General features: G+C 65.9%; 101 protein-coding genes, 3 tRNA genes and 4 pseudogenes. 49 read left to right on the forward strand and 59 right to left on the reverse strand.

Going from position 1 to position 114,005, the window contains the following annotated elements; all coding sequences use genetic code 11:
• On the reverse strand, positions 1–447 hold a 447-nt coding region (locus ACZYX4_RS01665; RefSeq protein ID WP_463873207.1), incomplete at its 3' end, for a potassium transporter TrkG.
• Positions 448–566: 119 nt separating this feature from the next.
• Positions 567–1,361, reverse strand: a complete 795-nt coding sequence (locus ACZYX4_RS01670; RefSeq protein WP_463873208.1) for an alpha/beta hydrolase fold domain-containing protein — start codon at positions 1,359–1,361, stop codon at positions 567–569.
• Between the two features lie 229 nt (positions 1,362–1,590).
• Here ACZYX4_RS01670 and ACZYX4_RS01675 point away from each other — a divergent pair, with 229 nt between their 5' ends.
• Entirely contained in the window at positions 1,591–2,697 is a 1,107-nt protein-coding gene (locus ACZYX4_RS01675; protein WP_463873209.1) for a GTP pyrophosphokinase, read from the forward strand.
• 512 nt (positions 2,698–3,209) lie between these two features.
• Here ACZYX4_RS01675 and ACZYX4_RS01680 read toward each other — a convergent pair.
• The 3 genes and pseudogenes from ACZYX4_RS01680 to ACZYX4_RS01690 all read right to left on the reverse strand — a co-directional run.
• Positions 3,210–3,860: pseudogene (locus ACZYX4_RS01680) on the reverse strand (Type 1 glutamine amidotransferase-like domain-containing protein); the annotation flags it as partial.
• Positions 3,861–4,134: 274 nt separating this feature from the next.
• A pseudogene (locus tag ACZYX4_RS01685) lies at positions 4,135–4,418 on the reverse strand (DUF1540 domain-containing protein).
• Between the two features lie 524 nt (positions 4,419–4,942).
• Positions 4,943–6,466, reverse strand: coding sequence for a SulP family inorganic anion transporter (locus ACZYX4_RS01690; RefSeq protein WP_463873211.1), 1,524 nt, complete (start codon positions 6,464–6,466; stop codon positions 4,943–4,945).
• A 179-nt stretch (positions 6,467–6,645) separates the two neighbouring features.
• Here ACZYX4_RS01690 and ACZYX4_RS01695 point away from each other — a divergent pair, with 179 nt between their 5' ends.
• Positions 6,646–7,026 carry a helix-turn-helix domain-containing protein gene (locus ACZYX4_RS01695; protein ID WP_463873213.1) on the forward strand — a complete coding sequence of 127 codons (381 nt, stop codon included), beginning with the start codon at positions 6,646–6,648 and terminating at the stop codon, positions 7,024–7,026.
• Positions 7,027–7,041: 15 nt separating this feature from the next.
• On the opposite strand, the gene ACZYX4_RS01700 is transcribed toward ACZYX4_RS01695, so the two are convergent.
• On the reverse strand, positions 7,042–7,632 hold the full coding sequence (locus ACZYX4_RS01700; protein ID WP_463873214.1) for a LacI family DNA-binding transcriptional regulator: 591 nt from the start codon (positions 7,630–7,632) through the stop codon (positions 7,042–7,044).
• Between the two features lie 452 nt (positions 7,633–8,084).
• Between ACZYX4_RS01700 and ACZYX4_RS01705 the strand changes: the two genes are divergently transcribed.
• From ACZYX4_RS01705 to ACZYX4_RS01725, 5 genes are all read left to right on the forward strand, one after another.
• A complete protein-coding gene (locus ACZYX4_RS01705; protein ID WP_463873216.1) occupies positions 8,085–9,425 on the forward strand; it encodes an MFS transporter in 1,341 nt (446 codons plus the stop codon).
• Positions 9,422–9,967 (forward strand): hypothetical protein, encoded by a 546-nt coding sequence (locus ACZYX4_RS01710; RefSeq protein WP_463873218.1) that lies wholly within the window; start codon positions 9,422–9,424, stop codon positions 9,965–9,967. The genes ACZYX4_RS01705 and ACZYX4_RS01710 overlap by 4 nt, the downstream gene beginning before the upstream one ends.
• Before the next feature lie 619 nt (positions 9,968–10,586).
• Positions 10,587–11,345 carry a DsbA family protein gene (locus ACZYX4_RS01715; protein WP_463873219.1) on the forward strand — a complete coding sequence of 253 codons (759 nt, stop codon included), beginning with the start codon at positions 10,587–10,589 and terminating at the stop codon, positions 11,343–11,345.
• Positions 11,345–12,283 carry a cytochrome c biogenesis CcdA family protein gene (locus ACZYX4_RS01720; RefSeq protein WP_463873221.1) on the forward strand — a complete coding sequence of 313 codons (939 nt, stop codon included), beginning with the start codon at positions 11,345–11,347 and terminating at the stop codon, positions 12,281–12,283. Before ACZYX4_RS01715 ends, ACZYX4_RS01720 begins: the two co-directional genes overlap by 1 nt.
• Entirely contained in the window at positions 12,270–12,818 is a 549-nt protein-coding gene (locus ACZYX4_RS01725; protein WP_463873222.1) for a hypothetical protein, read from the forward strand. Before ACZYX4_RS01720 ends, ACZYX4_RS01725 begins: the two co-directional genes overlap by 14 nt.
• Here the strand turns inward: ACZYX4_RS01725 and ACZYX4_RS01730 are convergent.
• On the reverse strand, positions 12,815–13,594 hold the full coding sequence (locus ACZYX4_RS01730) for a GntR family transcriptional regulator (RefSeq protein ID WP_463873223.1): 780 nt from the start codon (positions 13,592–13,594) through the stop codon (positions 12,815–12,817). The genes ACZYX4_RS01725 and ACZYX4_RS01730 overlap by 4 nt on opposite strands.
• 264 nt (positions 13,595–13,858) lie before the next feature.
• Here ACZYX4_RS01730 and ACZYX4_RS01735 point away from each other — a divergent pair, with 264 nt between their 5' ends.
• The 4 genes from ACZYX4_RS01735 (at position 13,859) to ACZYX4_RS01750 (ending at position 17,089) form a co-directional block, all read left to right on the forward strand.
• The gene (locus ACZYX4_RS01735) at positions 13,859–14,470 is read left to right on the forward strand and encodes a hypothetical protein (protein ID WP_463873225.1); all 612 of its coding nucleotides are present in this window, start codon (positions 13,859–13,861) and stop codon (positions 14,468–14,470) included.
• A gap of 107 nt (positions 14,471–14,577) precedes the next feature.
• Positions 14,578–15,144: a copper resistance CopC family protein gene (locus tag ACZYX4_RS01740; protein WP_463873227.1), complete on the forward strand. Its 567-nt coding sequence runs from the start codon at positions 14,578–14,580 to the stop codon at positions 15,142–15,144.
• A gap of 53 nt (positions 15,145–15,197) precedes the next feature.
• Complete coding sequence (locus tag ACZYX4_RS01745) at positions 15,198–15,812, forward strand: copper chaperone PCu(A)C (protein WP_463873228.1); 615 nt, start codon at positions 15,198–15,200, stop codon at positions 15,810–15,812.
• The gene (locus ACZYX4_RS01750; protein WP_463873229.1) at positions 15,809–17,089 is read left to right on the forward strand and encodes a Dyp-type peroxidase; all 1,281 of its coding nucleotides are present in this window, start codon (positions 15,809–15,811) and stop codon (positions 17,087–17,089) included. The genes ACZYX4_RS01745 and ACZYX4_RS01750 overlap by 4 nt, the downstream gene beginning before the upstream one ends.
• A gap of 93 nt (positions 17,090–17,182) precedes the next feature.
• Here the strand turns inward: ACZYX4_RS01750 and ACZYX4_RS01755 are convergent, their stop codons facing one another.
• The 17 genes from ACZYX4_RS01755 to ACZYX4_RS01835 all read right to left on the reverse strand — a co-directional run bounded on the left by ACZYX4_RS01755 (position 17,183) and on the right by ACZYX4_RS01835 (position 34,449).
• Positions 17,183–17,491, reverse strand: coding sequence for an antibiotic biosynthesis monooxygenase (locus ACZYX4_RS01755; protein WP_463873231.1), 309 nt, complete (start codon positions 17,489–17,491; stop codon positions 17,183–17,185).
• 196 nt (positions 17,492–17,687) lie between these two features.
• Positions 17,688–19,208, reverse strand: a complete 1,521-nt coding sequence (locus ACZYX4_RS01760; protein ID WP_463873232.1) for an aldehyde dehydrogenase family protein — start codon at positions 19,206–19,208, stop codon at positions 17,688–17,690.
• Positions 19,205–19,993 carry an HD domain-containing protein gene (locus tag ACZYX4_RS01765; protein WP_463873234.1) on the reverse strand — a complete coding sequence of 263 codons (789 nt, stop codon included), beginning with the start codon at positions 19,991–19,993 and terminating at the stop codon, positions 19,205–19,207. The genes ACZYX4_RS01760 and ACZYX4_RS01765 overlap by 4 nt, the downstream gene beginning before the upstream one ends.
• A 41-nt stretch (positions 19,994–20,034) precedes the next feature.
• Complete coding sequence (locus tag ACZYX4_RS01770) at positions 20,035–21,366, reverse strand: NAD(P)/FAD-dependent oxidoreductase (protein WP_463873235.1); 1,332 nt, start codon at positions 21,364–21,366, stop codon at positions 20,035–20,037.
• Positions 21,367–21,368: 2 nt separating this feature from the next.
• A complete protein-coding gene (locus ACZYX4_RS01775) occupies positions 21,369–21,689 on the reverse strand; it encodes a 2Fe-2S iron-sulfur cluster-binding protein (RefSeq protein WP_463873237.1) in 321 nt (106 codons plus the stop codon).
• Between the two features lie 47 nt (positions 21,690–21,736).
• Entirely contained in the window at positions 21,737–22,552 is an 816-nt protein-coding gene (locus ACZYX4_RS01780; RefSeq protein ID WP_463873238.1) for an SDR family NAD(P)-dependent oxidoreductase, read from the reverse strand.
• Positions 22,545–24,431 carry a PEP-utilizing enzyme gene (locus ACZYX4_RS01785; RefSeq protein ID WP_463873239.1) on the reverse strand — a complete coding sequence of 629 codons (1,887 nt, stop codon included), beginning with the start codon at positions 24,429–24,431 and terminating at the stop codon, positions 22,545–22,547. The genes ACZYX4_RS01780 and ACZYX4_RS01785 overlap by 8 nt, the downstream gene beginning before the upstream one ends.
• Positions 24,432–24,499: 68 nt before the next feature.
• The gene (locus ACZYX4_RS01790; protein ID WP_463873241.1) at positions 24,500–25,585 is read right to left on the reverse strand and encodes a PEP/pyruvate-binding domain-containing protein; all 1,086 of its coding nucleotides are present in this window, start codon (positions 25,583–25,585) and stop codon (positions 24,500–24,502) included.
• Positions 25,586–25,590: 5 nt separating this feature from the next.
• Complete coding sequence (locus ACZYX4_RS01795) at positions 25,591–26,868, reverse strand: cytochrome P450 (protein WP_463873242.1); 1,278 nt, start codon at positions 26,866–26,868, stop codon at positions 25,591–25,593.
• A 149-nt stretch (positions 26,869–27,017) separates the two neighbouring features.
• Positions 27,018–27,812 carry an IclR family transcriptional regulator gene (locus ACZYX4_RS01800; protein WP_463873244.1) on the reverse strand — a complete coding sequence of 265 codons (795 nt, stop codon included), beginning with the start codon at positions 27,810–27,812 and terminating at the stop codon, positions 27,018–27,020.
• Between the two features lie 465 nt (positions 27,813–28,277).
• Positions 28,278–28,514 (reverse strand): hypothetical protein, encoded by a 237-nt coding sequence (locus tag ACZYX4_RS01805; RefSeq protein ID WP_463873245.1) that lies wholly within the window; start codon positions 28,512–28,514, stop codon positions 28,278–28,280.
• Between the two features lie 9 nt (positions 28,515–28,523).
• A complete protein-coding gene (locus ACZYX4_RS01810; RefSeq protein WP_463873246.1) occupies positions 28,524–28,928 on the reverse strand; it encodes a hypothetical protein in 405 nt (134 codons plus the stop codon).
• A 59-nt stretch (positions 28,929–28,987) separates the two neighbouring features.
• Positions 28,988–29,641: a TetR/AcrR family transcriptional regulator gene (locus tag ACZYX4_RS01815; RefSeq protein WP_463873248.1), complete on the reverse strand. Its 654-nt coding sequence runs from the start codon at positions 29,639–29,641 to the stop codon at positions 28,988–28,990.
• A gap of 39 nt (positions 29,642–29,680) precedes the next feature.
• Entirely contained in the window at positions 29,681–31,315 is a 1,635-nt protein-coding gene (locus tag ACZYX4_RS01820) for an AMP-binding protein (protein WP_463873249.1), read from the reverse strand.
• A 10-nt stretch (positions 31,316–31,325) separates the two neighbouring features.
• Positions 31,326–32,516, reverse strand: a complete 1,191-nt coding sequence (locus tag ACZYX4_RS01825) for an acyl-CoA dehydrogenase family protein (protein WP_463873250.1) — start codon at positions 32,514–32,516, stop codon at positions 31,326–31,328.
• A 69-nt stretch (positions 32,517–32,585) separates the two neighbouring features.
• A complete protein-coding gene (locus ACZYX4_RS01830) occupies positions 32,586–33,851 on the reverse strand; it encodes a 3-hydroxyacyl-CoA dehydrogenase family protein (RefSeq protein ID WP_463873251.1) in 1,266 nt (421 codons plus the stop codon).
• Positions 33,852–33,900: 49 nt separating this feature from the next.
• Positions 33,901–34,449 carry a GNAT family N-acetyltransferase gene (locus tag ACZYX4_RS01835; protein ID WP_463873253.1) on the reverse strand — a complete coding sequence of 183 codons (549 nt, stop codon included), beginning with the start codon at positions 34,447–34,449 and terminating at the stop codon, positions 33,901–33,903.
• Positions 34,450–34,538: 89 nt separating this feature from the next.
• Here ACZYX4_RS01835 and ACZYX4_RS01840 point away from each other — a divergent pair, with 89 nt between their 5' ends.
• The 3 genes and pseudogenes from ACZYX4_RS01840 to ACZYX4_RS01850 form a co-directional block, all read left to right on the forward strand.
• Positions 34,539–35,030, forward strand: coding sequence for a hypothetical protein (locus ACZYX4_RS01840; RefSeq protein ID WP_463873254.1), 492 nt, complete (start codon positions 34,539–34,541; stop codon positions 35,028–35,030).
• 175 nt (positions 35,031–35,205) lie between these two features.
• Positions 35,206–35,427, forward strand: a complete 222-nt coding sequence (locus tag ACZYX4_RS01845; RefSeq protein WP_463873255.1) for a hypothetical protein — start codon at positions 35,206–35,208, stop codon at positions 35,425–35,427.
• A 348-nt stretch (positions 35,428–35,775) separates the two neighbouring features.
• Positions 35,776–36,330, forward strand: a pseudogene (locus ACZYX4_RS01850) (alpha/beta fold hydrolase); the annotation flags it as partial.
• Between the two features lie 10 nt (positions 36,331–36,340).
• Here ACZYX4_RS01850 and ACZYX4_RS01855 read toward each other — a convergent pair.
• Positions 36,341–37,498 carry a glutamate--cysteine ligase gene (locus ACZYX4_RS01855; protein ID WP_463873256.1) on the reverse strand — a complete coding sequence of 386 codons (1,158 nt, stop codon included), beginning with the start codon at positions 37,496–37,498 and terminating at the stop codon, positions 36,341–36,343.
• Between the two features lie 302 nt (positions 37,499–37,800).
• Entirely contained in the window at positions 37,801–38,355 is a 555-nt protein-coding gene (locus ACZYX4_RS01860; protein WP_463873257.1) for a hypothetical protein, read from the reverse strand.
• Positions 38,356–38,741: 386 nt separating this feature from the next.
• Between ACZYX4_RS01860 and ACZYX4_RS01865 the strand changes: the two genes are divergently transcribed.
• The 4 genes from ACZYX4_RS01865 (at position 38,742) to ACZYX4_RS01880 (ending at position 41,350) form a co-directional block, all read left to right on the forward strand.
• Entirely contained in the window at positions 38,742–39,422 is a 681-nt protein-coding gene (locus ACZYX4_RS01865; protein WP_463873259.1) for a GAF and ANTAR domain-containing protein, read from the forward strand.
• Between the two features lie 27 nt (positions 39,423–39,449).
• Positions 39,450–40,163, forward strand: a complete 714-nt coding sequence (locus ACZYX4_RS01870; RefSeq protein ID WP_463873261.1) for a GAF and ANTAR domain-containing protein — start codon at positions 39,450–39,452, stop codon at positions 40,161–40,163.
• Positions 40,164–40,357: 194 nt separating this feature from the next.
• Positions 40,358–40,837, forward strand: coding sequence for an SRPBCC family protein (locus tag ACZYX4_RS01875; protein WP_463873262.1), 480 nt, complete (start codon positions 40,358–40,360; stop codon positions 40,835–40,837).
• Positions 40,838–40,897: 60 nt separating this feature from the next.
• Positions 40,898–41,350: a hypothetical protein gene (locus tag ACZYX4_RS01880; RefSeq protein WP_463873264.1), complete on the forward strand. Its 453-nt coding sequence runs from the start codon at positions 40,898–40,900 to the stop codon at positions 41,348–41,350.
• 74 nt (positions 41,351–41,424) lie between these two features.
• Here ACZYX4_RS01880 and ACZYX4_RS01885 read toward each other — a convergent pair whose 3' ends face one another.
• The 3 genes from ACZYX4_RS01885 to ACZYX4_RS01895 form a co-directional block, all read right to left on the reverse strand.
• Entirely contained in the window at positions 41,425–41,805 is a 381-nt protein-coding gene (locus ACZYX4_RS01885) for a DUF7793 family protein (RefSeq protein ID WP_463873265.1), read from the reverse strand.
• Between the two features lie 67 nt (positions 41,806–41,872).
• Positions 41,873–42,559, reverse strand: a complete 687-nt coding sequence (locus tag ACZYX4_RS01890) for an HD domain-containing protein (protein ID WP_463873266.1) — start codon at positions 42,557–42,559, stop codon at positions 41,873–41,875.
• Positions 42,560–42,685: 126 nt separating this feature from the next.
• Positions 42,686–43,729, reverse strand: a complete 1,044-nt coding sequence (locus ACZYX4_RS01895; RefSeq protein WP_463873268.1) for an NAD(P)-dependent alcohol dehydrogenase — start codon at positions 43,727–43,729, stop codon at positions 42,686–42,688.
• Between the two features lie 188 nt (positions 43,730–43,917).
• Here ACZYX4_RS01895 and ACZYX4_RS01900 point away from each other — a divergent pair.
• Together ACZYX4_RS01900 and ACZYX4_RS01905 are read left to right on the forward strand one after the other, a co-directional pair.
• Positions 43,918–44,778 (forward strand): annotated as a pseudogene (locus tag ACZYX4_RS01900) (helix-turn-helix transcriptional regulator).
• Between the two features lie 457 nt (positions 44,779–45,235).
• On the forward strand, positions 45,236–45,571 hold the full coding sequence (locus tag ACZYX4_RS01905) for a hypothetical protein (RefSeq protein ID WP_463873270.1): 336 nt from the start codon (positions 45,236–45,238) through the stop codon (positions 45,569–45,571).
• A 22-nt stretch (positions 45,572–45,593) separates the two neighbouring features.
• Here the strand turns inward: ACZYX4_RS01905 and ACZYX4_RS01910 are convergent, their stop codons facing one another.
• Positions 45,594–46,346, reverse strand: a complete 753-nt coding sequence (locus ACZYX4_RS01910; RefSeq protein WP_463873272.1) for a LysR family substrate-binding domain-containing protein — start codon at positions 46,344–46,346, stop codon at positions 45,594–45,596.
• A gap of 78 nt (positions 46,347–46,424) precedes the next feature.
• On the opposite strand from ACZYX4_RS01910, the gene ACZYX4_RS01915 reads away from it, so the two are divergent.
• Positions 46,425–46,829 carry a DUF5997 family protein gene (locus ACZYX4_RS01915; protein WP_463873275.1) on the forward strand — a complete coding sequence of 135 codons (405 nt, stop codon included), beginning with the start codon at positions 46,425–46,427 and terminating at the stop codon, positions 46,827–46,829.
• Positions 46,830–46,882: 53 nt separating this feature from the next.
• On the opposite strand, the gene ACZYX4_RS01920 is transcribed toward ACZYX4_RS01915, so the two are convergent.
• Positions 46,883–47,266 carry a VOC family protein gene (locus tag ACZYX4_RS01920; RefSeq protein WP_463873276.1) on the reverse strand — a complete coding sequence of 128 codons (384 nt, stop codon included), beginning with the start codon at positions 47,264–47,266 and terminating at the stop codon, positions 46,883–46,885.
• A 157-nt stretch (positions 47,267–47,423) separates the two neighbouring features.
• On the opposite strand from ACZYX4_RS01920, the gene ACZYX4_RS01925 reads away from it, so the two are divergent.
• Complete coding sequence (locus tag ACZYX4_RS01925; protein ID WP_463873278.1) at positions 47,424–48,056, forward strand: hypothetical protein; 633 nt, start codon at positions 47,424–47,426, stop codon at positions 48,054–48,056.
• 94 nt (positions 48,057–48,150) lie between these two features.
• Here the strand turns inward: ACZYX4_RS01925 and ACZYX4_RS01930 are convergent, their stop codons facing one another.
• The 4 genes from ACZYX4_RS01930 to ACZYX4_RS01945 form a co-directional block, all read right to left on the reverse strand.
• The gene (locus ACZYX4_RS01930) at positions 48,151–48,633 is read right to left on the reverse strand and encodes a pyridoxamine 5'-phosphate oxidase family protein (RefSeq protein WP_463873279.1); all 483 of its coding nucleotides are present in this window, start codon (positions 48,631–48,633) and stop codon (positions 48,151–48,153) included.
• Positions 48,634–48,755: 122 nt separating this feature from the next.
• On the reverse strand, positions 48,756–50,279 hold the full coding sequence (locus ACZYX4_RS01935) for an APC family permease (RefSeq protein ID WP_463873280.1): 1,524 nt from the start codon (positions 50,277–50,279) through the stop codon (positions 48,756–48,758).
• A complete protein-coding gene (locus ACZYX4_RS01940; protein ID WP_463873282.1) occupies positions 50,276–51,190 on the reverse strand; it encodes a universal stress protein in 915 nt (304 codons plus the stop codon). Before ACZYX4_RS01940 ends, ACZYX4_RS01935 begins: the two co-directional genes overlap by 4 nt.
• A 46-nt stretch (positions 51,191–51,236) precedes the next feature.
• A complete protein-coding gene (locus ACZYX4_RS01945; RefSeq protein WP_463873284.1) occupies positions 51,237–52,649 on the reverse strand; it encodes a flavin monoamine oxidase family protein in 1,413 nt (470 codons plus the stop codon).
• 185 nt (positions 52,650–52,834) lie between these two features.
• Here ACZYX4_RS01945 and ACZYX4_RS01950 point away from each other — a divergent pair, with 185 nt between their 5' ends.
• Positions 52,835–53,524 (forward strand): TetR/AcrR family transcriptional regulator, encoded by a 690-nt coding sequence (locus ACZYX4_RS01950; RefSeq protein ID WP_463873285.1) that lies wholly within the window; start codon positions 52,835–52,837, stop codon positions 53,522–53,524.
• 205 nt (positions 53,525–53,729) lie between these two features.
• Here the strand turns inward: ACZYX4_RS01950 and ACZYX4_RS01955 are convergent.
• A tRNA-Leu gene (locus ACZYX4_RS01955) sits at positions 53,730–53,812 on the reverse strand.
• A gap of 408 nt (positions 53,813–54,220) precedes the next feature.
• On the opposite strand from ACZYX4_RS01955, the gene ACZYX4_RS01960 reads away from it, so the two are divergent.
• From ACZYX4_RS01960 to pknB, 7 genes are read left to right on the forward strand one after another with little or no spacing between them, the layout of a single operon-like run.
• Positions 54,221–54,961 carry an FhaA domain-containing protein gene (locus tag ACZYX4_RS01960; protein ID WP_463873287.1) on the forward strand — a complete coding sequence of 247 codons (741 nt, stop codon included), beginning with the start codon at positions 54,221–54,223 and terminating at the stop codon, positions 54,959–54,961.
• A complete protein-coding gene (locus tag ACZYX4_RS01965) occupies positions 54,958–55,437 on the forward strand; it encodes an FHA domain-containing protein FhaB/FipA (RefSeq protein ID WP_463873289.1) in 480 nt (159 codons plus the stop codon). Before ACZYX4_RS01960 ends, ACZYX4_RS01965 begins: the two co-directional genes overlap by 4 nt.
• Positions 55,438–55,439: 2 nt before the next feature.
• Complete coding sequence (locus tag ACZYX4_RS01970) at positions 55,440–57,005, forward strand: PP2C family protein-serine/threonine phosphatase (RefSeq protein WP_463873291.1); 1,566 nt, start codon at positions 55,440–55,442, stop codon at positions 57,003–57,005.
• Positions 57,002–58,453: an FtsW/RodA/SpoVE family cell cycle protein gene (locus ACZYX4_RS01975; protein ID WP_463873293.1), complete on the forward strand. Its 1,452-nt coding sequence runs from the start codon at positions 57,002–57,004 to the stop codon at positions 58,451–58,453. The genes ACZYX4_RS01970 and ACZYX4_RS01975 overlap by 4 nt, the downstream gene beginning before the upstream one ends.
• Complete coding sequence (locus tag ACZYX4_RS01980; RefSeq protein ID WP_463873295.1) at positions 58,450–59,907, forward strand: peptidoglycan D,D-transpeptidase FtsI family protein; 1,458 nt, start codon at positions 58,450–58,452, stop codon at positions 59,905–59,907. Before ACZYX4_RS01975 ends, ACZYX4_RS01980 begins: the two co-directional genes overlap by 4 nt.
• The gene (locus ACZYX4_RS01985) at positions 59,904–61,748 is read left to right on the forward strand and encodes a protein kinase domain-containing protein (protein ID WP_463873297.1); all 1,845 of its coding nucleotides are present in this window, start codon (positions 59,904–59,906) and stop codon (positions 61,746–61,748) included. Before ACZYX4_RS01980 ends, ACZYX4_RS01985 begins: the two co-directional genes overlap by 4 nt.
• Before the next feature lie 6 nt (positions 61,749–61,754).
• A complete protein-coding gene (gene pknB / locus ACZYX4_RS01990; protein WP_463873299.1) occupies positions 61,755–63,707 on the forward strand; it encodes a Stk1 family PASTA domain-containing Ser/Thr kinase in 1,953 nt (650 codons plus the stop codon).
• Positions 63,708–63,741: 34 nt separating this feature from the next.
• Here the strand turns inward: pknB and ACZYX4_RS01995 are convergent, their stop codons facing one another.
• The gene (locus ACZYX4_RS01995) at positions 63,742–64,383 is read right to left on the reverse strand and encodes an anthranilate synthase component II (protein ID WP_463873301.1); all 642 of its coding nucleotides are present in this window, start codon (positions 64,381–64,383) and stop codon (positions 63,742–63,744) included.
• A gap of 214 nt (positions 64,384–64,597) precedes the next feature.
• Here ACZYX4_RS01995 and ACZYX4_RS02000 point away from each other — a divergent pair, with 214 nt between their 5' ends.
• Positions 64,598–64,852 carry a cell division protein CrgA gene (locus ACZYX4_RS02000; protein WP_463873302.1) on the forward strand — a complete coding sequence of 85 codons (255 nt, stop codon included), beginning with the start codon at positions 64,598–64,600 and terminating at the stop codon, positions 64,850–64,852.
• Between the two features lie 120 nt (positions 64,853–64,972).
• Positions 64,973–65,578: a DNA-3-methyladenine glycosylase I gene (locus ACZYX4_RS02005; RefSeq protein ID WP_463873304.1), complete on the forward strand. Its 606-nt coding sequence runs from the start codon at positions 64,973–64,975 to the stop codon at positions 65,576–65,578.
• An 898-nt stretch (positions 65,579–66,476) separates the two neighbouring features.
• Here ACZYX4_RS02005 and ACZYX4_RS02010 read toward each other — a convergent pair.
• Together ACZYX4_RS02010 and ACZYX4_RS02015 are read right to left on the reverse strand one after the other, a co-directional pair.
• Complete coding sequence (locus tag ACZYX4_RS02010; protein WP_463873306.1) at positions 66,477–67,358, reverse strand: rhomboid family intramembrane serine protease; 882 nt, start codon at positions 67,356–67,358, stop codon at positions 66,477–66,479.
• A 9-nt stretch (positions 67,359–67,367) separates the two neighbouring features.
• Positions 67,368–67,913, reverse strand: a complete 546-nt coding sequence (locus ACZYX4_RS02015; RefSeq protein WP_463873308.1) for a peptidylprolyl isomerase — start codon at positions 67,911–67,913, stop codon at positions 67,368–67,370.
• A 155-nt stretch (positions 67,914–68,068) separates the two neighbouring features.
• On the opposite strand from ACZYX4_RS02015, the gene ACZYX4_RS02020 reads away from it, so the two are divergent.
• Positions 68,069–69,064 carry a hypothetical protein gene (locus tag ACZYX4_RS02020; RefSeq protein ID WP_463873309.1) on the forward strand — a complete coding sequence of 332 codons (996 nt, stop codon included), beginning with the start codon at positions 68,069–68,071 and terminating at the stop codon, positions 69,062–69,064.
• A 156-nt stretch (positions 69,065–69,220) separates the two neighbouring features.
• On the forward strand, positions 69,221–70,096 hold the full coding sequence (locus ACZYX4_RS02025; protein WP_463873311.1) for a glycosyltransferase family 2 protein: 876 nt from the start codon (positions 69,221–69,223) through the stop codon (positions 70,094–70,096).
• 40 nt (positions 70,097–70,136) lie between these two features.
• On the opposite strand, the gene ACZYX4_RS02030 is transcribed toward ACZYX4_RS02025, so the two are convergent.
• The 12 genes from ACZYX4_RS02030 to dnaA form a co-directional block, all read right to left on the reverse strand.
• Positions 70,137–71,051: a DMT family transporter gene (locus ACZYX4_RS02030; protein WP_463873313.1), complete on the reverse strand. Its 915-nt coding sequence runs from the start codon at positions 71,049–71,051 to the stop codon at positions 70,137–70,139.
• 189 nt (positions 71,052–71,240) lie between these two features.
• Positions 71,241–71,316: transfer RNA gene (locus ACZYX4_RS02035), tRNA-Ala, on the reverse strand.
• 71 nt (positions 71,317–71,387) lie between these two features.
• Positions 71,388–71,510 (reverse strand): DLW-39 family protein, encoded by a 123-nt coding sequence (locus ACZYX4_RS02040; protein WP_463873314.1) that lies wholly within the window; start codon positions 71,508–71,510, stop codon positions 71,388–71,390.
• Positions 71,511–71,574: 64 nt separating this feature from the next.
• Positions 71,575–71,648, reverse strand: a tRNA-Ile gene (locus ACZYX4_RS02045).
• Between the two features lie 98 nt (positions 71,649–71,746).
• Positions 71,747–72,412: a DUF3566 domain-containing protein gene (locus tag ACZYX4_RS02050; RefSeq protein WP_463873315.1), complete on the reverse strand. Its 666-nt coding sequence runs from the start codon at positions 72,410–72,412 to the stop codon at positions 71,747–71,749.
• Positions 72,409–75,156: a DNA gyrase subunit A gene (gene gyrA / locus ACZYX4_RS02055; protein WP_463873316.1), complete on the reverse strand. Its 2,748-nt coding sequence runs from the start codon at positions 75,154–75,156 to the stop codon at positions 72,409–72,411. The genes ACZYX4_RS02050 and gyrA overlap by 4 nt, the downstream gene beginning before the upstream one ends.
• Before the next feature lie 61 nt (positions 75,157–75,217).
• Complete coding sequence (gene gyrB / locus ACZYX4_RS02060) at positions 75,218–77,302, reverse strand: DNA topoisomerase (ATP-hydrolyzing) subunit B (protein WP_463873318.1); 2,085 nt, start codon at positions 77,300–77,302, stop codon at positions 75,218–75,220.
• Between the two features lie 432 nt (positions 77,303–77,734).
• Positions 77,735–78,298, reverse strand: coding sequence for a DciA family protein (locus ACZYX4_RS02065; RefSeq protein WP_463873319.1), 564 nt, complete (start codon positions 78,296–78,298; stop codon positions 77,735–77,737).
• Entirely contained in the window at positions 78,295–79,485 is a 1,191-nt protein-coding gene (recF, locus tag ACZYX4_RS02070; protein WP_463873321.1) for a DNA replication/repair protein RecF, read from the reverse strand. The genes ACZYX4_RS02065 and recF overlap by 4 nt, the downstream gene beginning before the upstream one ends.
• Positions 79,486–79,511: 26 nt before the next feature.
• The gene (gnd, locus tag ACZYX4_RS02075) at positions 79,512–80,396 is read right to left on the reverse strand and encodes a phosphogluconate dehydrogenase (NAD(+)-dependent, decarboxylating) (protein WP_463873322.1); all 885 of its coding nucleotides are present in this window, start codon (positions 80,394–80,396) and stop codon (positions 79,512–79,514) included.
• 98 nt (positions 80,397–80,494) lie between these two features.
• Complete coding sequence (gene dnaN, locus ACZYX4_RS02080) at positions 80,495–81,619, reverse strand: DNA polymerase III subunit beta (protein ID WP_463873323.1); 1,125 nt, start codon at positions 81,617–81,619, stop codon at positions 80,495–80,497.
• A gap of 520 nt (positions 81,620–82,139) precedes the next feature.
• Positions 82,140–83,561, reverse strand: coding sequence for a chromosomal replication initiator protein DnaA (dnaA, locus tag ACZYX4_RS02085; RefSeq protein WP_463873325.1), 1,422 nt, complete (start codon positions 83,559–83,561; stop codon positions 82,140–82,142).
• Between the two features lie 463 nt (positions 83,562–84,024).
• Here dnaA and rpmH point away from each other — a divergent pair, with 463 nt between their 5' ends.
• From rpmH to ACZYX4_RS02125, 8 genes are all read left to right on the forward strand, one after another.
• Complete coding sequence (gene rpmH / locus ACZYX4_RS02090) at positions 84,025–84,162, forward strand: 50S ribosomal protein L34 (protein WP_003800212.1); 138 nt, start codon at positions 84,025–84,027, stop codon at positions 84,160–84,162.
• 41 nt (positions 84,163–84,203) lie between these two features.
• Positions 84,204–84,614, forward strand: a complete 411-nt coding sequence (gene rnpA / locus ACZYX4_RS02095) for a ribonuclease P protein component (RefSeq protein WP_463873326.1) — start codon at positions 84,204–84,206, stop codon at positions 84,612–84,614.
• A complete protein-coding gene (gene yidD / locus ACZYX4_RS02100) occupies positions 84,607–85,002 on the forward strand; it encodes a membrane protein insertion efficiency factor YidD (protein WP_463873327.1) in 396 nt (131 codons plus the stop codon). The genes rnpA and yidD overlap by 8 nt, the downstream gene beginning before the upstream one ends.
• A gap of 16 nt (positions 85,003–85,018) precedes the next feature.
• Entirely contained in the window at positions 85,019–85,999 is a 981-nt protein-coding gene (yidC, locus tag ACZYX4_RS02105) for a membrane protein insertase YidC (RefSeq protein ID WP_463873329.1), read from the forward strand.
• Positions 85,999–86,640 (forward strand): Jag family protein, encoded by a 642-nt coding sequence (locus tag ACZYX4_RS02110; RefSeq protein ID WP_463873330.1) that lies wholly within the window; start codon positions 85,999–86,001, stop codon positions 86,638–86,640. The genes yidC and ACZYX4_RS02110 overlap by 1 nt, the downstream gene beginning before the upstream one ends.
• A gap of 17 nt (positions 86,641–86,657) precedes the next feature.
• Complete coding sequence (gene rsmG, locus ACZYX4_RS02115; protein ID WP_463873331.1) at positions 86,658–87,308, forward strand: 16S rRNA (guanine(527)-N(7))-methyltransferase RsmG; 651 nt, start codon at positions 86,658–86,660, stop codon at positions 87,306–87,308.
• A gap of 85 nt (positions 87,309–87,393) precedes the next feature.
• Complete coding sequence (locus ACZYX4_RS02120; protein WP_463873333.1) at positions 87,394–88,461, forward strand: ParA family protein; 1,068 nt, start codon at positions 87,394–87,396, stop codon at positions 88,459–88,461.
• 68 nt (positions 88,462–88,529) lie between these two features.
• Positions 88,530–89,690, forward strand: a complete 1,161-nt coding sequence (locus ACZYX4_RS02125) for a ParB/RepB/Spo0J family partition protein (protein WP_463873334.1) — start codon at positions 88,530–88,532, stop codon at positions 89,688–89,690.
• Positions 89,691–94,221: 4,531 nt separating this feature from the next.
• Here ACZYX4_RS02125 and trxA read toward each other — a convergent pair.
• The 5 genes from trxA to ACZYX4_RS02150 form a co-directional block, all read right to left on the reverse strand.
• Positions 94,222–94,548, reverse strand: a complete 327-nt coding sequence (gene trxA / locus ACZYX4_RS02130) for a thioredoxin (RefSeq protein ID WP_463873335.1) — start codon at positions 94,546–94,548, stop codon at positions 94,222–94,224.
• A 36-nt stretch (positions 94,549–94,584) separates the two neighbouring features.
• Complete coding sequence (trxB, locus tag ACZYX4_RS02135) at positions 94,585–95,541, reverse strand: thioredoxin-disulfide reductase (RefSeq protein ID WP_463873336.1); 957 nt, start codon at positions 95,539–95,541, stop codon at positions 94,585–94,587.
• 175 nt (positions 95,542–95,716) lie between these two features.
• On the reverse strand, positions 95,717–97,273 hold the full coding sequence (locus tag ACZYX4_RS02140; protein ID WP_463873338.1) for an ABC transporter substrate-binding protein: 1,557 nt from the start codon (positions 97,271–97,273) through the stop codon (positions 95,717–95,719).
• A gap of 173 nt (positions 97,274–97,446) precedes the next feature.
• Positions 97,447–99,483, reverse strand: coding sequence for a murein biosynthesis integral membrane protein MurJ (gene murJ / locus ACZYX4_RS02145; RefSeq protein ID WP_463873340.1), 2,037 nt, complete (start codon positions 99,481–99,483; stop codon positions 97,447–97,449).
• Positions 99,484–99,553: 70 nt separating this feature from the next.
• Complete coding sequence (locus ACZYX4_RS02150) at positions 99,554–100,054, reverse strand: NUDIX hydrolase (RefSeq protein WP_463873342.1); 501 nt, start codon at positions 100,052–100,054, stop codon at positions 99,554–99,556.
• Between the two features lie 219 nt (positions 100,055–100,273).
• On the opposite strand from ACZYX4_RS02150, the gene ACZYX4_RS02155 reads away from it, so the two are divergent.
• The 4 genes from ACZYX4_RS02155 (at position 100,274) to ACZYX4_RS02170 (ending at position 106,166) form a co-directional block, all read left to right on the forward strand.
• Positions 100,274–101,740, forward strand: coding sequence for a CCA tRNA nucleotidyltransferase (locus tag ACZYX4_RS02155; RefSeq protein ID WP_463873344.1), 1,467 nt, complete (start codon positions 100,274–100,276; stop codon positions 101,738–101,740).
• 39 nt (positions 101,741–101,779) lie between these two features.
• Complete coding sequence (locus tag ACZYX4_RS02160; protein ID WP_463873573.1) at positions 101,780–102,325, forward strand: histidine phosphatase family protein; 546 nt, start codon at positions 101,780–101,782, stop codon at positions 102,323–102,325.
• Positions 102,326–103,264: 939 nt separating this feature from the next.
• Positions 103,265–104,734, forward strand: coding sequence for a glycosyltransferase family 87 protein (locus ACZYX4_RS02165; RefSeq protein ID WP_463873345.1), 1,470 nt, complete (start codon positions 103,265–103,267; stop codon positions 104,732–104,734).
• Entirely contained in the window at positions 104,727–106,166 is a 1,440-nt protein-coding gene (locus ACZYX4_RS02170) for a phytoene desaturase family protein (protein ID WP_463873346.1), read from the forward strand. The genes ACZYX4_RS02165 and ACZYX4_RS02170 overlap by 8 nt, the downstream gene beginning before the upstream one ends.
• A 27-nt stretch (positions 106,167–106,193) precedes the next feature.
• On the opposite strand, the gene ACZYX4_RS02175 is transcribed toward ACZYX4_RS02170, so the two are convergent.
• Positions 106,194–106,895 carry an ABC transporter ATP-binding protein gene (locus ACZYX4_RS02175; protein WP_463873347.1) on the reverse strand — a complete coding sequence of 234 codons (702 nt, stop codon included), beginning with the start codon at positions 106,893–106,895 and terminating at the stop codon, positions 106,194–106,196.
• Between the two features lie 46 nt (positions 106,896–106,941).
• Positions 106,942–108,036, reverse strand: coding sequence for an ABC transporter permease (locus ACZYX4_RS02180; RefSeq protein WP_463873348.1), 1,095 nt, complete (start codon positions 108,034–108,036; stop codon positions 106,942–106,944).
• A gap of 187 nt (positions 108,037–108,223) precedes the next feature.
• Between ACZYX4_RS02180 and ACZYX4_RS02185 the strand changes: the two genes are divergently transcribed.
• From ACZYX4_RS02185 to ACZYX4_RS02195, 3 genes are all read left to right on the forward strand, one after another.
• Positions 108,224–109,582: a sensor histidine kinase gene (locus ACZYX4_RS02185; RefSeq protein ID WP_463873350.1), complete on the forward strand. Its 1,359-nt coding sequence runs from the start codon at positions 108,224–108,226 to the stop codon at positions 109,580–109,582.
• A complete protein-coding gene (locus ACZYX4_RS02190) occupies positions 109,579–110,235 on the forward strand; it encodes a response regulator (protein WP_463873351.1) in 657 nt (218 codons plus the stop codon). Before ACZYX4_RS02185 ends, ACZYX4_RS02190 begins: the two co-directional genes overlap by 4 nt.
• Positions 110,236–110,485: 250 nt before the next feature.
• On the forward strand, positions 110,486–112,462 hold the full coding sequence (locus ACZYX4_RS02195) for a penicillin-binding transpeptidase domain-containing protein (RefSeq protein WP_463873353.1): 1,977 nt from the start codon (positions 110,486–110,488) through the stop codon (positions 112,460–112,462).
• Between the two features lie 85 nt (positions 112,463–112,547).
• On the opposite strand, the gene ACZYX4_RS02200 is transcribed toward ACZYX4_RS02195, so the two are convergent.
• On the reverse strand, positions 112,548–113,921 hold the full coding sequence (locus tag ACZYX4_RS02200; RefSeq protein WP_463873355.1) for an aminotransferase class III-fold pyridoxal phosphate-dependent enzyme: 1,374 nt from the start codon (positions 113,919–113,921) through the stop codon (positions 112,548–112,550).
• Positions 113,922–114,005 lie beyond the last annotated feature (84 nt).

Consider the following 114,005-nt stretch of genomic DNA (forward strand, 5'->3'; position numbering starts at 1 on the left):
ATCCGAGTACAGGGCGAAGCCGGCGTTGTTAAAGGATGAGATGGAGTGGAACACGCCGTGCCACACCGCGTCGCCCAGCGCGTAGCCGTATCCGGCCATGAAGCGGATGGTAAGAATCAACGCCAGCGCTGCTTCCACGCCCACGCTGATGAGCAGAACTCCGACCAGCACGCGGCGGACGTCACCAAAGCCGCTGCTTTTCGTCTCGGCGGCGGCAGATATCCGGGATTTCAGGCCCAGCCGGCGGGCGGTCAGGACCCCGAGCAGTGTGCCGAAGGACATCACGCCGAAGCCGCCGATCTGGATGAGGACCAGGATGACGACCTGGCCGAATCCGCTCCAGAAGACGGGTGTGTCCACGGTGATCAGGCCGGTGACACAGACGGCGGAGGTGGCGGTGAACAGCGCTTCGAGCAGGCTGGCCTCGCCTCCGCCTGCCTTGGCCACCGGGAGCAGCAGCAGNGAGGAACCGGGTGAGGCCCGCGGCAAAGGCGCGCAGAACCCCGGCAACTTCGACTTGCATAAGCGCCACGCTACCACCGGCTGGTGGCCGCGGCGGACGGGGTTCAGGCGAGCAGAAGCTGCACGAGTTCGCGGCACTTCCGGTAGGCGGCGGCCTTCGGGTCGATCATGGCGAAATGGTCGCCGGGGACCCTCAGGAGCTGGATCGGGGCACCGGCGGACTTGGCCGCCGCCGCGTAGGAGTCGGCCAGGCTCGCCGGGACGTCGCCGTCGTCTGTGCCGTGGACGGCATAGACGGGGACCTTCAACGGCACCGCGCTCATCGGGTCCGCATACTTATGCCGTTTCGGGTATTTTTCGGAGGAGCCCCCCAGCAGGTTGCTGACCGCGCCGTTGCTCAGGTTCAGGCGTTCGGCTTCCGCAAGGTTGAGTACCCCGGACTGGCTGACGACGCCGGTCAGGCGCACCGCGCCGTCGGCGTCCCTGCGCACCAACTGGCGGTCCGCGTCCGGGGCGCCGAGCTGGGCGAGGCGGCACCGGCCGGCAGCCCAGACCGCAAGGTGCCCGCCGGCGGAGTGACCCAGCGCCACGACCCGGTCCAGCCCGAGGCCGTGGTCACCAGCAATGTCGCCGAGCTTGTCGATTCCGGCGAGCACATCGGAGAACGTATGGGGCCAGCCGCCGCCGTTGCCGGCACGGCGGTACTCCAGGTTCCAGGCGGCCATGCCGTGCGCCGCAAGATCCTTGGCCAGGGGTTCGCCGAGTTCCGCGCCGTACTGCGAGCGCCAGTAGCCACCGTGGATGACCACCACCACGCCCCTGGTGGCGGCAGAATCCGGCAGGAAGAGCTCCCCCCACTGGCTGGGATCATCGCCGTAGCTGTACCTATGCCGCTTCACTGTGTCCTCCTTGGGGCCCGGTGAACAGGCGGCGGAGACTGCCCCCAGAGTCACCGTCGCTGCGGCCGCGGTCAAAGCCCGACGCCGCACATCAGCCATGTGCCGAGCCTACCTGAGCGCTGCCCGGCACGGTGTAAGGCGGCACCAGCCCGGGTTGGCGGCCCGGTCAGCAGGGGCCGCGGGGGGCCTCAGCCCGTCCGCCGTCGTACCCCGGCCGTAAGCTGGATGCATGGCGAGCAACTGGGATCGACTGGACCCGAAACTGCGCGAGTCCGTGCAGGAAAACGTGGAACTCTACGAGGGGGTGCGCCCTGCCCTGAAGCTGGTCACCCGCGAGGTCCTCCTGACGCTGCGGAGCATGCTCAAGGGCACCGAAGTGACACCGCTGTTCGTCACCGGCCGCACCAAGACGGTCGAATCCTTCCGCGAGAAGATCTCCCGCATTGAGGAGCCGCTGGAACCGGGCGGTCCGCCGGTGCTGAAGTTCCCGGATCCGTTCCGGACCCTGAATGACATGGTGGGCATCCGGGTGATCACGAAGCTGCCGACGGAAAACGCGGTGGTGGCCAACCTGATCAAGCGCCAGCGCCAGCTCTTCGACTGCCGCGGTGACCGCGAGAAGGACATCGGCTCCATCGAATCAGGGACCTACGGCTATTCCAGCCGCCACCTGATCCTGCGGACCATCCAGAACGAGGCCGTCAAGGAGTACCAGCAGGCTTTCAACCCGGAGATCCAGCCGAACGGCAGTTACTTCTTCGAATGCCAGATCCGCACCGTGTTCGCGCACGCCTGGAGCGAGATCGAGCACGACATCCGCTTCAAGGCCGAGGATCCGCGGGCCTGGACCCCGCACTTCGACCGCCAGTTCACCGCCACCGCCGCGATGCTGGAAACCGTGGAGGGGGCGTTCGCTGACCTGCATGAACGCTACGAAGAGGTCCGCAGTTACTGGGACATGGACGGCGAAGGCGCCGCGCAGCTCACTCCGAACCGGATCCGCGACGTCTGGCGCACGCTGCTGCCGCACGTGGACCGGAAGGTCGATGACGACTGGGGCTGGGCCGCCGAGCTGATGGCCGCCCACGGCCTCAACCAGACCATGCAGCTGGCCGGGCTGCTCAGCGCCAACCGGATCACCGAAGTCCGCCAGGCCCTGGACCACCGCTACTCCCCCGGACCGGACCGGCTCCTCGATGACCTGCTGCTCTGGCAGTACGGCACCAAACACATCGATCTCACCGCCGAACCGGCCGACGCCGTCCCGCACCCGCGGCGCGACAGCCTCCAGCGGCGGCTCAAGCAGATCGAGCGCTACCGCCTGACGCAGGGGTAGAGGTTGGGGGAATGCCGGCCCGGAAATCCAGCCGTCGCAGATTCCGGACGGCTGGTGCTAGGTTCTCAGCCCATGAGCACCACCCCGCCGTCGAAGACGATGACCACGCCGTCCTTGACCCTGGCGGCGGCCGGACTGTTTTCGTTGCCGATCGGCATTCTGGAAACAGCGAGGGTCTATGCGATCGACTCCGCCGCTACCGGACTGGCGAAGCTGGACCTTTCAGCCATGATCGCCGGAGGCCTGACCACCGCTGCCGTAGGACCTGGAGCGTTCCTCATCCGCACGCCGCAATCCCTGCCCCCAACCGTTTGCAGTCATCGCCGGCTGGCTCATCATCTGGTTTCCGTTGACCGTGGCCCGGGAAGTCGCCACAGACCGGTTCCCCGGGTCCCAACTTGTGGTGACCTCGCTGTGCATTGCCGGTATCGTCGCTGCTGTTGCGGCCTGCGTCCGGTCGGATCGCCACGTTTCCGGGGCCCGGAACACCGCAGAGTAAGCCACCTGGGCTCCTAAAGCTCGGTCGGCTCGAGCCGTTCCTCGAGTACTTCTGCTGTGGAGCCGTCAGGCGAGGCCAGCCGCACCCGGTAGGCGGCTTTGCCGGGAGATTCCGTGACCGCCTCGACCAGTGCGGTCCCTCGGTAGAGCGGGCCCACGCCGTCGTCGGTGCAGTGGGTTTCACCCAGTGTTCCGTCCGCCACCAGACGGTGCACGAGGGGCCGGCGTGCGGCTTCGGAGTCGTAGTGGACCCCGTTTTCATACGGGAGCAGTCCCAGGCCGTTGCTCACGGCGCGCAGCTCAGGACCGAAAGAATCGGTCGTCCCACCGTTGAACCAGCAGATGGATCCGGCCGAAACGCCGGCCAGCACCACCCCGGATTCCCAGACGCGCCGGAAGATCGTGTCCAGCCCATGGGCGCGCCAGACGGCGAGGAGGTTGACGACGGAACCGCCGTTGACCCAGACAACGTCCTGGCCGAGCAGGTATTCCTCGACGTTGTCGACGTTGGGCATGGTGAACAGGTTCAGGTGGGTGAGCTGGAAGCCGGCAACGTTTCCCGCTTCGCTGATCTCGTTGTTGAACCACCGCTGATCCCCGCTGGCGGTGCCAACGTGGGCGAGCCTGGGTGCCCGCCCGGCGACACCGGACAAGTCCACGGCATGAAGTTGAGCCTACCGAGGCATCGTCACAGCGTTCCAGCTCCCGCGCCGCCCGGTCATTTCCGCGGCGCAATTCCCCTGCCTGCCTGCCTTCTCCCCGCCTTTGAACAGCCGACGCCGGGACTCACCGGTGTTTCGGTGCGACACACCGGGTGCCGACTCCAAACGTGGGGAAAGTCCGGCGTCGAGGGCCGGTCAGGCGAACCGTGCCAGGGGGTTCTGCAGCCTTCCTTCCCGTGCGGCGGTGTTTCTTTGGCTGGTGGACGGCGCCTGTGGCTTATCTGTGGGCGTAGGTGAGGCAGCCGGCGTTGTCGACGCCCGGACCCACGTGCACCTCGGTCGTCTTGCACATCAGGTGATCGTTGTGGGCGCATTCGAACGCTGGCAGGCACCTACATCTGCGAGCACCTTGGGCAGCCCTCCGTGCACACCGATATCGATGAAAGTGCCGCAGGAGGCATGGTCTTCGGCGCCGCCGACGGTGATGGCCGCGGCGTTGCAGTTCGAGTGGTCGTTGAAGGAGCAATTTCTCGCGCTGCAGCCGGCTACGTGCGTCGTCACTGGATATTCCTCCGCGGTCCGGCCACCCTGGCTGGGCGGCCCCTTGTGACGCGGTAGGCCCCTCCAAGGCGAACAATAAGACCCAATCGTGTGGCCTAATGTCGCCGGGACGCGGCTGCGTCCTATGCGCCGGGGCCCGGGAACCGGGCGACATACCTCCGCTGCCACGGGGTCTCAACGGCGCCCCGGCGGAAGCGCGCCCGCACGAAGGCTACGGCCTCCGCGGGCGGGACGCGGTCCCAGCAGGTACAGGCCAAACTCGGGTCGCGGCCCGGCAGGAAGCGGCCTGAGCAGCCCGCGGCCGCGGCCGCGGATGAGCCGGCCGGACGGCAGTTCCAGGACTCCGCCCTGGGCCGGATCCCAGGTCTGCGTCATGTTCCTGAGCGTAGACCTTCCACCGGCAACGCGCACCGCCTGCGTTCCTGCCCGGTTACTCCCCGGCCGCAGCCGGAAATCACTGAAAATACGGGCGGAACACCGTGGTTTACGGGGTTCGGGCCGAAGTAACTGGGCTGGAGCGCAGCCTAGTGGCCGGCGCCGAGCTTTCCGCCGAGACGTTGGCGCATCAGGATACTGGCGTCGTTGAGCCCGATGATCAACACGTCCTTGCCGTGGTGGTGGTACTTCGCGGTGATGGCGTCCAGGGCGGCGATCGTCGAGGCATCCCAGAGGTGGGAGGCGTGCATGTCGATGACCACGTGCTCGGGGTCCAGCGCATATTCGAACTGGGTGTAGAGGTCGTTCGAGGAGGCGAAGAACAGCTCGCCGTCCACCGCGTAGGTGGCTGTTTCGTGGCCGCCAATGGTCTTGACCGACCGTTCGACCGTGACGAAGTGGGCGACCCGGCGGGCGAACATCACCATGGCCACGAGCACGCCGACGCCGACGCCGATCGCGAGGTTGTGGGTGGCGACGGTGACGATCACGGTGGCAACCATGACGATGGTCTCGCTCTTGGGCATCACCTTGAGGGTGCGGGGGTGGATGCTGTGCCAGTCGAAGGTCGCGACCGACACGAAGATCATGACGGCGACCAGGGCGGCCATGGGGATCAGGGAGACGATGTCACCCAGGACCACCACCAGGATGAGCAGGAAGATGCCGGCGAGGAAAGTTGAGATGCGGGTGCGGGCGCCGGAGGCTTTGACGTTGATCATGGTCTGGCCGATCATCGCGCAGCCGCCCATGCCGCCGAAGAAGCCTGTCACGATGTTCGCCACGCCCTGGCCCCAGGCCTCGCGGGTCTTGTGGGAGCGGGTGTCCGTGACATCGTCGACGAGCTTGGCGGTCATGAGGGATTCGAGCAGTCCCACGAAGGCCATGGCGAGGGCGAAGGGGAAGATGATCTGCAGGGTCTCGAGGCTGAACGGCACGTTGGGAATGAACAGTGTCGGCAGGGAGTCGGGGAGTTCACCTTTGTCGCCCACGGTCGGAACCGCGACGGCGGCGAAAACAGTGATCAGGGTCAGGACCACGATCGCGACGAGCGGGGCCGGGACGGCCTTGGTGAGCTTCGGCAGGCCGAAGACGATCACGAGCCCCAGCGCGGTGAGCGGGTAGACCAGCCAGGGGACACCCAGCAGCTCAGGAACCTGGGACAGGAAGATCAGGATGGCCAGGGCGTTGACGAAGCCCACCATCACCGAGCGCGGGATGAACCGCATGAGCTTGGCAACCCCGGAGAGGCCCAGGATGATCTGGAAGATGCCGGCGAGGATGACGGCGGCGATGAAATAGTCCACGCCGTGGGACTTCACCAGCGGGGCGATGACCAGGGCAATCGCGCCGGTGGCAGCGGAAATCATCGCCGGCCGGCCGCCGACAAAGGCGATCGTCACGGCCATCGTGAAGGACGCGAACAGTCCCAGGCGCGGATCGACTCCGGCGATGATCGAGAAGGCGATCGCCTCCGGTATAAGCGCCAGGGCGACGACAAGTCCGGCGAGGACTTCGGTTTTGAGCCGGCGCGGTGACTTCAGGGTTCCCCGGACGGATTGAAGCTGTTCAGGGGTGAACACCGGGAGGTGTTCGGCTTTTGTGACGGCCATTTCTGGCTCCGTTCATGGTCAAGAAGACGCGTGTCAGCGGCTTCGTTCTGCAAATGAATGAGGGGGCGCAGCGCTGCGCCGGTCAGAGGGGAAACTCGTCCTAAAGGTCTCAAACCCACGATCCAAACCCTACCCTAACGTGATGGTAGGGTTTGAATCTGAACAGGACGGAGGCCCTGATGACGGCCAAAACCGGCAGCGCCGGCACCATGCACATCGGCGAACTTGCAGAGCGGACCGGACTGTCCCTGCGCACCATCCGGCACTATGACGACGTCGGACTCCTGCCCGCGACAGCGCGGACGGACGGCGGCTTCAGGGTGTACTCGCAGGATGATTTCGAACGGCTGATGGTCATCAAGCAGATGAAGCCGCTGGGGTTCTCACTGGAGGAAATGGCCGAGATCCTGGGCCTGCTCACGGACGGACCGGGCGCGCGGGGGTCCGCCGTCCGGCTCGCGGAAATCCTGGAACAGGCGGAGCACCAGCGCGCCAAAATAGCCCGCAACCTCGCGCAGGCGGACGACTTCATTGCCATGCTGGGCCGATTCGCCATCTGACGGGCTCGACTCGGCTCAGGCGCGCAGCCGGCCGATCAACGAGGCGACCGCCTGCTCGACGAGCGCTTCGGCTTCTGCCGTCCCGGCAGTCCCCGCAGTCCCGGCAGTCCCCTGCGCCAGGATATCGACGCCGTCCGGCTGCACGGCGTCCGAGAACACCAGCAGGGCGACGCCGCGCTCGACGAGTTCCGCCATGGTCTCGACGTCGACGGCGGCGCGGTCCGGCGGCACCGAGCCGAGGATGACGCCGTCGGCTCCGCCGGAGAGCATAAACTGCCGCCAACTGTCGCCCACCAGGATGACAGGCTGGTAGCCGTGCCGGGGCAGGATCCTGGCCGCTGCGGCGGCCAGGGCGCGATCCCAGGGATCGTCGAGGTCGGTGATGGCCACGGCCACGACGTCGGTGCGTCCGCGCCGCATCCCGCGGGCGGCCCGGTTGGGCACGTACCCGAGTTCGTGGGCCGCGGCATGGACGCGGTCCTGGGTGGGCTGGCTGATCCGCGTGTTTCCGCCGGGGCGGCCGGAGAGCACGTAGGAGACCGTGGTCAGGGACACTCCTGCGGCCCCCGCGACGTCGCGGATGGTGGGCTTGGATCCGTGCCGCACTGTTGACTCCCGGTTACTTCTCCGCCGCGAATTCGCGGCGTTGCTTAGGCTTTCGTCCTGGGGTGGACACCCTGTGTGAACTCTAGCCCCCACCCCAACGCGGGGTCACTTAGCGCCCGTCCTGAGGCCTTGGACGGGCGCGAAGTGACCCCGCGTTGGTGTTTATCCGGACGACGGCGGCGCGTGCGCCTTACCGTTGAGAGGTTTCCTGGTTCAGTTGTCGCAGGTGCAGCGCTGGTCCTGGGGCACATCGGCCATGACCGAGTCGACGTGCTCGCCGCAGCCGGCCCAGGTGATTTTTCCACAACGGTTACAACGAACTGCAGCGCACATATGAACTCCAATTTCGGGGTGCCGCGGGTGCCGCACCTGATACAACAATAATACCCCATAGGGTATATTGAAGGAGTCCCCGGCCGCAGGGGAACTACCCTGGAGCCCGAAGGATCAGCATGGACACGCAGAAACTGCCGGAAGGCCCGACGCCGGACCAGGCCAACAGTCCAGGAAAAATCACCTCCGCGGCCCCGCCTGGACTGGAAAACCAGCGCCTCCAGCGCCGTGTCGTCTCCGTCCTCGTGGGCGGCCAGATCCTCGGCGGCATCGGCATGGGAGCGACGCTTTCCCTCGGCTCCCTGCTGGCGGCCCAGCTCTCCGGGTCCAACGCGTGGTCCGGCATGGCCGCCACGATGAGCACCCTCGGCGCCGCCCTCGCCGCCGTCCCCCTGGCCCGGCTTGCCCAGGCCCGCGGCCGGCGGATCTCGCTCTCCACCGGCGCCCTGATTGCCGGCGCCGGCGCCGTCACGGCGATCACCTCAGCCGCGCTGGGCGTTTTTCCGGTGCTGCTGCTGGGCCTCATGCTCCTCGGTGCGGGCTCCGCCGTGAATCTGCAGGCGCGTTTCGCCGCCACCGACCTTTCCCGCCCCGGGTCCCGGGGCCGGGACCTCTCGATCGTGGTGTGGTCCACCACGATCGGAGCCGTCCTGGGACCGAACCTCTTTGGTCCCGGCGAGAGCGTCGGCGCCGCCCTTGGCCTGCCCCCGCTGACCGGCGCGTTCGCCTTTTCCGTGGCCGCCCAGCTCGCGGCCGCCGTCGTCTATGCGACCGGCCTGCGGCCAGACCCCCTCCTCACCGCCATGGCCTCCCGCGTGCCCGATTTGGCAGCACCGCAGCCCAAGAGCGGCCTGCGGATTCTGCGAAGCAACCCCAGGGCGCGGTATGCCGTGGCAACCGTCGCCCTCAGCCACGCCACAATGGTGGCGCTCATGTCCATGACACCGGTGCACCTGCGCGACCATGGGGCGAGCCTCACGGTGGTCGGCCTGACAATCAGCCTGCACATCGCCGGCATGTACGCCCTGTCCCCCGTTTTCGGCTGGATGGCGGACAAGGCCGGGCGGCTGCCCACCATCCTGCTGGGCCAGGGCATGCTGCTGGTTTCGCTGGTGCTGGCCGGCGTCGCGCCGGATTCCGGCACCGCCGTGACCGCGAGCCTGATCCTGCTGGGGCTGGGCTGGTCCGCCTCGGTGGTTGCCGGCTCAGCCCTGGTGGCAGAGTCGGCCCACGTGCAGGACCGGCCGGCGATCCAGGGCGTTTCGGACCTCAGCATGAACGCAGCCGGGGCGACCGGCGGTGCGCTGGCCGGCCCGGTGCTGGCCGCCGTCGGGTATTCCGGGCTCGGCTTCCTCTCCATCACCCTGGTGGTCACCGTGATCATCTGGACCGCACTGCAGCCACGACGCCCCGCCACGAAGCAGGAACAGGACCAGGAACAGGAACAGGACCAGCCATGACAGTCAACAGCAAGCCCGAAGAGCACCTCCCCCCGGGCACGGAACAGGCACCCGCCAGGCTGAACCGCGTCCGGCAGCTCCCGCAGGTGCTCCGCAGCTGGCCCCGGTCACGCGTGGCCGCAACAGTCGTCGCGGCCGGCCTCACCGCCGTCTTCCTGATGGCCGCCAACGGGATGATTGCCGGCACCGGCACCGGCTGGACGGGCTACGCCCTGGTCGGTGCAGGGTCGGTCCTGGCCGGCTTCCTGGCGGGCAGCTACGTGAACGCTCCGATCGGCGCGGCGGCCACGCTGTGCGATCTGCGGTGGCCCGTCCTGGGCCTCTTCGGTGCGGTGTGGGCGAGCTCAGCAAGGGAGGCACTCCCGGCAGTCCAGACCGCCGTCGGCATCCTGTCCCTGGCCGTGATGGCATGGGCCCTGCACGGCCGCCTGGAACTGGAGCGCAAGGTCACGCTGGGCCGCAGCGGATCGCCGGATGCCGACGTCGACGTCTGCACCGACTGTCGCCCGCTGTTCCCGACCAAACCGCGGCCCCGGAACTGATCCGGCAGCCGCCGGGCAGCAGGCCCTCCGCCGGGACTCCCGCCGAACGCAGGCTGTTCCCGCACGCCAGCACCCGGACGCCGCCGCCGGCGACGGCGCGGGCGACGGCTTCACCGCATCCCGAACCCTCCGCCAGGAGGGCCACGGCGGGACCCTGAATGACAGCCTCGACGGGCACCGCTGGTCCGAGCGCCGCAACGACGTTCTGGCTGCTTCTTAGCACCCCGGCCAGGGCCCCGTCCGGCAAAGGACCGGCCGAATGGGCCACGAGACCCCGCCGGCCCTGGCCTTGACGCTCCGCCGGGCGGGACCCGCCGTATTCAGCGGCGCCCTCGGCACGGTTTTCGGCTGCAAGTTCAGTCACACAATCTCCTTCGGCCCGGACGGGTCCGCCCGCTTCAGGGCCGGGCCAGGCCGTTTCCTGCATGCTAGCGGCCACCGTACGGAAATGTACAAACATTCCTGTGAAGGCGGGCCGGCGGCACGCGGCCAGGCCTCCCGGCCGGGTCCGGCAGCGGGATTTCCGGCATTTTACAACGGCGCGTGCGTCACGTAGCGTCGCACACTACTAAATGTCTAAACATTTCACTGCCCCCTGCGGCACGCTTGAGGAGCCCTAATGCCCACCTTGACCAAGCCCGAACCTGCAGCAGCCAAGCCCCGCCGCCGCCGCACCGCATCCTTCGTCCTGCCGGCACTGGGCATCGCCGTGCTGCTGCTCTTCGTGGGGCTGCTGTCCTACCAGGGTGCAGCGGCCCAAAAAGACGCCACCGAACAACAACAGGGGTCCCAGGACCCCAAGAGCGCCGCCGGCGAAAAGCTGGACATGTCCCGCCGGATCGCAGACGATCCAACCGCGATCGGAAGCCCGGATGCTCCGGTGGTCCTGGTGGAGTACGCGGACTACCGCTGCCCCTTCTGCGCGCTCTTCTCCCAAGACACCCTTCCCCCGCTGGTGGCGAAATACGTCGACAGTGGCGACCTGAGAGTGGAGTGGCGTGACCTGCCGGTGTTCGGGGCGGAATCATCCGCCGCCGCCGTCGCCGGACGCGCGGCGGGCGAGCAGGGACGGTTCTGGGAATACAACAAGGCTGTCTACGCCATCGCGCCGGCACGCGGCCACGCCGAACTGCCCCGGGAGCGGCTGATCCAGCTTGCCGGTGACGCCGGAGTCCCTGACTTGAAGAAGTTCGAAGCGGATCTTGACTCCCCAGAACTCAAGGCCGCCGTGTCGAAGGATGCCCAGGAGGCCGCCGCCCTGGGCGCCACCGGCACCCCCACCTTCCTGGTCAACGACACTCCGCTCGTTGGTGCGCAGCCGCTGGCCACCTTTGAGAAGGCCATCGAAGCTGCACTGAAAACGGCCGGGGGCAACTGATGGACATCGGCTACGCTGGCGCGTTCCTGGGCGGCGTCCTTACGCTGCTGAGCCCTTGTTCAGCCCTCCTGCTGCCGGCCTTCTTTGCCTACGCCTTCTCCACCAAGAGCCGGCTGGTGGCACGGACGGGGCTGTTCTACCTGGGCCTGCTGAGCACGCTGGTGCCGCTGGGCATCTTTGCCGGGGTACTCGGCTCCCTCGTCACGCAGCACCGGCCAGTCCTGATCAGCGTTTCAGCGGCCCTGGTGATCCTCCTGGGCGCCGCCCAGATCGCAGCAATCCGGCTGCCCTCCGCACTGACGCCGACTGCCGGCACCGGGTCCTCCCGGCTGTCCGTCTTCGCGCTGGGAACCGTCTACGGCGTCGCCGGGGTCTGCACCGGGCCCATCCTGGGCTCCATCCTGACCGTGGCGGCAGTGGGCAGCAACGCCTTCTACGGTGGCGCGCTGCTGGCAGTCTTCGCACTCGGAATGGCCTTGCCGCTCTTTGTCCTGGCCCTCGTGTGGGACCGGCTGGGCATCTCAGGCCGCCGCTGGTTGCGGCCGCGTCCGTTCACCATCGGGACGTGGTCGAACTCCTGGCTGATGATCGTTTCCGGCCTCATTTCCGTCGGCATCGGCGTGCTCCTGCTGGCCAGCGACGGAACGGCGGGACTCGGCGGCGTGCTGACCGTTCAGGACCAGTTCCGGGCTGAATCGGCTGCCACCGAGGCTGCCGCCGGCATCCCCGACCTCGTTGTCGCCGGGGCAGCGACCCTCGTTCTCGCGATCGGCGTGGCATTGTATTTCAAGAGCCGGCGCAACGAGCCACCCATGGCCCCCCGAAACACCCCCGGAGCGCTCGACCAAGAGAGCGCGCCGGAGACCGCGACCAGCCGGGCCGCCAGTGCCGTTGGCCCCGGCCGGCCAAAGACAGGGATGCCCGATGATCCGCAGTAAATACGAGACCTTGATACCTGCCTTGGCGCAGTGGCCGGCGCGGCGCTGGCTGGCCGCGGCTGCCGCCGCCGCACTCACCTACCTGGTGGTGGCCGTGCCGACAGACCTGATCGACACACCCTTTTTCAGCCGCGAGGTCCCGCCGACCTGGTGGTCCTTCCCGGTCCTCGGCGTCACAGCTGTCCTTACCGGGTTGCTGCTGGCCACCTACGTTTCCCGTGAACCCGCGGCCGCCGGCGAGCCCGGCGTCGGCGAGTCCGACACCAAAGGCCGCTTCGGGGCTGCCGGCACCATCGTCTCCTTCTTCGCCGTGGGCTGCCCGGTCTGCAACAAGCTCGTATTGCTGGCCCTCGGCACGTCCGGCGCCATGCAGTACTTCGAGCCGATCCAACCCCTGCTGGCGGGACTCTCCATCGCCCTGCTGCTGTGGGCATTCGCGAAGAGGGCAACCTCTGAGGATCGCTGCCCGGTGCCCCGCGCTCAGGCGGTCACGGCGGGATCGGACGCCGACAACCACAAGCAGGCAGCCCCTTAGTCCCGACGGGGCGGAGTGGCCTTGCAGCCGAACGCGGTCGCAAATGCCACGCGGTCGCCCAGGACATAGCTGCGCCGGAATTCAAGGTCACGCGCCCGGTGGCAGCCGGTCCGCTCGATCAGCAACAGCGGGGAGCCCTCCGGACACCCGAGCAGGGCCGCGTGTGCGGGGGTGGCGAGCACGGCGGTGAGCTGCTCCGTGCCGCCGTCAAGCACGACGCCGCAGCGCCGGTCGAGCTCCCCGTAAAGGGACGCGTCCCGGAAGTCTGCCTCCAGCAGCTTCCCGGCGGTCGCTGCGGGGAGCCAGACCTGGTCGAGGCCGATCGGCTCACCGTCGGCGAGACGGACCCTGGAGAGGTGGAAGAGCTCCGCGTCGGGATGTAGGGAAAGCTTTGCCGCCACCTCCGGGTTAACCACCCGGTGCTGCTCCAGGACCACACTGCTGTGTTTCATCCCGGATTCCCGGATGGACGCCAGCACGCTGTAGATCGGCCCGTACGCCGTACTTCTTCCGGCGACCACCGTGGGTTTTTTTCCGGGGTGCGCGGTGATGTGCCCGGCATCGCGCAGGGGTTTGAGGGCGGCCCGGATCGTGCCCCGGCTGACGCCATAGCGCTGTGCCAGCTCCAGTTCACCGGGGAAACCGGCCGCAAACTCCCCTGCGAGGACTTCCTGCAGAAGCTCGGCGCTGACGGTTTTCCAGAGCGGGCTGCCCTTGGTCCGTTCAGCAGCACCCTCTGCGCGGGACGCGGGCGCTGGCCTCTGGTGATCCTTCACATCGCTCCCGACCGATTACTCCACAAAGCTGCTGGCATAACGACGTTACTGCATCACACCCGCCCGGCGTCCGTGCCGGGCGCCCCTGCCTGGGTCTGATTTCCCGCCGGCAGCTTTTATACCCCCAAGGGTATATGAGATGATTGCATCCAGCCTTGTTTGCCGCTCGGCGCGGCAAACGCCGACGGGACAGTCCCTGAACCCCCAGCGGCTGCAAAGGCATCTTCGACAGCCTGTAGAATTACCCGTGAGCGAGGAGGAAAAATGACGGCACGCGGCCTGCGCCTTGTACGAGGCTGGATCGGCGCCGTCGTCGCGACCTCCATCGCCGCCGGGTCGCACGTCCTGGCCGGCGGCAACGCCCCCGAACTTCCCCTCCTCCTGCTGGCCCTGGCACTGTCCGGGCTGGCCTGTACCGCCCTCACGGGCCGCGGGCTGTCCCTGTGGCGGCTCTCCGTTGGCGTGGCACTGAGCCAGGGGCTCTTCCACTGGCTGTTCAGCGGAGCAGCGGCTCCCCATGGGTCCATTGCTCCGGCCGGCGGCCATCTGGCCCACTCCTCCGTGCTGGAACCCGCCGCCGGCACAGTCCTCTCCTCCGCGGCGGACCACACCTCGCCGCTGATGTGGCTGGGTCACGCCGTTGCCGCCGTCCTGACCGTGGCCATCCTGCGCCGCGGCGAGGTCGCCGTCGTCCGGCTGGTTCTGGCCATGCGCCTGCGCGTGAGGGCTTTCCTTCCGGTCTTCGAGCCCTTGCCGGTGCGCCCGGCCCCGGCCGCCCTGCCCGCCAACCGGCCCGTCAGGCCGCTGCGCAACCTCGGCGCGCCCCTGCTGGTGATGCGCCACCGCGGGCCTCCCCTGCTTCCGCTCGTGTCCTAGGCGCCCCGCGCCTTTCACCCGATCAGCCCCGCCACGCTGCCAAGACAGCGCCGGGGCGGGAAGCAGCCATGACAAGAAAACTCTTAAAAACATGGCGGAATCCTGGCTTGGGAGCAACACTGCTCGCCGCCCTCCTGCTCAGCGTAGGCGCCAGCCTCCCAGCAGCTCCGGCGGCGTTCGCCCACGACCAGCTGATTTCGTCCAGCCCGGCGCCCGATGAGCGCCTGGACAAGACCCCCGCCAACATCACCCTGGCCTTCAGTTCGCCCCTGCTCGAGCTCGGCCACGAGGTCCGTGTTGTCGATAACAACGCCAAGAACTGGGTCGGCGGCGCCGCGGTACTCAGCCGGGAAACGCTGACCCAGACGCTCCCGGAACTCCCCGACGGCGGCTACCAGGTCAGCTGGCGGGTGGTCTCCGCGGATGGTCACCCGATCAGCGGCAGCTACGGGTTCCACGTCGGCAATCCTGCCGCCGCTGCGCCCGCAGCCTCCGCCAGCCCCACGGCCGGCGTTGAAACCTCTGCTGCTGCCGCCACCGGCACCGGGGACGGTGCCGGTGTGCCCGGCTGGCTGCCGGCCACCGGAATCGCTGCGGCCGCGGGTCTTGGCATCTTCCTGGTCTTTGCCGGCCTCCGGCGCATCAAGCGCAACACACAATCCTCCAGCGAATAACACTTTCCAGGCCGGCCCGATGGGCCCCCCTGCCACGATTCAGGAGCACCACCATGTCCAAGAAGTTCGTTTCCCCCGCCCTATCCGTTCTCGCCGCCGCAGCCCTGGCACTCACCGGCTGCGGACCCTCAGCCTCGACACCGGCCCCGTCCGCTGCCGCCGCCACCCCGGCCAGCGCCTCCGCCGCACTCTCGGTCAGCCGGCCCTGGGTCAAAGCCGCACCCTCCGGCATGACCGGCGGATTCGGCGTCATCAAGAACACCTCCGACGCGGACGTCACCGTAACCGGCGCCTCGACCCCCGCGGCCAGGATGGTCGAACTGCATGAAACGGTCGCGGGATCCGCCGGCGCCATGCAGATGCAGGAAAAAGACGGCGGCTTTGTCATCCCGGCCGGCGGCGAACTGACCCTGGAGCCGGGCGCCGACCACCTCATGCTGATGGGTCTGGCCGGGCCCATCACTGCCGGCACTGAGGTGACGTTCACGCTGGCTCTGGCGGGCGGCGGAACCTTCGAATTCTCCGCCGTGGCGAAGGACTTCAGCGGCGCCAAGGAGAACTATGTCGAAGAAGGGGGCGCCGGCATGTCCCACGGCCAGCCCGCCGGCACCACCGGCAGCGCCACCGGCAGCGCCACCGGTTCCGCGCCGACGCCGACCTCGAAGTGACGGCCGGGGACCAGCAGCCCGCGGGTCCAACCGCGGGCAGTGACAGGCCCGGCGCACCGAGGAAACTGGCGCGCCGCGGACTGCTCTTCGGCGGCGCCGCCGCAGGGCTCGGGGCGCTGACCGCGGCCGGCGCCCACCTCGCCGGGGCGGGCGCCCCGGAGGCCGGGAAATCTGCACCGGCCCAGCCCGCGGAGAGCGTCCACGGCGGCGGGGTTGTCCCCTTTTACGGCGCCCGCCAGGCGGGGATTACGACGGCGGCGCAGGCCCACGGCGTTTTTGTCGCGCTGGATCTGCTGCCGGGTGCGACGCGCGCCGGGGTCAGGGCGCTGTTGCGGCTTCTCAGCGACGATGCCGCGCACCTCGCCGCGGGAAAGCCGGCGCTGGCCGACACCGAAGGCGAGCTCGCCCAGGTGCCGTCCCGGCTGACCGTCACCTTCGGTTTTGGGCCCGGGCTGGTTGCCGCGGTGGACCCCGCCCGGGCGCCGGGCTGGTTGAAGCCGCTGCCGGCCTTCAGCATCGACCGGCTGCAGTCCGGGTTCTCCGACGGTGACCTGCTGCTGCAGATCTGCGCGGACGACCCGTTGACTGTGGCGCATGCCCAACGGATGCTCCTCAAGGACAGCCGGAGCTTCGCGACCGTCCGCTGGGTGCAGACCGGCTTCCGGCGTTCGCATGGCAGCGAGAAACCCGGGACCACCATGCGGAACCTCTTCGGCCAGGTGGACGGGACCTCGAACCCGGCGCCGGACAGCACTGACTCTGAACGCGTGGTCTGGGGCGGCGGGGACATTCCGGCGTGGACGGAGAACGGCACGACGGTGGTGATCCGCCGGATCGCGATGAACCTGGACAAGTGGGACGAGGTGGACCGCGTGGGCCGGGAGGAAGCCGTGGGCCGCCGGCTGTCCAACGGCGCGCCGCTGACCGGGGCGCAGGAGCACGACGAGCCGGACTTCGCGGCCGTCTCCAAGATCGGCTTCCCGGTGATCTCGGACGTCTCGCACCTGCGCCGGGCCCGGCCCGAGGACAGCTCCCAGCGGATCTTCCGGCGGGCGTACAACTACGATGCCGCGCCCGGCGCCGGAGGGGTCTCGGACTCGGGACTGATCTTCGTGTCCTACCAGGCCGACGTCGACAAGCAGTTCACGCCCATCCAGCGCCGGCTCGATGAAATGGACATGCTCAATCAGTGGACGACGCCGATCGGGTCGGCCGTGTTCGCCATCCCGCCGGGGTGCCGTGAGGGCGGGTTTGTCGGCGAAGGCCTGTTCCCCTGATCCACAGCAACGCGGGGTCACTTCGCGCCCATTCCACCGCGCCGGATGGGCCGTAGGTGACCCCGCGTTGGGGGTAACTGGGAAAGCGCGCGGCTACGGCGTATCCCAGCCAATACTGGCGGCCTCGTCCAGAGTGCGCGACTCGAAATGCTCCAGCATGTCGTGCATGCCCTCAATGGTCTGGTTGAACATCTCGGACGCCCGCCACTGTTCAACCTGTTCCAGGGATTCCCACGGGGCGGTGCTGATGAACCGGTTCCGGACGTCCCGGTCATGCATCAGCACGGACTTCGCGTGCGGAAAGTCTTCCTGGGTCTTCCGGGCCAGATCCCGCCAGGCCTGCACGAAATCGTTCTCGCGGCCCGGATGTACCAACCAGATTCCCAGCGTATAAACCGACACGTCAATCGCCTCCATAGTCTGCAAGGGGTGGATACCCCGATTATCAGCCCCAGCGAGAGACGCCGGTAGGGCCGATCTACCCGCCGGTGTGACACCCTCCGGCGTCAGAGTGTCGGCCCGCCAAAGGCAACGCGGGGTCACTTTGCGCCCATCGGAGGCCCCGGGATGGGCGCGAAGTGACCCCGCGTTGGAGTTCTCAGGCCTTCCGGTGGATCGACTTGTAGCTCAGGTACGCGTTGAGGCCCTCGACGCCGTACTCGGTGCCGAGGCCGGAATCGTGCCGGCCGCCGAACGGTGCGGCGTGGTTGGAGGCGAAGAAGTTGATGCCCACCGAGCCGGTGTCCATCCGGTCCGCCACGGCGAGCGCCGCGTCCGGATCGGCCCCGAACACCAGCCCGCCCAGCCCGAACTCCGTGTTGTTCGCCAGCGCAACGGCCTCATCAGCGCTGCCGCCGGCGTCGTTGTACTTCAGGATGCAGATGACCGGCCCGAAGATCTCCTCCCGGGAGATCCGCATGTCCGGGGTGACATCCGCGAACACGGTGGGTTCCACGAAGTACCCGCCTTCCAGCCCGCCGCCCAGGGATGCCGCGCGGCCGCCGGTGGTGGCGCGGGCGCCTTCGGCCAGCCCCGACTCCACGTACTCCAGCACGGTGCGGTACTGCGATTCCGTGGCGCAGGGCCCGAAGACCGTGTCCGGGTCCAGCGGGTCGCCCTGCTTGCCGGCGGCGATGGTGGAAGTGACCATGTCCACCACTTCCTCGTAGCGGCTGGCGGGGGCCAGGATCCGGGTGGAGATGTAGCAGGTCTGCCCGGTGTTGCGCATGGAGGAGCGGATCAGCACCTTGGACATCGCGTCCAGGTCTGCGTCCGGCAGCACGATCGCGCTGGATTTGCCGCCGAGCTCCAGGGTGACGGGGCGCAGCAGCTCGCCGCAGGCCGCCGCGATTTTCCGGCCCACCGGCGTCGAACCCGTGAACGCCACCTTGTCCACGCCCGGGTGCTTCACCAGCGCGTCTCCCAGCCGGCCGGACCCGGTGACCAGGTTGACGACGCCGGCCGGGACGCCGGCCGCGGCCACCGCATCGATGATCACCCGGAGCGAGAGAGGGGTGGGCGACGCCGGCTTGATCACCACGGTGCAGCCGGCCAGCAGCGCCGGGGCGAGCTTGATCACCACAAGGTTGATCGGGAAGTTCCAGGGCGCGATCAGCGCGCACACACCGATCGGTTCGCGCCGGACCACGGATTCGCCGCCGCCCTTGGGGAAGGCCCGGACGTCCCCGCGCTCCAGATAGTCGGCGAGGGTGGCGAAGTAGCGGAAGATGCCCGCGGCGTTCGCGGCGGCCCCGGCGGATTCGGAGACCGGCGAGCCGTTCTCGCGGGTGTTCGTCAGCGAGAGTTCCCCGGCCCGCTTCTCCACTTCCTCGGCGATGCGCAGGAGGTACGCGGCCCGTTCGGAGGGCGCCAGCCGCGGCCACCCGCCGTCGTCGAAGGCCCGGCGGGCGGAGCCGACGGCGGCGTCCACGTCTTCCGGGGCGCCGTCGGGGACGGTGCCCCAGACTTCGCCGGTGGCGGGATCGGTGACCGGGTTCCGGCCCGTGCCCCGGGCCGGGGTCCAGGCGCCGTCGAGGAACATGTCGTCCACATGCGTGTACGGCAGCGTGAGCGCCGCGCGCGCGGCCAGGGCCGGAGCGTCGTGTGTCGCGGCGGTCATCGGATGACCGCCGTCTTGAGCAGGGCGGTGGAGCGGTCCAGGTCGGCGGTGGCCATGTCGTGGGCGGCCTGGGTGATGAGTTCGGGCACGATTTCCGTGGCAAGCCGGTCCGTGTAGGTGGCCGGGTCCATCTTGAACCAGGACGAGGCCAGGGCAATCCCGGCCTGGTCGAAGCGCCACAGCCGGTCGGCGTCGCGCATCAGCGCGTCTTCCAGTGACTGGGCCACAGGGCGGGTGTCGTGGCCGTCGATGATCGCGCAGACGCGCTCGATGAATTCCGGGGAGTAGCCCAGGGCCGGGAGCACCCGGCGGGCCACGTCGCAGCCCTGCTTCTCGTGTTCGTAGCGGATGGCGGCCTTGCGCCAGTCCCCCGCGAAGCCCTCGGAGATGATGCGGGATTCGTCCACATGGGCCCAGCCGGTGTCGTGCAGCAGGGTGGCCACCCGGACCAGTTCGGCGTCGGCGTCGGGGTAGGCGCGGCAGAGCCGCTCGGCGAAGGCAAGCGAGATCGGCAGGTGGATGTCATTGCCGCGGGTGCGGGTCTCGTGCACCACGGCCCGCCACAGCCCGTCGAGTTCCTCGAGGGCCGCCGGGGTGGTGGCGATCGGGGCGGTGTCCACCGGTCCCGGCGCCGGAACCGGCCGGACCGGGTACGCGGCGGCGAACTCCGCCGCCGCGGCATCAGCTGTCGCGGAATTCTCGGACGCCGGGTTGTCCGAAACCGGGTTGTCGGAAACCGGGTCCGCGGTGCCGGCGTCGGCAACCGGGGTCTTGGGGGTGGTCATAATGCTCCTTCGGCTGGGGCCGACTAACTGTCTGAGTGGAGTTAGCTGTCCGTGGTGATTGTCTTGAGGGGTGTGGCCGGGTCCGCGGCGGCGCCGGCGGGGATGTTCTGGCCTTTGGCGAGGGCGTTTCGTACGGCCATGAAGTCCAGCGGGGCGTTGACGCAGTCCGCGGCGATGACCTGGCCCTGGCGGTAGTAGAGGACGCTGAATTTGCCGCGTTCCTCGTCACGCCGCAGCACGGTCCGGTCGTAGCCGTTGCAGAGTCCGGCGATCTGGAGTTTGAGGTCGGCCTGGTTGGACCAGAACCACGGGATGCCGGCGTATTCCTCGCGCCGGCCGGTGAGCGAGTAGGCGGCCACCTTGGCGTGTTCGATCGCGTTGTTGACGCTTTCCAGCCGGATCCGCTCGCCGGGTTCCGATCCTGGCACCGGGTTGGGCATGTTGGCGCAGTCGCCGATCGCCACCGTGGTGCCGTCCGAGGCGAGCGCGAAGCGGTCCACCACGATTCCGTTGTCCACCGCGAGGCCGAGCTGTTCGGCCAGTTGGGTGTTGGGGATGACCCCGATGCCGACCAGCACGATCTGCGCGGGCAGCACGGTGCCATCCTGGAGTTCGACGCCGGCGACGGCACGGCGACCATCGCCAGGGGCGGGGGCAGCGGTGAAGCGCCGGGCGCTCGTGTTAAGCCGGATGTCCAGGCCGCGGGCGCGGTGGGCCTGCAGGAAGTAGTCGGCGGTTTCCTCGCCGACGGCGCGGCCCACCAGCCGCGGGCCGAATTCCAGCACGGTGACGTTCTTGCCCATCTTCTGCAGGCTGGACGCGGCTTCGAGGCCGATGAACCCGCCGCCGATCACCACGACGTCCTGCGCGTCCCCCACCCGGGCCTTGAGCGCCAGGGCATCGTCGGCGTTGCGCAGGTAGAGCACACCGTCCAGGTCCCCGCCGTCGATCTCCAGTTTCCGGGCGCGGGCGCCGACGGTGAGGGCGAGGCGTTTAAAGGGGAACTGTTTGCCCGAGGAGGAACGCGCGACACCCGAGCCGTCCGCTTCCTTGTCGATCCCGACGATGTATTCGCCCTTGACCAGCTCCACGTTGTGGTCGGCCCAGTAGTCGTTGGAGCGGAAAATCAGGGATTCGCTCTCCACCGTGCCCTGCAGGAACTCCTTGGACAGGGCCGGGCGCTGGTAGGGGCGGTGGTCCTCGTCGCCGAGCAGGGTGATGTGCTCGTCGAAGCCGAGCGCCCGCAGGGAAACTGCCAGCTGAACGCCGGACTGGCTGGCGCCGATAATCAGCAGGCCGGTGCGGGTGGTGCTCTCCGGCTGCGCTGCGGCGCCGGCGGACGGCTGCTCGGCCGCGGCAACATGGGTGCCCATCGCTACACCTGGGTTTCCGGGGTGGTGACGAACAGTTCGAGCTCGTCCGTCAGGCGGAGCTGGCAGGACAGCCGGGAGTTGTCCTCGCGGTCCACGGCGGTGCCGTACAGCATCTCGTCCTCCATATCCTCCATCGGCGGGAGTTTCGATAGGCAGTCCTCGCGGACAAAGACGTGGCAGGTGGCGCAGGACAGCGAACCGCCGCATTCGGCCACGATGCCGGGAACGCCGTTGCGCACCGCGGTTTCCATGACGGAGTCGCCGGGATTGCCCTGGACGTCGCGGACGCCACCCTCGGCGTCGATGAAATGAACCGTTGGCATTGGTTCTCCTTGGGGTTGAAGTCGGAAAGTTGGCAAAAAGGGCAGACTCAGATGAACTGGCGGCCGCCGTCGACCACCATGGTCTGGCCGGTGTAGTAGGAACTGTCCGGCCCGGCCAGGAAGAGCGCTGCGCCCACAATGTCCTCGGGCTGGCTGGCCCGCTTGATCGCTCCGCGGTCCACACCGTAGTTCTCGGCGTTCTCCATGAGACCGTAGCTGGCCTCGGTGAGGGTGAAGCCGGGGGCAATCGCGTTCACTGTGATGCCCCGCCGGCCCAGTTCCTTGGCCATCACCCGGGTCAGGGCCACCACCCCGCCCTTGGAGGCGACGTAGTGCAGCCACTGCTCCGAGCCGCTGAAGATCGTGGCGCTGGAGAGGTTGATGACGCGCCCGCCCTCGGGCAGGTACGGACTGGCGGCCCGCGTCACGAGCCAGGGGCCCTTGAGGTTCACGTTCATCACCAGGTCCCATTCGGCCGGATCGATGTCCTCGAACGGGCTGCGGGTCACCCCCGCGTACACCGCGGCGTTGTTCAGCACAACGTCGATGCTTCCGTTGCCGAAGTCTGCGCAGCTTTTCGCGAGGGCCTCGGTGGAGTCGATGCTGGTGACGTCGGCGTGGAAGGCGGCCGCGGCGGCTCCGGTGTCGAGGACCAGTTTGGCCGTCTCCTGGGCACCGTCGAGGTTCACGTCCGCCACTGCAACGCGGTAGCCGCGGCGGCCGAAGCCGAGCGCGAACGCCCGGCCCAGGCCGCCGGCGGCACCGGTGATCAGGACGGTGCGGGCGGGATGGCCCGCCCGGTCGTCCTGTCCCGGCTGACCTGCATCGTTATATTCCGCCGGGGGCATATTCGGGTCAGACATGGCTGTGGCTGTGCGCCCCGGGCCCGGAGACCTGCAGTTCCGGATCCCCGGCGTCGGGAATCAGCGCGTCGAGGATCTGGACGGTGCCCTTGGTCCCGTCCACCCGCAGCCGCTGGCCGGTCTTGATCGTGGTGGAGGCCGAGCCGGTGCCGGTCACGGCCGGGAGTCCATACTCGCGGCAGACGATCGCGGCGTGGCTCATCATGCCGCCGATGTCCGTGACCGTCGCCTTGATCTTGCCGAAGATCGGCCCCCAGGACGGTGCCGTGACGGTGGCGACCAGGATATCGCCCTGCTGCACCTCGGAGAGCTGGTCCGCGTCGGTGACCACGCGGGCCAGCCCTTCGACGACGCCGGGGGAGGCTGCCATGCCGCGCAGCCCGCCGCCCTCCACCGCTTCGCCGGCTCCCAGCCACTGCTGGACCTGCTCGGTGGTGATGCCCCAGAGCATCCGGGTGAAGGGTTCGGTGATGATCTCCGGCGGGGTGTTCAGGGCCGGGGCGGGCCGGGCGGTTTTGAGCGCGTCCACGATCCCTCGGCGGCGTTCGATCTCCTCCGGCCAGTAGTCCGGGCCGATCGGTTTCGCGCCGACGCCCCAGCCGGTGACCAGGTCGAAGAGCGCGTCGCGGACCTCGTTGCGGCCCAGGTAGAGCAGGTCGTCCGGTTCGGTCCAGAAACCCTCGGCCTGCATCATGCGGCTGAGTTCACGGATCTTGCGCCAGAAGACGCCCATGGTCCAGTGCTCGATGTAGAAGTTGTGGTTCTCCACGTACGGGTAGGCGGTGGCCGCGAGCCCGCGCTTGGCGTCGAACAGCGCCTGATTTTCGCCTTCCAGCAGGTCCCGGTATTCCTCGATGATGCGGTCGCGTTCAATGATCAGGGCCTCGGTTGGGCGCATGATTTCCTGGCCCTCGTCCACACGGCGGATGTAGTCCGCGATGTAGCCGAGCGGGATTTCCTGGTGCTCGTTCCAGTACTTGTCGTGGCCGTAGAAACCGTTGCCCACGGTGAAGTTGAACCACGGGTCCTGGGCGCCCTCGTACTGGGCCGTCCAGCGGTCCCCGCCGGGGGCCGCTGCGATGGCAGCCAGGGTGGCGTCGACGTCGTCCGTGTTCCCGAAATGCGGCTGGAGCCCCAGTTCGACGGCGAGCTTGGCGAGCTGCTTGAGCTCGTCATCGGGGCGGAAGAGTTCCATGTCCACGCCCTGCACCATGGTGGCGATGGACTGGTCCGGGATGTTGGGGAAGACCTGCTTGCAGAAGTTGAAGAAGTCCAGGTACGCGATGTAGCCGAGGTTGAGGAACTCGAAGTGGTACTGCCAGTTCTGGTACACCAGCTGGATCAGGCGGTCGTAGCTCTCCAGCAGCTTCTCGGAGCCGTCTTTGCCCTTGCCGGAGAGAATGTCCTCCATGGGGACCACGTCCGGTAGCTTCGGGAAGGAGATGGTTTCCATCTCGTCGATGGTGCCCTTGACCTTGACGTGCCACTGCTTGAGGAGCTGTTCCCAGTTCTGGAAGTAGTGGCCCACGCGCTGCTCGAACAGGGGCACACGCGCGGCGATCTGGTCCTCCGGCACCGGGATGGGCGACATGTAGAGGTAGCCGAGGTGGACGCGGAACTCGATGCCGTTGGCGTTGGGGATCATCAGGTGCCGGGCGTTGTACTGGCCCAGGCACTTGACCGCGAATTCGCCGCCGATGGTCTCGAAGGGCTTGAACACGGTGGGCCAGTGCTGGCTGTCGCAGAACCAGAACTTGGCGTCCTCCTTCTCCTTGAGCTTGTCCTGGAAGACCAGGTAGTACGGGTAGATCTTTTCCCAGCCTTCGGCGCCGGCGGGGACCGCGAGCTCGGAGGGTTTGGGGAAGGACTTCAGGGACATGGCGGTCCTTTCAATACGGGCTCGGCGTTGAGCCTGGGTGACGGAGCGGACGAGCGGGTCAAAAGTTTCTAGAGGGAGGGCTTCAACGGCGCGGGGCTGAGTCCGCTGAAGTAGCCGCCGGCGGCCGCCGAGGACGGGACTGCCTGAGTGACCACCGTCGGCTTGGAGGAGTGGACGGTTTCCGGGCGGGACTGCAGCAGGAGCAGGTTTTCGCCGTCGGGCAGGTCCGCGTCGAGGGCCCATTCGATGTCCTGCGGGCACTTGTAGTGCTTTTCGGCGCGCTTGGCCATCTGCGCGACGGCGGTGAGTTCGGCGTCGGTGAGGCTGCGGCGGCCGCGGCGTTCGGCGTCGACCTCCCGCTCGACGAGGCCGCGGACCCCGGCGACGGGGACCAGTTCGGCGTGCTTGTCGCCGAGGTGTTCATTGATGACGGTCAGGGTGACCTTGTCCAGCATGATGTTGTCCGGAGTGACCTGGCCCGAAACCACCATCTCGCCCACACCGTAGGAGGAGTCGATGGTGATCTTCGAGCGGTCGCCGTTGGTGGGGTCCATGGTGATCGCGACGCCGGAGACGCGGGCGTTGACCATCTTCTGCACCACAACGGCCATCGAGAGGCCCTCGTTGGGGATGTTGTTCTTGAGCCGGTAGATGATGGCGCGGGAGGTGAACAGGGAGGCCCAGCACTGCCGGATGTGCTCGGTGACGGCCTTGACGCCGTCGAGCCAGAGGTAGGTGTCCTGCTGGCCGGCGAAGGAAGCGTCCGGCAGGTCTTCGGCGGTGGCGCTGGAGCGGACGGCCACGGGTACGGGAGCGTCGAAGCGGGACATCAGGGCCTCGTAGGCCCCCACGGTGAGCCCGCGCAACGCTTGCGGCACCGCCCGGGAGCAGATGTCCTCGCGGATGGCGGCGGAGACCTTGTCCACCTGGCCCATATCCTCGGGGTCCAGATCGGCGAGGAGCTGGTGGATGTGCCGGGTGATGCCTGCCTCGTCCATGAAGGCGTCGAACTGAACGGTGGTGACGACGAAACCGGGCGGGACGGGCATGCCGGCGGAGGTCATCGTGACCAGGGAGGCACCCTTTCCGCCGAGGTTCTCCAGCTTCGGTTCGATGCCGCCGTCGAAGAACTGGATGTATTCGTTGCTTTGCATATTTCTCAGGCCTTCCAGCTGACGGGGACGGTCTCGGGGACGCGGAACGAGAGGTTTTCGCGGAAGGTGGTCGCTTCCGGAGTCTCCAGCCGCAGCTCCGGGGCGAGCCGGGCCACTTCCTCGAGGGCGATTTTGGCCTGGAGCTTGGCGAGCATATTGCCCAGGCAGTAGTGGATGCCGTACCCGAAGGACAGGTGCTCGCGGGCGTTGGGGCGGGTGATGTCGAAGTCCTCGCCGGCGTCGAACTTGTCCTCATCGCGGTTGGCGGAGCCCATCAGGAGCAGCAGCTGCGCGTCCTTTTCGATCGCGACGCCACCGACTTCGGTGTCTTTGAGGGCTTTGCGCCGCCAGCCGACGATCGAGCCGGCGTAGCGGAGGACCTCGTCAATGGCGGCGGGGATCTTCTTGGGGTCCTCCACGAGCTGCTTCCACTGCTCGGGGCGGGCCAGGAGTTCGCGGAGGGCGTTGGAGATCAGCGTGGTGGTGGTCTCGTGGCCGGCGAAGAGCAGGCTGTAGAGGACCGAGGCGATCTCGTGGTCGGAGATCTCGGCGCCTTCCTGCTGGGACTTCACCAGGTCCGCGGTGAGGTTGTCGCCGCCTTCCTCGTGGGCCACCCTGACCAGGCGGAGGCATTCCTGCCAGTACTCGACGAGGTTGTGGGCGTGCGGGATCTGTTCCTCATCGCTGAGGTCGCCCCAGGTCATCGCGGCGCGGGAGTCGCTCCAGCGCTTGAAGGTGTCCACCTGGGAGGCGTCCGCGCCGATCAGGGTGAGGATGGTGATGGTGGGGACGTCGTAGGCGAGGTCCTTGACCATGTCGCCGCGGTGCTCGGGACGGGCCAGCATGCTTTCGAGCAGCTCGACGACGTTCTGCCGGATGAAGGGTTCCAGGGCCTTGTAGCGGCGGGGCGTGAAAGCCTTCTGGACCACGGCGCGGATGCGGGTGTGCTCCGGCGGGCGGCGGGCGGACAGGCCGGAATAGGCGGTGAAGCCGCCGTCTTCCATGATCTTCTTCGCGGCGGCGCCACGTTCACGGACGGGAGCCTGGGCGTTTTCGCTGGAGAAGGTCTCCCAGTCCTCGAAGACGGCCTTAATGTCGTCATAGCGGGAGACGACATAGAGGCCAACCCGCTCGTCGAACATAACGGGCTGCTCGGCCCGGAGTTCGGCGTATGCCGGGAAAGGATCCTTCATCTGGAACGGCTCATAGCCGTGGTGCCCGGCGGGGGCTTCGGCGCCGTGGCCAAAGGGACACTGCCCGGCCGTTTCAGTCGACGATGACATCGGGGCTCCTTGGTTTTCGGTCCCGCCGGCAGCGGCGGTGCATGCCGGGGGTTCTTGTTTCCCAGTGTGGCCCCGATCACTTCCGGAGGGCAGGACTTACTTCCACTGAGCGGAAGCCTTTTTTCCGCCCTCGCGGGTCGGGTGCCGGCTCAGTCCGTGCCCGCGACGTGGCTGCCCAGCAGCGTTTCCAGCGGGATCCGGGCCGTGGCACGCTCAATCTGGCCGGCGATGCCCCGCAGGACCGGCAGGTGCCGGGTCATCGTGGCGGCCTGGCTGGTGGGCAGCACCAGGCCGATCGAGGCACCGATCCTGCCGGCGTGGAAGACCGGCACGGCGATCGAGCAGGACCCCAGCCGGATCTCCTCCAGCGTGGTGGCGTAGCCCTGTTCGCGGATCCGGGTCAGCTCCGCGGCCAGCTTCTTGGGGTCCACGTGGGTATGGGCGGTGTGCCGTTCCAGCTGCCGGTTCAGGTAAGCGTCCCGCACCCAGTCCTCCTCGAAAGCCAGGATGACCTTCCCGACGGCGGTCGCGTGCATGGGCAGCCGGCCGCCGACCCGGCCGGCGCGGGGCACCCGCTTGGATCCGTAGACGCGGTCGATGTAGAGCACCTCATGGCCGGCTCTGACCGCCAGATGGGCGGTTTCGCCGGTGAGCGAGAAAAGGTCCTGAATGTAGGGCCGGGCCGCATCCCGGAGCTGCCGCCCGGTGTTCTGGGCCAACTCCCAGAGCCGGATGCCCAGCTGGTAGCGGCCGTTCGGCTCGCGGGACAGGAATCCCGAGTCGGTGAGCTCGTTGACCAGGCGGTGGGCGGTACTCATTGGCAGCCCGGATTTTTCGGCGATATCGGTCAGGCTCAGGGCGCCCCGGGACTTCTCGAAGGCCTCAAGGATGGCGAGGACCTTCGAGGTCACGGTCCTGCCGGGTTCGCGGCTGCCGCCGGCCATCCTGACCTCCTTGTCGCGGGCTTGTTGCCGGCGCTGGACGCGTTTCCTGCCGTCACAAGGCCCGCTGTCCACCCGGAATCGAGTCTAGTCCTGGCCGATCATAACGGGCCCCGGCCGGCTCAACGAAGAAAACCGGCCCGGAGCGCATCCCCACAAGCAACGCGGGGTCACGTGTCGCCCATCCCGAGGCCCCGGATGGGCGCGACGTGACCCCGCGTTGGGGTTGGTGTTAGGGGCGGGTCAGCCCAGATGGACGACTGGGCGATCTACGCCACGTTCCGATGATCTGCTACATCTGGGGTGTTGTGGCACCGAGCTACGCCGCCACCACGGGCAAGGACCTGACGCACTGGGCAACTCGCAAAGGACCCGACAGAAATGGTCGTTTAGACCTCCACGCAGTGCCCTCACCTTCGCAGGCTGGCGGCACTTCGTGGGTAGACGCTGAAAATCCTTGCGCAGGCTTCAGCAATTGCCGGGTGTCTCGCCGTTTCCTACGCCCTCAATCCAGTCGATGGCCTCGTCCGAGAAAGAGAAGCCTGAGGGCCCGTTCGCACCCACCCGCCAGGCGCCGGAAGCGACCGATCCGCCAGCATCCTCGATCTCACGAAGCACCTCCGCCGGCACCACGTCGCCGTTGTTTTCAATCAGCCAATCCCTCGTCGAGGGCCTCAGCTTCGGCCACCATTGTTCGATACTCATGGCCGCAGTTTACTTGCCGAGGAACGTCCGGTAACTGCTCAAAGACCCGGCCCCGGAATACCCAAGATCGGTAGGCGAAACAGCCGACGCTTCATCCACAGAGATCACCTGGATCGCCAGATTCACATCCGGGTCGCCGGCGGCGGCGTCCACAACCGCCGGAAAAGCATCCCGCAGGAGACCCAACATCGCTTCCCGGTCCGAGGTGTCGGCGTGCAGAAAGACATCCCCGCTCCGGCCCGTGCCACCGGAGGACTTGTAACTGGCATCCACGCTGGCGACGTGAACCAGCTGCTCGACCGCCGCTTTGTATTTGGCGGCGTAATCCCTGTCCGAGGCTCCCGGTTTTGCCCCGCAGCCCGCCAGGACCATGGCCAGCAGACCAACGGCCAGTACGGTGGAGATTTTTCGCATGTCACGACTCTATTCTTTTCGGCCGAGCCGGCCGACCGCGGCGCCTCCGGAGCCAGCCGCTACGCGATGCGCCCGTCGAGCGTGTTCTGGATGCGGCGCGCCACCTCAGCGGTGGGTGTGGAGCGGGGGAAAACGGCCACGACGAGGTCATCCGCTGCGGGGGCGGCGGACGGGTCACCCGGGGACAGGACGCCGAAGATCCGGCGTACTGTCAGCAATTCGTGTTCCAGGTTCTGAAGGGAACCGCGGGGGGAATCCAGCATCATTTCGCGCAACACATAGTTGTGCGTGGACGTGACCGCTGCAGCGAACCGGATTGCATCAAGTGCCGCCAGGCCAGGGAGTACCTCCCGGAGGTAGTCCGAGAAAATGCGCTCATAGCGGGATACCATGATCGTTTCCCGGTCCCGGAGCGCGGGCACCGCCTGCACCACGTGATAGCGTTTTTGAGCAATTTTCCGGCGTTCAGAGAACATCCCAAAGACGAGTGCCGCGGCCTGGCACACGGCTTCCCACGGGTCGGGATGACTCGCGGCCAGATAGCTGCCCAGTTGATCGAGCAAGGCTTCGTGGTCTGCAAAGATCACGTCTTCCTTGGCGCGGAACTGGCGGAAGAACGTACTCCGGGAAATCCCTGCCGCCAAGGCAATTTCTTCGACGCTGGTCGGGTCGTAGCCGTTGTCCGTGAACAGATCCAGGGCGGCCTCGGCCACCTCGGAACGGAAATTAGCCACTGACGCCGGCCTTGCCGCTCACTTGGCGGCTTCCTGGCTGAGAGCCGCGGCGCTGACGCCAAGGGCGCGCAGCTGGGACTTCAGGACCTTGCCGGTGGAGTTGTGCGGGAGTTCATCGGGGAAGAGGATTCGGTCCGGCACCTTGAATCCGGAGAGCAGGCCCTTGACGTGCGCACGGATGTCCTCGGCCGTGACCTGACTGGAACTGCTGCGGATGACAAAGGCAACCGGACGTTCGCCCCATTTTTCGTGCGGGACGCCGATCACGGCCACGTTCAAAACCGCGGGGTGGCTGCTGATGGCCTGCTCCACCTCAATGGTTGAGATGTTCTCTCCGCCGGAGATGATGATGTCCTTGGCCCGGTCCTTGAGCTGGATGTAGCCATCCGGATGCATCACACCGAGGTCTCCGGTGTGGAACCAGCCGCCGGCGAAGGCCTCGGCCGTGGCCTCGGGATCCTTGAAGTATCCGAGCATCACATTGTTGCCCCGCAGCACGATCTCACCCAGCGTTGTGCCGTCCGCCGGGACGTCGACCATGTCCAGATCCACGATGCGCGCCGTCTCGGCCTGCAGCATCCCCACTCCCTGCCGTGAGATTTTCACGGCCCGGTCCTGGGGGGACAGATCATCCCACTCTGACTGGTACTCGCAGATCGTGTAGGGGCCGTAGACCTCGGTCAGTCCGTAGACGTGCACCACGGTGATTCCGAGTGAGTCCAGGGACGTGATGATCGCGGGCGAGGGCGGGGCGCCCGCCGTCGTGATCCGCAGCGGTGCCGTGAGCTCGTGCGCCTGGGGCGCTTCGGCGATGATGCTGCACACCGTGGGGGCGCCGCAGAGGTTGGTGACGCCGAGGGTGTCGATGGCGTCCCAGACTGCGTCCGCGCGCACGGCGCGCAGGCAGATGTGGACACCCGCCACGGCGGTCACTGCCCACGTCGTGCACCAGCCGTTGCAGTGGAACATTGGGAGTGTCCAGAGATAGCGGGTGTCGCCGGTGAATTGATTGTGGATGGTTTCCCCGAGTGAGTTCAGGTAGGCCCCGCGATGTGAATACAGCACACCTTTGGGCTTGCCCGTTGTTCCTGAGGTGTAGTTCAGCGTGATGGGGGCGCGTTCGTCCTGGACTCCCCACGGGAGATCTGCGTCCGGGCTGCCCGGGGCCGCGAGGAAATCCGCATACCGGGTGGTGGCCATGCCCGCCGGGACCACCGGATCGGGGATGGTGCTGTCGGGCACGTCGATCACGTCAATCAGCTGTGTCAGGCCAAGGTCCAGCCCCGCCACGGTGCCCAGCAGTTCCGAATCGGCAAACAGCAGCCTGGCCTCTGAGTGTTCCAGGATGTACTGGAGTTCCCGGGCGGTCATCCGCGTGTTCAAAGCCACCAGGACGCCCCCGGCGAGGGGAACGGCGTAGTGGGCAATCAGCAGTTCAGGCACATTGGGACACAGGAAGGCCACGCGGTCGCCTGGCTGGATCTTGCTCCTGATCACCTTGGCCAGCTGTTGGGCTTCGGCGGCGAAGTCCGAGTAGGTGTAGGAGCGGTCGCCGTGGATAATGGCCTTCTTATGTCCGAAGACCTCGGCGGAGCGCTGGAGGAACCGCAAGGGGCTCAGCGGAGTTTCGTTGGGACTCTCGATGGTGGTCATGGCGGATCCTTTAGGCGAAGGCGCTTTGTCCGGTGACATCGCGGCCGATCAGTAGGGTCTGAATGCTTTGCGTGCCTTCATAGGTATGGATGGATTCGATGTCCAGCAGGTGCCGGATCACGTGGTTTTCCAGAAGGATGCCGTTGCCGCCCAGCATGTCGCGGGAAATGGATGCCAGCTCGCGGGCCTTGCGGGTGTTGTGGTACTTCGCCATCGCGGCCTGGGTGGGGCGCATCAGACCGGCCGCATCAAGACCCGCCAGGTGGACACAATGCAGCTGCATGCTGGTCAGCTCCGAGAGCATGTAGGTCAGCCGTTCCTGGACCAGCTGGAACTTTGCGAGCGGCTTGCCGAACTGTGTCCGCTGCGTGGCGTAGTTCAGCGCGGCTTCGTAGACGGCGGTGGCGTGGCCCAGGGCCGACCAGGCAACGCCCAGGCGCGTGGCAACAAGGACCTTGGAGGTGTCCTTGAACGTGCGCGCACCAGGGAGCAGATTGGCTTTGGGGATGCGGACGTTGTTGAGCCTGATCCGGGCCTGGTGTATTGCGCGGAGCGACGCCTTTCCGGTGATGGTCTCGGCCTCGTACCCCTTACGGTCCTGCTCCACCAGGAAGCCGCGGACATCTCCGGCGTCATCGCGTGCCCAGACCACGGTGATATCCCCCACCGCGCCGTTGCCGATCCACTTCTTCTCTCCGTTGAGGATGTACTCCTCGCCGTCGAGGGTGGCGGTGGTTTCCAGTGCCACGGAGTCCGAGCCGTGGTCCGGTTCCGTCAGGGCGAAAGCACCGAGCTTTTCGCCCCGGCCCAGCGGGCCAAGCCAGGTCTCGCGCTGGGCTTCGGACCCGAAGAGCGCAATCGAGCGCATTGCCAGGCCGCCCTGGACTGCGATCACGGTCCCGAGCGAACCGTCCCCGCGGGAGACTTCCATGTTGACCAGCCCGGCGGCCAGGGGCGACATCAGGTCCAGGCCCGGGACGTCAATGCCGTCGGCCAGCAGGTTCATGCTGCCCATCCGCTTCGCCAGGTGGGCGGGGAACTCGGCGCGCTCCCAGTAGTCGTTCATCTGCGGCATTGCCTCCGCGGTGAAGGCCCTGGCGCGGTTCCAGACTTCACGGTCGCGGGCAGGAATATTCGCAAAGACGGAGTAGTAGTCGGTGTCGAGTGGTTCGGAGACGTCATAGTCAGGCATGGCTTGCATCCTTAGCTGAGGAATTGAGGATCGGGCTGGAGGGAGGCGGCGCTTGTTGGGACGGTCCGCGCGCAGTGGCTATCCGGCAAAGCCGGGGCCGGGGTGGAAGTCCTGTCCCCACACGCGACGGGAGGCGCCGCTGAGGTCAAGCATCGGTGTGATGCCCCCCTGATGTTCCGGGAAGTTGGCGCCGAGCAGCATGCACAGATCCACGTCGGCGGGTCCGGCCACGACCTTTTCGGCCAGCATCAGGCCCACCTCTTCCGCCAGGGCATCCAGGATCCGCGCCCTGATGGTCTCCGCGCCGGGGGCCGGAAGGCCGACGCCGGCATTCGGCAGCAGGGCGGCCGCCCCGGGAAGCACGGTGCCCGATTTATCGAGATAGCCGCGCAGACGCGCCTCCGCAATGGCGGCCAGGCTGGTGCTGACATAGAAAGGGTCCGGATAGGCGGCGTGCATGGTCTCGCAGATATGCAGCTGGACGGCGGGCCCGATGAAACCCAGCAGGGTCAACGGGGTCATCGGCAGTCCCAGCGGATCCAAGGCGTGGTCTGCCAGTTGAACATCCGTCCCGTCATCAATGAACCGGAGAAGTTCGCAGAACAGCCGGCTCAGGATCCGGTTCACCACAAAGCCCGGCGTGTCCGTGACCAGGACCGCCGTCTTGCCCAGAAGCCGGGCGAGCGAACAGGCAGAGGCCACACTGACGTCGTCGTTGTCTTCGGTACTGATGATTTCCACCAGCGGCAGCACCGCCACCGGATTGAAGAAGTGCAGGCCCACCAGGCGTTCCGGATTGGCCAGGCCTCGGCCGATTGCTGCCACGGAGAGGGACGAGGTGTTCGTCAGCAGCAGCGCATCAGCGCGCACCAGGGGCTCTATCTCAGCGAAGACGGCCCGTTTGACGCTCAATTCCTCGAACACGGCCTCAATGACCACGTCGCAGTTCCGGAATTCGCGCTTGTCCACCGTTCCGCGGACAAGACTGCCAACTTCCCGCGCCGCCGTTTCAGTGAGCTGCCCGCGAAGAACCAGCTTGTCCAGGTGTCCGGCGATCCCGCTCAGTGCCGCATCCACCTTTGCCTGGGACAGATCGGTGATCAGCACCGGAACCCCAAGCTGCTTGGCGAAGAGCACGGCAAGCTGACTGGCCATGAGCCCGGCTCCGATGACTCCAACGCGTCGGACAGGGCGCGGGTCTGCGCCGGGCGCGCCCTGCGGCCCTTGCCGTTCGGCGGACAGGAGGGCGGCCGCATATGCGCCGGCCGACTTTCCGGGGACCCGGGAGACAGCTGTGCCGGCCCCCGCGGGCGTGGCAGTTTCAGCGACATTGTCAGGAACCATGCCACCGTTCTACCGTGAAACTGAGTCTCACGTCAATAGGTACTGAGTTTCAAGCGGGTGGTTGCGGCCCGGGGTGCGGCGTGCAGCCTCCGGCTGTGAATGCTCTTTTCATGACAACGCGCGGCCAGGCCGCCAAACCGTGGTCACGTTCGGACTGCACGATCTGCCGGATGCCATCCGACCATTGAGCTTCAGGCACCTCCCGGAAACCCAGGCGCCTGTAGTAGGGGGCGTTCCAGGGAACGTCTTCAAAGGTCGTCAGGGTCATTTCATCCAGGCCGTGCTCAGTGGCCCAGCGGGCAGCTTCCGCGATGAGCATCCGTCCAATACCGCGGCGGGCGTATCGAGGGTGGACGGTCACCTGCTCGATATGCGCGAACCGATCGACGACGTCGAGCAGGAGGTAGGCGATCGGATGGTCCGCGGAATCGGTGGCCACCCAGGCCCTGCCATCGTGCTGGTAAACGGCCAAGGCATCCAGGGCGGACGGCGGATCGTCCGCGATCGCTGGCATGCCGATCAGCCGGAACGCCTCGCCCGCGGCGGCCTCGATGCCGCGCATTTTCGACAGGTCCTCTGCCCTGGCATCCCTGATCATACGGACCAGTCAACCAGACGCGGAGGTACGGCCATCCGACACTCGAGGCAAGCCGGGCGGCCCGGCGGGAACCTGTCTAGACTGGCGAAATGAGGTCGAACTGGGGGATCTTTCGCTCTGCCGTCGTGCTGATGACTGCCGGCCTGCAGCTGACCGCTTGCGGCGGGACCGACGTCGTGTGCCCCGCAGTTGGCTGGGTCAGCACCATCACCGTGCGTCTCGAAGGCGACCTCACCGCCGTCGACGACGTTCAACTCTGCACCCCGGAGGGCTGCTCCGTTCCAGACGTCGCCGCGCCTCAACCCCCTTCACCAAAATCAGCGGTTCCCAGCTCACCGGGCGACCCCTCACCACCCACGGCCCCCTTCTCCGCCACCCGGACAGCGGTCAATTCCTGGTCGTTCACCGTCCGGGGCCATATGCCCGGCGAAATGAAAACCCGCGTGCTCGCCCAGGACGGCGCCCTGCTCGCCGAGCAGCAATACCAGCGGGAGTGGACCAGGGCCGGCGGCTCGGACGAATGCGGCGGTCCCATGACAACACAGCCCATTACCCTCCAGCTCCCGGGCCGCCAGCAGTGACCGCGGGCGCCCGCCGACGAAAGGACCGGACTTCGCCCTGGAGGAGTGCCCCATTTTCCAAGACGGCTCCGTCGGGGACCCGAAGCGCTGACCAGTTGCCGGTCAGGTTTCCGTTGCGATGGCCGGAAGCCGCGGCGTAGCATCCCTCCTGTCAGGCCATTCGGCGGGAGGATCCATGGACGGGTATGCCGAGCTGCGGGCGTTCCGCGCCGCCCACCCGTACCGCTCGCTGACAGTCGGCGGCGTCGAATGGAAGTACATCGCGGGACCCGCCACGCCGCACGCCGGGGAGGTTCCCGCCGCAGCTGAGGAAGCCAGACCGGCGCTTCTGATCCTGGGCGGCGGATTCTCCTTCGGCGATTCCGCGTCTGGATCTGGCGGCACAACAGGACCGTGACGCCGCGCCGGCATTCGAGCGTCCGGAGGACGTGCTGTTGATCGCCGCTTCCTCGAAGGCCACCGTCGACGCTGGATGCCCGGCTTGCCTGTTTCCGTGCCAGCCACCCGTACCGAACGCTCGACGTCGACGGCGCCCGCTGGCGCTACGTTGCCGGCGGCTCGGACGGGCAGACGGTGCTTCTGCCCTCCGGGGGGACGAGGCTGCCGGACATGTACCTGCTGCTGATCGAAGCACTGGAACGCGACTTCCGCGTCCTCGCGCCGGCCTACCCCGCCGGGGCCGGCATCGCCGGACTCGCGGACGGTCTGGCGGCGATCCTCGACGCCGAGGGAGTCAGGCAGGCGGAATGTGCTGGGCTCCTCCTTCGGCGGCTTTGTCGCCCAGGCGTTCGCCCGCCGGCACCCCGAACGAGTGAGGCGCCTCGTACTCGCGAACACCGGGAGCCCGTCAGCAGCCCCGCTGCCTCTACTCCCGCTCCTCGTCCGGTTCCTCGCCCTCCTTCCGGAAAACGCCGTGCGTTCTCTGACCGGCTGGAACTGGCGCCGGTGGTTCGTCCCGGGCTCGCAAGCCGACGCGATGTTCTGGAACAAGCTGCTCACGGACATCCTCAGCCGGCCGGGCAAGAAGGACCTGCTGTCCGCCCTGCGGGAGATGAACGACTTCGCGCATCTGCCTGCCACAGGAGCACATGGGGCGCCCGCCCTCACGGCCTTGCCGGCGCGGGTACTGCTGATCGAATCGGAGCGGGACGAAGCGTTCTCACCCCAGGCCCGTGCGGGTCGCAGGGCCCTCTATCCCGGGGCGGAGGTCCAGCTGTTCGCGGGCGCCGGCCACGGTGTGATGGCAACCCGGGCCGCGGAGTACATCGACGCCGTGCGGGAGTTCCTGCGCAGACCCTGACTTTGGTTCCTCAGCCGGAGATGGTGGCCAAACCGCGGAACGTTCCGCCGGGCGGGAAGTGGTCGGCGCGTTCCTGGTGGGTGAGGCCGGTGGCGTGGGCGACGACGTCGGCGAGTCTGCCGCTCTGGGCGAAGGCTTCCCGCTGTCGGGTGGCACCCGTGCCGGTAGTGAGGATCCTTTGCAGTGACTCCGTCACGAAGGCGGCGTCCCCTGCCTCGTCGAGGGCGTCCCGGACATGGCCGTGGAGTGCGGCGAAGACATTTCTTGCGGAGACCGGCCGGTGCAGTACCGGGTGGAGGAGCTCCCCCTCCGTGCCCCAACGGCTTGCGCGCCAGGCTCCCTGGCGAAGGATCGCGGCGGGAACCATGTCTGGCGGCTGTCCGGCCTCCCATTCCCGGGCGGCGGTCTCCACCAGGGCCCGGACCAACGCGGCAATCAGTGCGGCGTCGCGGGCGTCAAGACAGACATCTGCCACGCGGATCTCGACGGTCGGGTGCCGGCTGGACAGGCGCGCGTCAAAGTCCGGGCTGGTGATTACTCCGGTGTCGGACAGCTTTTCCACCAGCGAGTGGTAGGCCTGTGCCGATCCGAAGACATCCGTTGGCCCGGCAGTGGACCACCGGTTCCATGCCTGGGTGCGGAAGCTGGCGTAGCCGCTGTCTATGCCGTTCCAGAACGGGGAGTTTGAGCTCAATGCTATGAGCGGCGGCAGCCAGGACCTGATCCGGTCCAGGACCGCGACGCCTTCCTCATCGGAGCCCACGGAGACATGGACATGGAACCCGCAGGTCAGCTGCTCGCGGGCCGTCAGAGCGAACTTTTCCATCAACGCGTCATAACGGTCGTTGCTCGTCGGGTGCGGTGTGACCGCCAGCGGGGACGTGGCGAGGGCAGCGATCCTCGCGCCCGCTTTACGGGCAAGCGAGTCGGCATGGGCCCGGCCCGACCTTATCTCGGCCGCAAGTCCGCTCAGGCTGTAATGCGGGTGGGTGATGACTTCGAGCTGTTCCTGGTGCAGCTCGGCTGCCAGCATCTGGAGAGGCGCCGGGTGGTCCATGGCCTGGTGGGCGGGTTCATGCAGGCGCAGCATCTCTCCGGCCAGGGGCAGGGGGTACCCGCTGTCGGGATCCACGATCAGGAATTCTTCTTCAACACCAAAAGTACGCACAAGCTAAGTGTGACGGACATAAGGGACCCGCGGCGACCACGAGTCAGTATCCGCGCGCAGGGACGAACCGTGGCCCAGCCGGATGCACCGCACCACGGGATGGAAGTAGACCGGCAAGGGCACTTCCGCGCTGAGGGCGGCGGTAAACGTTGTGTGCCCGTGGCGTGTCACGGGAATGCCGAACCGGCCATCTTTCAGAGCGCGCTCCAGTGCTGCGTCCACTGCGGCGTTCAGGTTACATTCAATGAGATATGGCCCGCTTGCCTCTACGAGAGAGATCCATTCGTCCTCGCCGGGGCTGGTCATTCAGCGGTCCCTGCCGTTTGTTCCCGGGCCGTTTCGCTTTTCGAATCCTGTTCCTCGACCGAAGCAGCCCGGAGTAGCAATTCGCGTGAAGCAATTTCGATTCCCAGGGCAGTCGAGGCAAGATCCTCCAGGGCGTCCTGAATCCACACCACGGCAGTCTCGTCGGCTGGTTCAACTGCTTCTTCGGAGGACTGGGCTGCCCTTAACAACGAGTATCGTGCCACCTTCTTCTTGAGCGTCTCCGCGAGGACTTCGATCTCTGCCAACAGCTGATCCCGCCAGGCTCCAAAATTTTGCACGCTACTGAGGCCTCCGGTGGACGAAGGCTGCTGGTCAAGACCGGGGACCTGTCGCCTCCACAAGGATTCGGCAAGTTCGGCCGCCAGCACCTGTCGTGCCTGGCCCGGCGGCGCCGGTACCTGCGCCACATCATCGGATTGGCCCTGCTGTTCGTTCGCCTTCGTGCGTTGGGGACGCGGATTCTCAATGAGTGCCCCGGAACGATGGAACGGGTGCACGGAAGCGGCGCTATGGTTGGTGTTGCCTGGCATCAGTGGAATCCTCATGGATAGTTCGCCGGATAATGGCGCTACCGGGGTCCAGGGCAACACCCTCACTTTAGCTGAAGTTGAATCAAGACGGTACGACGCATTTTCCCGGAGGTATTGCAATGACGCAACAGGGCGCGCCCGGGGCGGGTCCCTGCAGCCGTGACAGCAGTGCCAGAAAAGGGGAACTGCTGCCGCCATCTGGCTCAAGCTGTGGCAGGCATAAACTGAACCAAACACCTTAGGTTCCATCGCGATTGATGGCACTCCGACCAGGCCGAGGAGGCGCGACCCTATGGCCAGTATTTTGTACCGGACGACTGAGTGGCACGGGTCTCCTCCAGTGGGACGCCTCGGTTTCATGGATTTAACTGGTCCGGTCGCCCGGCATGGCTGATGGCACAGACTCAGCGGCTGAGGGACTTGATCCCGACCTCTGCAGCGGGTTCCTGAAGTCGTTGCCGATCTCCGGTGCCGCGATCTCAGTGTTCGCCGGACTGGCGCCGGAGACAATTGTGTGTGCCAGCGACGCAGTCTCTGCAAGGATCGATGAGCTGCAGTTCGACCTGGGGGAAGGCCCGCGCTGGGAAGCCCTGCAAACCCGCAGACCCGTACTTCTGCCGGATGTGCGCAGGGGGCCGCATGCCGCCTGGCCGGTCTTCGCCAAATCCCTATTGGAGCTGGATGTTGCGGCCATCTTCGTTTTCCCGCTCGCGCTCGGCGCCTTGGATATCGGCGTCGTGGAGCTTTACAGTTCTGACTCCGGCCCCTTGAGCCCGGCAAAGCAGTCCACAGCCCTGCAGCTCGCCGACACCGCGACCTGGCAGCTGCTGCGCCAGCTCCTGACCCTCCCACCCGAAGATGGCTCTTACTCACCGCCGGATGGATCTCCCCTGTCACGGCGCGAGGTACACCAGGCTACCGGGATGGTCCTGGCACAAGCCGGGACGACTGCCCGGGATGCCCTTCTGCTGATGCGGGCGCACGCATTTGCCCATGGACGTACTGTCCGGGAGGTCGCCCGGGACGTGGTCAGCAGAAGCCTTGACTTCACTTCCGGGAGCGGCTGAGTTGGGCGCGTGCAGTAGAATCCGGATATGGCGATGATAAGCCGCGCCGGACGCGTGAGTGCCGCTTTCGTTAAAATTGCGGGCACACTTGTGGCGGACTACGACGTCTTCGACCTCCTCCATACATTGGTGGATGAATCAGTCGGCATTCTTGATGCCGCCGCCGCAGGACTCGTGCTTGTCGATCCGTCCGGAGACCTCCAGGTAATGGCCTCAACGAGCGAGGAAAGCCAGCTGGTGGAAGTCCTGCAGCTCGAGGCTGGTGCGGGTCCGTGCGTGGACTGCTACCGGACCGGAGCCGTGGTAACTATCGATGACATCGCGGCGCAGGGCTCCCAGTGGCCCCTGTTCCAGTCCTCTGCGTTATCACAGGGCTTCCGGTCCCTGCACGCCGTCCCAATGCGCCTGCGCAGCCGGACCATCGGTGCCTTGAATCTCTTTGGCCACGAGGCCGGTCCCCTGACCGCCGATGACGCCGGAATTGCACAGGCTTTCGCTGACGTGGCAACCATCACCCTCCTGCAGGAACGCGCCGCGAGGGAAAGTGCCCTGATCAACGAACAGTTGCAGCGCGCTCTAAGCAGCCGCATCCTGATCGAACAGGCCAAGGGCGTGATCGCGCACACCTCCAGTGTCGACATGAACGCGGCATTCGCGCTGCTGCGCGGCTACGCCCGCGCCCATAACCAGACCATCTACGACACGGCTGACAAGATCATCAACCGCCGAATTACCCTCTGATTCGAAAGCAAGGGTTGTCAGGCTGCGGTGGCCGGGGTGATGGTGACATCGAAGCCGAAGCTGTGGTGTTTGTGATGGCAGTGTTTTTGGCTTTGAGCGGGTCCGGGCGGGCAACGGACTCGGCGGGGGGACTTTCGGACCTGAGGTTCTTGGCGGTGCGGTCGAAGGATTGGGGTTGAACATAGGGGATTGCGATGGAGACCAAGTTGCTGACCGAGCTGCACATCGACGCTCCGGTGGAGACCGTGTACGCGTTCTTGGTGGACATGGAGAACACCAACCGCCTCAAGACCTCGTTGATGGGCGGCACCGTTCAGACGGTGGAGAAGACACCGGACTGGGTCGGCACCACGTACCGGATGTTCCGGCACCTGTTTGGTGGGCTGTACTACGAGGTCAGGGCGCGCAACGTCGAAGCCGTGCCGAACGAGCTCCTCGTGCAGACCACCGAGGGGTGGATCATGAAGCAGCCAATGTCGGGCACCCACGTCCTGCGCATGCGGCCAGAGGGATCCGGGACACACCTGACGATCGAGATCGCGCCGCCGGGAATCGCGCGCATCCCGATGCTCGGCCCCCGCCTGGCAGGCCGGATCGAGAAGGCGATGGCGCGCATGCACAAGCCAATGGACACGGAGATCAAAGAGTTGCTCGAAAGCCACACTGCGGGGTAGTCGACCAACCTCGGCTGACGCAGCGAAACGCCCACCACCGGCGCATGGAAGAATTCACTTATGACTAGCGATAATGATGCTGCCAACCTTCCGGAGTTTATGGACGCACACGGCGCGGACGCCTCGACTGAAGCCGGCCGTGGTTGGGACCATATCGGGGCCATCATTGTCGATGCCACGTTGCAGCGGCGGCAGAACTACCACGAGACCGTCAGGCCGCGCGTTGTTGCTCTGGTTGCGGCATGGCCGGATGCCGCCTCAACCAGCGGATTCCGCCGGCACCTCGATACGGGGAAGCTCTCGGATGTGATCAACTGGCCCTCGCCGGGCCGTCTGGCCCAGGTGGAGGACATCACGTGCGTGCTCGAGCGTCAGGGCATCGAGACGGTCATGGAACTCCGAGCCGCACTCGGTGACCCGGCCAGGAGAACCGTTCTCCGGGAGGCCCTTGCGGGCGTCCGGCATGTCAGTCCCAAAACGCTGGATTACATCGACACCCTGAGCGGAATCTAAGCCCCGCAGCGCCCCGCGGACTATTTTCACCGGCGTCGGAAGCCCATCCCCGGCCCACCGCGGACAGGGAGTACTTAACCCCGACCGTTGACGACGTCCGCCAGCCAGGTGATGGCGGCGTTCCTGGAGGTGAAGAACTCGTGCGGGTACAGGGTGTGCCGGCTCATGGCGGCCGCAACCACGCGGTCCACGGCACTGGATCCGATGACCGCGATGGCCAGCACACCCGTGGTTTGTGCGAACTCGTACCTGGCCGCCGCGCTGATCTCCACATCGGTCATTTCGGAGAGCATCGGCATCGGAGTGCCTCCGCTGATTCGTTCCACGGCCAGCATGGCGTCCTTGGCGTCGTCGACGTCAACAAATGAACCGGGGCGCCAGACGGATTCAATGATCCCCGCGCGCACGCTCAGGGAATTCTTCCCTTCGGCGGCGACAGCTTGTACAGGAATCATTGTGTCATTCTAGGCCTGAGCTGCGACGATGCTCTGCAGCGTGGCCCGGCGCGCTCCAATCAGCGCCTTATTCCCCGCCAGACAGCGCCTGCCGCTGCGGCCACAGCGTCACCGATTCCAGCGCGGACAGTGCCCGGGCCATGGCCTGGGCCTCCGCCGTGAACAGATGCCCGTGGACCCGCTGGCTGCACAGCCGCAGCGCCTGGCCGCGGTCCAGGCCGAACCAGTCCATCACCGTGTCGATGCCGTGCGGGCTGAGCCGCCAGGTCTTATCCGCGTCCTTGACGATCGCATCCTCGATCGAGACCGCCTCACGGCGGGAGTCGTGGCCGTCGATGATGTCCAGGACGGCGGGCACCTTCCCGGCGTCGTACCCGGCCTCGGCGAGAATCCCGGCGGCGAGCCGGGCGCCCTCCTTCTCGTGCAGCAGCACCAGGTCCGGCCTGCCGCCGCCGGGTGCAATCGCCTGCAGAACCTCCGCGGGGGGCACCTGGGACCAGCCGATGTCGTGCAGCATGATCGCGGGGAGGACGACGGCGGCGTCCGCCTCGGGATGCGCCTCCAGCAGGGCCCGGGCCAGGCCGAAGGCGTAGAGCGTGTGGGCGTCGTTGTCGCGGACCGTCAGATACCGCGCCGCAAGATTCCAGATGCCGGCGAGTTCCGGTTCCAGGCCGATGACACCGTCGGTCTCCGCCTGGATCCCGGCGGAAATGTCCAGGCCGGAAAGGTTGGCTTGGGGCTGCAGTTTGGTCATCCTGCCAGCGTGCCCGCCGAACCGGCCGCGGGCAAGGACCGCTTTCCGCCCAGCGGAACCGGCAGGGACCCGGCCGGTTCGCACCGGCCGGGTCCCTCGTCTGGCTCCTTGCCGCGGCCGCGTGGACTAGCTCAGCGTGGAGGTGTCGATCACGAAGCGGTACCGCACGTCGGAGGCCAGCACACGCTCGTAGGCCTCGTTGATCTTCCCGGCCGGGATGACCTCGATCTCGGCGCCCAGCTTGTGCTCGGCGCAGAAGTCGAGCATTTCCTGGGTCTCCCGGATGCCGCCGATCAGCGAGCCGGCGAAAGACCGGCGGCCGCCAATCAGTGAGAAAACGTTGAGGGAGAGCGGCTCCGCCGGGGCGCCGACGTTGACCATGGCGCCGTCGACGGCCAGCAGGGACAGGTAGGCGTTCAGGTCGATCTTAGCGCTGACCGTATTCAGTATCAGGTCGAAGGATCCGGCGAGCTGTTCGAAGGTGGACGGATCGTTGGTGGCGAAGTAGTGGTCCGCGCCCAGGCGCAGGCCGTCCTCCTGCTTCTTCAATGACTGCGACAGCACGGTGACCTCTGCGCCCATTGCGTGCGCGATCTTGACGGCGACGTGGCCCAGCCCGCCGAGGCCGACGATCGCGACCTTCTTGCCGGGGCCGGCGCCCCAGTGGTTCAGCGGCGAGTAGGTAGTGATGCCCGCGCAGAGCAGCGGCGCCGCGACGTCGAGCTCCAGTGCCTCCGGGATCCGCACCACGAAGTCCTCGGTGACCACAACATGCGTGGAGTAGCCGCCCTGGGTGACGGTTCCGTCGCGGTCCACAACACCGTAGGTTCCGATGTTGCCCTTGACGCAGAACTGCTCTTCGCCCTTCAGGCAGTTCACGCATTCGCGGCACGAGTTGACCATGCAGCCGACGCCGACCCGGTCGCCGACGGCGTGCTTGGTGACGGCCGGGCCGACCTCGGTGACGAGGCCGGCGATTTCGTGGCCCGGTGCGAGCGGGTACTGCTGGGGGCCCCAGTCGCCGCGGACGGTGTGGATGTCGGAGTGGCAGATGCCGGCGAACTTGATGTCGATCAGGACGTCGTGCGGGCCGATGTCGCGGCGCTCGATGGTGGTCGGAACGAGGGGTTCCGTCGCGGAGGTGGCGGCGTAAGCGTTTACGGTAAGCATGGATCTCCTGCTTGTGGATGGTGTGGGGGGTGCCCCGGCGTCCGGCACCGGTCAGGTGCGGCCTTTCGGCCCGGTCGTCATCGGGGGCACTATCCATCAAACACTACTCGGCGGCCGGTGAGGGAGTCCCTGCTGTGAGGGGTACTGGCAGGGACTCCCCTACTGCGCCAGCCTCTACCGTTGAAAGTATGGACAACCAGAGCGAGACGCGGGACTTTTTGGCGACCCGGGGGGCGAAAATCACCCGGAATAGGTGGATCTTCCCGTCCACGGCGGCAACCTCCGGTGCCCGGACTGCGCCGGGGCGAGGTCGGCATGCTGGCCGGGGTCAGTGTCGAGTATTACACCCGGCTGGAACGGGGAAACCTCTCCTGGGTCTCCGAGGGAGTCCTGGAAGCCCTGGCGCGGGCGCTGCAGCTGGATGAGGCGGAACAGGCCCACCTGTTCGATCTGGCCCGGGCCGCCAGCACCAGCCGCAAACCGCAGCGCCGACGCCCCGCCACCCAGCCCGGCTACGCGCTGTATTCCGAGATGTACGCCAGCCCGGTCCGGCCGGCCAACCACGCCCGTTCATCTTCCTGGACAACCGTTCCTACGGGTTCTACCCGGACTGGGAGCGCGCCGCGAATGACACGGTGGCGATCCTGCGGACCGAGGCCGGCCGTGACCCCTTCGACCGTGGCCTGACCGACCTCGTCGGGGAACTTTCCACGCGCAGTGAGGAGTTCCGCACCCGGTGGGCGGCCCACAACGTGCGCCAGCATTACACCGGACTCAAGCAATTCCGGCACCCCGCGGTCGGGGACCTCCGTCTCATGTACGAGGGCCTGGATCTCGCGGCCGACGCCGGGCTGTCGCTCCTCGTCTACACCGCCGAGCCCGGTTCTCCCACCGGGGACGCGCTGCGGCTGCTGGCCAGCTGGGCCTCGACCCAACAGCCGGAGACGCAGCAGCCGCATCCCCCGGCGGCTGCCCGACCAGGTCCAGCACCGCTGCAGCAGCAACGACGCCGAGGGCATCGGGGCCACGGGGTGCATCAGATGCCATAGCCCACACGACAGCCTGGAGACCGTGCCTCTAGGTCGGAGCCGAGCCTGTAGAGGCCCAGGACCAAGCCGCGGCGGGCCGGCCCTTGCCCGTGGGCGCGGCCGGCGCCCTGCCCACGAGGTGTTCGTACTCCGGCTCTCGCCTCGGTTCTGGCCAGGTGGTCACAGGATCCTCGAGCCCAACTGCGGCGTGGAAGAACCCGCCCAGAAAGATGAATGAAATGACCAGGGCCGGCCCGGCGGCGCCATCCGGCTCCGCCCCACGCGGCGGACATAGCCGGTTTCCGCGGCAGTTTCGGACGGGCGCGGCGCGGATCCGGGGTGCGCGCGTCCGATTGCGCCGCGGAATCGTCGGTGATCAGTTCCCGGTCCGGGCCGGGGGAAGGTCGCGCGTGGCGTCCTGCAGGTTTTCGGCGTCCGGGGCCAGCTTCCGCTCAGGAGCGCTTGTTAGAATGGTTGGATGAAACTCCGCCTCGCCGCCCTGTCCGCTGCCACCCTCATGATTGCCCTGACGGGCTGCGGGCAGGTGCAGGACGCCGCGAACAAGGCCGTCAGCGACGGCGCCTCCCAGGTTGCCACGGCGGCCGGCAGCGAAGTGAAGAAGCAGGCCTGCACGCTCGTCGAGGACGGGCTGGTCAGCGTCAAGGACAAGGAACTGCTGGGCGGCCTGGCCGCCGGTGCCGAGACCGCGGGTGTTCCCGCCGAGATCACCACCCCACTGCGCCAGATCGCCGAGTCCGGCGACCAGGTTCCGGGCGATGCCGTCAAGGCCCTGCAGGACGCCTGCACCCAGTAGCCCGTCCGGGTGGAGCAGCGTCCTAGCGTTTGCCCTTTTTCCGTGATCCCTTGCCGCGGCCCTTGTCCGGGTTGGGCGCGTAGCGCTGCGCCACCTTGGGCTTCTTGACCGCTGGACCGCGCCGGTCCGGCTTCGGTTCCTTCTTGGGCTTTTCCTGCTGGGCGGAGGGCTGGCGGGAGCTCGCCGCGGTGCGGCCGCGGACAATCCCGATAAACTCCTCGATCACCTCGTCCGTGCTCTCGCTGGGCCATGCCAGGGCGATTTCCGTCGTCGGGGCCCCGGTCAGCTGGCGGGCCACGGTTCCTTTGACGTTAAAGTGGCGGGCCACGGACATCGGCAGGATCACCAGGCCGGCTCCGGAGGCCACCACCTGCAGGGCCATTTCCGCTCCGCCGAGTTCGGCGACGTCCAGGAACGTCTCCTCGGACAGGTCGGCGAAGGCCACCTCCTCGAACACGGAGATCTCGTGTCCTTTAGGTGCAACCACCACGGATTGTTCCTCGTACAGGGGGATGACGCTCAGGCCTTCGGGGTCCACCGGCAGCCGGACGAAGCTCAGGTCTGCGGAACCGTCGCGCAGCACGCTGAGCTGTGCGCCGTCGTCGGACATAAAGGAATGCAGCGGAACATCCGGCATCCGCTCTTCCCAGCGCCTGGTCCACTTGCCGGGCGTCACGCCGGCCACGTAAGCGAACCGCAGCTCCCGCGGTGCTGCTTCGGCCGGGACGGCGGCGGTTTCGTCGGGGGTCTGGGGTGTTTCTTCTGCTGCGGACACATGTTCACAGTACCGCCCGGGCTGGCACGGAGTTTAGTGCCGGTGCCCGGCCCGCCGCTGGCCGGATACCCTTGAAGCATGACCTCTGCAAACTCCCAGTCCATGAAGCCGGCCACCGTTGCCAAGAAGCTTGGCATCTACCTGCCCGCAACACCCCAGGAGTTCCAGGATTCGGTCATCACCCGCGCCGACTTCGCGGAGCTCCAGGCCAACCCGCCGGAGTGGCTCGCCGAACTGCGCCGCAACGGCCCGCACCCCCGCCCGGTGGTCGCGCAGAAGCTCAACGTCTCCATCAGCGGCCTGGCCCGCGGCGGCGTGGAGGAAGCGCTGACGACGGCCGAAATCACCGCGCTGCTGCAGGCTCCCCCGGCATGGCTGGTCGCCGAACGCTCCACCCACGCCGCCGTCCGCGCCGAGGCCCAGCGGGTCAAGGACGAGGCTGCGAAGAAGGACACCAAGAAGGCACACACCGCGGCCGAGTAGCGCCTCTGCCGTCCGGGCACGCTCCCGATCCCTGCGGGGGGGTGGGCCCGGGCTCAGTCCTGGTGGAGCTGGACGAAGTTGCCGCACCCGTCGTCGAACACCGCCGTGGTGCCGCCGGGACCGTCGGATGGTTCGGCCTGGAATATCACACCCTTGCCCGCGAGCCGCTTGTACTCCGCCGGGACATCCGTCACGCCCAGGACGATCGCGGGCATCCCGGCGTCGTGGAGTGCATTCATGTAGGTGGACCCGACCGGGTTGTCGCTGGGCTCCAGCAGAAGCCCGACGGATCCGCCGCCGGAGGCGGCCGGGTCCTTCACGATGTACAGGTTGTGTTCCGGCATGGCCATGAGGCTCTCAAAGCCCAAAGTCCCTGTGTAGAACTCGAAAGCGGCGGCGGGGTCCTTGACGTGAATGCTGCACATTTTCAGTCGCATGGCACCTAGGCTACGTCGGGACTGACCCCGCTGTGAACCGGACGCCCCGCGCCGGGCGCCCGCAAAGTTCCGGGACCATTGACGGCCCGCCTCCAATGGATTCCAATGGAATCAGCGGAACCGCGCCCGTCCGGGCCGGATCCCTGGAGGTGTCGTAATGCCGTCCCTGTTCGAACCCGCCCCCTTCGCGCTGTGGCAGTTGTTTGCCTTGGCTGTCGTCGTCGTGTGCGCGTCGGGAGCCTCGGTTTATCTCGTCCGCAAGCATGTGGCCGCCGACGGCGACGGCTTGCCGGATGCCGTGTTCTGGGACGTCTTCGCCGGGCTCGCCATCGTGGCGCCGGCCGTGATCCTCCCCGCTCTGGCGGCACCGTGGGCCGGCCTGCTGCTTGGCGTTCTCGCCATCGCCGCTGCTGCCGCCTCCTATTTCTGGACTCCCCGGGTCTTCAGCCGGCGCGAGGCCCGGCGGGCCTCCCGGGACATTGCGGCCAGCTATGAGGTGGCCGCGGCCCGGCACCGCAGCGCCCTGGCCCGGTGGCAGCGCTACGAACTGGACCCCGCTCACAGCATCGACTACCCCGCCATGAGTGACCCGCGGCAGCCGGAGACGGCGGCCCTGATCCGGGCGATGAAGGCCGCGCAGCGGCTCCGCGGCGGGACGGACGCCGGGTATGCCCCGGCGGTCGCCCGGCTGGAGCAGGCGCTCACCGACGCCGAACGGGCAGCCGGCGTCGGTCAGGTCACACCGAGGCGCCCCGCCGGACGTCCCACCTCGGACCCGGCGCACGGCTGACCCGCCGTCCGGCTCCCCGGTGCTGACCTCGTCAAGGCCTTCAACACCACGTTCGCGGGACCGCTGACGGCCGGGGCGAGGGGCGGCGCAGTTCCTAGAGTGCGACTGTGCCGCTTTCCCCCACGTTCATCGCGCTGTGCGTGACCTTGGATTTGACCCACTGCAGCACCGTCGCGGCAGTCCCGCCCGGGCTGGTCCAGTATTCGGCGGAGTCGGAATCGACGTGCAGCAGGACCACCTCCGGGGTGTCCGGGCCGTCCGGGAACCAGGCCTCGACCACCTGGTTCCAGAGCTCGTGGATCTTCTGGCGGTCGGTGACGACTTCAGCCGTTCCGGCCACCGACACCCATTCCGTGCCTTTGCCGAAGGAGACGTTGACACCCGGGTGCGCCCGGACATGGGCCACCTGGGAGGTGGTGGCGGACGTGAAGAACCACATGTCGCCGTCGTCCAACACATCCTGGACGGCGAGCGGCCGGCTGACCAGTACACCTTCTGCGTTGACGGTGGTGAACATCCCGATCCGCGAATCGTTGATGATGTCCGTAACTTTGCTGATGTTTTCTGCGTCCGACATGCTGCCACCTCGTTTTGGTTCCGAACGGGGGAAGGTCCCCCTCCCGCCAGCCTATTGGTGAGTCTGCTTACTTTCCAATGGCTGCCGGAAGGAGGACCTTCCCGGTGTGGTGGGGCGCGGGCCTAGTACCCTGTGGGCAGGACCTTGCCCTTGAAGAACTCCGGGCGGATTTTGGACATGACCAGCATGAGCACCACGCCCAGCAGGATCACGCCCATGCCCAGGATGAACACGAGGCCAACGCCGCCCACGGATGATCCGGAACCGTACGCCGGGTCCATGGAGTCATAGGCGGTCTTGAAGAACATCACCAGCAGGATGACGCCGCCCAGGAGCGGGGCGAGGAATTTGAAGAAGAATGCCCGTGCCCCGCTGAAGGCCTCGCTCCGGAAGAACCAGACGCAGGCCAGGGCAGTGATGCCGTAGTAGAAGCAGATCATCATGCCGAGCGCCGTGATGGTGTCCCACAACGCGTTCTCGGACGTGGTCCGGGTGATCACATAGAACCCCGCCGCGGCGATGGCCGCCGCGATCGTGGCGTAACTCGGGGACTTGAAGGTAGGACTGATCCGGCCGAACTTGGCCGGCAGCGCCTTGTAGTGGCCCATCGCCAGCAGCGTCCGGGCCGGTGAGACGAACGTCGACTGCAGGGAAGCGGCCGAGCTGCTGAGGATGGACAGGGACATCAGAATGGCAAACGGGCCCATGACAGGGCCGGCGAGGACGGCGAAGATGCTGCCCTGGTTTTCCGGGTTTCCGGCGCCCAGGCCTTCCTGGCCAACGCCGGCGTACGCGAGGGTGGCCAGGGCGACGGTCATGTAGATGATCACGATGACGAGCACGGTGACGGTGGCCGCGCGGCCCGGGGTCTTCTCCGGGTTGCGGGTTTCCTCGTTCATGGTCAGGGTGACGTCCCAGCCCCAGTAGATGAAGATCGAGAGGGAGACGCCGGCGGCGAAGGCAGAGAAGGATTCGACAGCGAACGGGTTGAACCAGTCGGGGGTGATGGCGGTGGCATCGAACGCTGTGCCGTTGGCGACGTGGCTGAAAGCTGCGACAGCGAACCAGCCGAGCACGAAGAGCTGGAACGCGACCAGCACGTACTGCACGCCCTTGGTGGTTTCCATGCCGCGGTAGGAGATCCAGCAGGCCAGCGTAATGAATACCAGTGTGGTGGCGATGTTCAGCGGCAGGTTCAGGGTCAGGTCAGCCAGTTCGGGGTTGCCGAACAGCTGGGCCAGCATGAGGTAGAAGAAGTCCACGGCCACGGCGGCCAGGTTGGACAACACAATGATCGTCGCGGCGATCAGCCCCCAGCCGCCCATCCAGCCGATCCAGGGGCCGAAGGCGCGCGAGGCCCACGTGAAGGAGGTTCCGGCGTCGGGCATGGCGTTGTTCAGTTCCCGGTAGCCGAACGCAACGAGCAGCATCGGAATGAAGCCCACCAGGAAGATGGCCGGTAGCTGGACCCCGACTACGGCGACTGTAGGGCCCAGCGCCGCGGTCAGCGTATAGGCCGGGGCAATACAGGACACACCGATGACGACGGCGCCGAGCAGGCCTACCGATCCGGCTTTGAGGCCCTTGGCGCTCAGTCCTGCGTGGGTGTCGTGCGAGGCCTTGGCCGTCACGCGTTCGGTGCTCATTGGGGTGCCTCTCCGGACATGTCATTCGACGTTGAATGGTTCTGGTGCTTGATTTCGTATCCGCTGGGAACCACGAGCATCGGCACAGGCAGGGCGCGCAGGATCCGGTTGGCCGTGCTGCCCAGGAAGATGGAACGGCCCTGGGCCAGTCGGCTCGAACCGATGACCAGAACCTCGCCGCCTTCCCAGTCGAGGCCGTCCACGGCCTCTTCGATGCTCCGGCCCTGTGCGACGACGACCTCCGTCTTTGCCACCAGCTGGACGCCCTCCGGGCTGACCGGCGCAGCTGCCGCGACGGTCTTCTCCGCGTACTCCCGGGCGGCCCCAGCCGCCGCGGCAGGGTCGCCGCCGTCGAGGGCAAGCAGTGACACCACCCGCAACGGGACCGCCCGCTTCGCCGCCATGCCGATGGCGAAGTCGAGCAGCTTCTCGGCTCCCGCCCGGGTTCCGAGTCCGCAACTGATCCGGGTCAGGGCATCCTGGTGGTCGTAGCCGTGGGGCGCCAGGGCCACCGGAACGGTGGACGCGTGAAGGAGTGCACTGGCCACCGAACCGATGGTGAACCGTTTGAACAGGCCGGTCCTGGTGGCCCCGATGACCAGGACGTCCGCCCCGAGGTCCTCGGCCGCCTCGATCAGCGTCCGGGCGTCCGAGTCACCGCTGCGGATGTGTGCCTGCGCCGGAACGTCGGCCGGAACGAGGGCCAAGGCCTCATCGAGCCATTCGCGCGCCTGCTTGTTCAGAAGGTTCTCGAAGCCTGCCTTGGGTGCATGGGCGGCGCCGAACTGCTGGACTTCGGGCACCACCAGGACGAGATCCAGGCTGGCACCGCGGCCTCGTGCCAGCGATACGGCCAGATTAACGGCATCGTGGCCTCTGGCATTGGCTGAATACCCCACTATGTAACGCAACTGGCCGTTCCTTTCTGAACTGCTGGGGTTGGGTGGGAGGTCCGGGCTAAGGGGAAGCCAGGGCGGTGCGGTCTGCGGCCGCGACGATCCGGGCCGCCGTCTGGCGTCCCATCCGGACCGCGCCGTCGACGTGCTGGTAGCCCTCGGCAGCGAGGTCCGAGGAGGACCAGTAGATCGGGCCGACCGGGGCGTGCTGGTCCTTGCCGTAGCGGTGCAGTCCCCCGAGGTCGTAGCTGGAGGCATAGGCGCCGCGGGTCCACTCCTCGGCGCCCCAGTCCGACTCGTAGTAGACCTCCGGTTCGAGGGCCTTGTCCCCCAGGAATCCGGCGATCGATTCGAGGATGGAGCGGCGGCGTTCCTCGGCGCTGAGCTCGAACATGGCATCGGCCTTCTCGTCCGAGACGAAGCCAACCAGGGTGCCGCGGGGGTCGTCGTGGTTGGTGTTGTCGTAGATCTCCTGGACCAGGGCGTCGGCGCCGAAGCAGGTTCCGGAGAGGCCGTCCTCGCGCCAGAACGGGGTGCTGTAGACGGCGTGCACCTTGATGACGAGGCCGAGTGACTGGTGCTGGTGCATCTGGTGCTGGCGGCGCGGCAGTGGCGGGTTGAAGGAGACCCGGGAGTAGAGGTTCGGCGGCACGGCCATGATCACGAAGCGCGCATTCACGGTGGCGCGCTCCGAGACAGCGGTCACCCGCTGGCCGGCCGTGTTTTCGTCAGTTCCTCCTGCGGAGGATGGCGCCCAGTTGATGGTGCGCACCGGACTGTCCAGCACGACGTCGTTACCCAGTTCCGCGGCGAGCCGCTCGGAGAGCTGCTGCATCCCGCCGACGACGCGCTTGTCCAGGATGAAGTCCTCATCGGTGAGGTTGCTGAAGGATCCGGCCGAGGCAGCCATCAGCACGGCCTGCAGGGCCGAGAACGCATGGGCCGGTTTGGTCAGCATGCCGCCGGCAATGAAGAGCCCGATGTTGTTGCAGGCTTCCTCGTCCGGGGATTTCTCCCGCAGCCAGTGGTGGAAGGAGATGGTGTCCAGCTCGCGGGCTTTGGGGTGGGCCCACGGCTCGGTGGGGCCGATTTCGGCGGCGAGGGAATCCAGCAGGGCGGTGAGCTTGTCCATTTCGGCGGCAGTGGTTTCGCTGACCGGGAAGGTGTCGCCCGTGTAGAGGGTGCGTTTGCCGTCGGATCCGATGTAGACGGATTTGCCGTCGCGGTAACGGGAATAAGTCTGAAGGGCGAGCTCGTCGAGGAGCGCCAGCAGTTCCGTCTGGTCCGGGGAGACCCACTGGCCGCCGATTTCCAGCATGGCGCCGTCAATCGTGTCGGTCCAGGTGCGGCCGCCGACACGGTCGCGCGCCTCCAGGACGGCCACGCTCAGGCCGGCCTTCTTCAGTTCCCGGGCTGCGGTCAGCCCGGCGGGGCCAGCTCCGACGATGACGACGTCGCGGTCAAGATCCAGCATGGTGTCCTCTCCGTGGCCGCTGTAGTGATGCGGACCACTAAATGAATGCCGTTCATTTAGGAAATACTATAGACCCTTCCGCGGCGTCAGGGAAGACCCCTGCCCAACAAATTCGCCGGGAAAGTGCCCGTAAAGTAGGGGTCACAATGGGAGCAACCACGACATCGACCGCAGAAAGGCCAGCCATGCCGGCATCAACCAGCGCCCCTGCAGATCCACACCGCCCCGACGCGAAACCGCGCCGCCGGGCGGGCAGGCCCGCTGCCGCCGTCCTCGACCAGGACGGCATTACGGCGGCGGCGCTGCAGCTCATCGGGAAGAGCGGCTATGACGGTTTCACGATGGCTGCCCTGGCGCGGACGCTGAACGTGGCGCCGTCGGCCCTGTATAACCATGTCTCCTCAAAACGCGATGTGCTGGTGCTGGTCCAGGACCACCTGACGTCTCTTGTTGATGTGTCTACCTTCGAGGCCGAACCGTGGGACCAGGCGGTACGCAGTTGGGCCTGGAGTTACCGCGACGTGTTCTCCAAGCACACGCCGCTGATCCCGGTGATCGCCGTACTCCCGGTGACCGACGCACCCAAAACGCTGGCCATGTATGAGGCCGTCAGCGCCGGGTTCAGCCGCGCGGGTTTCCCGCAGGGAATGATCATTTCTGCGATCGTGGCGCTGGAGTCCTTTGTCTTTGGCTCCGCATATGACGTCACGGCGCCAGCCGACATTTTTGACTCCGGCAGCATGGCGGACTCGACGCCGAACTTCACCGCGGCCGTCAAGCAACAGGACCTGGAGGGCTACGAAAGACCAGCCGACGTCGCCTTCAACCTGGGCCTGGAGGCGATGATCGCGCGCTTCGGGACGCTCCGCAGCTGACCGCTGGCCGGGACCTCCCGCGCGCCACCACCACCACCAAAGCAACGCGGGGTCACTTCCGGCCCATAATCGCCTCCGGGATGGGCGTGGAGTGACCCCGCGTTGCCCGGTCCGGGCATCCTTGGCGGCGGGGGAGAGCCTGCGCCAGCACTGCGGGGTTAAACGAAAGAACCCCGGTCCGAAGACCGGGGTTCTTACATTTGCGTGCGCGAGGGGGGATTTGAACCCCCACGCCCTTTCGGACACTGGCACCTGAAGCCAGCGCGTCTGCCGTTCCGCCACTCGCGCGCAACTTCTTCCACGTAGTTATCCGTCCAGAATCTGGCCGTGAACCTCGTGAAAGCAGCGAGATCAAGCATAACGGACAACTGCGGGAAAACACCAATCGGCCTCCGGAGGGGACAAGTCAGGACGTTCTGCGCCGGACGTCCGGGCGCCGGCAACACCCGGACGGGAACCTCACCGCACCACCTGGACGGCGTCTCCGCCCGGCACAGCGAACCGATGTCAGTGCACGTCAGGGCCGGTCCGGCGCAGTTTCCCGGCGGGGAGTGGCGACGCCCATTAAGGCCATTCCCAGACTCGCCCCGTAGTATCTGATGTAGGAATGCCCGTTAACAGCGGGCTCCCGCAGATGTGGGAAACAGAGTTCCGGAACGAACGCTGCCCTGCAGCCGTCACGAAAGGAGAAGGACCATGGGATTGCTGGACAAAGTCGAGCGCGGCATCGAAAAGGCCGTCCGCGGAGTCTTCTCCACCGGTTCTCGCGCCCAGGTCGAGCCTGTCGAGATCGCCAGCCACCTCCGCCGCGAGGTCGACAACAAGGCCATCACCATCGCCGCGGGACGGACCCTCGCCCCCAACGTCTTCGACGTCCTCCTCAGTGATGACGACTTTCTGCGTGCCCAGGAATGGGGCACCCCGCTGGCTGAAGAACTCTGCGACGTGGTCATCAACCACGTGCGCAGCCAGGGCTACACCCTCCAAGGTCCCGTCCGGATCAGTTTCTGCCGTGACGGAGACCGCCGCGCCGGCGACTTCGAGATCAAGTCCCGGACCGAAAAGACCTCCTCCCCCGCCCAACCGGGCACGCACACCGGAACGCCTGCCGCGCCGACGCGCCAGCCCTCCCGGATGCAGCCCGTGCTGGACATCGACGGGCAGCGCTACTCCCTGAACGCGTCGGCAATCGTGCTGGGACGCTCCTCCGACGCAGACATCCTTATTGACGACACCGGCGTTTCCCGCCGCCATCTGGAAATCCGGACGGGCCCGGGCACTGCCCAGGCCGTGGATCTGGGCTCCACGAACGGCAGTTACGTTAACGGCCACAAGATCGTGGGCTCCTCGGAACTCACCGACGGCTCCACGATCACAATGGGACGGACCAAGATCATCTTCCGACTTTTGCCCGCCAGCCCAGGCGGCCGCCAATGAGCGAACTGACCATCACGGCCCTGCGCTTCGGTTTCCTCCTGCTCCTGTGGGTGCTGATTTTCAGCATCGTTGCCGCTATGCGCCGCGACCTCATGGTCGGACGCAAGGCAGCAGCGGGCGCCCCTACGGCGCGGCAGGTCCGCAAGAACCCTGCCTTGGCCGAAACGGCTGCCCCCGTCAAGCAGCAGCCCCGCCGGCTGGTCGTGACCGAGGGCCCGCTCAAGGGCACCACGATCCCGCTGGCGGCAAGCCCCATCCTGCTGGGCCGCGCACAAGAAGCCACCCTGGTGCTGGAGGACGACTATGCCTCGGGGCGGCACGCCCGCCTGTTCCCGCAGGGCAGCCGCTGGTTCATCGAGGATCTTGGCTCGACCAACGGCACCTATCTGGCCGACCAGCAGCTCACCAGGGCACTGCCCGTAGAGCTGGGTGTTCCCGTGAGAATCGGCAAGACGGTCATTGAATTGAGGCCATAGCCGTGGCTGCCCCGGATCGCCCCGCAGACAGGGCCGAAGGCACAACAACTGCCCCCGAGCGGCCGCTCATCATGCGCTACGCCGCGCGTTCCGACGTCGGCCGGGTGCGCGCGAAGAACGACGACTCCGCCTACGTCGGCCGCCGCCTCGCCGTCGTCGCCGACGGCATGGGTGGACACGCTGGCGGCGACGTCGCCTCTGCCGCCACGGTACTGGACATGATCCATCTCGACAGCGACGATTACGACGGCGACGCCGGCACCGTCCTGGCCGACGAGATCCAGACCGCCAACTCGCTGCTGTCCGAACTCGTCCACATGAACCCCAAGCTGGCTGGCATGGGGACCACCGTCACCGCCCTCCTGCTGGCCGAGGGAAAGCTGCACTTCGCCCATATTGGCGACTCCCGCGCGTACCGGCTCCGGAACGGCGAATACAAGCAGGTCAGCGTGGACCACACCTTCGTCCAGCGCCTCATCGATGAAGGCCGGCTCCGCCCCGAAGAAGCGGAAACGCACCCGCACAAGAACGTCCTGATGCGCGTCCTCGGAGATGTTGACGCCAGCCCTGAGCTGGACCTGGCAACGCTCGAGGTCGAACCGGGTGAGCGCTGGCTGCTCTGTTCCGACGGTCTGAACTACGTCGCGGGCCACGTCGTGGAGCGCACCGTCCGGGAGACCAGGGACCTGCGTGAATGCGTCGAACTGCTGGTCGATCTCACCCTGGAGGCCGGTGCCCCGGACAACGTCACCGTGGTGATGCTGGAAATCGTTGAACAGACCACCGACGACGTCCGGACCGCCGCCGTCGAAATTGTCCCGACCACGCCGCCAGCCGGCGGTTCCCCCGAAACGGGCGAGCCCCCAACCTCCACCGACCCGCACCTGGGTGAGCATCTGTCCGCCCAGGTGCTCCGGCAGGAGCTTGCCGGCCGCCCGCACGAACTCGTGGGTGCCGCCGCGGCCGCCGCGCAATCCGGCTCCATCCCCACTATTGCGGGGCGCACCATGGCCCGCCGGGCGGCAACAGTCCTGACCCACAAGTCGGAGCAGACACGGGAGGAAGGCGAAGAGTTGCGGCAGGCCTTCCGTCCCCGCCCCCTGGTGACAGTCTCCATTGCCGGGGCCGTCGTGGCACTTCTCACAGTGGGCCTGTGGCTGGGTTACGCCTGGACCCAGACCCGGTACTACATCGGCGAGCACGACCAGCATGTGGCCATCTTCAACGGGGTCTCCCAGCGCCTGGGCCCCATCCAGCTCTCCACCCTCGAAGCGGTGACCGAAATCCGGATGTCAGATCTCCCCGCATTTTCCCAGCAGCGGGTCCGCCAGACCGTGCCGGCCCGGGACCTCTATGACGCCCAGCGGATCGTCAAGAACCTTGAGCGCACCGGCACCACCGCCCCCGCGGACGAACTCATCACCCCGTCCCCGACCCCCGCCACCCCCGGCGCGACACCGGATCCCAGTGCCACGGCGGATCCGGCCGTGACGGCGAGTCCCGGCGCGGCCGGGACAACGGCGCCGTCGCCGGCCGCGACGGCACCGATCCGAGAGGGGGGACAATGACACCCGTCGATTCCACGCCCCGGCCGCGGCGGAACGTTGAACTGGTCCTGCTGGTACTGGCCCTCGCCGTCGGCATTGGGGGCAATGCCCTGGTCGCGGTGGACCGGCAGCAGGCGTTTGATGCCGATTTCTGGTTCCAGTCGAGCCTGCTCGCCGTCGCTGCCCTGGCCTTCCACATCGTCCTGCGTATTCGGGCGAAATATGCCGATCCGGTAATGCTTCCGCTGGTGGTGGCGCTCAACGGCCTCGGCCTGGCCATGATCCACCGGCTGGACCGGGTCGGGGAGGATACTGGCAACAACCAGCTGCGCTGGACCCTGGTGGCCATGGCTGTTTCGATCGCCGTCATCTGGCTCCTCAAAGACCACCGGATACTCCGCCGTTTCACCTATATTTCCCTGGCCGTCAGTGCGTTCCTGTTGATCCTTCCACTGGTTCCCGGCATAACGGCCGGCGAAATCCTGGGCGCACGGGTCTGGATCAAGGTCGGATCGATGACCTTCCAGCCCGGTGAAATCGCCAAGATCACCCTCGCTATATTCTTTGCCGGGTATCTATCCTCGAACCGCGACCTCATCCTGCTGGCGGGCCGGAAAGTCGGGCCCATCCAGTTTCCGCGGTTCAAGGACATGGGCCCCATGATCGCCGCCTGGCTCGTGAGCATCGGCGTGCTGATCTTCCAGCGGGACCTGGGCTCGTCGATCCTGTTCTTCGGCCTCTTTCTGGTGATGATCTACGTCGCCACGAGCCGCATCAGCTGGGTGATCATCGGCGTCGGACTCATCGCTGCCGGCGGGTTCGTCGCATCCCGCGTGTTCTCCCACGTCGGTCTGCGGATTGATGGCTGGATCAACGCCTTCACCGACGAGGTCTACGGCCGGGCGTTCGGCGGCAGCCTGCAGATCGTCGAAGGGCTGTTCGGCATGGCCAACGGCGGGCTGGTCGGCACCGGACTCGGCCAGGGACGCCCCAACCTCGTTCCCTTCGCCAACAGCGACATGATCATTGCCTCCTTCGGCGAGGAACTCGGGTTGATTGGGCTCTTCGCGATCGTCCTGATGTACCTGTTGCTCTTCACCCGAGGCTTCCGTGCCGCGCTCGGCACCCGTGACGCCTTCGGGAAGCTGCTCGCCACCGGGCTGTCCTTCGCCATTGCGCTGCAGTGCTTTGTCGTGATCGGCGGCGTCACCCGGCTCATTCCCCTGACCGGCCTCACCACGCCGTTCCTCGCCGCCGGCGGTTCCTCGCTGCTGGCCAACTGGATCATCGTCGGACTGTTGCTGATGATCTCGCATACGGCACGCGGCCCGGTGGACACTACACCGCTGGCCCCCGGCGAGGAACCCGACCCACAGGAAGTATTGCCTGCCATGGATTTGAAGCCGGCCACCACACCCGGCACCGCACGGAACAGTCCGGACGCCCCCACCGAGGCGGTGACGCTGTGAACCAAGCCATCCGCAATGCCTGGATTGCCGCGATTGCGATGTTCGTCCTGATCTTCGGTGCCCTCAGCTACGTCCAGGTGGTTGGAGCGGACGAGCTGGAGGCCAATGCCTGGAACAAACGCACCCTCCTGCAGAACTACTGCAACGACCGCGGCGCCATTATTGTGGGCGGCGTTCCGGTGGCCGAGTCCGTGGCTGCCGCGGAGAGCTGCAAGTTCCAGCGCACCTACAACCAGCCGGAACCCTACGCCGGAATCACCGGCTATTTCTCCAGGAGCTTCGGCGTGACCGGGCTCGAGAAGACGATGAACCAGGAGCTCGCGGGCAGCTCCGACCAGCAGTTCCTGGACCGTGTCGGCCAGCTCTTCCTGGGCAACCAGCCCAAGGGTGCCTCCGTGGAGCTCACCCTCGATCCCAAGATCCAGAAGCTCGCCTTTGACCTCATCCCGGACGGCCAGCGCGGGTCGATCGTGGTGACCAGTCCGAAAACCGGCGCGATCATCGCCATGGTGTCCAAACCGTCCTACGATCCCAACCTGATCGCCACCCAGGACCCGGTGGCCGAGGCCGCCAACTTCGCAGAGCTGAACAAGATCCCCGGGATCAACCTGAACCAGAACGTCAGCGGACCCACCGGGGAGCTGCTGGCACCGGGCTCAGTCTTCAAGCTCATCGATACGTCCGCGGCACTCAAATCGGGCAAGTACAACAAGGACAGCGTTCTGCCCAACCCGGCGGAGATGTCCTTCCCGGGCATCGAATACACGCTGCCCAACTATGCCGGCGGCAACTGCTACACCCGCAGCACGGCGACTTTTGCCTTCGCCCTGCAGCAGTCCTGCAACACCCCGTTCGCCAGCATCGCCCTCGATCTGGGGCAGCAGGCCATCGGGGACGAGGCGGAGAAATTCGGTTTCGGGCAGGACTTCGGTGACCAGCTCAAGCTGGACTCCGCCCCGAGTTTCTTCCCGGACGAGGAGCTGGATGACGCCAGCCTGGCACAGTCCTCGATCGGCCAGCGGGACGTCCGGGCCACCCCGCTGCAGATCAACCAGATGACGGCCGCGATCGCCAACGGCGGCGTGCAGATGCAGCCGAACCTGATCAAGGCGGTACGCTCCCCGGACCTGCGGCCGATCAGCGAGCCGAAACCCCAGGCGCTGCGGACCTCCACCACGCCGGAGATCGCCCGGCAGATCAACGAGTGGATGGTCAGCGTCGTCAGTGAGGGCATCGGCCGCGGAGCGGCAGTGCCCGGTGTGAAGGTGGCCGGCAAGACCGGTACCGCGGAACTCGGCGACGGCCTGAACAACTCATGGTTTACCGGGTTTGCCCCGGCGAATGACCCGCAGGTGGCTGTCACTATCGTCATGGAAGGCGTAGACATCACCACCGGCGCAAAGCTAACCAGTCCGAACGCGAAGAAGATTTTTGAGGCGGTGTTGAATAAGTGAGGCCTTCATCAGGAATCACCCTCGGCGGCAGGTTCCAGCTGACCACGCGTATTGCGATCGGCGGCATGGGAGAAGTCTGGAAAGCCAAAGACCTGATCCTCGGCCGCATCGTCGCCATCAAGGTGCTGAAGGAGGAGTATACGGGCGACCCCGGTTTCCTCCAGCGGTTCCGCGCCGAAGCCCGCCACACGGCCCTCCTGAACCACGTGGGCATCGCCAACGTCTTTGACTACGGCGAGGAAGAAGGATCCGGCTACCTCGTCATGGAGCTGGTCCCGGGCCAGCCGCTGAGCAGCATCATCGAACATGAACAGGTGCTCTCCCCAGACCGCACCCTGTCCATGATCGCGCAGACGGCCCGCGCCCTCTCGGTGGCCCACGCCCAGGGCCTGGTCCACCGCGACATCAAACCGGGCAACCTGCTCATCACCCCGGACGGCCGCGTCAAGGTCACGGACTTCGGCATCGCCCGGCTGGCAGACCAGGTCCCGCTCACGCAGACGGGCCAGGTTATGGGCACCGCCCAGTACCTGGCTCCGGAACAGGCAACCGGCCAGCTGGCTACCGGCGCCTCGGACATCTACGCCCTCGGCGTGATTGGCTACGAATGCCTCACCGGGCACCGCCCGTTCTCCGGCGAATCCCAGATCGCGATCGCGCTGGCGCAGGTCAATGACGCGCCGCCGCCGCTGCCGGAAACCCTGCCGAAGCCGGTCCGCGCCCTGCTGATGTCCATGCTGGCCAAGGCCCCCAAGGACCGCCCGGCCGACGCCCTTAAACTGTCCGAGGCTGCCGAGGCCATCCGCAACGGCGACATCGCGGCAGCACACGCCGCCGTCCCTGGCATGCTGCTCTTCGAGGCAGCAACCGGGCCGATCACGGCACCGGTGGACATCCCGACGGCAGCAACCGGTGTGATCGGCACTGCGGACAGTTCGACGTCGGACACCTCCGCGCTGCCTGTGGTCGGCGCCGCGGGAGCGGGCGCAGCGGCAGGGGTCGCTGCCGGAGCCGCCGCCGCCGGCGCGTACGGAGACCGCAATACACTCTCGCGTGCCGACGCCCTCGCCGCGGAACGCAACTGGGTCCAGGAGGACGACGACTACGACGAACCGGCCACTGAGCCGGAACGCCGCGGCCGCAGCCCCTGGACCTGGCCGCTGATTGCCCTGATCCTGCTGGTGCTGTTCGCACTGGTCGGAGTGATGCTCAGCCAGGCCGGGATCTTCTCACCCCAGGCACCCGCGAGCAGCAGCGCCATCGCCAGCAGCACCAGCGCGTCACCGACCTCCACAAGCGCCTCGCCTACGGTCACAAGCGCCAGCCCCAGCCCGACCATCAGCTCCGCGACACCCACCCAGTCCACGCCGGCTGCCATCAATCTGGTCCCGGAAAGCTATCTGGGTCGCCCCTTCAACCAGGTCCGCCGCGAACTGAGCGGCCTGGGGCTTGTCGTCGACGGTGCCGAGGTATTCAACGCCGCCCCTCCAGGAACCGTCACCAATATCAATCCAACCGGCCCGGTTGAGCGGGGCGAGCCCATCACGGTGACCTACTCCAAGGGTCCGGAGCCAACTAAGGCTCCGGAGACTGCGACGGTCCCCCCGCTGCAGTCCGGTGCCAGCGAAGCCGCTGTCCAGCAGGCCATCGCGAATGCGGGACTTCGCTGGGCCAAGGGTGCCGACCTGAATCCGACGAACAAGGAGCAGGCCCCTGGCACCTTCGTCAGCGCCGAGCCCGCTTCCGGCAGCAAGGTTCCCGCCGGTTCGGTCGTGACTTACCACCTGGCCAAAGCCGTGGCCGTGGATCCAACACCCATCCCCACCCCCACCGGAACGTAGCCCGCCATGCCCACTTCACCCCGCACCCCATCGCACCGGGAGGACCGCGGCCCCGTGAACACCCAGCGCGTCCTCAGCGGACGCTATGAGCTGGGTGAGCTGATCGGCCGTGGCGGCATGGCCGACGTCTTCCGCGGCATCGACACCCGGCTGGGACGCACCGTCGCGGTCAAACTGCTCCGCCCGGACCTGGCCCGGGACCCCCAGTTCCAGGCAAGGTTCAAGCGCGAGGCGCAGGCGGTGGCCGCCCTGAACCATCCCTCAATCGTTGCCATCTTCGACACCGGGGACCACCCCGTCCCCGGGGACCACGAGGACACCGTCCGGGTGCCGTACATCGTTATGGAATTCGTCTCCGGCAAGACAATCCGGGACCTGATCCGGGCCAAGGAAGTCAGCATCGACCAGGCGATTGACTTCTCCCTGGGGGTACTCGCCGCCCTGGACTACAGCCACAAGGCCGGTATTGTCCACCGCGACATCAAACCCGCGAATGTGATGTTCTGCCCGGAATCCAACAGCATCAAGGTGATGGACTTCGGGATTGCCCGCGCCATGGCGGACTCGGCAGCGACGATGACCCAAACCCAGGCCGTGGTGGGCACCGCCCAGTATCTTTCACCGGAACAGGCCCGCGGTGAAACTGTGGATGCCCGCAGCGATCTCTACTCGGCCGGCTGCCTGCTGTATGAGATGCTGGCCGGCCGGCCGCCTTTCATCGGTGACAGCCCCGTTTCGGTGGCCTACCAGCATGTGCGTGAAATCCCCGAGCTGGCCAGCAGCTTGAATCCTGACGTCTCCGAGGCTCTGGACAGCGTGCTGATGAAGGCACTGCAGAAGAACCGAGCGGACCGCTTCCAGGATGCAGCAGCGTTCGGCCGCGCGCTCCGGGCCGCGCGGAGCGGAGTCGGCGTCACCGCTTTGTCCGCAAGTGAAGCTCCCACCGACCCCCATAACACGGTCCCGACCCCGGACGGCGCGCCGACGGCGGCCTATGCCGTGACCGCCGCGGAGTTCCTCGACGAGACCCCCACCGGCCGGCTCCGGCCCATGTTGGAGACCCCGGCCGATGATGAAAACGACCTGATGACTCACGGTGTGGTCTATGGCGCCGCGGACAGCGGCAGCCTGCCGCTGGTCCTGCCGCCCGAACGCGAGCAGACCCGGCGTCAGCAGTCCCGGCGTCGGACGTGGATCGCCGCTCTGGTGATCGTCACCGTCATGGTGCTTGCAGGAGGCGGCCTGTGGCTTTTTAACATGATGAACCAGGCGCCGCCCCCGGTAGCCAAGGTTCTGGTGCCGTCGGTGACGTCGCTGACCGAGACCGAGGCTCTCCAGAAGCTCTACAATGCCGGACTGAAACCTCAGCTCAGCCGGATGCAGCACGAGACGATTGCCAAGGGCATCGCGGTCGGCACTGTCCCGGCAACGGGGAGCTCGCTGGACCCAAATTCCGACATCACGCTCAACATCTCCGAAGGTCCCAGCGCCATCACCATCCCCGCCGACCTGCCCGGACGCACGGAGGCCGCTGCGCGCGATATGCTGCGCCAGAAGGGTCTCGCCGGGGCACCGGGTACCACCATGGCCAACAGCCCCACGGTACCGGCCGGCATCGTGATCACCACCAACCCGGCGCCGGGCCAGAAGGTGGCCACTGGCAGCATCGTGGAAATCATCGTTTCCACCGGCAAAGTCGTGGTTCCGCAGCTGGTCGGGCTTCCCCAGGCCGAGGCTGAAGCGGCCCTGACCGCGCTGGGTCTGGTCATGAATGCCACGGAAGTGGAAAACTCCCAGGTCGAACCGGGTAAGGTCACCGGACAGTCCGACCCCGCAGAGGCCCCTGTGGAACAGGGCAAGACGGTCGCCGTCACCGTGGCCAAGGCTCCCCCGCCCCCGCCCCCGAGCCCCACACCCACACCGACCCCGACGTCCACCACGACCGCCACGGGCGACTGAGTTTTCAAAGGCGACTGAGTTTTCCTGGGCGGGCCTAGTGCTTGATGAGCGGGCTTAGCGATGCTCCGCGCCGGGCCGCGCCGGCCATGCCGAGGGATTCGAGCCAGTTCCCGAGCATCTGGTAGCCGCCTTCGGTGAGCACGGACTCCGGGTGGAACTGCACTCCGCAGAGGGGGGCTGTGCGGTGCTGGAGCCCCATAACAACTCCGGTTCCCGTCTCCGCGGTGATCTCCAGGACCTCCGGGATGCTCTCGCGGACGGCGGCGAGGGAGTGGTAGCGGGTCGCTGTGAAGGGCGAAGGCAGCCCGGCGAACACGCTGGTGCCGTGGTGCTCCACGAGGGACGTCTTGCCGTGCATCAGCTCCGGCGCGTGCGTGACTGTTCCCCCATAGGCCTCGGCCAGTGCCTGGTGGCCCAGGCAGACGCCAAGCATGGGTTTGTCGTGGCTGCCGCACCACTTGATCAGCTCGATGCAGACGCCCGCGCCGGCGGGGTTGCCGGGACCCGGGGAGATGAGGACGCCGTCGCGTGCCTCCGCCAGGTCGATTGCCTCGGCCAGGGTGACGTCGTCGTTGCGGACAACCGTGGTCTCCGCCCCAAATTCCTGAAGGTATCCCACCAGGGTGTACACAAAGCTGTCATAGTTGTCGACGACGAGAATCTTGGTTGTGCTCATGGGTGCCTTGCTGAACCAATCGTTGAATCAGAGAACCGGGTTGATCGTGCCATCCAGGACGTTCGCGGCGGACATCCCCGGGGCCTGAACTACAGCTAGAATTGGCTCCGAATAAGAACTTCAACATGACCAAGAGCGCTGACCGCCGGTGTATTCCTTCTTGCAGGATATCAAGCCGGGGTCGCGCTCCTGCTCCAGCCGCCCAGGAGGACCCGTGCCCGAATCAAAGCGCCGCAAACGGACTGCCCACGAAACGCGTCAGACTTCCGCCGCGCAGGCCAACAAGCCCAACCCGGTCTGGTTTAAGCCGGTGATGTTCGGCCTAATGATCATCGGTCTGCTGTGGATCATCACCTTCTACATCAGCGAAGGCGCCCTCCCTGTCGCGGCCTGGGGATCGGGGAATATCATTGCCGGCTTCGGCATCGCCATCATCGGGTTTCTGATGACCACCCGCTGGCGTTCCTGAACCCCACAGCACCTGGCGAAAGACCGGTACACCCTGTGTGCCGGTCTTTCGCGATAACGTCCCGCCCTTCCTGGGGCCGATAATGCTGGAGCGGAGAACACTTCGAGCGAAGGAGTCCAGATGGCCCCGGCAACAGCCGGCCCGGTAACCGGCGACGACGGCCTGGCCCGGCCTGCCTGGGCGGCCGTGGATCCGATGCTGCGCGAGTACTACGACACCGAGTGGGGGCTTCCGGTGCGCGACGAGCAGGGCCTGTACGAGCGCATCAGCCTCGAGGCATTCCAGGCCGGACTGTCCTGGGCCACAATTCTCCGGAAACGGCCGGCATTCCGGGCGGCGTTCCACGACTTCCATCCCGAGACGGTGGCCGCGTTTACCGAAGCTGATGTTGAGCGTCTCCTCCTCGACGCCGGAATCGTCCGCAACCGGCTGAAGGTCCGGGCTGCCATCACCAACGCCCAGGCCACCATTGCCCTGCGGGACGATGGCGGGCTGGTTGATTTCATCTGGTCCTTCCAGCCTGATTCCACTCCCGAGCCGAGATCCTCCGAGGAAATCCCCACTACCTCGGCAGAGTCGGCCGCGCTGTCAAAGGGGCTGCGCAAGCGGGGTTTCGCTTTTGTCGGGCCCACCACGATGTACGCCCTGATGGAAGCCATCGGCATGATTGACACCCATCTGCTGGACAGCCACCGCCGCGGGACCTCCGGAATCTGGCCACACTGAGCCCGGCGCCGCTGTGCACAACTCCGGTAAAAGTTATCCACACTGTTGATAACTCCATGCCGGCTCCCGCCCGTGCACACGGCCCCGCCCGCGCGCTGTGGCCTTCATCCCGCGCATCCGGAGGACGTTCCCCCAAGGATTTCAGGCCTTTGAGTTATTAACAGTGTGGATTCCCTGTGGATAAGTTCGCCGGGGGCGGCCGGTTGATGGAATCGCAACGCGAGGGTGCGGCACTTGCGCTATTTTCCGGCCCGGGGTCCGGCGCCGAAAAGTTATCCACTTAACAACAGCCCAGTACCCACAACTTATCCACAGCTGGGGATAACCAGGCCGACCAATGGGATTTCCGGCAGGTCCGGCGCCGCCTGGCGCCAATTCGGCTCGTGATACTTCACACGGCAAGTTATTAACACTGTGAATAACCCTGTTGAAAGCAGATTTGATCCTGGAGCAGGACTGGTCGTATTGGGCGGAACCGCGCTGCTTGATCCACCCCGCCGTCGGACTGCCATGCGCGGGCCTGGGCTCCTGGCCGGAGTTGTCCACTTAACCACAGGGCCGCCCACAGGGGTTATCCACAATTGTGGAGATCCGAAGGCGCCCTGTTCCGGAATCGCCCGGTGTGGCCCTCAGATCCGGGACGACGGCATAAACTACACGCGTGTAAGTTACCAACAATGTGGATAACCCCTGTGGAGAACTATCCGACGGGACCTGCGCGCTGCGTCCCACGGTCCCTGGGTCCCCGTGTGAAGAGCACAAAAAAACGACGCACCGGGAACGGCACGCTGTGGAAAACAGGGCCGGGCTGTGGGGATCCCTCGAAGAGTGGAAGGGGGAAGGAGTGGCTGCACGAGGGACGGGCTGCACGAAAGGCGGCAGGGAGGCCCCGGCGGGGTCAGGCTATGGCGACGCGGAGGGCGGAGACTGCGATCAGCAGGGCGAGGACTAGTACCAGACCGGCGGCCTGCAAGAGGCCCTGACGCGGGCCGCGGGGCGTGTACGCCAGGACGGCGGAACACAGCGCACCCGTGACTGCCCCGCCAAGGTGGGCCTGCCAGGCGATCGAGGGGACCACGAAGCCGATGACGCCGTTAATAAGGATCAGCACCCAGAGTTGCCTGGTGTCGCCGCCGCGTCGGCGCTGGACCACCAGCATGGCGCCGAAGAGCCCGAAGATGGCGCCCGAAGCGCCGACGACTCCGCTCAGGGGCTGGCCCGGGACGTACCCCGGCGTCAGCAGGAGGTAGCCGACCGATCCGCCAAAAGCGGACAGCAGATACACCGCCAGGAAGCGGATTCGTCCCAGGAGCGGCTCGAGTGCCTGCCCAAAGACCCACAGCATGTACATATTGAGAGCGATATGGAGAATAAAGCCCTGGGAATGCAGGAAAGCGGAGGTCACCATCCGCCAGGGTTCAAAGACCCCGTACTCCGGGCTGGCATAAACGGTAGCGAACGCCAGGTTCTCGTAGATCCCGTCGTTGGGGACCAGCCACTGGAGCACAAAGACCAGGGCACACAGACCGATGAGGGAAAGCGTAACCACGGGTTTTCCGGAGGTCACGGCGCCGCCATAGACGGTCTTGACCTCCGGCGTCGTACGTTTTGTTTCGTTGACGCAGTCAACGCATTGGAATCCGACGGCGGCCGCCCGCTGGCAGTCGGGGCACGCAGGGCGCCCGCAACGCTGGCAGCGCACATAGGAGGGCCGGTCCGGGTGCCGGAAGCACACCGGGATCTGCGCGGACGGCTCTGCCGCCGGAATTCCGTAGCTCATGCGCTGGGCTTAGAGCTTTTCTACGTCAATGCTGTTGATGGTGACGTCCTCGACCGGGCGGTCGCCCGCTCCGGTGCGGACACCCTCGATGGCATCAACAACCTTCCTGGAGTCATCGTCTGCCACCTCGCCGAAGATGCTGTGCTTGCCCTGCAGCCAGCCGGTGGGGATGGTGGTGATGAAGAACTGCGAGCCGTTGGTGCCACGGCCCATCTGGATGCCGGCGTTCGCCATGGCCAGCTTGTAGGGCTCGTTGAAAGTCAGCTCCGGGTGGATTTCGTCGTCGAACTTGTAGCCCGGTCCGCCCACACCACGGCCCAGGGGATCGCCCGCCTGGATCATGAAGTCCTTGATGATGCGGTGGAAGATGGTGCCGTCATAGAGCGGCGTCCCGGTCTTGTCCTCGCCGGACTCCGGGTGGGTCCAGGCCTTCTCACCCGTGGCCAGTCCGACGAAATTCTCGACGGTCTTGGGGGCGTGGTTGCCGAAGAGATTGACGACAATGTCGCCCATGCTCGTGTGGATGGTTGCTTTTGCAGTTGCGATGGCAGTCATGGCCCCTATTCTTCCATGACCGTCCCCGGCACGCAGGGCCGGTCCGCCAGTTCCGCGCTGGGTGAAATCCGCCCGAAATCGGCCTGACGAATAGCCGGTGAGGTCTGGGCCACGTAGGCTAACTGCAGAATCGTCACATTAATCGGGAGGTAGTTGTGAAGAAAACGGATCGTTTTGCCCGTGAGCTGGAGCACTCAGTCAGCACCGGAGTAGAGACCGCCAAGGACTGGGCAGCCCCGCGGGTTGAAGCAGCAGTCAGCTGGGCCGTTCCGCGTCTGCAGCAGGGACTGGATACCGCTTCTCCCAAGATCCAGGAGGGGCTTAAGTCAGCGGCCTATAATCTCGCCGACGGCGTTGCGACGGTAACCCCGCGTCTCCAGGACGGGCTCGCACACCTCGCACCAAGGATCAACGACGCCGTTGAGGGCGCCACCCCGCGCCTGCACGAGGCGCTGGACAAGGCGACGCCGGTCATCGCCAACGCGCGCGACCGGGTGGTTGTGGAGTACCTGCCGATGCTTTCGGATCAGATCGGCTATGCCTCCGATGCCGTGCACCGCACGCTCCAGAGCGCTCCGGCGCATGTGGATGCGGTTGCCCAGCGGCTCGGTGAAGCGGGGATCATCCACTCCGCCCAGGAGCAGGCGAAGACCGCGAAAGGCCACGTCAAGGTCGCTGCAGACAAGGCGGGCAAGGCCGTCAGCGGCGGGCTCGTCAAGAAGCAGAAGCCCAAGCACCGCGGGCTGTTGATCATCGGTATCATCACCGCGGCAGTTGCCGCCGGTGTTGCCGCCTGGCGGGCTTCCAGGCCGGTCGAGGATCCCTGGAAGACGCCAGCACCGGTCACACCGGCGCCCACACCGGCTCCGGCCACCACCGTCAACGACGTCAAGGATTCCGTCAAGGAAGCTGCTGGCCAGGCCGGCGCAGCCACGGTTGCCGCCGCTGACACGGCCGCGGACGCGTCAGCTGACGTTGCCGAGTCCGCCGACGACGCTGCGGACAAAGCCAAGCACGCGGCCCAGGACGCTGTCGAGGACGCCAAGGACGCCAAGGACGCCTCCGCCAAAGTTGCCACCGATGCGAAGACCGCCGTCAAGAACATCGCTGCGAGCCGCAACAACGGCACCGACAAGACCGCACGCAGCTAAGACAGATTGAGGGCTGCCTGCGGGCAGCCGTTGAGGGAGGGATTCCGCCGCAGAGGCGGGATCCCTCCCTTTTTGCGCGCGATGTTTACCAGTTCGTAGCCGGGGCGCTGCCCGGCGCCGGGCTGAAAAAACCCCGTTGGTGCTAAATTTGGGTGAATGTCACCCGAAAAATCCGCTGAGGATGCCTTATACGACGCTGTGCACACGCCGACTGTGTCCATCGTCATCCCGGCGTACAACGAGGAAAGCGTCATACGGCAGTGCCTCATCGCCGCCGTGTACCAGTCGGTCCCCGCGCACGAGATCATCGTCGTCGACAACATGTCCAAGGACCGCACGGCCGACATCGTCCGGCAGATGCAGCTGGAATACCCGGAGAGCCCCATCACCCTGCTCAGCCAGGACCGCGACCAGGGCCTGATCCCCACCCGCAATTTCGGCCTTGACCATGCCACGGGGGACATTCTGGGCCGGATCGATGCCGATTCCGTTCTGGAGCCCGACTGGGTTGAACAGGTGCAGAAAGCCTTCCGGGACAAATCCGTCCACGCCGCGACGGGCCCGGTGGTCTACTACGATATGCCGATGCGCCGCTTCGGGCTGAAGGCCGATGACAGAATGCGCCAGCTGATGCTCAGGCTCGCCAAGCACCAGTACCACTTTCTCTTTGGCTCCAACATGGCCCTCCGCCGCTCCGCGTGGAATATCATCCGCGCCGAGGCGTGCCGGGATGAGAAGGACGAGATGCACGAGGACATTGATTTGTCCCTGCACCTTGCCGACCACGACCTGCGGATCCAGTACTGGCCGCAGATGGTCTCCGGTATGTCCGCACGCCGGCTGGAAGACTCTCCCCGCGACTACCGCTACTACGTGACGCGTTTCGACCGCACGTACAAGGCCCACAACGTCAAGAAGATAGCGCTCAAGGCCCCCATGGTGGTCTTCTTCTCGGTGTATTTCCCGGCGAAGCTGCTGCGCGCGATCCATACGGTCAACACAGCCCAGCCGGCCCGCCGCGGCGGCCAGTAGCCCACGGCCCTGACTGCGCCGCCCGCCGCCGTCGTCGTCGTCAGTCCGTACCCAGCTCCGCCAGCCCGGCGGCGGTGCGCCGCACGGCGCGTGAACTGCGCTGTCCCAGGACGACGACGGCGAGCCCCACAAGGATCAACGCCAGGCCGGCGTAGGTCCCGGCCGGCAGGGTCTCGGACAGGAACGCAGCAGCGAGCAGCGCGGCCCCCGGAATCTCCAGCAGGATGATCATGGACACCAGCAGCGGACTCATGGTGGCAAGCAGGTGGTTGAAGGCAGTGTGACCGATCAGCTGGGCGCACACCGTGATCGCCAGGATGCCCACCCAGCCGGCGGCCTCGAACCCTGCCAGCGGTTGCTGCGAGAACAGCGCCAGAACCGCCACGACGGCCGCACACATCCCGTAGCACAGGGTCGTGTAGACACCCGTCCCCATGGTCTGGCGCGCCCTGCCACCGGCCAGCGTATAGACACCGGCCAGGGCTCCGCCCGCCACCGCCAGCAGATCACCCCACAGCGCTTCCGGGGAGGTGCCCATGTCGAACCCGGTAATGGCGACGACGCCGCCAAACGCGATCCCCAGGCCAACCAGGACCGGCCAGCGGTGTTTGACGCCGCGGAAAAGCTGGAAGACGACGATCCAGCCGGACTGCAGGCAGACGAGGGCTGTGGCCGCCGCGACGGAGGTCAACTGCAGCGAGGTGATGAAGCAGGCGAAGTGCAGCGCCAGGGCGACGGCAGCCGCCAGGGACCAGCCAAATTCCCTGCCGGTGACCCGGCCGAACTGTCGGGGGTTGCGGACCATCACGGGACCCGCCATCACGACCGACCCGATGGCGTTGCGCCAGAAGGCGATCGCCAGGGCACTGACGGAGGTGGCCCCCAGGGTCGCGGCAATGAGCGGCCCGGACGAAGCCACACCGAGGACACCCAGGGCGGCAAGGAAGAAGTTCACGGTCCAACACTAGTGGGGGCGCGGAGCCGCCAGCTGCATGGTTGCCCTGGGGGTACACCGTCCCGGCCCGCCTCAAGGTCACGATGGACGACGGCGCCAAGCCCAAAGAATGAAGAGTCATTGCCCGGTTCCCCTTCCGGGCATGCAAAAGGCCCCGGACCGCGTTTCCGCGATCCGGGGCCTTTCCTATGGTGGAGGCACGGGGACTCGAACCCCGAACCCCCTGCTTGCAAAGCAGGTGCGCTACCAATTGCGCCATGCCCCCATAAGAAGCAACCCGACAATCATACCCCAGTCCGGCGAGCCGTTTTCCGGCTCCCGATCCGGGAATCCGGGCTAGTCAACCGTATCGGTTGATTCGCTCCAGACAGTTTTCCGGGCTTCGGATTCCTGCACTTTCTTGTAGAGCAGGATGCCTGCGATCGTAGCTGCAACAACGAGCAACTTCTTCACACGCACCCCGTTCCGGTTCGGCGATAAACAAATATCAACCGAACCTCCACTTGAATCAGTACAGATTCCGTGGGCGTACCAGGACTTGAACCTGGGACCTCTTCGTTATCAGCGAAGCGCTCTAACCGCCTGAGCTATACGCCCCGATGCCTCATCGGGCCGAGATACGACTTTACAGCACATCCCGGCCCGATCTCAAATCGAGGCATTTCCCCGGGGAAAATCCGGGAAAACTATGGGTTTCAGTCGTCCGTGAGGGTGACACCGATGCCGCCCACCAGGGTAGCGGAGATGTTGTACAGCACGGCCGAGAGCATCGAGAGAGCCGTCAGCAGGACCACGTTGATAACGGCGATGATGGTGGCGAAGGAGGCCACCTGTCCGAGCGAGGCCACCTTCTTCAATTCGAAGCCGCTGCTTTCGGAGCCGGCCACACTGCCGAGCAGACCGTCGATCTGGTCGAAGATCCCGGTCAAGTCCAGGACCGTCCAGATCACAATCGCGGCCACAACGGTCACGATGCCCAGGGCTACGGAGAGCAGGAAGGCCATCTTCAGCACGGACCAGGGGTCAACCTTGCTCACCAGCAGGCGGGCGCGGCGGACTTTGGCCTTGGGGGCCGGCTTGATCAGCCCGGTGGTGTTCTGGCCCGGACTGTTCTGGCCCGGACTGTTCTGGCCCGGACGTTGTCCGGGGGTGGCCGGGCGCTGCCCGGGAGTCACAGGGCGTCCCTGGGCGGGGCCCTGGCCGGGCACCTGCGGCCGCTGGGTCGTGTCAGTGGTGCCGCTTGCCCCCCCGGGTCGCTGCCCGGGACGGGACGGCGCGCCGACCCGGGGCGCGGCGGCAGGCTGCCGCACTCCGCCGGGAACGCCGCTGTTCGGCTTGGAATATGAGTCGGAATTACTCACTCGTTACCTCCGGTGTTGTCTTCGTCCAGCTCGGCTTTGCCTGATGACTCATCTGACTCCGGGGCCGGTGCTGATTCTTCCACTGCGGACCCCTCATGTGATCCGCTATTTTCAGCCAACGTTACGTCATCCGCCGCCGATGCCTGGCTTTCGGCAGCCTCGTGGGCATCGTCGCCTGTATCTTGTCCTGACTCTTGTCCTTCGGACGAGTCGTCAGTTTCAAGGCCTCGCTCGCTGTTGCGCGCCACCTCGATGATGCGGTCGTTCTTGTCCGGCTTCGCGAAGATCACACCCATGGTGTCGCGGCCCTTGGCCGGCACTCCGGCCACGGAGGAACGGACCACCTTGCCGCCTTCCATGACCACCAGGACCTCGTCTTCTTCCTGGACGATCAGGGCACCCACGAGGTGGCCGCGCTCCTCCTGGTATTTGCCCACCTTGATGCCGAGGCCGCCGCGGCCCTGGAGGCGGTATTCCTCCACGGCGGTGCGTTTGGCGTAGCCGCCCTCTGTCACGACGAACACGAAGGAACCGTCCGTGACCACGTCGGCCGCCAGGAGTTCGTCGTCCTCGCGGAACTTCATGCCGGTGACGCCGGAGGTTGCCCGTCCCATGGGGCGCAGGGCCTCATCGGTGGCGGTGAAGCGGATTGACTGGCCCATGCGGGAGACGAGCATCAGGTCATCCGTCTCCGAGACGAGCTGGGCGGAAACCAACTCGTCGCTGTCGCGGAGGTTGATCGCGATGACACCTGCGGAGCGGTTGGTGTCGTAGTCCTCGAGTCGGGTCTTCTTCACCAGGCCGCGCTTGGTGGCCAGGACCAGGTACGGCGACTGCTGGTAGTCCCGCAGGTCCAGCACCTGGGCGATGTGCTCGTCCGGCTGGAAGGCAAGCAGGTTCGCCACGTGCTGGCCCTTGGCGTCGCGTCCGGCTTCGACGAGTTCGTACGCCTTCGCCCGGTACACCCGGCCGAGGTTTGTGAAGAACAGCAGCCAGTGGTGGGTTGTGGTCACGAAGAAGTGCTCGACGACGTCGTCGCCGCGCAGCTGCGCGCCCTTGATTCCCTTGCCGCCGCGCTGCTGCGAGCGGTAGTTGTCGCTGCGGGTGCGCTTGACGTAACCTCCCCGGGTGATCGTGACGACCATTTCCTCTTCGGGGATCAGGTCCTCCATCGACATGTCGCCGTCGAAGCCCAGCAGGACCTTGGTACGGCGGTCATCGCCGTGCTTGTCGACGATCTCGGCCAGCTCGGTGCTGATGATCCCACGCTGGCGCTCCTCGGAGGCCAGGATCGAGTTGTATTCCGCGATCGCAGCTTCCAGTTCGGCGTGCTTGTCCTGGATCTTCTGGCGTTCCAGGGCTGCGAGGCGGCGCAGCTGCATGTCCAGAATGGCGCGGGCCTGGAGGTCGTCGATGTCCAGGAGCTGCATCAGGCCGTCGCGGGCCGCTTCGGTGGTGTTCGAGGCACGGATCAGCGCGATGACCTCATCGAGCGCGTCGAGCGCCTTGAGGAGGGCGCGCAGGATGTGTGCTTCCTCCTCGGCCTTGCGGAGGCGGTAGCGGGTGCGGCGTGCAATGACGTCCATCTGGTGGGTGACCCAGTGGCGGATAAACGCATCCAGGCTCAGCGTGCGCGGCACACCGTCGACGATCGCCAGCATGTTGGCTGCGAAGTTGTCCTGCAGCTGGGTGTGCTTGTAGAGGTTGTTCAGCACCACCTTGGCGACAGCATCGCGCTTGAGCACGATCACCAGGCGCTGGCCGGTGCGTCCCGAGGATTCATCACGCAGGTCAGCGATGCCCGAAATCTTGGCGTCCTTGACGAGTTCCGCAATCTTGATCGCCAGGTTGTCCGGGTTGGCCTGGTACGGCAGCTCCGTGACCACCAGGCAGGTGCGTCCCTGGAGTTCCTCCACGTTGACCACGGCACGCATGGTGATGGAGCCGCGGCCAGTGCGGTACGCATCCTCGATCCCCTTGTGGCCCAGGATGGTGGCGCCGGTCGGGAAGTCGGGTCCCTTGATGCGGACGATCAGCTCTTCGAGCAGTTCCTCACGGCTCGCGGTCGGGTTGGCAAGATACCACTGCACCCCGTCGGCAACCTCGCGGAGGTTGTGCGGCGGGATGTTGGTGGCCATGCCGACGGCGATGCCCGAGGAGCCGTTGACCAGGAGGTTCGGGAAACGCGCCGGCAGGATGGTGGGTTCCTGGTTCTTGCCGTCGTAGTTGTCCTGGAAGTCGACGGTTTCCTCGTCGATGTCGCGGACCATCTCCATGGCCAGCGGGGCCATCTTCGTTTCCGTATACCGCGGCGCGGCAGCGCCATCGTTGCCCGGAGAACCGAAGTTGCCCTGACCCAGCGCCAGCGGATAGCGCATGGTCCAGTCCTGGATCAGGCGGACCAGCGCATCGTAGATGGCGGTGTCACCGTGCGGGTGGTACTGGCCCATGACTTCGCCGACCACACGCGCACACTTGTTAAAGGACCGCTCCGGGCGGTAGCCGCCGTCGAACATCGCATAAAGCACCCGCCGGTGCACCGGCTTGAGGCCGTCCCGGACGTCCGGAAGGGCACGGCCCACGATCACGGCCATCGCGTAGTCGAGGTAGGAACGCTGCATTTCCGTTTGCAGGTCAACCTGTTCGACGCGGTCGGTCAGCACCTCGGTGTCAAGGACAGTGCCCGCTATCACGGGCTCGGCACCGGCCGGGCCGGCCGGAACTTCTGGTGTTTCGTCGCTCATAGTCTATATTTTCCGTTTCAGGTATATATCAGTTCGGGAATATTTAGGGCCTTTGGTGCCGCTAGATATCCAGGAACCGAACGTCCTTGGCGTTCTGCTGAATGAAGTTTCGGCGCGATTCGACATCCTCGCCCATCAGGGTGGAGAAGGTCTGGTCCGCGGCCAGGGCGTCGTCCATGGTGACCTGCAGCAGGGTGCGGTGATCCGGATCCATGGTGGTGTCCCACAGTTCGGTGTAGTCCATTTCGCCGAGGCCCTTGTAGCGCTGGATGCCGTTGTCCTTGGGGATGCGGCGGCCGGCGGCCTGTCCGGACAGCAGCCGCGCATCGCGTTCGCGGTCGCTGTAGACGTAGTCGTGCGGGGCGTTGGACCACTTAATCCGGTACAGCGGCGGCTGCGCGAGGTAGACGTAGCCATTCTCGATCAACGGGCGCATGTAGCGGAACAGCAGGGTCATCAGCAGAGTGGTGATGTGCTGGCCGTCGACGTCGGCATCGGCCATGAGGACGATCTTGTGGTAGCGCAGTTTGCTCAGGTCGAAGTCCTCGCCGATCCCGGTGCCGAACGCGGTAATCATGGACTGGACCTCGGTGTTGCCCAGGGCCTTGTCCAGCCGGGCCCGTTCCACATTCAGGATCTTGCCGCGCAGCGGCAGGATGGCCTGGGTTTCCGGGTTGCGTCCGCGTTTTGCGGAACCGCCGGCGGAGTCGCCCTCCACAATGTAGACCTCACACTTCTCCGGGTTCTTCGAGGAGCAGTCGGAGAGTTTGCCGGGCATGCCGAAGGACTCCAGCGGGCTCTTGCGGCGGGCGTTGTCGCGGGCCTTGCGCGCCGCCATCCGGGCCTGGGCTGCCGAAATGGCCTTGCGGATGACATCGCGGGCCGGGCCGGGGTTGCGTTCGAGCCAGTCGCCCAGTCCGTCCGTGACGACGCGCTGGACGAAGCCCTTCACCTCGGAGTTGCCGAGTTTGGTCTTGGTCTGGCCCTCGAACTGCGGCTCGGCCAGCTTGACCGAGATGACCGCCGTGAGGCCTTCGCGGATGTCGTCACCGGTGAGGTTGTCATCCTTTTCCTTGATGATGCTCTTCTCCCGCGCGTAGCGGTTGATCAGCGAGGTCATCGCGGCGCGGAAGCCCTCTTCGTGGGTGCCGCCCTCGTGGGTGTTGATGGTGTTGGCGTAGGTGTGGACGCTCTCGGAGTACGCGTTGGTCCACTGCATCGCCATTTCCAGGGCGATGTGCCGTTCCTTGTCCTCGGTTTCGAACGCGATGACGTCCTCGTGGACCACCTCGACCTTCTTGCCGGAGTTGAGGTGTTTCACATAGTCCAGCAACCCGTCGTCGTACTGGTACACGACGGTGTGGAACTCAGCCGGCACTTCACCTTCGACCGGCACTGCGTCGAGGTCCAGGTCCCCGTCCTTGGACTGTTCCTCCGTAGCACGCCTCTCATCGGTGAGTGTGATCCGCAGTCCCTTGTTCAGGAAGGCCATCTGCTGGAAGCGGGCGCGGAGCGTTTCGAAATCGAAATCCGTGGATTCGAAAATGCCGGCATCCGGGTAGAACGTCTGGGTGGTGCCGGTTTCAGTGCTCTCTTCGCCCTGCACCAGGCCGCCCTGCGTTTTGCCGCCGTCGGCGAAGGACATCCGCCAGACGTGGCCCTGCCGGCGGACCTCGGTGTCGACGCGGCTCGAGAGTGCGTTGACAACGGAGATACCCACGCCGTGCAGGCCGCCGGATACCGCGTAGCCGCCTCCGCCGAATTTGCCACCCGCGTGCAGGATGGTCATCACGACCTCCAGAGTGGGCTTGTGCTCGGTCGGGTGCATGTCGACGGGAATGCCGCGGCCGTTGTCGACCACCTTGACTCCGCCGTCCGCCTGCAGGACGATTTCGATGTGGGTACAGTACCCCGCCAGGGCCTCGTCCACCGAGTTGTCCACAACTTCATAGACCAGGTGGTGCAAGCCGCGCGGCCCGGTGGAACCGATGTACATGCCGGGACGTTTCCGGACAGCTTCCAGGCCTTCGAGCACCGTGATGTCGCTGGCGCCGTAGCCGTGGGGAGTTGCCGCTTCGGGCGGGGTGTCCGCTGTTCCCGCCGCTGTTGGTTCCACTGCCGGGATCTCTGCATTGTCGTTAGCCACAGGCGCTTTCGACTCCTCTTTTTCGTTGAAGGCCGGCCGTTGCCCCTTCCCGGAGGAAACAGCTACTGCCAACGGGCACGTCACTGATGACACCGGTGAAGCTGCTGGCTCGAGGATCCGTCTACCGCACGCGGATATTGCGTCGGAAACGGACTCAGTCAACGTTTCACCGGCGCCCAGTTATCTTCCACGATTCTACCGTGTTATAGGGGTGAAACCCGCATTCCAGGGGCCCAAACGGGGAGGAATGTACCGCTGGGAGGCCACAGACTCCACCTGCAAGGCTCCAGGACTACCGGATGCGGGTTCCTATACGACTCCGGTGCGTCTGAGCGCCCTACATGCCGTTTGCGGTTTTTTCAAGAGTTTTGCAAGGAGTGCTTCAGATCCGGTACTGATGGGGCCGCGGAAGGTCTGCAGGGCCCTGCAGAGTTATCCGTACGTGTCCCGCGGGCCTCGTCCGTTGACGGTCCGGCCGCCCTTGCGCCAGCTCGGCGCCGCAGGCCCGAGGACCTGGATCTTGGTCACCACGCCGTCGCCGAGTTCGGTCCGGAACTTCTCCAGCAGGCTCATGCTGAGCAGGCGCAGCTGGGTGGCCCAGGCGGTGGAATCACAGCGGACGTGGAGGGTCGTGTCAGTGAAACTCTCGGGGGTGCAGTGGGCGGAAATCTCCGGCCCCACGAGTGTCGCCCACTCGGCCATCACCGAGCCGACGGCGACCGGAGAGCTCCAGCCCCGCTCCGCCACGAGACGGCCAACTACCTTGCCGAGCCCCATCGGATCCCGGCCGGTGCCGTGGAATTGTCCGAAGCCTCGGGTGCTGCCGGAACTCCGGCCGGTCTTCTGCGGAGTACTACCCGGCCGCGGCGGGGCCTTGCGCCGGATTTCGCCGCGGGACGCAGCCGCCTCGCGCATCCTGTTAAGGGCCGACTGGGCAGCGTCGATGTCGTCGGGATCGCGGCCCGGCTGCAGGCCGCCGTCGGTATCCTTATTCATCGATCTTCCCGCTCATCGATTCCTCCCGGGATTACCTTTACCCGCCGCCCGGCCAACTCCGCCGGGATATCTTCCTCGACGGCGGCAGTCACAAGCACCTGCTCGGCGCCGGATACTATTGCGGCCAGTTTACGCCGCCGCTGGACGTCAAGCTCGGCAAAAACGTCGTCCAGGATCAGGATCGGGGCGGATCCGCCGGTCCGGGCGTCGTCGAGCATCACGTAGTACGAGGCCAGCCGCAGGGATAGGCACATGGACCATGTTTCACCATGGGAGGCATACCCCTTCGCGGGTGCCTCCCCCAGGACCAGTTCGAGCTCGTCGCGGTGCGGTCCAACGAGGGATATCCCGCGGTCCAGCTCCCTGCGCCGTGAGGAGGCGAAAGCCTGGACGTAACGCCCGGTGAGTTGGTCGACGGAGAGCAGCCGCAGATCCTCGGCGGCCCCGGCAGCCGCGGCCGGTACCTCGCCGTCGTCTTCCACGGCACCCTGCAGCGTGGAGCGGTAGATGGCACCGGCTTCCTTGGACCCGTCAGTGAGTTGTGCGTAGGAGTTCCTGAGATGGGGCCGGAGCCGTTCCACCAGTTCGAGCCGTGCATGCAGCAATTCGGCGCCGGCCCGGGCCATATGCTGGTCCCAGACTTCCAGGGTGGCCTCATGACCCGTGCTGAATTTTCCGGTCCGGGCTGATTTCAGCAGCGCGTTGCGCTGCTTCAACACCCGGTCGTAGTCGCTGCGGGTGGCCGCATGCCGCGGGATGAGGCTGACCAGGAGCTCATCGAGGAAACGGCGCCGGCTGGACGGATCGCCCTTGACCAGGGCCAGGTCCTCCGGGGCAAACAGGACGGTCTGGCAGATGCCCAGGATGTCCCGGGCCCGGACCGGATTGCTGCGGTTGATCCGGGCGCGGTTGGCACGGGAACTGTTGATTTCCAGTTCGAGCACGGTTGACTGTTCGCCGCGGACCAGTTTCGCGCGGATCATGGCCCGTTCGGTGCCGAACCGCAGCAGCGGCGCATCGGAACTGACCCGGTGTGAACTGAGAGTGGCCAGATAGCCGATGGCTTCCACCAAGTTGGTTTTGCCGATGCCGTTTGAGCCGACCAGCACTGTAACCCCGGGCTCCAGGCTCAGCTCCACCTGTGCATAGCTGCGGAAATCCGTGAGCGAAAGTTGTTCTAGGTACACGCCGGGTTCAGGACTTCAGGGCAGGACTACTTGGCCGGACGGGAAGCATGCCCGCCGAACTGGTGGCGCAGTGCCGAAACCATCTTCATCGCCGGAGAGTTGTCCTCCCGGGAGGAGAAACGGGCAAAGAGTGCTGCCGTGATGGCCGGGGCGGGCACGGCGTTGGCGATTGCCTCTTCCACAGTCCAGCGGCCTTCGCCGGAATCCTCGACGTAGTCGTCTATCGATTCCAGGCCGGGGTCCTCGTCAAGGGCCTTGACCATGAGGTCCAGAAGCCAGGACCTCACGACAGTTCCCTTTTGCCAGGCACGGAACGTGCCAGGAAGGTCGGTGACAATGTCTTTGGCGGCCAGGAGTTCGTATCCTTCGGCGTAGGCCTGCATGAGCCCGTATTCGATGCCGTTATGGACCATTTTGGCGTAGTGGCCGGCACCGATCCCGCCGACGTGGACGAAACTGTCGGCGCGGTCACCCTCAGGACGGAGTGCGTCAAAGACGGGCATCGCCCGTTCGATATCCGCGGCATCGCCGCCGGCCATCAGCCCGTAGCCGTTCTGCAGGCCCCAGACGCCACCGGAAACACCGCAGTCTGCGAACCGGATGTCCTTTTCCGCCAGTGCGGCCCCATGTTTCTGGTCCTCAGTGAAGCGGGAGTTGCCGCCGTCGATCACCAGGTCGCCGGCGCCGAGCTTGCCGCCGAGTTCGGTGATCACGGCGTTGGTGATCTCGCCGGAGGGCACCATCACCCAGATCAGGCGCGGGGCCGGCACGGCGGAGATCAGTTCGTCAACGCTCGCGACGTCGGTGATGTCCGGGTTGCTGTCAAAACCAGTGACGACGATTCCGCCCTTGCGCAGCCGTTCGCGCATGTTGAAACCCATTTTTCCCAGACCGATCAGTCCGATGTGCACTTAGATGAACTCTTTTCTGCGCTGGGGGTGTTTCGGGTGCTGGCGTCAGCCAGCGGGGCCTGACCGTTCCAAAGGATTACAGCGGAAGCGGCTGCCGGCTAGTTGGGCAGCCGGACCGGCATGACGAGGTAACGGTAATCGCCCTGGTCCTCGCCGTCGGCCTCTCTCTGGGCCGTGATCATGGCCGGCTTGGGCGCACTGGTGAAGGAGAAACGCACAAACTTGGTCTCGATGACGCCCAGGCCCTCGATCAGGTAGTGCGGGTTGAAGGCCACGGTGATGTCGTCACCGGTGAGCTGGGATTCAAGTTCTTCCGAGGCCTGCGCGTCCTCGCCGGTCCCGGCGTCGAGGTGCAGCTGGCCCTGGGTGAACGCGAGCCGGACGGGGGTGTTGCGTTCGGCCACCAGCGAGACGCGGCGCACGGCCTCGACCAGGTCCGAGGTCTGCACGGTCGCATGGATTGGGGTTGATTCGGGGAAGAGTGAGCGGATCTTGGGGTAGTCCCCGTCAACGAGGAGCGACGTTGTGGTGCGGCCGCCACTTTCGAACCCGATGAGCCGGCTGTCGTCTTCGGCGAGGGCAAGGTTGATGTCGCCGCTGCCGCCAAGGGTCTTCGCAACTTCGTTGAGCGTCTTGGCCTTGACCAGGGCACTGGTGGAGATGCCCGGGGTGACGGGCTTCCACGGGACCTCGCGCATGGCGAGCCGGTAACGGTCGGTGGCCAGCAGCGTGATGAGGTCGTCCTCGATCTCCATCCGCACGCCGGTGAGGATCGGCAGGGTGTCGTCTTTGCTTGCGGCGATGATCACCTGCGAAACAGCCTGGGCGAACGAATCGCCCGGGACCGTGCCGCTGATCGGCGGCAATGCGGGCAGCGGCGGGTACTCGGCTTCAGGCATGGTGGCCAGGTGGAAACTGCTTCGGCGGCAGCTCAGGGTGACTTTGCTCCCGTCGGTTTCGATGTCGACCGGTGCGGACGGCAGGCTGCGGCAGATCTCGGCCAGCAGGCGTCCCGAGACCAGGATCGTGCCCTCGGTGGTGATGTCAGCTGCGATTTCGAGCCGTGCCGAAGTTTCGTAGTCGAAGCTCGAGAGGCTGACGGTACCGCCTTCAGCCTTGAGAAGCAGGCCCGAAAGCACGGGTACTGGCGGCCGCGGAGACAACGACCGGGCGGCCCAGGTCACGGCTTCTGCCAGGACGTCCCGCTCGACTCTGAACTTCACGGAAGGGTGCCGCCTTTCATTGCTGCTGTCATCGCTGGTCGCCGGGCGCTGGGTCCGGCGGGGAATTACAAAAGATGTCCAGGACGGACACACTGCAGACAGCTTAGCCGGAAGAAGTGTGATTCTCCCATCGCCGGGTTACATCCGTGTGGTTCGGACCGGCCGGTCCGGTGCCGGTTTCCGGCGGGGGCCGGGACGGTCCTGGGCTCTGTGCGGGGTGCGGATCGAAATTGTTATTTGAGGGAATTTCATTTTCTAGGGATTAGTAGTGTTAATAACTGCTGTGGATACTGTGGATAACCCTGTTTGGCGGTGCGATTCCGCGGTTAAGCCCTGTTCATGGACTGTGGGCGGAGCGGGTTTTAAACAGGGTGTGGATGGGGATAACTTTTTGGGACGTTCCGCTGATCCACAGGTTCCTTAAGGGTTTTAAGCCCATTAACCGCAGTTGTCCCCTTAACTATCCACAGGCTTGTCCACAGGCGCCTGTTAATAAGGTAGGAGTGCGCGGCCGGACAGCTCAGGAATTGCGCTGCTGCTGCTTGATCCGGTTGGTCAGCTCGGTCACCTGGTTGTAGATCACTCGGCGCTCGGCCATCAGCTCACGGATCTTGCGGTCCGCGTGGATGACCGTGGTGTGGTCTCGGCCGCCGAGCTCCTGCCCGATCTTGGGAAGGGACATGTCCGTGAGTTCGCGGCACAGGTACATCGCGATCTGCCGGGCGGTCACCAGGGTTCTGGTCCGGGACTTGCTGCAGAGTTCTTCCATGCTGAGCTTGAAGTAGTCGGCGGTCTGGGTGAGGATCTGCGCGGAGGTGATCTCCTGGGCCCCGTCGTCGGTGATGAGGTCCTTGAGAACCATCTCGGCCAGGGCAACGTCGACCGGCTGGCGGTTGAGGCTGGCAAAGGCCGTGACACGGATCAGCGCGCCCTCGAGTTCGCGGATGTTGCTGGAGATCTTCGAGGCGATGTATTCCAGGGCGTCGTCCGGGGCGGACAGACCCTCGCTGAGGGCCTTCTTCCGAAGAATCGCAATCCGGGTCTCAAGTTCCGGCGGCTGGATGTCCGTCAGTAGGCCCCACTCGAACCGCGACTTCATCCGGTCCTCAAAGCCGGCGAGCAGCTTGGGCGGCTGGTCGGAGGTGATGACCACCTGCTTGTTGTTGTTGTGCAGGGCGTTGAAGGTGTGGAAGAACTCCTCCAGTGTCCGGTCCTTGCCGGCCAGAAACTGGATGTCATCGATCAGCAGGACGTCCACGTTGCGGTACGTCGTCTTGAAGCTCGTGCCTTCATCGTCACGGATGGAGTTGATGAAGTCGTTGGTGAATTCCTCGGAGTTCACGTACCGGACCCGGATCCCGCTGTAGAGCCGGCGGGCATAGTGGCCGATTGCGTGGAGCAGGTGGGTCTTGCCCAGTCCGGAGTCCCCGTAGATGAAAAGCGGGTTGTAGGCCTTGGCCGGCGCTTCAGCCACGGCGACAGCCGCTGCGTGGGCGAAGCGATTGGAGGAACCGATCACGAAGGTGTCGAAGACATACTTTGGATTGAGCCGGCCAAATTCGTGGGAGGTGCTGGGCAGCATCGGCTGCGGCTTCAGTTCCACTGAGGGATCGGCTGCCAGGGACAGCTCGATGGCGGGTTCCGGCTCCGTGTGGAGCGGCACCAGATCGGTGTCGACGTCGATCGCGCACCGAATTTCGTCGGAGAACACGTTCCGGAGGGCGTCGTCGAGGGCTTCCTTCACCTGCGTCTGCAGTACTTCGCGGGTGAGCTCATTTGGCACGGCGACCAGCAGGGTGGACCCGATCAGGCCCTGGGCCTGGGCGAGGATGACGAAGCCACGCTGCCGGGGTGAAACACGGTGATCGTTCTCGAGCAGGCTCACGACCCGCCGCCAGGAACTTCCGACAGTGTTGGCTTGGTTGGCTTCGTCTACTGTCATCAATCAGTTCCTCAAACTTGCTTGCCTTCATTACCTGCAGCCGCACGGGTCGGTCCAGCGCACTGGACCCCGGATAATCCACAGGGTTATGCACAGTCCGTGGATAATGGGTTACTGAGCCACTCTAGGTGATCAAAAGGCCAGAAGATAGCTGGGTTCTGTCCTGTGGATAATCACATCGTTGTAGTTCGAAAACGAGGCGCGTGACGCACTTCATCCACAGGCTGGAGCGGCACTTAGCCACAGCTGTGGAAAGTCTGCGGCGCGACCCCCGGTTTGACTCGGGAGGGCGGCAAGCCCTAACGTTGTGAAGTCCCATGTGTACGCTTTTTTCCTCATTTGAACCTCACCCGACGCCCAGCGTCTTGCGAGTCGAGGGAAGCGGCACATACAAAACTTAGCGTCGACCAGTTCTTCCCCTTGATCGGGTGGGCGCACCTTTGATCCCACTGGAGTAACTAACGTGAGCAAGCGGACTTTTCAGCCGAATAACCGCCGTCGAGCCAAGAAGCACGGCTTCCGCCTTCGTATGCGTACCCGTGCCGGCCGCGCCATCCTGGCAGCCCGTCGTGGCAAGGGTCGCACCGAGCTGTCGGCCTAAATAACTGACTCGTCGGTCCACATCCCTGTGCGAGTGTAAAGGTGCTGGCCACCCGCAACCGTCTGAGGACATCAACCGATTTTTCAACAACTGTACGTTCCGGTGTCCGCAATGGACGCCGGAACGTAGTGTTATATACGGCAGCTCTCACTGCCGGTGAAACAAGCCGGATCGGATTCATCGTTTCCAAGAGTGTCGGGAACGCTGTTGTCAGGAACCTCGTTAAGAGAAGACTGAGAGAAGTCGGCGCCTTGTCGCTGCAGCAGTACGGCAGCGGGTTCGCGATCGTGGTCCGGGCCCTGCCCGCCGCGGCGGGTGCCAGCTTCGAGCAGCTGCGGTCAGACTACGACGCCGCCCTGGAAAGCAACATGAAACGGCTGGGCAGCCGCCTTCCGAAGGCTGCTCCTTCAGTTTCTTACGAGACAACACAGGAAGGGACCCCGCGTGCGTAACTTAGCTGGCGCCGTCGTCCCTCCTGCAAAATCCGCAGCAGTGTGGCTGGGCCGGGCAGTCTGGAACTTGCCCCGCAATATCCTCATCCTGTTGCTCCTGGCGTACCGCAAGGTGATCTCACCGCTGTACGGCCAGGTTTGCCGTTTCTTCCCCAGCTGCTCGGCCTATGCCCTTGAGGCGATCACGGTCCATGGCGCGGTCAAGGGAAGCTGGCTGGCGGCCAAGCGTCTGGTGCGCTGCCATCCCTGGAATGCCGGCGGTGTGGACCATGTCCCCGCCGGCAACTGCGAGTGGCCCGCAGACCGAACCCCCACAATTGTTGTGCTGAATAATCCGGACAAGTACCTGGCTGCTCAGACTGATGGAGAAGGCCGCTCTGCGGCCTGACGAATAGGGATATCGTATGGATTTCTTCGAAACAATCATGTTTCCGTTCAAGTGGCTTGTGTCCGCCATCATGGTGGTCTTCCACGATGGCCTGAGCGCCATCGGCATGCCCGCAGCCAACGGCTGGACGTGGACGCTGTCCATTATTGGGCTGGTGCTGGTGATCCGCGCCGCCCTGATTCCCGTGTTCGTCAAGCAGATCAAGGCCCAGCGCGGCATGCAGCTGCTGCAGCCGGATTTGAAGAAGCTCCAGGACAAGTACAAGGGCAAGACCGACCAGCTGTCCCGCCAGGCCATGGCTCAGGAACAGATGGCCATGTACAAGAAGCACGGCACCAACCCGTTCTCGGCCTGCCTGCCCATGCTCATCCAGATGCCGTTCTTCTTTGCCCTCTTCACCGTGCTGTCCGGCATTACGACGGCGGCCAACAGCGGCAAGGGCATCGGTGCCATGAGCCACGAACAGGTGGTTCAGTTCGACAAGTCCAGCATCTTCGGTGCCCCGCTGTCCGCCACCTTGCTGCACGGCACCCCTCCCGGCGGCAACGTGGTCGCGGTGTGGATCCTCTCGATCGTGATGATCCTGGCCATGACGGCCTCGCAGTTCATCACGCAGAAGCAGATCATGGCCAAAAACATGTCCGAAGAGGCCATGGCCAGCCCGTTCATGAAGCAGCAGAAGATGATGCTTTATATCCTCCCGATCGTCTTCGGCGTGGGCGGCATCAACTTCCCCATCGGCGTCCTGATCTACTGGACCACCACCAACCTCTGGACCATGGCGCAGCAGTTCTTCGTGATCCGCCGCATGCCGACACCGGGATCGCCCGCCGCCAAGGCCCTGGCCGACCGCCGCGCCGCCAAGGGTCTGCCGGCCCTGCCCCTGTCGGGCGCCAAGAAAGCCGAGGCCGAGGCCGCTGAGGCGGCGGCCGCGGCGGCCCTGGTTGCCAAGAGCCAGCGCATCCAGCCACAACGCAAGAACAGGAAGAGGAAGTAATGTCCGCCGAGAGCACCGAACACGCTATTTCCGCTGAAGCCATCGAAGTCCAGGACGACGCCTTGAGTGCCGTCCAGGATACCGAGCAGGACGTTGACTCGGGCGATGTTGACTCAGGCGCAGGCGCAGGGGACTCTGAGGATTCCGGGGACGCCGAGGGCAAGGGTACCTCCGCCAGCCGCCTTGAGGAAGAGGGCGACGTCGCGGCGGACTACCTCGAGGAACTGCTGGACATTGCCGACATCGACGGAGATATTGACATTGAAGTACGCAACGGCCGCACCTACATCTCGATCGTCGCTGAGGACGAAGCAGCCGGGCTGGAGAGCCTCGTAGGCAAGGACGGCGAAGTCCTCGAAGCCCTGCAGGAACTGACCCGGCTTGCTGTGCTGTCCGCGACGGAGAACCGTTCCCGGCTGGTGCTGGACATCAACGGCTACCGCTCGGAGCGTTCCGGTGAGCTGCAGAAGATTGCCGAAGGTGCTGTCGCGTCCGTGAAGGAGTCCGGCGAGACCGTGGCTCTGGCGCCGATGAGCGCCTACGAGCGGAAAATCGTGCACGACGCCGTCGCTGACCTGGGACTCATCAGCGAGTCCGAAGGCGAAGGCGCTGACCGCCACATCGTCGTTTCCGCAGTCTGAAGCCGCCGGTTAGTTTGATGGTTGAAATTACCGCGGCCGAACGGCAGGCTGCCGAGAAGATCTTTGGGGACCGGCTGGACCTGGCCACGCGCTATGTGGAGCACCTCGCCACGTCCGGGACGGAACGGGGCCTGATTGGGCCCCGCGAAGTGCCCAGGCTGTGGAGCCGGCACGTGCTGAACTGTGCTGTCATCGAGAGCCTGATTGCCGAGGGAAGCCATGTGGCCGACGTCGGCAGCGGCGCAGGCCTCCCCGGCCTGTGCCTGGCAATTGCCCGGCCGGATCTGGAACTGACCCTGATCGAACCCCTCGAACGGCGCGTCATCTGGCTCCAGGAAGTCGTGGACGATCTCGGGCTGGACAACGTCACCATCATGCGCACGCGCGCGGAGCTCGCGGTTGGTATGGTGAACGCCGACGTCGTCACGGCACGCGCCGTGTCGGCCCTCTCCAACCTCGCCGGACTGACCATTCCGCTGTTGGCGGGCAAGGGTGAAGTGGTCGCGATCAAGGGACGCAGCGCCGGCGAGGAAATCGAAAAGGCCGCCAAGGTGATTCGGAAACTCGGCGGCACCCAGACTTCCGTTGTACTGGTGGGCGAGGACCTTCTCGAAGAACCCACAACCGTGGTCCGAATCGTTGTGAATAAGCCTCAAAAGATTGCCTAGCACAAGCCCGTCGCCCCGGACTCCGAGGGTAAGAGGTTAGGCTAGTAACCGGCAGAAAGAGCCGAACGAGAGTGAGTGTGTCACAGTGACCAGTAGCGAAGCCTCCACACAACGGATCCCCCCGTTTGTGTCCCTGGGGTCCGCACGGGCCTTCGTTGTGCCTCCGGTCGCTCGCAATAACGCCGGAAATCGCACGGCATCGGTTGCAAAGACCGCCGGAATGGCAAACGTTTCACGTGAAACATCTGCTGCCCCCACAAAGAATGTTTTGGACTCCATCGATGACTCCAGCCCCATTGCGCGTGAGCTGGCCCATGAAAACAAACGCCGGGAACGCCTCCTGGGCCGCGCGCTGCCGAAGCCGGACAAGACCCGCATCTTCACCGTTTCGAACCAGAAGGGCGGAGTGGGTAAAACGACCACCACGGTCAACATTGCCGCCGCCCTCGCTGCTGCTGGCCTGAACGTGCTGGTTATCGACATCGATCCACAGGGCAATGCGTCGACCGCCCTTGGAATTGAACACCACGCCGACGTTGACAGCATTTACGACGTGCTCATCAACGACTACCCGTTGCAGGACGTTGTGGCACCCTGCCCGGACATTGACAATCTGATCTGCGCACCTGCAACGATCCACCTGGCCGGCGCCGAGATTGAACTGGTCAGCCTCGTTGCCCGCGAACAGCGCCTCCGCCGTGCGATTGACGTGTACGCCAAGGAACGGGCGAAGAATGGTGAGGAGCGGCTGGACTACATCTTCATCGATTGCCCGCCGAGCCTGGGGCTCCTGACCGTCAACGCGTTCTGTGCGGCCAGTGAGGTGCTCATTCCGATCCAGTGCGAGTATTACGCACTTGAGGGACTGAGCCAGCTGCTGAAGAATATCGAAATGATCCAGAAGCACCTGAATGCCGATCTCGTAGTCTCCACCATCCTTCTGACCATGTACGACGGCCGAACGAACCTCGCTGCCCAGGTGGCAGCCGAGGTACGCGAGCACTTCCCGGAGCAGGTCCTCGGCGCTGTGGTTCCCCGGTCTGTACGCATTTCCGAGGCTCCCAGCTACCAGCAAACCGTGATGACTTACGATCCCTCATCCAGTGGTGCTCTGTCCTACCTGGAAGCCGCAGCCGAAATCGCGAAACGTTAGAATCTTTTCAGGAATTGCACTAACTAGAGCCCGGTTATGCCCGGCTCTTTCAATGGAGGGATTTATCCATGAGCGATAAGCGACGCGGCCTCGGCCGTGGACTTGGGGCACTCATTCCAAGTTCCGCTGCGGCTTCCGGCAACGGTTCAGCGCCGTCCCGTCCCGTGGATCTGTTCTTTCCGGAGGGCCGAAAGCGGACACCGGCAGCTGAAATGGCGGCCACGGAAACAACCACCGCTGCCCCCGAGAAATCAACCTCAGAGCCGCACGCACCCCTTTCGCCACCGGCACCGGCCGCGGCCGGCCATTCCGACGCGCCGGATTCGAAAACGGCCCCCCGGGCGAAGAAACCGCCGGTACGGAAGACAGCGTCAGCTAAGGGTGAGGACCGCGACGTGGAACTTGTCGAGGTACCTGGTGTCCGCTTCGCGGAAATCCCGGTCACTGACATCCACCCCAACCGCAAGCAGCCCCGCTCCGTCTTCGATGAGGACGACATGGCGGAACTGGTTCACTCGGTCCGCGAAATCGGTGTTCTCCAGCCAATTGTTGTCCGCACTTCATCTGAAGAAGGTGGAGAACCCTATGAACTCGTCATGGGTGAGCGCCGCTGGCGGGCAGTACAGGCCGCGGGCCTTGAAACCATCCCCGCCATCGTCCGGGATACAACCGATGACGACCTCCTCCGCGATGCCCTCCTGGAGAACCTGCACCGGAGCCAACTGAACCCGCTCGAGGAGGCTGCCGCTTACCAGCAGTTGCTGGAGGACTTCGGCACCACGCACGAACAACTCGCCGACCGCATCGGACGTTCACGCCCCCAGGTCTCGAATACGCTCCGCCTGCTCAAGCTTCCGCCACTGGTCCAACGCCGTGTAGCGGCCGGCATCATCTCCGCCGGCCACGCCCGCTCGCTCCTGGCACTTCCGGATGCTGCCGCCATGGAACGCCTGGCGCAGAAAATCGTCGCTGAGGGCATGTCCGTTCGCGCCACCGAAGAGGCCGTGACGCTCTACCAGAATCCTTCGACGGCACCCAAGAACAATATTCCGCGGCCCGGTGCGCGGCACGAACGCCTGGATTATCTTGCTTCGTCGCTTTCTGACCGGCTCGATACCAACGTCAAAATCTCCCTTGGTGCACGCAAGGGCCGGGTCAGTATCGAGTTCGCGAGCGTGGAGGACCTGAACCGGATCATGGATGTCTTGTCGCCGGGAGCTTCCAGCTAGTCCCCCGCGCGCCATCGAAGGGTCCTGTTTCACGTGAAACAGGACCCTTTGTTGTTGGCCGTGGTGTACCCGCTGCGATAACACAGATTCTCCGTACCCGCTATATTTCGCACGGTGGGCTCGGAAGAGACCCCTACGGCCCAGAAGGCGCGCGGGTCGTCGGCGGCTGGAGCGTGCTGTTCTGTATGGAGAGTGAAAATAGGCCGCAGCGTGAGGTTCGTGACGCCACTCCAGTAGCAATTGCCCGCAACGAGAGTGATGCAATACCGGCAGGTGCTCCTGCCCGCGCGAGGCCGGTGATCCGGAACAGATCCCTTACCCCCTGGGTGCGCGTTTCACTGCGCTCAACCAAAGGTGGGACGGCACTTCCCACCTTTGGTGTTCGGGGTCCGGTCGGAACAGAGATCCGGTCGTTTCACGTGAAACATGGAGCTCTTCACCGGACTACTGGGGCTTGGACTGGTGCATGTGGAACAGCTGCATGGGAACCTCATCGTGGCTGGCATGCCTGAACATCATCGATACTCTGGGCGGAAGATGACAGGTGCAGTTATTGACCCCTCAGGAAACTTTCTTTGTTTCCAGAATGGCGACGATACCCTGCAACAGACGGGCCGGCCAATCACAGTGTCCGTGCACGCACACACAGACGGAAGCAGTACGCATGCAGAAACACGCGTCGTGGCGAACGAAAACCTGTCTCTGGTGGTCCCCTCTTGGAGTGCGCTGCGCGCGGCCTAGGTTTCACGTGAAACATTCAGACTCGTGACGGTGGCTTGCTGAAAGCGAGGGCGCCCCCGGTCCACGGACACATTCCTTCGATCGGGGCTGCTTCCTGTAACTTACCCGCTCAGTTCGTTCAGGCAGTCCGGCTCATTCATCAGCACTGCAGTGTATGTCCTGGAGCGCGGCCTTGCCTCGGAAAGTTCTGTCAACGGGCACCAGAATGGATGCAGACGCGATACACGGGCCCCTAGGCGAAGGACCGGCCTACGGTCTCGGCAGGGGGCTACGCGGCCATCAGGGGACTTCTGCGGACCGCCCGGGGCCCAGGTTAGGAATGGCATCAACACAGGCGTCTCCGGAGCGCTGGGAGGCCTCCAGCGACCCGCGATAACGACAGGTCCCAGGCGCCTGGGCATTCGAAGAAGCTCCGGGGTCCTCCGGACTGCCGCACGGCGCACTCTGCTCACGAAGGATGGGGACCAGAAGCGCAATCGCCGGTACGGGCGTGCAATTGAGAAGAAGCGGTGCGGCTGGAGATCGTTCGGAATCTAAGCGGTACTGTCTTGCCCTTGGCAGGTTCCCATCTCCAGGGGGGCCATGGGAGGGCACTGTGCACCGATCCCGGCGGTTCTGAGAGCCCGATGGTGCGCTCCCCCACGACGAACACCCCGGACCGGGTGGGACATTTCCGCTGCGTGGCCTGCCTGGGTCTGCTGGCCTTCCGGCTGCGGTGCGCTTGTGTGGGAAGCTCCGAGAGGCAGCCCATGGCAGGCATTCGTTGTGCCAAGGACGGCCGCAAGCGGTCCCGTGACCATTCCCAGCTGTCCACCGTTTGCGTCCGATGAAGCGGGTGATGGCGGGTCGCTTACCGGGGTGATGAACCGACCGACAAGGGGGCTCCGGCCGGGCCGGAAGCAGAGGTGAGAACAGTGGATTGATCAGCGGATGCAGCGGTGGATACTGCTGTGGATAACTTTGTGGATTGTCCCGGAGGAAAACCCGAACCAGTTCTCCGGCGCTGGGGTTGCGGGAAACCATGTGGAGGGCTGGAGTCACCTGATCGGGGATGGAGGCTTATCCCTGTTTCACGTGAAACATTCGCTGGTTCTGGGCCATGATCCGATTTGCCCATACCCGCGCCTTCTGAATCACCTGCCAGCGGTTAATTTTTGCTGCATCTGAGGGGAATTTCGCGGTTTGGACTCGGGTGCAACGATCCATCCAGTGGTGTCTCGGGCCGGCTGCACGGAATGCTGCAGATGAACCTCCTGGTACGCAGCATCGGATTGCCCTTCCGCGGCGGTGCAGGACCGTTCCTCGGTGCTGTGACAAATCCCTCACAGCCTGTGGATAACTGTGTGTATAAAGTCTGTGGAGAAACCTGTGGTTAGTGTCTCCGTGATGCCCGGGCTGGTAGCTGTTGCGAATGCCCTGGATCCATTTATCCGTTGCGCAAGCAGCGTTCATATCGGACACCCTCACAACTCAGTCGTACCAAAGGGGCGGCAGTTGTCCAACCCTCTTCAGAACGCCGTAGCTCCTGCCGGCACGTGACCGGAGACGTTCCTCAAACTCGCCGGTGTGGCTTCCGCTCACAGAATCCGCGTCGGCGGCTCGGGCGGTCCTGCTGGAAAACCATGCGGGACGCGCAGGAAAGTCCACCGTGAGCTGACCAGAAAATTCCGCTCCGGCAGGGGCCATGCTGGGCAGCCATTTGTACGAGCCTGTGTCTTCTGCCCGGGGCTCGTTCGCCCGGACCCGCCGTGTCCAGGGACCCGGGAACGGCCACACCACAACCCGCCGTCTGGCGTGCGTTATCCCCGGACGGCCCCCTTCATATGGGCACGCTGTGTGGTCCCGGATGGTCGCCTGTTGGGATGGGCCCTTGTTCCGTGGTTGTGGTGGTCAATTGGCGGAACGCGAAACCGACCGCGGCATGGCCTTTGTTCCAGGCCTGGATCAGGAATCTATCTCCGGGCACGCGAATCCCCGGGTTTGCCTGTTGACAAGGATGATGCCTGCCATCTGGGGGGCGGTGTCAGAGTCCCCTTGTGTGCCGCAAGGGGCCTGGGCGCCATAGTGGTTGGCTGGGGTGCCTCCGGATTGGCGGAGACCAGTGCATTATCCCCTCCCGGACTCAGCGGAGTCCGTAGTCCGCAGCTACAAAAGCGGCCACTACGGCCAGCGGGCGGACCCTTCCAAGCCCGGAGAACCACGTCTGCCAGCGATAGGCCGGTGGCATTCCGGTTCAAGGGAGTAAAGAAGCGGACCGGAAGTACTGACGTATCGATACCTCCAAGAGCACGGCCCCGAGCCTTTGTGGCGCTGTGGCGGCGTTGGAGGACTGCGAGTGCCGCACCGGGCGCAATAGGACCGCGGGGAGGCCCCCAGGGCTGCTTCCGGCAGCATGGAGGGTGCGGTCCGCCGTTGAGCTTTCCTTTCGCGCTGGCGGCGGGCCCGGGAGGTGTGGACGATGATGTTTCACGTGAAACGAAGTCCCAACACTTTCCATCCGGGCGTTTGCGCAACCGAGGCAGCTACGTCGAGGTGTGGCTCCAGGATTTGGAACCGCTACAGCTGACAACTCCCGGTCCGCCGTGCGTGGGTAGCGCTCAAGTATCCAAGCCAAGAGGAACAGTTTCCGGCAGGCGCCTTTGTCCCGCCGCACAGAGAGCCTGCGCCATAGGTGAGAGTCAATTATCGAATGGTAGGGTGCGCGAGGGTTTCTGCGCTCGGGGTCCGGTTTACTCTGAGTTCCGGCGGGGCGTTTCACGTGAAACAACCACGATTCTGATTGGTTTGGAGTCGTGCACCAAGTAGGTTTCACGTGAAACTGTGAGTCCTTTGGACCTTCCAGGATGCATCGAGGCGGCGCATTCGCGAAGCACGAACAGACGACGACCGGGGTTCTGCGGGTTCCAGCAGGGAGATGTTTCACGTGAAACGAGATACCGCACCCTGTGGCGGGTAGCAATTCGGGATGACAACCCGCCACCCCAAGACCGTTCAGTCGCGACCGCCAACTCGACCGCGCCGCGGTCGTTTCACGTGAAACATAGCAGGCGCAACCTGGCAGTTGTCCTTTATGCCGCACAGTAGCCTCGGTTTGTGTTCGCGTGGAGCTGGAGCAGGAGAAGGTCAAAGATAGTGTTGGAGGGCTGCTCCGATACCGGAGGCTTCGTTTAGGCAGGTGCATTATCGGTTAGCGCCGCCCGTATGGCGTTGGTCCGACGGCAAGCCACGATTGGCTCTTGTCACCAGGGTTGGCGCCGTCTTACTTCTGAACAGGAAGTGGGCGACGCCTCTGGTCCACTGGTTAGTATGCAAGCGGTGCGGCGCCATGTGAGCTGGCGTATGTTCCGCTCGCTGCCGGTCTCAGCCGGCCACTCCGCTTCCCGGAGCACACCGCGTTGCCGTCCGGGGGGCGATGACCTACTGCGGGAGACGCTGCCATGTCCGTTGCTTCGATGCGGATGTTTCACGTGAAACGAGAACAGCGAATTGTTGCGTCCCATCCGCCACTCATCCATGAAGCCGGAGAGCCTATCCCCGGTCAGGGTCGGGTTGACTCGCAGTGGCAGGCAGGCAGGCAGGCAGGCATGAACCAGGCAACTTGGGATCGGAAAGCAACGTAAATGCAATTACTTATGCATAATCAGTCGTTCCCCTGCGAACTGTCAAAGGCCTGAACCTCCGCGCAGGGCCCTAACCCAAATCGCGTCACAAAAAAAGTGGCCCCACTCCCTGCAACGGAAGTGAGGCCACCTTGGCGCCTGGTCTGCACTAAGCACAGACCGTGCCGGTACTAGGACAATACGTCCGCGAATTCCTTCTCGAAGAACTGCTTGGGGCGGGCGCCGATCACGGTCCCCTTCACTTCGCCGTCCTGGAACAGGTAGACGGCGGGAATGGAGGTGATGCCGTACTGGGCTGCGATCGCCGGGTTGTCGTCTACGTTCACCTTGACGACGTCCACCTTCTCGCTGTACTGCTCGGAGATCTCGTCGAGGATGGGTCCGAGCTTGCGGCACGGGCCGCACCACTCGGCCCAGAAGTCCACGATGACCGGTTTGGAAGCAGCCAGTACATCGGTGCCGAAACTGGCGTCTGTTACGTCTTTTGCGTTACTCATGGCCCTGTCTTTCTTGGGTTGGTTGCTGCGCGCCGATTAGGCCTGGAAGTCTGCGAGGTAGTGCTCGACGTCAAGGGCGGCTACACAGCCGGACCCCGATGCCGTGATGGCCTGGCGGTAGGTCGGGTCGATGACGTCGCCGGCGGCAAAAACGCCCTTGATGCTGGTCTTCGAGGTACGGCCGTCGACCGCAATGGTGCCTTCGGGGGTCAGGTCCAGCTTGCCCTTGACGAGGTCCGTGCGCGGATCGTTGCCGATTGCCACAAAGACACCCGTGACGGCGAGCTCTGTTTCGGCGCCGTCCACGAGGTTCTTCAAGCGAAGACCTGTGACCTTGTCCTGGCCGAGGACATCCTCAACGCCGGTGTTCCAGATAAAACTGATTTTGTCGTGTGCCAGGGCGCGGTCGGCCATGATCTTGGAGGCCCGCAGGGTGTCGCGGCGGTGGACCACGGTGACAGACTTCGCGAACTTGGTGAGGAATAGTGCCTCTTCCATGGCAGAGTCGCCTCCGCCGATTACGGCGATGTCCTGTCCCTTGAAGAAGAAACCGTCGCAGGTTGCACACCAGCTGACACCGTGACCGGAAAGGCGCTTTTCGTTCGGCAACCCAAGTTCACGGTAGGCGGAACCAGTCGAGAGGATGATGGACCGCGCCCGGAAGATCTCCCCCGAGCCGATGGTCACGGTCTTGATGTCGCCGTCGAGATCCAGTTCGGTAACGTCCTCGAACTGGATTTCGGTGCCGAACCGGGCGGCCTGCTTCTCGAAGTTTTCCATCAGGTCCGGACCCATGATTCCATCCGGGAAACCCGGGTAGTTCTCAACGTCCGTGGTGTTCATCAGCTCGCCGCCGGCGGTGACTGAACCGGCCAGGAGCAACGGCTTCAGGTTGGCGCGCGCCGTGTACACCGCGGCGGTGTAGCCCGCAGGGCCGGAGCCGACGATGATGACATCACGAACTTCGGACGCGGTGTTTTCTGCGTTGCTCACTAAACGGTGAACCTCTTCCTTTGTCGACTCGCCCGCCTGGATGGTCGGCCACATGGCACAACTACCACTTGGTGCCGAATATTCCGGTTGGACTGGGCATCACCGGAAGGCACCAACTCTCAGGCTACAGATTTGGTACTGAGGAGCGCCGGAAACTGCGCCGCTGACAGGTCCGCTACTGGACCTTGATCTCGGCCAGACGAAGGCCATATCCGTAGCGGGTCTTTGGGGCCGCCAGCTTGGGCAGGGCCTTGATGGAGACGATGACATACTGCGCGGTGGTGGGCTCCTGCAGGGATATCGTCAGATCCGGGGACGTGAAGCTGTTACTGCCAATCTGCTTGGCGCCGTCCATGGACGGCCGGTCGTTGGTGAGGACGCTGATGCTGCCGCCGGACGCCCCCAGCTGGCTCAGCGTCACCGAGGAGACCTCGGCAGGGTTCTTGAGCTTGACGACGAGCGGAACCTCGGCGGTCAGGCCACCCCAGTTGTCCGTGGCGAATTCCATTTCCGACCAGTAGCTCGCGGCGTTGCCGTCAAAGGTCTTGACCAGGTCGCCGTCATAGGTACCGGCAAAATCGAAATTTCCCAGCCGCGTAACGTTCTCAATGGCGGGTGGGCCTGCGGCCGGCGCGGCGCTGGCGCCTGACGGCTGCGTTTGACCGGGCTCGCTGGGGGACGTAGTGCCGCCGGCAACGGGCTCCGGAGTGGTCTTGAAGAGGCTGCCGAGGTTGGTTACAGCAAGAACCAGGCCGACCACGAGGACCGCGGCCAGCAGTCCGCCAACCAGCCACCGCAGGGAGCGGGGCTCGCGCTGAGGTTCCTCGTCCTTGCCGTAGTACTCGTCATCTGCCGTGGAGTCGCTGCTCCGGGCCGAGCCCGGGAAGAACCCGGGGGCGCGGTTTGCCGACGCACTCCCGGCCGCAGCGGCAAGCGCCGGGGCCTCACCCTGCTGGGAAGCCCTCCGGCTGTCGGGGTGTTCGTAGTCTTCTTTTGACCACAGCGAAACCTTGGGTGTTTCCGCGGGAGCCGGCGGTGTGGAGTCACGTCCAGCGGGTTTTGGGGAGCCTCCCTGGACCGTCTGGGGAGCCGTGACGTGAGAGGCGGCCTGCTGGGTCGCGGTTTCGGGGGATTTCGCGTTGGCCGACGCTGCCGCTGCGGCGCCATCAGCACGTCCTGCAGTGCCAGCGGCGGCCGCGGCAGGGGGCGACGTGGCCGGACGCAATTGCGGGCGGGCCGGGGAAACCAGCGGCACAGCCGGCTTGGACTTCTGCGCCGGCGCGGCCGGCTTCTGATTCTGCCCGTAGTTGATGTAGCCCGCGTCCATCTCTTCTTCGTCGTAGGTTTCGGGCTCGTGGGAGCGCGGCTGACCGAAGATTTCGCTGCCCAGCGTGTCGGTGAAGAACGGCTCGACGTACGGCGGGTTGGACGATACCACCAGATCCAGCAGGTCAGCGGCCGGGGTGTCGTTGGTGACGAGGTACGTCGTGTCGTCACTGACGCCCAGATCCAGGATCTGTACGTGCCCGGGACGCTCCCCTGTGGCGACTTCCCGGGCGCTCTGCGCCACCTGATCGGCATTGTCGGGGCCGGCCACAAGGATGCTCACGGCACGGTTGAGTACCTGGTCCACACCGGCCAGCACCAGATCCTGGTCATGTGAGGTCAGTACAGTGGCAGTGACCTTGTAACGGCCACCTAGTACTGATCCGACATCGATCGGGTGGGACACGCGCTCCTCCTAGACTGTCCGGGAGCTGCCGAGCTGATCACTTCATCAGTGACCGCAGGCCGTCCGGTAAAGCCGGTGGACCCCAGGCCTGCAACTCCCCTTGTTAGTCTCCGATCCTAGCCGATGCGCCGGTCCCGTCCACGGAAGCACGGCGCCGCGGACCCGGCCGGTTACTATTTTTTCTTCTTGCCGCCGAACGGGAAATTGGTGTTGTGCCCAGCGGGGCCCTGGGGGGTCCTTCCCCCGGGCCGGGGGACGTCGGCGCCCAGGCCGTCCTCTGCGGTACTGGGCGAGTCCTCGGCGGGCAGGTAGCCGCCTTCCGGGCCGGTGCGTCCCTCCCGTTCGTCCAGGTCGGGACCGGCGCGGAAGGAGACGGCATCGAATTCCCCGGAAATCCGGGGAATGAGTCCGGTGTCCACCGAGACAGTGGCACGGTCCGGCCTCGGAGGTGTTGCAGCGGCGCCGCCAGGAAGCGCCCCGGCAGAGGGCTCCGCAGGCGGGCGGCGGCGCAGGCGCCCCAGCAGCGGTTGCAGCAGGTCGCTCAGCTCGGTCACCCTGAGGAGCTTCAGCAGCAGCAGGTAGGCCGCCAGCATAACGGGCCCGGCGACGGCGATCGTCACCAGTGCGGCGGCCGGGGTGCTCCAGGCGAAGCCGTCCCGGCTGTAACTTCCCAACAGCCACAAGGCCACGGCACCGGTCAGCGCGGAACCCAGCGCGGCGTAGCCCATCCGGATGTAGGAGTTGGCGATCCGCGGCCCGTCCAGATGTCCCAGGAGCCGGCGCAGGAAGATGGCGCTCACGATCACGGCCAGGATATTGCCGCCGGTGTAGAGGGCGGCGATGGCGAAGATGATCTGATCGAACGGCAGGAATTGGATTGTGAAGGCGGCAACCACATTTACGAGGGCCAGCACCAGCTGGATGAAGAACGGTGTCCGGGCGTCCTCGTTGGCGTAGAACACGCGGGACATCATGAAATTGGCGCTCATGAACGGTGTGCTGAGGGCCAGGATGGTCAGCGTCTGGGCCAGCATGACGCCGTCCTGGGGCACCCCGCCGGAGAAGAACATGCCCAGCGGTCCGGCCAGCGCGAACAGGGCCAGGGCCCCGAACACCGTGGCCACGGCCATGGTGCGGAGTCCGTGGGAGAGCGCGTTGCGGAGCGCGGCGTGGTCCCCGTCCTGCGAGGCCCGGGTCATCCGGTTGAACAGCACCGTGGCCAGCGACAGCGCAATGATTGAGTGCGGGAGCAGGTACAGCTGGCTCGCTACTTCCAGCACGGCGTTGCCCGGCAGCGTGTCGGCGGCCGGGTCCCCTGCCTGTTCCAGCCTGAGCCGTTCCGCGCCCGGGATCGTGGCGATGCGCATGACATAAAGGAAGGCCAGCTGCCCGACGGCGGCCGTCGCCAGGGTCCAGACGCTCAGCCTGGCGGCCTGGCCCAGTCCGACTCCGCGCCATCCGAAACGCGGCCGCAGCCTGAGCCGGAGACGAAGCACCGGGATCAGCAGGATAGCGGTCTGGGCGATGACTCCGAGGGTGGAGAAACCGGCGACCAGGAACGTCTGGGTGGAGCCCCAGGTGTCCAGGGTGTGGGGGTTGTCCGCGTTGGCGCCGAACGTCCAGATGAACATGCCCAGGCCGGCGATCGCGACAATATTGTTCAGGATCGGCGCCCACATCGCGGGCCCGAACGCGCCGTGGGCATTGAGCACCTGGGTCAGCAGGGCGTACAGGCCATAGAAGAAGATCTGAGGAAGGCACAACAACGCGAAGGACACCGCGAGGGCCTTCTGCTCCGGCGAGTATCCCTGTGTCGTCAGCTCGATGACCCACGGCGCCAGCAGCGTCACTGCCAGCGTGAGGGTCAGCAGTACCAGCACAGCCAGCGTCAGCAGCCGGCTGATGTAGTCCGCTCCCTTGTCCGGGGCCTTGCTGGCCTTGATGATCTGGGGCACCAGCACGGCATTGAAGACACCGCCCGCCACCAGCAAAAAGATCAGGTTCGGCAGGTTGTTCGCATTGATGAACGTGTCGTTGACCGTGGAGCCCAGGCCGAGGGCGGCCGCCAGCATCCAGGTCTTGGCGAAGCCCAGGAAACGCGAGACCAGCGTTCCGGCGGCCATGATGGCGCTGGAACGGACTTCTCCGGATTGGACGGCTGTGGAATCGGCGGGGCCGGAGTGCGCGGGGGTGGGTTTGGCTGATGACATCGTCATCATCGTCTCACCCGGGCACGGCTTTGGATGCTATCCACGTCGGTGACAAGGGGATCGTGTGGCCCTAGCGGTGTTCGGGCAGAACTTCTTTGGCGAGGTCGGCAATGCGGCGCTCGTTCGGGAAGGAGAGCTTCCGGGCCAGCTCATGGATGGGAACCCAGGCGACGTCCACGGCTTCCTTGTCCGGATCATTCTCGATCGTCAGTTCCCCGCCCGTGGCCTGCAACAGGAAATGGTGGACCGTCTTGTGGACACGGTGCCCGCTGACCGTGAACCAGTAGTCGATGCTTCCCAGCGGCGCGAGGATCTTGCCCTCGATGCCGGTTTCCTCCGCGATCTCCCGCGCGGCGGCTTCCTCGTTGCTTTCCGTGCCTTCCGGATGACCCTTGGGCAGGCACCACTCCAGACGTCCGCCGCGATTGAGGCGGGCGATGACCGCAACCCGGAGTTCGGCGTCGGAGGTGTCCACTACAACGCCGCCGGCGGAGATTTCCTCCACAGTGGGGAGGGAGGCCTGTCCGGAGTGCTGTACCGGCGCGACATTGGCACCGATTGCCGATGGCAACGGTGCGTTTGTCCTCCTGCCGGGAGCGCTCGGTACGGGATGGGCCATGAAGTCCACTCTAACGACTCTTGTCCGCACTTGATGACCTGAACATGGCAGGAAAGTGGACGGCAGGGAAAGTGGATCACCCATTCCTTCCCTTAGCTTCGCTGCCAGCAGCCGGACTTGGGGAGCATTGGGTGTGGTGCTGGCCGGGATTTCTGACAAGCTTAAGAAACTATGGCGCACGCACATCACAATACTGACCCGCACACTGTTGATTTTCAGGTAGACCCTGTGGTTCTGGAGCTTGGGCAGCGGTTTGTCGACGCCGGCCACGAACTCTCCCTGGTGGGCGGACCCGTGCGCGATCTGTTCCTGGGCCGGGTGTCCCCCGATCTGGACTTCACCACCGACGCCACCCCGGACCAGACGGTTGCCCTGATCAGGAAGTGGGCTGACAATTACTGGGAAATCGGGCGTGCCTTTGGCACCATCGGGATGCGCAAGGCCGGCTTCCAGATCGAAATCACCACGTACCGCGCCGAGGCGTACGATCCCAACTCCCGCAAACCTGTGGTGGCGTTCGGAACGTCGCTGACGGATGACCTGCTGCGCCGCGACTTCACGATCAACGCCATGGCTCTGCGTCTGCCCGCGCTGGAGCTGGTGGATCCCTTCGGCGGCGTCCGCGACCTCCACGCGTCCATCCTCGCCACCCCGGGGGCCCCGGAATCCTCCTTCTCCGACGATCCGCTGCGCATGATGCGCGCCGCCCGCTTCGCCGCCCAGCTGGGGATCACGGTGCACGAGGACGTCCGTTCCGCGATGTCCCGGATGGCGGAACGGATCACCATGATCTCCGCGGAACGGGTCCGCGAGGAGCTGGTCAAGCTCATCTGCGCGGCACACCCCCGGGCCGGGGTGGACCTGCTCGTGGACACGGGCCTGGCCGACTTCGTGCTGCCTGAGGTCTCCGCGCTGCGGCTCGAATCGGATGAACACCACCGGCACAAGGACGTCTACCAGCACTCGCTGCAGGTCCTGGAGCAGGCCGCCGCGCTTGAAACGGGTGCCGACGGCGCCGTGCCCGGGCCGGACTTTGTGCTGCGGTTCGCAGCTTTGATGCACGACGTCGGGAAGCCGGCCACGCGCCGCTTCGAGCCGGGCGGCGCTGTGAGCTTCAGGCACCACGACATGGTCGGGTCCAAACTGACGACAAAACGGATGAAGGCGCTGCGCTTCGACAACGACACGATCAAGGCCGTGGCCAAGCTGGTGGAACTGCACATGCGCTTCTACGGCTACGGCGATGCCGGCTGGAGCGATTCGGCCGTCCGCCGCTATGTCACCGACGCCGGTCCGCTGCTGGAACGGCTGCACCGGCTGACCCGCTCGGACGTGACCACCCGCAACCAGCGCAAGGCCGAGCGGCTCGCCTTCGCCTACGACGATCTCGAGGCCCGGATCGCGGCCCTGCGGGAGCTGGAATCGCTGGAGGCCGTCCGCCCCGACCTCGACGGCGGGCGGATCATGGAACTCCTGGGACTCAAACCCGGCCCCGTCGTCGGCCGCGCCTACAAATTCCTGCTGGAGGAACGGATGGAGCACGGCCCGCTGGAACCCGCCGTCGCCGAGGCCAAACTGCACGAATGGTGGGCTGCGCAGCCCGAGTCCGCCGATGCACTCTCAACCGAGGAGTCCTAAGTGAATGCACCTTCCAACGGCCCCCGCCCGCAGCTGTGGATGCTGCGGCACGGCGAAACAGAGTGGTCAAAGAGCGGCCAGTACACCGGCCTCACCGACCTCCCGCTCACCGTGGAGGGTGAGCAGCAGTCCGTGGAGGCACGCAAGATACTCGACGCCGTCGACTTCGACCTGGTGCTGACGTCCCCGTTGCGGCGGGCACGCCGGACCGCGGAACTCGCCGGCTTCCCCGACGCCCAGCTGGAGCCGCTCGCGGTCGAATGGCACTACGGCGACTACGAGGGCATCAGTTCGGACCTCATCCGCAAGGACAACCCGGAATACCTGATCTGGACCCACGGGGTGCCGAACGGCGAAGCCCTCGATGACGTCGCTGCGCGGGCGGACAAAATTGTGGCGAGGGTGCTGGAATCCGGCCTGGACAACGTGCTGATCGTGGCCCATGGACACTTCTCCCGGATCCTCACCGCCCGGTGGCTGGGGCTCGATCCCCACGAGGGCCGGCACTTCATCCTGGGAACCGCGAAAGTCTGCACGCTTGGCTGGGATAAGAAGACCCCGGCAGTGGTCCGCTGGGGCCTATAAATACGGTTTATAAATAACGTTAGAAAAGTTTATGAATGCGGTAGTCAAGTGCCGCATTCCTGGTGTATTTTTATTTCTGACCCCAGAGCGTCCTGCCGGGGTCGAGGCGCGCGTCGCCCGGCAGTCAGCCGGAGCCGCGGCATAACAGAAAAGGAGGTTGGGAAAAATGATTACTTTGACTAGCGGATGGATGTATTTCGCCACCGCCACCCCGGCCTCTGACGCTGAACCGCGCCCAAATTTCGGCCCGACTGCCTCCTGACCCCCGGCTGCGACCAGGTCTTTGACCTGGGACCCGCAACCAAGGTGATACCGGCCCTCCCCTTCCCGGGAGTTCCGTGACAGCGGACTGACCCAGCGGAACCATGCGGTTGCGCAGCATCCCCAAAGTCCGGAACCCAGTTTCCTGCTGGGGTTGCGGCATTCCGTGTCCAGGCCCTCTCGCTTTTGCGAAACCGTTTAATTAGCGTCGGGTATTTCCGTGCCCAATTACGGTCTTTTCATCCCCAATTCACAGAGGCCTTAATTGGCATGCCCAATTCCCCCCATTCCGGCCGTACCCGCGAAAGGTCCATCGTGACAATTGCCAGCACCACAGCCCGGCCACGCAGCATGAGCCGGCGGCGGGAGGTGACCACCATGAAGCAAAAAATCCGGAGAATCCTGCGCCGGGCCCTCAAACCGGCCCCCAGGCACACAACATCGTTCAACGGACAACTCCTCGACCAGAAGCGTGAAGACGTCTACGTCGTTATGCATCAGACTGGCCCCATCCGCTGAGGCAGGTCCAGGCATCGAAGGAGGAACTCATGCCTGACATCGGAACTGATCCGCAGGGAGCCCACGCGGCGACGCGTGGGCTCCCTCGTTTAAGGACCCGTTCAGCCACCCGCCCGGCGCGGCACGGTCACCCACAGCTGCCCCGGTAAGCTCGGGGACATGCAGGAGACAAAGCCGCCGGAGCACCGCAGACGTGTCCGACTGGTCATTCCGACCCGCAGCGACCCCCTGCTGAGGAACTTCACGGAACTGATCGGTGGACCCCTTGGCCGCCGCTCTGCCCCCGGTATCGTCTCCCCAGGATTTTTCACCGTGCAACGCGTCCTGGTCCTGCTTACCGTGCTGGCAGCCGTGATCGGCATCCTGCTCAAGTCCTATTGCCGCAGCAACGGCTGGGAAACCCCGGGCCAGTTCTATGCAACCTGCTATTCGGACTTCCCGGAACTGTTCAAGAACCGCGGCCTCGCCGACGGCGCCTTCCCCTTCATTACGCAGGATACGTTCTTCGAGTACCCCGTCCTCATGGGCTTAATCGCCGGCGTCACGGCCCTGCTGGTACCCGGCGAGGGCGTCTCGGCCAGCCGCATCCTGGCCTACTTCGACATCAACGCCGCCCTGATCCTGGCCGTCTGGATCGTCACGGTCCTCGCCACGGCACGGATGGCCCGCCGCCGGCCGTGGGACGCGGCCATGGTGGCGGTTGCCCCTGGTCTGATCCTGGCCGGCACCATCAACTGGGACATGTGGGCTGTTGGGCTCCTGGCCCTCGGCATGTATTTCTTCTCCCGGAACAACCTCATACTGGCCGGGATCTTCATTGGGCTGGGCACCGCAACCAAGCTCTACCCGTTGCTGATCCTTGGCGCGGTCCTGCTCCTGGCCCTGCGGACCGGGAGGATCCGGGCGATCCTGGTCACCACCGCCGCCGCCGCCGCCGCGTGGCTGGCCGTCAACGTCCCGGTCGCCGTCGTCAACCCGGAAGGCTGGAAGTACTTTTACCAGTTCACCGAGGACCGGCCCGCCGGCTACAGTTCGTCCTGGTTTGCCTACAACCTCGTCGCCGGCCGGCTGGGCTGGCTCCCCCTGCAGCCCGAGGCGATCAACACCCTCGCCTTGAACCTCTTTGTGCTGGCCTGTGTGCTGATCGGGGTGCTGGCCCTGGCCGCGCCCCGGCGGCCCCGGCTCGCGCAGCTCGCCTTCCTGATCGTTGCCGCGTTTATCCTGACCAACAAGGTCTACTCACCCCAGTTCGTCATCTGGCTCATCCCGCTGCTCGCCCTGGCCCGACCGCGCTGGCGCGACTTCCTGATCTGGCAGACCCTTGAGGCGCTGCATTGGGCGGCCGTCTGGGTGTACCTCGGACAGTCGACGAGCGGGGGCGTCTCCCAGCACAATATTGATATGCCCTACTATGTCCTCGCAGTGTTCTTCCATATGATCGCCACCGGCTACCTGATGGTGCGGGTGGCCTGGGAAATCTGGGACCCCAGCCATGACGTGGTCCGCCGCTACGGGATGGATGATCCGCAGGGCGGGCCGTTCGAAGGCCTACAGGACCGGCTGCGGATGGACCTGCTGCGCCCGGCGGCGTCCGTGCTGCCCTGGCGGAAGGTGCCCACGGATGCCTGATGTCGCCGTCGTCGGATCAGGACCGAACGGGCTCGCCGCCGCGGTGACCCTCGCCCGCGCCGGACTGAAGGTGCACGTTTACGAGGCGGCGCCTACCCCGGGCGGCGGGCTGCGCACTACGGAACTCATGGAACCCGGCCACTTTCACGATGTCTGCTCTGCGGTGCACCCGATGGCCCTGGCTTCGCCGTTTTTCCGGCAGTTCGAGCTGTCCCGGCGGATCCGGCTCGAGGTTCCCGAGGTCTCCTACGGCACACCGCTCGACGGCGGCCGGGCGGCGCTGGCGTACCACTCACTCGAGCGCACGGTTGCCGGCCTGGGCCGCGACGGCCGCGCTTTCGGGCGGCTGATGGCCCCGCTCGTGCAGCGCGCCCAGGGCATTACGGACCTGACGCTGAACCAGCTCCTGCGGATCCCTCACGACCCGTTGGCGGCCGTCCTGTTCGGTGCCCGGGTCCTGGAACAGGGCTCAGCGCTGTGGGGGCTGAGGTTCCGGGAGGAGCTGGCGCCGGCGCTGCTGACCGGGGTCGCCGCGCACGCGGTGTCCCGGCTGCCCGCGCTGGCGGCCGCCGGAGCCGGACTTATGCTCGGCACGCTGGCCCACACCGGCGGCTGGCCCGTCCCGGTCGGCGGCTCCGCGGCTATTGCCGGGGCGATGATCGCCGACATCGAGGCACATGGCGGAGCGGTGGAAACCGGCGCACGGATCGGATCCCTGGCGGAGCTGCCCCCGGTGCAGGCCACGTTGCTCGATGTGGCGCCGCCGGGATTCCTTCGGCTGGCAGACGGCAAACTTCCGGAGCGGTACAGCCGCGCCCTTGAATCCTTCCGGTTCGGCGACGGGGCCTGCAAGGTTGACTTCATCCTCTCCGGACCGGTTCCGTGGGCGGCGCCCGGGCTGGCCGACGCCGGCACCATCCATGTGGGCGGCACCCGCGCGGAGATGGCGGAGGCGGAGAACCTCGTCGCCGCCGGCCGGCATCCCGAGCGCCCTTACGTCCTTGTCGCCCAGCCCTCGCCTTTCGACGCCGGACGAGCGCCTGCGGGACGACACATCCTGTGGAGCTATTGCCACGTCCCGGCGGGTTCCACCGTGGATATGGCAGAGGCCGTCATCGCCCAGCTGGAGCGTTTCGCACCCGGGTTCCGGGACCTTATTGTCGGCCACCAGGTCACGACGGCTGCCGGTCTGGGCCTGTACAACGAGAACTACGTCGGCGGGGACTTCAGTGCCGGTCTGATGGACCTGCGCGGGATCCTTCAGCGGCCCGTGCTTAGTCCCGTCCCCTGGCGCACGCCCTTGCCCGGCGTGTACCTCTGTTCCTCCTCGACGCCTCCGGGTCCGGGGGTAACGGGGATGCCGGGATTCCACGCCGCGAAATATGCCCTGAAGGACATATTCGGGCTCCCGGTGCCGTCACTCCGGCTTTAGGCGCCAGCAACGACTCAGGCCGGGGCTTCAGGCGAGGGCGGGACTGGCCGGCTGCTGCGCGGAGAGCCTGCCGTCGCGCATGCCGGCGACCGTATCCGTCAGCGGTACGAAGCCGGTGTCGTGCGTAACCATCACCGTCGCCACCCCGAACTCGTCCGTGACCCGGCGCAGCAGGCGCACAATCGCCTCGCTGCGGTCATGGTCCAGGGCGGCAGTTGGTTCATCCACCAGCAGCACGGCGGGATCCCCCATCAGCGCCCGGGCAATATTGACCCGCTGCCGCTGGCCTCCGGAGAGCTGGTGGGGCCGTTTCCCGGCTGCCGGGGCCAGTCCAACGAGGTCCAGGAGTGCGGCGGCGCGGAGCGCGGCCTCCCTTGCCGGTTTGCCGCGCAGGTGATCTCTGATCACCAATTGCTCCAGAGCTGTCAGGGACGGCAGCAGATTCGGCTGCTGGAAGATAATGCCGATCCGGTCCCGGCGCAGGGACGTGCGGTCCGCCTCGGACAGTCCACCGACGTCGATCCCGCCGATCACGACCAAACCCGTGGTGGGCCTGACGAGGGTGGCGGCGACGGCCAGCAGGGAGGACTTTCCCGACCCGGAGGGTCCCACGAGGGACAGGAATTCCCCCGCTGCGAGCTTCAGGGTGACGTCGTCGAGCGCTTTGAGGGTCCCGTCGCCGTCGGGGTACTCCAGGGTGACGTTGACGAGGTTCAGGGCAGTGTTCACGGTGTATGCCTTTCAAGGAATATTTGGATCCGGGTGCAGCGCGGGGCTAATTGCCGCCAAGGGCCAGAAGCGGATCGACCCGGGTGATGCTCCGGACCGCGAGGGCAGCGCCGGCCAGTCCGAGGACCACGATGCCCGCGACCGGCAGCAGGATGGTCTGCGGGGTCAGCAGGAACGGGGCAGCCCCGGCCGCGAGGACCCCGCCGGCCACGCCGGCGGCCGCCCCGGCCGCGGCCCCGGCGAGGAGAATGATCGCCGCCTGGACCATGGCGTCCTTGAGGACGTAGCCGGACGATCCCCCGAGGGCCTTGAGAACCGCGATATCGCGGGTGCGCTGCACCGTCCACACCGTCAGGAATGCCACGATGACCAGGGCCGAGATCCCGTACAGGAACGCCTGCATGAGCAGCAGGGAGCCGTTTTCGCTCTTGTAGGATCCCAGGGCCTGGAAGGACCCGTCGCGGGTGGTGCTGACGGTCCCGGCCGCTGTGTCGGCGGCATCGGCGTCGAGCGTCTGTGTGTTGTTGGAGGTGACCGCGATGACCGTCGCGGCGGCCTCAGTGCCGGTGATGTGGGCCAGCTTCCGCCAGTCGCCGAGGGTGGTCCAGACAACCCCGGTGTGGGAATACCACTGGTCCGGGACGACGGCGGCGACGGTCAGTTCGGTTCCGCCCACCGTGGCGGGGCTGCCGGCCCGCAGTTCGAGTTCCTCGGCGAGGCTGCTGCCGATCACGACCGTTCCCTCGGCGACAGGGGAAGGCGCCAGGTTGGTGCCCTCGGTGCCGAAGACAGCCACGCTGGCCGTTCCGGAAGGGGTGCCTGCGGGGCCAATCGCCTGGAACCGGCTCTGGCTGATGCCCAGCAGCTCGGCGTGCGCCACGCCGTCCCGGGAGGCCCACTCTGACCGTTGCCCGCGGGTGACCTCGGACTCGGTAAAGGACGACTTGGCGCTGTCTCCGGCGGGGGCCCCGAAGACGATCTGGTCCGCGGGCAGTGCGGCGAGGGCCGACGTTGACTGGTTGCCCAGACCGGCGGTGAGTCCGGAAAGCAGCACGAGCAGCAGGGTGATGAGCGCGACGACTCCGCCCATCAGAAGAAAGCGTCCTTTGGCGAAGCGGAGGTCGCGGAGAGCGAGATACATGGCAGTCCTTTTCGAGGGGTTTGTGGCCTTGTTCCAAGCCTCCCGCTGCGGCGCGTCGCCCGCATCGCCCGCCCGGTGGGGACCGCGGGCCGGAGTGGTTGACCCGCGCGTCAACCGAAAGGTTGATAGTGGCCAGGCGGCAGGCAATTCGAACGGAATCGGCCCGGCCCGGCACTACGCTGAAAGCATGGATGACAAGGACCGCAGCGGCCCGGCAGGGACCGCCACCGCCGGCACTCCGGATGCCGCGGTGATACTGCGCGTCCTGCGCGTGTGCCTGCACAGCGGCTTCGCGGTCCTGCTCCTGGTCGCCCTGGTCCGGATGCTCGGCACGGGGCTGCAGGGCGCAGGCTGGCTCACCCTGGGCCTCGCGCTGATTCTCGCGGCCGTCTACCTGCTGGGCACCGTCCTGGAGAAGCGCCACTCCACGAATCCGTCGCGGTTCGATCCCCGGCCCTATTCGCATGTGTGGCTGGGGGCCGTCTGCCTGCTCTGGCTGCTGTTGATCTGGGCCAGCGCCGACTTCGTCTGGCTGGCGTTCCCGATTTTCTTCCTGCAGTTGCACGTGCTGCCGCTGCGCCTGGCGCTGCCGGCGATCGCGCTGAGCACCGTGCTGGTCATCGTGGCACTGTGGTTCCACAACACCGGAGCGGACGGCGGCGCCCTGCAGCTGCCGATGGTGCTGGGACCGGCGTTCGGGGCGGCCTTTGCCGTGGTCACCGGGCTGGCGTACCGGGCGCTGTATCTGGAAGCCGAAAAACAGCGGCTCGCCGCGGACGAACTGCGCCGCACCCGCGCCGAACTTGCCCGCAGCCAGCACGACGCCGGCACACTGGCCGAGCGCACCAGGCTGGCCCGCGAAATCCACGACACCCTGGCCCAGGGCTTCTCCAGCATCGTGCTGATGGGCCGCTCAGCGGAAAAGTCCCTCGATGACGGGGACACCGACACAGCCCGGGACCGGCTCCGGACAGTCCAGGAGACGGCCTCGGCCAATCTGGCCGAGGCCCGCAACTTTGTCCGCGGCCTGCAGCCCCCCGCACTTGCGGAGACCTCGACGGCTACCTCAGCGGAGAATCCGGCGGTGAGCCCGCCGGAGGATCCGCTGGTCAGCAGCCTGCGCCGGCTCTGCGAAAAGACCGAAACCGAGGCGGCCGCCCGCGGCACCCGGCTGCACTGCCGCTTCGACCTTGAGGGAACCCCGGTGGACCTGCCCAACCCGTACCGCACCACCTTGCTGCGGGCCGCGCAGGCAAGCCTCGCGAACGTGTGGGTTCACGCCCAGGCGGGCACCGCCGTCGTGACCCTGTCCTTCCTGGGCAGCGAAGTGGCGATGGACATCTACGACGACGGCGCAGGCTTCGACCCCTCGGCGGTCAGGGGCTCCGACGGGCGCCCCGATGGCTCGGGCTACGGGCTGAAATCGCTCCAGGAACGGGTCGCAGCGCTTTCCGGCAGCCTGGACATCGAATCCGCCCCCGGGGAAGGCACGGTGGTGGCCATCCGGCTCCCGCTCGGGGACTCCCCGGCAGGGAACCCGGCGTGAAAGACATCCGCGTCCTGCTGGTCGACGACCACCCGGTGGTCCGGGCCGGGCTGCGGGCCATGCTGAGCGATTTCGAGGGCCTCACCGTCGTCGCCGAGGCCGCCGACGGCGGCGCAGCCCTCGCCGAGCTCTCCCGGCTCCATACCCTCGGCGAGCCAGCCGACGTCGTCCTCATGGATCTGCAGATGGGCGCCGGCATGGACGGCGTCGCAGCGACCGGCAGGATCAAGGCGGGCGAGGCCGGCCAGCCGGCCCCGCCCGTGCTCATCCTCACCACCTATGACTCCGACGCCGATATCCTCGCCGCGGTGGAAGCCGGAGCGAGCGGCTACATGCTCAAGGACGCCCCGCCGGAGCAGATCCGACAGGCGGTGCTCTCCGCCGCGGCCGGCCAGACCGCGCTGGCCCCTGAGGTGGCCGCCCGGCTGATGGGGCGGATCCGGAATCCCGAACCCGCTTTGTCCACGCGCGAAATCCAGCTGCTGGAGCTGCTGGCCACGGGCCTGGGCAACCGGGCCATCGCCAAGCAGCTGTTCATTTCCGAGGCAACGGTCAAGACCCACCTGGTGCATATCTACGGCAAGCTCGGGGTGGACAACCGCACGGCCGCGATCTCCGTTGCCGCGCAGCGCAGGATCATTCGGCGCTTCTGAGCCCGGACGCCGCCGTCGCGCTCCTTCCCGGTTACCCTCCTTCGGGGATGCGCTCCTTCCCAGTTACCCGGCGCCGGCGGCGCGGCAGGCTGCCGCGGACTGCCGGAATTCCGCGGAAGGGCGGGTCTGCGGGCGGACTGCGGTCCGAAGTAACCGGGCGGGAACGTCGGGGCCGAAGCGGGAATTCCCAAATCGTCGGGAAGCGTCATGTGACAGGGGCTTTGTCGGAGGCACGGGGCATAATGGCGCGGTGGGGAAAATATCAAAACTTTCAGCTGTCCTTGTTGGTCTCGTTCTGGGCGCCTCGCTGGTGTCCTGCGACGACGGCAGTGCCGGCGCGCAGGGCGCGGCGAAGCAGCTGGCGTCCGCTGTCTCGGCGCTCGACGTCGGCTCCGTCGCCTTTGTGGGCAAGGACTCCGGCGCGGCCAATGAGCAGCTCAACGAAGTGTTCAAGGCGCTGGACCCGGTCAGGCCCGCGGTGGAAAGCGGCGAGCTGACGCTCGACAGGGACACCGCCACGGTCCCGCTGACGTACAGCTGGAAGATCGGATCCGGTGAGTGGAAGTACACAACGTCCGCCGGGCTGAAGAAATCCGGCGACAAGTGGCTGGCGGTCTGGAACCCGGCCACCCTGGTCCCCGGGCTGGCCGAGGGTGAGATTCTCGGAATCTTGTCCCAGTCCCCGGCGCGGGCGGAGATCCTGGGCGCCGGTGACGCCAAGCTCGTCACCGGCCGGCCGGTCGTGAAGGTCGGAATCGACAAACCCCTCCTGGCTGCCGCCGATCCGGCGGCGTCCGCCACCAAACTCGCCCGGCTGGTGGGAGTGGACCCTGCGGCCTACGTCCAGCAGCTCCAGGCGGCCGGTCCGGAGGCCTTCGTTCCCGCCATTACCCTGCGCGAGGATGGCCGGACCATCACCGACGATCAGATCGGCGGGATTCCCGGCGCCCGTGCCATCGCTGACTCTGTTCCGCTCGCCCCCACCCGCGGGTTTGCCCGTGCTCTGCTCGGCACCGTGGGTGAGGCCAGTGCCGAGCAGGTCGAACAGTCGGGCGGAACTCTCCAGGCCGGGGACACCACGGGCACGGGCGGGCTGCAGCAGCAGTACGACGCCCAGCTGCGCGGCACCAGCGGCACCCAGGTCTTCGCCGAAAAGGCAGGCCTCACCGCGGACCAACGGCAAGGCCTGCCCGACGGCGGCCGCCGCGCCCTCTACCAGGCCGAGATGAAGGTGGGAACACCGCTGAAAACAACCCTGGATCCCAACCTCCAGCAGCTGGCCGAGGACATCCTGGGGAAGGTGGGCCCGGCGTCGGCCATTGTGGCGCTCCGGCCCTCCAGCGGCGCCGTCCTGGCCGCCGCTTCCGGACCTGGCAGTAACGGCTACGACACCGCGTTGCTGGGGCAGTACGCCCCCGGTTCCATCTTCAAGATCGTGGACTCTCTGGCCATGATCCGCAACGGCATGACCCCGGAGTCCACGGTGGAGTGCCCCGCAACGCTGACCGTCGACGGCCGGACCTTCAAGAACGCCGAAGGCTACCCGGCCTCCTCGCTGGGATCCGTGACGTTGCGCGATGCCTTCGCGCACTCCTGCAACACCGCGTTCATCAACGCCCGCGACAAGGTCAGCCAGGCCCAGCTGGAAGCTGCTGCCACCTCGCTCGGCGTCGCCGTGGAAGCCCCCGCGCTGGGCGCCGGCGCGTTCCTGGGCTCGGTTCCGGGAGAGGCCATGGGGACCGAACATGCCGCCTCGATGATCGGCCAGGGCAAAGTGCTCATGTCCCCGCTGGCCGCCGCCATCATGGCGGGGTCGGTCGCCAAGGGTGCGCCCGTGTCCCCGCAGCTTGTACTGAACCCCGGAGCCGACGAGAGCGCCGCAGCCATCCCCTCAGCCGGCGCCTCGGCGTCAGCTTCCGCACCCGCACCGGCCCCGGCGCCAGCCTCTGGCACCCCGGTCACCGCAGCCGAGGCCTCCGCCCTGGCGGACATGATGCGTGCCGTGGTCACCTCCGGACACACCGGCTTCCTCGCCTCCGTCCCGGGCGCCCCGGTGGCGGCGAAGACGGGAACCGCCGAGTTCGGCAGCGAGAACCCGCCCAAAACCCACGCCTGGATCGTGGCCGTGCACGGGGACCTCGCGGTCGCCGTGTTCGTCGAGGAAGGCGGGCTCGGCGCCACCGTCTCCGGTCCGCTGCTGAAGGAGTTCCTCACCGCCGCGGGCTGAGTGCTGCCGCCGGCGGGAAGGACGGACGCTCCATCCCCCCAATGCGAGGGAGCGTCTGTCCTGCCCGTGCTTTAGTGGGGGCGGCTTAGGCGGCGAAACCGTCCGCGATGTCCAGCACTTCGTCCAAGATGGAGAGTCCGGCCCGGGCATCCTCCACCAGGGTGTTGCAGGGGGGAACCACGTGGATGCGGTTGAAGTTGGCGAAGGGCAGGAGTCCGCGGGACTTGCAGGCAGCCACGAGCTGGTTCATTTCCGGGCTGGATCCACCATAGGCGGCCATCGGCTCGCGGGTCTCGCGGTTCTTGACCAGCTCGATGGCCCAGAAGACCCCCGTTCCGCGCACCTCGCCGACTGATACGTGTTTGTCCGCGAAGCCGGCGAGAGCCGGTCCGATCACCGTCTCACCGAGGAAGGCGGCATGTTGCACGGTCTGCTCATCCTCCATGGCGTTGATGGTGGCCACGGCGGCCGCAGTCGCCAGCGGGTGGCCGGAGTACGTCAGGCCGCCGGGGTAGACGCGCTTGCCGAACGTGGCCGCGATTTCGGGACTGATGGCCACGCCACCGAGGGGGACATAGCCGGAATTCACGCCTTTGGCGAAGGTGAGAAGGTCCGGTACAACATCGAAGTGCTCGATGGCGAACCACTTGCCCGTCCGGCCAAAGCCTGACATGACCTCGTCGGCGATGAGGACGATGCCATATCGGTTGCACAGGTCCCGTACGCCCTGGAGGTAGCCGGGCGGGGGCAGGTAGATGCCGGCCGTCCCCGGAATCGATTCGAGTATCAGCGCCGCGATGGTGGACGGGCCCTCAACACCGACCAGTTGCTCCAGGTGTTCCAGGGCGCGCTGGCTTTCCTCTTCCTGCGTCGTGGAATGGAACGCGGTGCGGTACAGGTAGGGCGGGAAGAAGTGGATCGTGCCGGTGCTGGCGTTGTCACTGGCCCAGCGGCGCGGATCCCCTGTGAGGTTCACGGCGAGCTGGGTGCCGCCATGGTACGAGCGGTAGGCCGAAAGGACCTTGTGGCGGCCGGTGTGGAGCCGGGCCATGCGGACGGCGTGCTCATTGGCATCCGCGCCGCCGTTGGTGAAGAAGACCTTGTCCAGCTCGCCGGGGGTCCGCTCCGCGATCAGGCGTGCCGCCTCGGAGCGGGCGTCATTGACGTAACTCGGGGCGATGGTGCACAGTTTTGCGGCCTGGGCTGCGATCGCGGACACGACCGCGGGGTGCTGGTGGCCAATATTGGTGTTGACCAGCTGTGAGGAGAAGTCCAGATACTTGTTGCCGTCACCGTCCCACACATGGGAGCCTTGGGCCGCGGTAATGACCATGGGGTCCAGGAGGTCCTGGGCTGACCAGGAATGGAAGACATGCTTGCGGTCCAATTCGTAGGCGCGGCGGGCAGCGTCCGCGGTGCCGTGGGCCGCCCGTATGCCGCTGTCGACAGTTGAGGTCATGGTGGTTGCCTTTCTAGTGACGTGCCGGTCAGGCGTTCTGCGGGAAGCCCGGGTTGATGCCCACCAAACCGACCTTCACCTCGC

The organism is Pseudarthrobacter leeuwenhoeki (assembly GCF_055412885.1).

Excerpts from the sequence above, each read along its gene's own strand:
- ACZYX4_RS01905 (WP_463873270.1), top strand. The coding sequence starts at position 45,236 with ATGAAACTCCGCCTCGCCGCCCTGTCCGCTGCCACCCTCATGATTGCC.
- gyrA (WP_463873316.1), bottom strand. The coding sequence starts at position 75,156 with ATGAGCGACGAAACACCAGAAGTTCCGGCCGGCCCGGCCGGTGCCGAG.
- ACZYX4_RS01840 (WP_463873254.1), top strand. The coding sequence starts at position 34,539 with ATGAGGTCGAACTGGGGGATCTTTCGCTCTGCCGTCGTGCTGATGACT.
- ACZYX4_RS01975 (WP_463873293.1), top strand. The coding sequence starts at position 57,002 with ATGACACCCGTCGATTCCACGCCCCGGCCGCGGCGGAACGTTGAACTG.
- ACZYX4_RS01860 (WP_463873257.1), bottom strand. The coding sequence starts at position 38,355 with ATGCCAGGCAACACCAACCATAGCGCCGCTTCCGTGCACCCGTTCCAT.
- ACZYX4_RS01735 (WP_463873225.1), top strand. The coding sequence starts at position 13,859 with ATGACGGCACGCGGCCTGCGCCTTGTACGAGGCTGGATCGGCGCCGTC.
- ACZYX4_RS01875 (WP_463873262.1), top strand. The coding sequence starts at position 40,358 with ATGGAGACCAAGTTGCTGACCGAGCTGCACATCGACGCTCCGGTGGAG.
- ACZYX4_RS01825 (WP_463873250.1), bottom strand. The coding sequence starts at position 32,516 with ATGCAAGCCATGCCTGACTATGACGTCTCCGAACCACTCGACACCGAC.
- ACZYX4_RS01845 (WP_463873255.1), top strand. The coding sequence starts at position 35,206 with ATGGACGGGTATGCCGAGCTGCGGGCGTTCCGCGCCGCCCACCCGTAC.
- ACZYX4_RS01830 (WP_463873251.1), bottom strand. The coding sequence starts at position 33,851 with ATGGTTCCTGACAATGTCGCTGAAACTGCCACGCCCGCGGGGGCCGGC.
- ACZYX4_RS01765 (WP_463873234.1), bottom strand. The coding sequence starts at position 19,993 with ATGACCACCCCCAAGACCCCGGTTGCCGACGCCGGCACCGCGGACCCG.
- ACZYX4_RS01890 (WP_463873266.1), bottom strand. The coding sequence starts at position 42,559 with ATGACCAAACTGCAGCCCCAAGCCAACCTTTCCGGCCTGGACATTTCC.
- yidC (WP_463873329.1), top strand. The coding sequence starts at position 85,019 with ATGGATTTCTTCGAAACAATCATGTTTCCGTTCAAGTGGCTTGTGTCC.
- ACZYX4_RS01895 (WP_463873268.1), bottom strand. The coding sequence starts at position 43,729 with ATGCTTACCGTAAACGCTTACGCCGCCACCTCCGCGACGGAACCCCTC.
- ACZYX4_RS01870 (WP_463873261.1), top strand. The coding sequence starts at position 39,450 with ATGGCGATGATAAGCCGCGCCGGACGCGTGAGTGCCGCTTTCGTTAAA.
- ACZYX4_RS01865 (WP_463873259.1), top strand. The coding sequence starts at position 38,742 with ATGGCTGATGGCACAGACTCAGCGGCTGAGGGACTTGATCCCGACCTC.
- ACZYX4_RS02005 (WP_463873304.1), top strand. The coding sequence starts at position 64,973 with ATGGCCCCGGCAACAGCCGGCCCGGTAACCGGCGACGACGGCCTGGCC.
- ACZYX4_RS01675 (WP_463873209.1), top strand. The coding sequence starts at position 1,591 with ATGGCGAGCAACTGGGATCGACTGGACCCGAAACTGCGCGAGTCCGTG.
- ACZYX4_RS02185 (WP_463873350.1), top strand. The coding sequence starts at position 108,224 with ATGGATGACAAGGACCGCAGCGGCCCGGCAGGGACCGCCACCGCCGGC.
- ACZYX4_RS01945 (WP_463873284.1), bottom strand. The coding sequence starts at position 52,649 with ATGCTGGATCTTGACCGCGACGTCGTCATCGTCGGAGCTGGCCCCGCC.
- ACZYX4_RS01705 (WP_463873216.1), top strand. The coding sequence starts at position 8,085 with ATGGACACGCAGAAACTGCCGGAAGGCCCGACGCCGGACCAGGCCAAC.
- ACZYX4_RS01725 (WP_463873222.1), top strand. The coding sequence starts at position 12,270 with ATGATCCGCAGTAAATACGAGACCTTGATACCTGCCTTGGCGCAGTGG.
- ACZYX4_RS01760 (WP_463873232.1), bottom strand. The coding sequence starts at position 19,208 with ATGACCGCCGCGACACACGACGCTCCGGCCCTGGCCGCGCGCGCGGCG.
- ACZYX4_RS02165 (WP_463873345.1), top strand. The coding sequence starts at position 103,265 with ATGCAGGAGACAAAGCCGCCGGAGCACCGCAGACGTGTCCGACTGGTC.
- ACZYX4_RS01915 (WP_463873275.1), top strand. The coding sequence starts at position 46,425 with ATGACCTCTGCAAACTCCCAGTCCATGAAGCCGGCCACCGTTGCCAAG.
- ACZYX4_RS01835 (WP_463873253.1), bottom strand. The coding sequence starts at position 34,449 with ATGATCAGGGATGCCAGGGCAGAGGACCTGTCGAAAATGCGCGGCATC.
- ACZYX4_RS01795 (WP_463873242.1), bottom strand. The coding sequence starts at position 26,868 with ATGTCATCGTCGACTGAAACGGCCGGGCAGTGTCCCTTTGGCCACGGC.
- ACZYX4_RS01710 (WP_463873218.1), top strand. The coding sequence starts at position 9,422 with ATGACAGTCAACAGCAAGCCCGAAGAGCACCTCCCCCCGGGCACGGAA.
- ACZYX4_RS01775 (WP_463873237.1), bottom strand. The coding sequence starts at position 21,689 with ATGCCAACGGTTCATTTCATCGACGCCGAGGGTGGCGTCCGCGACGTC.
- ACZYX4_RS01995 (WP_463873301.1), bottom strand. The coding sequence starts at position 64,383 with ATGAGCACAACCAAGATTCTCGTCGTCGACAACTATGACAGCTTTGTG.
- ACZYX4_RS02170 (WP_463873346.1), top strand. The coding sequence starts at position 104,727 with ATGCCTGATGTCGCCGTCGTCGGATCAGGACCGAACGGGCTCGCCGCC.
- ACZYX4_RS02010 (WP_463873306.1), bottom strand. The coding sequence starts at position 67,358 with ATGAGCTACGGAATTCCGGCGGCAGAGCCGTCCGCGCAGATCCCGGTG.
- ACZYX4_RS02155 (WP_463873344.1), top strand. The coding sequence starts at position 100,274 with ATGGCGCACGCACATCACAATACTGACCCGCACACTGTTGATTTTCAG.
- ACZYX4_RS01810 (WP_463873246.1), bottom strand. The coding sequence starts at position 28,928 with ATGCGAAAAATCTCCACCGTACTGGCCGTTGGTCTGCTGGCCATGGTC.
- ACZYX4_RS01800 (WP_463873244.1), bottom strand. The coding sequence starts at position 27,812 with ATGGCCGGCGGCAGCCGCGAACCCGGCAGGACCGTGACCTCGAAGGTC.
- ACZYX4_RS02125 (WP_463873334.1), top strand. The coding sequence starts at position 88,530 with ATGAGCGATAAGCGACGCGGCCTCGGCCGTGGACTTGGGGCACTCATT.
- rsmG (WP_463873331.1), top strand. The coding sequence starts at position 86,658 with ATGGTTGAAATTACCGCGGCCGAACGGCAGGCTGCCGAGAAGATCTTT.
- ACZYX4_RS01880 (WP_463873264.1), top strand. The coding sequence starts at position 40,898 with ATGACTAGCGATAATGATGCTGCCAACCTTCCGGAGTTTATGGACGCA.
- ACZYX4_RS01785 (WP_463873239.1), bottom strand. The coding sequence starts at position 24,431 with ATGTCCCTGAAGTCCTTCCCCAAACCCTCCGAGCTCGCGGTCCCCGCC.
- ACZYX4_RS01965 (WP_463873289.1), top strand. The coding sequence starts at position 54,958 with ATGAGCGAACTGACCATCACGGCCCTGCGCTTCGGTTTCCTCCTGCTC.
- ACZYX4_RS01790 (WP_463873241.1), bottom strand. The coding sequence starts at position 25,585 with ATGCAAAGCAACGAATACATCCAGTTCTTCGACGGCGGCATCGAACCG.
- ACZYX4_RS01695 (WP_463873213.1), top strand. The coding sequence starts at position 6,646 with ATGACGGCCAAAACCGGCAGCGCCGGCACCATGCACATCGGCGAACTT.
- ACZYX4_RS01935 (WP_463873280.1), bottom strand. The coding sequence starts at position 50,279 with ATGAGCACCGAACGCGTGACGGCCAAGGCCTCGCACGACACCCACGCA.
- ACZYX4_RS01780 (WP_463873238.1), bottom strand. The coding sequence starts at position 22,552 with ATGTCTGACCCGAATATGCCCCCGGCGGAATATAACGATGCAGGTCAG.
- ACZYX4_RS01690 (WP_463873211.1), bottom strand. The coding sequence starts at position 6,466 with ATGGCCGTCACAAAAGCCGAACACCTCCCGGTGTTCACCCCTGAACAG.
- ACZYX4_RS01770 (WP_463873235.1), bottom strand. The coding sequence starts at position 21,366 with ATGGGCACCCATGTTGCCGCGGCCGAGCAGCCGTCCGCCGGCGCCGCA.
- ACZYX4_RS02180 (WP_463873348.1), bottom strand. The coding sequence starts at position 108,036 with ATGTATCTCGCTCTCCGCGACCTCCGCTTCGCCAAAGGACGCTTTCTT.
- ACZYX4_RS01925 (WP_463873278.1), top strand. The coding sequence starts at position 47,424 with ATGCCGTCCCTGTTCGAACCCGCCCCCTTCGCGCTGTGGCAGTTGTTT.
- ACZYX4_RS01715 (WP_463873219.1), top strand. The coding sequence starts at position 10,587 with ATGCCCACCTTGACCAAGCCCGAACCTGCAGCAGCCAAGCCCCGCCGC.
- ACZYX4_RS01920 (WP_463873276.1), bottom strand. The coding sequence starts at position 47,266 with ATGCGACTGAAAATGTGCAGCATTCACGTCAAGGACCCCGCCGCCGCT.
- ACZYX4_RS01960 (WP_463873287.1), top strand. The coding sequence starts at position 54,221 with ATGGGATTGCTGGACAAAGTCGAGCGCGGCATCGAAAAGGCCGTCCGC.
- ACZYX4_RS01805 (WP_463873245.1), bottom strand. The coding sequence starts at position 28,514 with ATGAGTATCGAACAATGGTGGCCGAAGCTGAGGCCCTCGACGAGGGAT.
- ACZYX4_RS02065 (WP_463873319.1), bottom strand. The coding sequence starts at position 78,298 with ATGAATAAGGATACCGACGGCGGCCTGCAGCCGGGCCGCGATCCCGAC.
- ACZYX4_RS02160 (WP_463873573.1), top strand. The coding sequence starts at position 101,780 with ATGCTGCGGCACGGCGAAACAGAGTGGTCAAAGAGCGGCCAGTACACC.
- dnaA (WP_463873325.1), bottom strand. The coding sequence starts at position 83,561 with ATGACAGTAGACGAAGCCAACCAAGCCAACACTGTCGGAAGTTCCTGG.
- ACZYX4_RS01820 (WP_463873249.1), bottom strand. The coding sequence starts at position 31,315 with ATGACCACCATCGAGAGTCCCAACGAAACTCCGCTGAGCCCCTTGCGG.
- murJ (WP_463873340.1), bottom strand. The coding sequence starts at position 99,483 with ATGTCATCAGCCAAACCCACCCCCGCGCACTCCGGCCCCGCCGATTCC.
- ACZYX4_RS01720 (WP_463873221.1), top strand. The coding sequence starts at position 11,345 with ATGGACATCGGCTACGCTGGCGCGTTCCTGGGCGGCGTCCTTACGCTG.
- ACZYX4_RS01930 (WP_463873279.1), bottom strand. The coding sequence starts at position 48,633 with ATGTCGGACGCAGAAAACATCAGCAAAGTTACGGACATCATCAACGAT.
- ACZYX4_RS01950 (WP_463873285.1), top strand. The coding sequence starts at position 52,835 with ATGCCGGCATCAACCAGCGCCCCTGCAGATCCACACCGCCCCGACGCG.
- ACZYX4_RS02110 (WP_463873330.1), top strand. The coding sequence starts at position 85,999 with ATGTCCGCCGAGAGCACCGAACACGCTATTTCCGCTGAAGCCATCGAA.
- trxA (WP_463873335.1), bottom strand. The coding sequence starts at position 94,548 with ATGAGTAACGCAAAAGACGTAACAGACGCCAGTTTCGGCACCGATGTA.
- ACZYX4_RS01745 (WP_463873228.1), top strand. The coding sequence starts at position 15,198 with ATGTCCAAGAAGTTCGTTTCCCCCGCCCTATCCGTTCTCGCCGCCGCA.
- ACZYX4_RS02200 (WP_463873355.1), bottom strand. The coding sequence starts at position 113,921 with ATGACCTCAACTGTCGACAGCGGCATACGGGCGGCCCACGGCACCGCG.
- ACZYX4_RS02025 (WP_463873311.1), top strand. The coding sequence starts at position 69,221 with ATGTCACCCGAAAAATCCGCTGAGGATGCCTTATACGACGCTGTGCAC.
- pknB (WP_463873299.1), top strand. The coding sequence starts at position 61,755 with ATGCCCACTTCACCCCGCACCCCATCGCACCGGGAGGACCGCGGCCCC.
- ACZYX4_RS02015 (WP_463873308.1), bottom strand. The coding sequence starts at position 67,913 with ATGACTGCCATCGCAACTGCAAAAGCAACCATCCACACGAGCATGGGC.
- ACZYX4_RS01885 (WP_463873265.1), bottom strand. The coding sequence starts at position 41,805 with ATGATTCCTGTACAAGCTGTCGCCGCCGAAGGGAAGAATTCCCTGAGC.